The 111365-nt window shown below is 43.4% G+C and carries 137 protein-coding genes and 4 pseudogenes (2 of these 141 running past the window's edge); 27 read left to right on the top strand and 114 right to left on the bottom strand.

Features of this window, described 5'->3' with window-relative positions; all coding sequences use genetic code 11:
• The 27 genes from JQX68_RS07295 to JQX68_RS07165 all read right to left on the bottom strand — a co-directional run.
• A protein-coding gene (locus tag JQX68_RS07295) for a baseplate J/gp47 family protein (protein WP_205440609.1) crosses the window boundary here: on the bottom strand, positions 1 to 365 show its 5' portion. 682 nt of this gene lie to the left of the window's left edge; the window shows 365 of its 1047 coding nt (coding positions 1-365); the start codon lies at positions 363 to 365; the stop codon falls past the left edge of the window.
• A complete protein-coding gene (locus JQX68_RS07290; RefSeq protein ID WP_205440608.1) occupies positions 358 to 783 on the bottom strand; it encodes a DUF2634 domain-containing protein in 426 nt (141 codons plus the stop codon). Before JQX68_RS07290 ends, JQX68_RS07295 begins: the two co-directional genes overlap by 8 nt.
• A gap of 57 nt (positions 784 to 840) precedes the next feature.
• On the bottom strand, positions 841 to 1107 hold the full coding sequence (locus tag JQX68_RS07285; RefSeq protein ID WP_040083365.1) for a DUF2577 family protein: 267 nt from the start codon (positions 1105 to 1107) through the stop codon (positions 841 to 843).
• Positions 1107 to 2084: an XkdQ/YqbQ family protein gene (locus JQX68_RS07280; protein ID WP_040083366.1), complete on the bottom strand. Its 978-nt coding sequence runs from the start codon at positions 2082 to 2084 to the stop codon at positions 1107 to 1109. The genes JQX68_RS07285 and JQX68_RS07280 overlap by 1 nt, the downstream gene beginning before the upstream one ends.
• Before the next feature lie 15 nt (positions 2085 to 2099).
• Positions 2100 to 2759 (bottom strand): LysM peptidoglycan-binding domain-containing protein, encoded by a 660-nt coding sequence (locus tag JQX68_RS07275; protein WP_147771798.1) that lies wholly within the window; start codon positions 2757 to 2759, stop codon positions 2100 to 2102.
• The gene (locus tag JQX68_RS07270; protein ID WP_481748478.1) at positions 2752 to 6543 is read right to left on the bottom strand and encodes a transglycosylase SLT domain-containing protein; all 3792 of its coding nucleotides are present in this window, start codon (positions 6541 to 6543) and stop codon (positions 2752 to 2754) included. Before JQX68_RS07270 ends, JQX68_RS07275 begins: the two co-directional genes overlap by 8 nt.
• Before the next feature lie 1383 nt (positions 6544 to 7926).
• Positions 7927 to 8067 (bottom strand): hypothetical protein, encoded by a 141-nt coding sequence (locus tag JQX68_RS07265; protein WP_003220596.1) that lies wholly within the window; start codon positions 8065 to 8067, stop codon positions 7927 to 7929.
• A gap of 41 nt (positions 8068 to 8108) precedes the next feature.
• Positions 8109 to 8555, bottom strand: coding sequence for a phage tail assembly chaperone (locus JQX68_RS07260; protein WP_147771796.1), 447 nt, complete (start codon positions 8553 to 8555; stop codon positions 8109 to 8111).
• An 88-nt stretch (positions 8556 to 8643) separates the two neighbouring features.
• Positions 8644 to 9087 (bottom strand): phage tail tube protein, encoded by a 444-nt coding sequence (locus JQX68_RS07255; RefSeq protein ID WP_003232677.1) that lies wholly within the window; start codon positions 9085 to 9087, stop codon positions 8644 to 8646.
• Between the two features lies 1 nt (position 9088).
• Complete coding sequence (locus JQX68_RS07250) at positions 9089 to 10489, bottom strand: phage tail sheath family protein (protein WP_172640781.1); 1401 nt, start codon at positions 10487 to 10489, stop codon at positions 9089 to 9091.
• A complete protein-coding gene (locus JQX68_RS07245; protein ID WP_069838930.1) occupies positions 10486 to 10704 on the bottom strand; it encodes a YqzN/YkzM domain-containing protein in 219 nt (72 codons plus the stop codon). Before JQX68_RS07245 ends, JQX68_RS07250 begins: the two co-directional genes overlap by 4 nt.
• Before the next feature lie 3 nt (positions 10705 to 10707).
• Positions 10708 to 11148 carry a phage tail terminator family protein gene (locus tag JQX68_RS07240; protein ID WP_040083370.1) on the bottom strand — a complete coding sequence of 147 codons (441 nt, stop codon included), beginning with the start codon at positions 11146 to 11148 and terminating at the stop codon, positions 10708 to 10710.
• Positions 11149 to 11160: 12 nt separating this feature from the next.
• Positions 11161 to 11646 carry an HK97 gp10 family phage protein gene (locus tag JQX68_RS07235; protein ID WP_205440606.1) on the bottom strand — a complete coding sequence of 162 codons (486 nt, stop codon included), beginning with the start codon at positions 11644 to 11646 and terminating at the stop codon, positions 11161 to 11163.
• Positions 11643 to 11999, bottom strand: a complete 357-nt coding sequence (locus tag JQX68_RS07230; protein WP_040083371.1) for a YqbH/XkdH family protein — start codon at positions 11997 to 11999, stop codon at positions 11643 to 11645. Before JQX68_RS07230 ends, JQX68_RS07235 begins: the two co-directional genes overlap by 4 nt.
• On the bottom strand, positions 11996 to 12379 hold the full coding sequence (gene yqbG / locus JQX68_RS07225) for a protein YqbG (RefSeq protein WP_040083372.1): 384 nt from the start codon (positions 12377 to 12379) through the stop codon (positions 11996 to 11998). Before yqbG ends, JQX68_RS07230 begins: the two co-directional genes overlap by 4 nt.
• A 21-nt stretch (positions 12380 to 12400) precedes the next feature.
• Complete coding sequence (locus tag JQX68_RS07220) at positions 12401 to 13336, bottom strand: phage major capsid protein (protein WP_205440605.1); 936 nt, start codon at positions 13334 to 13336, stop codon at positions 12401 to 12403.
• Positions 13337 to 13361: 25 nt separating this feature from the next.
• Positions 13362 to 14189 (bottom strand): XkdF-like putative serine protease domain-containing protein, encoded by an 828-nt coding sequence (locus JQX68_RS07215; RefSeq protein WP_069838934.1) that lies wholly within the window; start codon positions 14187 to 14189, stop codon positions 13362 to 13364.
• Positions 14190 to 14208: 19 nt separating this feature from the next.
• Positions 14209 to 15696 (bottom strand): phage portal protein, encoded by a 1488-nt coding sequence (locus JQX68_RS07210; protein WP_029317667.1) that lies wholly within the window; start codon positions 15694 to 15696, stop codon positions 14209 to 14211.
• Positions 15697 to 15699: 3 nt separating this feature from the next.
• Positions 15700 to 17001, bottom strand: coding sequence for a PBSX family phage terminase large subunit (locus JQX68_RS07205; protein WP_205440604.1), 1302 nt, complete (start codon positions 16999 to 17001; stop codon positions 15700 to 15702).
• Positions 16998 to 17795, bottom strand: coding sequence for a phage terminase small subunit (gene xtmA, locus JQX68_RS07200; RefSeq protein WP_205440603.1), 798 nt, complete (start codon positions 17793 to 17795; stop codon positions 16998 to 17000). The genes JQX68_RS07205 and xtmA overlap by 4 nt, the downstream gene beginning before the upstream one ends.
• Before the next feature lie 117 nt (positions 17796 to 17912).
• Positions 17913 to 18422 (bottom strand): sigma-70 family RNA polymerase sigma factor, encoded by a 510-nt coding sequence (locus JQX68_RS07195; protein WP_014663641.1) that lies wholly within the window; start codon positions 18420 to 18422, stop codon positions 17913 to 17915.
• A gap of 114 nt (positions 18423 to 18536) precedes the next feature.
• Positions 18537 to 18743 (bottom strand): phage-like element PBSX protein XtrA, encoded by a 207-nt coding sequence (gene xtrA / locus JQX68_RS07190; protein WP_014663640.1) that lies wholly within the window; start codon positions 18741 to 18743, stop codon positions 18537 to 18539.
• The gene (locus JQX68_RS07185) at positions 18740 to 19090 is read right to left on the bottom strand and encodes an XkdD/Y8K6 family phage-associated protein (RefSeq protein WP_069149434.1); all 351 of its coding nucleotides are present in this window, start codon (positions 19088 to 19090) and stop codon (positions 18740 to 18742) included. The genes xtrA and JQX68_RS07185 overlap by 4 nt, the downstream gene beginning before the upstream one ends.
• 84 nt (positions 19091 to 19174) lie before the next feature.
• Positions 19175 to 19342 (bottom strand): hypothetical protein, encoded by a 168-nt coding sequence (locus JQX68_RS07180; protein WP_014663637.1) that lies wholly within the window; start codon positions 19340 to 19342, stop codon positions 19175 to 19177.
• A complete protein-coding gene (locus JQX68_RS07175) occupies positions 19342 to 20142 on the bottom strand; it encodes an ATP-binding protein (RefSeq protein ID WP_080478210.1) in 801 nt (266 codons plus the stop codon). The genes JQX68_RS07180 and JQX68_RS07175 overlap by 1 nt, the downstream gene beginning before the upstream one ends.
• Positions 20042 to 20878: a phage portal protein gene (locus JQX68_RS07170; RefSeq protein ID WP_069149433.1), complete on the bottom strand. Its 837-nt coding sequence runs from the start codon at positions 20876 to 20878 to the stop codon at positions 20042 to 20044. Before JQX68_RS07170 ends, JQX68_RS07175 begins: the two co-directional genes overlap by 101 nt.
• Positions 20865 to 21044, bottom strand: a complete 180-nt coding sequence (locus tag JQX68_RS07165) for a hypothetical protein (protein ID WP_014663634.1) — start codon at positions 21042 to 21044, stop codon at positions 20865 to 20867. Before JQX68_RS07165 ends, JQX68_RS07170 begins: the two co-directional genes overlap by 14 nt.
• A gap of 178 nt (positions 21045 to 21222) precedes the next feature.
• On the opposite strand from JQX68_RS07165, the gene xre reads away from it, so the two are divergent.
• Positions 21223 to 21561, top strand: coding sequence for an HTH-type transcriptional regulator Xre (xre, locus tag JQX68_RS07160; RefSeq protein WP_014663633.1), 339 nt, complete (start codon positions 21223 to 21225; stop codon positions 21559 to 21561).
• A 164-nt stretch (positions 21562 to 21725) separates the two neighbouring features.
• Entirely contained in the window at positions 21726 to 22322 is a 597-nt protein-coding gene (locus JQX68_RS07155; protein WP_041521305.1) for an ImmA/IrrE family metallo-endopeptidase, read from the top strand.
• 43 nt (positions 22323 to 22365) lie between these two features.
• Here JQX68_RS07155 and JQX68_RS07150 read toward each other — a convergent pair whose 3' ends face one another.
• Both JQX68_RS07150 and JQX68_RS07145 read right to left on the bottom strand, forming a co-directional pair.
• Positions 22366 to 23202 (bottom strand): manganese catalase, encoded by an 837-nt coding sequence (locus JQX68_RS07150; RefSeq protein WP_014663631.1) that lies wholly within the window; start codon positions 23200 to 23202, stop codon positions 22366 to 22368.
• 76 nt (positions 23203 to 23278) lie between these two features.
• On the bottom strand, positions 23279 to 23881 hold the full coding sequence (locus JQX68_RS07145; protein ID WP_014663630.1) for a poly-gamma-glutamate hydrolase family protein: 603 nt from the start codon (positions 23879 to 23881) through the stop codon (positions 23279 to 23281).
• A gap of 104 nt (positions 23882 to 23985) precedes the next feature.
• On the opposite strand from JQX68_RS07145, the gene JQX68_RS07140 reads away from it, so the two are divergent.
• The gene (locus JQX68_RS07140) at positions 23986 to 24363 is read left to right on the top strand and encodes a PH domain-containing protein (protein WP_014479546.1); all 378 of its coding nucleotides are present in this window, start codon (positions 23986 to 23988) and stop codon (positions 24361 to 24363) included.
• A 37-nt stretch (positions 24364 to 24400) separates the two neighbouring features.
• Here the strand turns inward: JQX68_RS07140 and JQX68_RS07135 are convergent, their stop codons facing one another.
• On the bottom strand, positions 24401 to 25354 hold the full coding sequence (locus JQX68_RS07135) for an N-acetylmuramoyl-L-alanine amidase (RefSeq protein ID WP_136654631.1): 954 nt from the start codon (positions 25352 to 25354) through the stop codon (positions 24401 to 24403).
• Positions 25355 to 25475: 121 nt separating this feature from the next.
• Here JQX68_RS07135 and JQX68_RS07130 point away from each other — a divergent pair, with 121 nt between their 5' ends.
• The gene (locus JQX68_RS07130) at positions 25476 to 25730 is read left to right on the top strand and encodes a YciI family protein (protein ID WP_136654632.1); all 255 of its coding nucleotides are present in this window, start codon (positions 25476 to 25478) and stop codon (positions 25728 to 25730) included.
• Positions 25731 to 25760: 30 nt separating this feature from the next.
• On the opposite strand, the gene phrA is transcribed toward JQX68_RS07130, so the two are convergent.
• From phrA to yjoB, 3 genes are all read right to left on the bottom strand, one after another.
• Positions 25761 to 25895, bottom strand: a complete 135-nt coding sequence (gene phrA, locus JQX68_RS07125; protein WP_014663627.1) for a phosphatase RapA inhibitor PhrA — start codon at positions 25893 to 25895, stop codon at positions 25761 to 25763.
• Complete coding sequence (rapA, locus tag JQX68_RS07120; protein WP_080478209.1) at positions 25885 to 27021, bottom strand: response regulator aspartate phosphatase RapA; 1137 nt, start codon at positions 27019 to 27021, stop codon at positions 25885 to 25887. Before rapA ends, phrA begins: the two co-directional genes overlap by 11 nt.
• Before the next feature lie 144 nt (positions 27022 to 27165).
• Positions 27166 to 28437 (bottom strand): ATPase YjoB, encoded by a 1272-nt coding sequence (yjoB, locus tag JQX68_RS07115; RefSeq protein WP_147771788.1) that lies wholly within the window; start codon positions 28435 to 28437, stop codon positions 27166 to 27168.
• 148 nt (positions 28438 to 28585) lie between these two features.
• Here yjoB and JQX68_RS07110 point away from each other — a divergent pair, with 148 nt between their 5' ends.
• Together JQX68_RS07110 and JQX68_RS07105 are read left to right on the top strand one after the other, a co-directional pair.
• Entirely contained in the window at positions 28586 to 29050 is a 465-nt protein-coding gene (locus JQX68_RS07110) for a DinB family protein (RefSeq protein ID WP_040083385.1), read from the top strand.
• Between the two features lie 222 nt (positions 29051 to 29272).
• Positions 29273 to 30037 carry a sulfite exporter TauE/SafE family protein gene (locus JQX68_RS07105; RefSeq protein ID WP_014663623.1) on the top strand — a complete coding sequence of 255 codons (765 nt, stop codon included), beginning with the start codon at positions 29273 to 29275 and terminating at the stop codon, positions 30035 to 30037.
• 38 nt (positions 30038 to 30075) lie between these two features.
• Here JQX68_RS07105 and JQX68_RS07100 read toward each other — a convergent pair whose 3' ends face one another.
• From JQX68_RS07100 to JQX68_RS07040, 13 genes are all read right to left on the bottom strand, one after another.
• On the bottom strand, positions 30076 to 31569 hold the full coding sequence (locus JQX68_RS07100; RefSeq protein ID WP_147771787.1) for a UxaA family hydrolase: 1494 nt from the start codon (positions 31567 to 31569) through the stop codon (positions 30076 to 30078).
• A complete protein-coding gene (locus JQX68_RS07095; RefSeq protein ID WP_147771786.1) occupies positions 31566 to 33008 on the bottom strand; it encodes a tagaturonate reductase in 1443 nt (480 codons plus the stop codon). Before JQX68_RS07095 ends, JQX68_RS07100 begins: the two co-directional genes overlap by 4 nt.
• A gap of 77 nt (positions 33009 to 33085) precedes the next feature.
• On the bottom strand, positions 33086 to 34087 hold the full coding sequence (locus JQX68_RS07090) for a LacI family DNA-binding transcriptional regulator (protein ID WP_147771785.1): 1002 nt from the start codon (positions 34085 to 34087) through the stop codon (positions 33086 to 33088).
• A gap of 87 nt (positions 34088 to 34174) precedes the next feature.
• Positions 34175 to 35440, bottom strand: a complete 1266-nt coding sequence (locus tag JQX68_RS07085) for an MFS transporter (protein ID WP_205440602.1) — start codon at positions 35438 to 35440, stop codon at positions 34175 to 34177.
• A gap of 47 nt (positions 35441 to 35487) precedes the next feature.
• The gene (locus JQX68_RS07080; protein ID WP_069149424.1) at positions 35488 to 36324 is read right to left on the bottom strand and encodes an SDR family oxidoreductase; all 837 of its coding nucleotides are present in this window, start codon (positions 36322 to 36324) and stop codon (positions 35488 to 35490) included.
• Positions 36321 to 37400: a mannonate dehydratase gene (gene uxuA, locus JQX68_RS07075; RefSeq protein WP_147771783.1), complete on the bottom strand. Its 1080-nt coding sequence runs from the start codon at positions 37398 to 37400 to the stop codon at positions 36321 to 36323. Before uxuA ends, JQX68_RS07080 begins: the two co-directional genes overlap by 4 nt.
• A gap of 24 nt (positions 37401 to 37424) precedes the next feature.
• Positions 37425 to 38444: a zinc-binding alcohol dehydrogenase family protein gene (locus JQX68_RS07070; protein ID WP_147771782.1), complete on the bottom strand. Its 1020-nt coding sequence runs from the start codon at positions 38442 to 38444 to the stop codon at positions 37425 to 37427.
• 5 nt (positions 38445 to 38449) lie between these two features.
• Positions 38450 to 39463, bottom strand: coding sequence for an ureidoglycolate dehydrogenase (gene allD / locus JQX68_RS07065; RefSeq protein WP_147771781.1), 1014 nt, complete (start codon positions 39461 to 39463; stop codon positions 38450 to 38452).
• 105 nt (positions 39464 to 39568) lie between these two features.
• A complete protein-coding gene (locus tag JQX68_RS07060; protein ID WP_147771780.1) occupies positions 39569 to 40948 on the bottom strand; it encodes an MFS transporter in 1380 nt (459 codons plus the stop codon).
• A gap of 67 nt (positions 40949 to 41015) precedes the next feature.
• A complete protein-coding gene (uxaC, locus tag JQX68_RS07055; RefSeq protein ID WP_147771779.1) occupies positions 41016 to 42437 on the bottom strand; it encodes a glucuronate isomerase in 1422 nt (473 codons plus the stop codon).
• A 197-nt stretch (positions 42438 to 42634) separates the two neighbouring features.
• Complete coding sequence (locus JQX68_RS07050; protein ID WP_014663611.1) at positions 42635 to 43813, bottom strand: NAD(P)/FAD-dependent oxidoreductase; 1179 nt, start codon at positions 43811 to 43813, stop codon at positions 42635 to 42637.
• Between the two features lie 39 nt (positions 43814 to 43852).
• A complete protein-coding gene (locus tag JQX68_RS07045) occupies positions 43853 to 44275 on the bottom strand; it encodes a DUF1641 domain-containing protein (protein WP_014663610.1) in 423 nt (140 codons plus the stop codon).
• Between the two features lie 388 nt (positions 44276 to 44663).
• A complete protein-coding gene (locus JQX68_RS07040; RefSeq protein WP_069149418.1) occupies positions 44664 to 45161 on the bottom strand; it encodes a cupin domain-containing protein in 498 nt (165 codons plus the stop codon).
• Positions 45162 to 45291: 130 nt separating this feature from the next.
• Between JQX68_RS07040 and JQX68_RS07035 the strand changes: the two genes are divergently transcribed.
• The 3 genes from JQX68_RS07035 (at position 45292) to JQX68_RS07025 (ending at position 47891) form a co-directional block, all read left to right on the top strand.
• Entirely contained in the window at positions 45292 to 46266 is a 975-nt protein-coding gene (locus tag JQX68_RS07035) for a DMT family transporter (RefSeq protein WP_147771778.1), read from the top strand.
• Between the two features lie 120 nt (positions 46267 to 46386).
• Complete coding sequence (locus JQX68_RS07030) at positions 46387 to 47139, top strand: ABC transporter ATP-binding protein (RefSeq protein ID WP_147771777.1); 753 nt, start codon at positions 46387 to 46389, stop codon at positions 47137 to 47139.
• Complete coding sequence (locus JQX68_RS07025; RefSeq protein WP_040083398.1) at positions 47139 to 47891, top strand: ABC transporter permease; 753 nt, start codon at positions 47139 to 47141, stop codon at positions 47889 to 47891. Before JQX68_RS07030 ends, JQX68_RS07025 begins: the two co-directional genes overlap by 1 nt.
• A 45-nt stretch (positions 47892 to 47936) precedes the next feature.
• On the opposite strand, the gene JQX68_RS07020 is transcribed toward JQX68_RS07025, so the two are convergent.
• On the bottom strand, positions 47937 to 48749 hold the full coding sequence (locus tag JQX68_RS07020) for a uroporphyrinogen-III synthase (protein ID WP_147771776.1): 813 nt from the start codon (positions 48747 to 48749) through the stop codon (positions 47937 to 47939).
• A 172-nt stretch (positions 48750 to 48921) separates the two neighbouring features.
• On the opposite strand from JQX68_RS07020, the gene JQX68_RS07015 reads away from it, so the two are divergent.
• A complete protein-coding gene (locus JQX68_RS07015; RefSeq protein ID WP_003232781.1) occupies positions 48922 to 49110 on the top strand; it encodes a DUF8096 family protein in 189 nt (62 codons plus the stop codon).
• A gap of 43 nt (positions 49111 to 49153) precedes the next feature.
• On the opposite strand, the gene JQX68_RS07010 is transcribed toward JQX68_RS07015, so the two are convergent.
• Together JQX68_RS07010 and yjiB are read right to left on the bottom strand one after the other, a co-directional pair.
• On the bottom strand, positions 49154 to 50332 hold the full coding sequence (locus tag JQX68_RS07010; protein ID WP_147771775.1) for a glycosyltransferase: 1179 nt from the start codon (positions 50330 to 50332) through the stop codon (positions 49154 to 49156).
• A gap of 22 nt (positions 50333 to 50354) precedes the next feature.
• Positions 50355 to 51545 carry a monooxygenase YjiB gene (gene yjiB, locus JQX68_RS07005; RefSeq protein ID WP_014663603.1) on the bottom strand — a complete coding sequence of 397 codons (1191 nt, stop codon included), beginning with the start codon at positions 51543 to 51545 and terminating at the stop codon, positions 50355 to 50357.
• 390 nt (positions 51546 to 51935) lie between these two features.
• On the opposite strand from yjiB, the gene JQX68_RS07000 reads away from it, so the two are divergent.
• Positions 51936 to 52214 carry a hypothetical protein gene (locus JQX68_RS07000; protein WP_040083402.1) on the top strand — a complete coding sequence of 93 codons (279 nt, stop codon included), beginning with the start codon at positions 51936 to 51938 and terminating at the stop codon, positions 52212 to 52214.
• Between the two features lie 30 nt (positions 52215 to 52244).
• On the opposite strand, the gene JQX68_RS06995 is transcribed toward JQX68_RS07000, so the two are convergent.
• From JQX68_RS06995 to fdhF, 4 genes are all read right to left on the bottom strand, one after another.
• Positions 52245 to 52871 carry an NUDIX hydrolase gene (locus JQX68_RS06995; protein ID WP_205440601.1) on the bottom strand — a complete coding sequence of 209 codons (627 nt, stop codon included), beginning with the start codon at positions 52869 to 52871 and terminating at the stop codon, positions 52245 to 52247.
• 72 nt (positions 52872 to 52943) lie between these two features.
• On the bottom strand, positions 52944 to 53588 hold the full coding sequence (locus tag JQX68_RS06990; protein WP_040083404.1) for a DUF4352 domain-containing protein: 645 nt from the start codon (positions 53586 to 53588) through the stop codon (positions 52944 to 52946).
• Positions 53589 to 53786: 198 nt separating this feature from the next.
• Entirely contained in the window at positions 53787 to 54347 is a 561-nt protein-coding gene (locus JQX68_RS06985) for a helical membrane plugin domain-containing protein (protein ID WP_014663599.1), read from the bottom strand.
• Positions 54340 to 57297, bottom strand: coding sequence for a formate dehydrogenase subunit alpha (gene fdhF / locus JQX68_RS06980; protein ID WP_205440600.1), 2958 nt, complete (start codon positions 57295 to 57297; stop codon positions 54340 to 54342). The genes JQX68_RS06985 and fdhF overlap by 8 nt, the downstream gene beginning before the upstream one ends.
• Positions 57298 to 57442: 145 nt before the next feature.
• Here fdhF and JQX68_RS06975 point away from each other — a divergent pair, with 145 nt between their 5' ends.
• On the top strand, positions 57443 to 58018 hold the full coding sequence (locus JQX68_RS06975) for a YjgB family protein (protein ID WP_134975758.1): 576 nt from the start codon (positions 57443 to 57445) through the stop codon (positions 58016 to 58018).
• Between the two features lie 101 nt (positions 58019 to 58119).
• Entirely contained in the window at positions 58120 to 58518 is a 399-nt protein-coding gene (locus JQX68_RS06970) for a ribosomal maturation YjgA family protein (RefSeq protein ID WP_134975757.1), read from the top strand.
• Between the two features lie 8 nt (positions 58519 to 58526).
• Here JQX68_RS06970 and JQX68_RS06965 read toward each other — a convergent pair whose 3' ends face one another.
• Complete coding sequence (locus JQX68_RS06965; RefSeq protein ID WP_205440599.1) at positions 58527 to 59426, bottom strand: DUF2268 domain-containing putative Zn-dependent protease; 900 nt, start codon at positions 59424 to 59426, stop codon at positions 58527 to 58529.
• Between the two features lie 125 nt (positions 59427 to 59551).
• On the opposite strand from JQX68_RS06965, the gene JQX68_RS06960 reads away from it, so the two are divergent.
• Together JQX68_RS06960 and JQX68_RS06955 are read left to right on the top strand one after the other, a co-directional pair.
• The gene (locus tag JQX68_RS06960; protein ID WP_014476499.1) at positions 59552 to 59719 is read left to right on the top strand and encodes a YjfB family protein; all 168 of its coding nucleotides are present in this window, start codon (positions 59552 to 59554) and stop codon (positions 59717 to 59719) included.
• A gap of 124 nt (positions 59720 to 59843) precedes the next feature.
• Positions 59844 to 60317 (top strand): YjfA family protein, encoded by a 474-nt coding sequence (locus JQX68_RS06955; protein ID WP_042974194.1) that lies wholly within the window; start codon positions 59844 to 59846, stop codon positions 60315 to 60317.
• Positions 60318 to 60352: 35 nt separating this feature from the next.
• Here the strand turns inward: JQX68_RS06955 and pdaC are convergent, their stop codons facing one another.
• Positions 60353 to 61759 carry a peptidoglycan-N-acetylmuramic acid deacetylase PdaC gene (gene pdaC, locus JQX68_RS06950; RefSeq protein ID WP_128422180.1) on the bottom strand — a complete coding sequence of 469 codons (1407 nt, stop codon included), beginning with the start codon at positions 61757 to 61759 and terminating at the stop codon, positions 60353 to 60355.
• 253 nt (positions 61760 to 62012) lie between these two features.
• On the opposite strand from pdaC, the gene cotT reads away from it, so the two are divergent.
• Together cotT and cyoE are read left to right on the top strand one after the other, a co-directional pair.
• Positions 62013 to 62258, top strand: coding sequence for a spore coat protein CotT (cotT, locus tag JQX68_RS06945; protein ID WP_147771770.1), 246 nt, complete (start codon positions 62013 to 62015; stop codon positions 62256 to 62258).
• A gap of 121 nt (positions 62259 to 62379) precedes the next feature.
• Positions 62380 to 63370: pseudogene (gene cyoE, locus JQX68_RS06940) on the top strand (heme o synthase).
• Between the two features lie 18 nt (positions 63371 to 63388).
• Here cyoE and JQX68_RS21705 read toward each other — a convergent pair.
• The gene (locus JQX68_RS21705) at positions 63389 to 63823 is read right to left on the bottom strand and encodes a hypothetical protein (RefSeq protein ID WP_240345562.1); all 435 of its coding nucleotides are present in this window, start codon (positions 63821 to 63823) and stop codon (positions 63389 to 63391) included.
• 268 nt (positions 63824 to 64091) lie between these two features.
• Between JQX68_RS21705 and JQX68_RS06930 the strand changes: the two genes are divergently transcribed.
• Positions 64092 to 64424, top strand: coding sequence for a YjdJ family protein (locus tag JQX68_RS06930; protein ID WP_014663588.1), 333 nt, complete (start codon positions 64092 to 64094; stop codon positions 64422 to 64424).
• Positions 64425 to 64480: 56 nt separating this feature from the next.
• Positions 64481 to 64675 carry a DUF4177 domain-containing protein gene (locus JQX68_RS06925; RefSeq protein ID WP_003232825.1) on the top strand — a complete coding sequence of 65 codons (195 nt, stop codon included), beginning with the start codon at positions 64481 to 64483 and terminating at the stop codon, positions 64673 to 64675.
• Between the two features lie 37 nt (positions 64676 to 64712).
• On the opposite strand, the gene ybaK is transcribed toward JQX68_RS06925, so the two are convergent.
• A complete protein-coding gene (gene ybaK, locus JQX68_RS06920) occupies positions 64713 to 65192 on the bottom strand; it encodes a Cys-tRNA(Pro) deacylase (RefSeq protein WP_014663586.1) in 480 nt (159 codons plus the stop codon).
• Between the two features lie 229 nt (positions 65193 to 65421).
• Here ybaK and JQX68_RS06915 point away from each other — a divergent pair, with 229 nt between their 5' ends.
• Complete coding sequence (locus JQX68_RS06915) at positions 65422 to 65817, top strand: hypothetical protein (protein ID WP_040083415.1); 396 nt, start codon at positions 65422 to 65424, stop codon at positions 65815 to 65817.
• A gap of 209 nt (positions 65818 to 66026) precedes the next feature.
• Complete coding sequence (locus tag JQX68_RS06910) at positions 66027 to 66533, top strand: GNAT family N-acetyltransferase (protein WP_172640804.1); 507 nt, start codon at positions 66027 to 66029, stop codon at positions 66531 to 66533.
• Positions 66534 to 66576: 43 nt separating this feature from the next.
• Here JQX68_RS06910 and JQX68_RS06905 read toward each other — a convergent pair whose 3' ends face one another.
• From JQX68_RS06905 to JQX68_RS06880, 6 genes are all read right to left on the bottom strand, one after another.
• Complete coding sequence (locus JQX68_RS06905; RefSeq protein ID WP_205440646.1) at positions 66577 to 67059, bottom strand: YjdF family protein; 483 nt, start codon at positions 67057 to 67059, stop codon at positions 66577 to 66579.
• A gap of 169 nt (positions 67060 to 67228) precedes the next feature.
• On the bottom strand, positions 67229 to 68176 hold the full coding sequence (gene manA, locus JQX68_RS06900; protein WP_205440597.1) for a mannose-6-phosphate isomerase, class I: 948 nt from the start codon (positions 68174 to 68176) through the stop codon (positions 67229 to 67231).
• Positions 68177 to 68191: 15 nt separating this feature from the next.
• Positions 68192 to 70150, bottom strand: coding sequence for a PTS mannose transporter subunit IIABC (gene manP / locus JQX68_RS06895; RefSeq protein WP_040083419.1), 1959 nt, complete (start codon positions 70148 to 70150; stop codon positions 68192 to 68194).
• 149 nt (positions 70151 to 70299) lie between these two features.
• Positions 70300 to 72246, bottom strand: coding sequence for a mannose transport/utilization transcriptional regulator ManR (gene manR / locus JQX68_RS06890; RefSeq protein ID WP_014663580.1), 1947 nt, complete (start codon positions 72244 to 72246; stop codon positions 70300 to 70302).
• Between the two features lie 295 nt (positions 72247 to 72541).
• A complete protein-coding gene (locus JQX68_RS06885) occupies positions 72542 to 72859 on the bottom strand; it encodes a hypothetical protein (RefSeq protein ID WP_014663579.1) in 318 nt (105 codons plus the stop codon).
• A 133-nt stretch (positions 72860 to 72992) separates the two neighbouring features.
• Positions 72993 to 73310, bottom strand: a complete 318-nt coding sequence (locus JQX68_RS06880) for a putative quinol monooxygenase (protein ID WP_147771767.1) — start codon at positions 73308 to 73310, stop codon at positions 72993 to 72995.
• A 247-nt stretch (positions 73311 to 73557) separates the two neighbouring features.
• Between JQX68_RS06880 and JQX68_RS06875 the strand changes: the two genes are divergently transcribed.
• Together JQX68_RS06875 and JQX68_RS21700 are read left to right on the top strand one after the other, a co-directional pair.
• Positions 73558 to 74655, top strand: coding sequence for a response regulator aspartate phosphatase (locus JQX68_RS06875; RefSeq protein ID WP_240345561.1), 1098 nt, complete (start codon positions 73558 to 73560; stop codon positions 74653 to 74655).
• A gap of 996 nt (positions 74656 to 75651) precedes the next feature.
• Positions 75652 to 75852: a hypothetical protein gene (locus JQX68_RS21700; RefSeq protein WP_014663576.1), complete on the top strand. Its 201-nt coding sequence runs from the start codon at positions 75652 to 75654 to the stop codon at positions 75850 to 75852.
• A 78-nt stretch (positions 75853 to 75930) separates the two neighbouring features.
• Here the strand turns inward: JQX68_RS21700 and JQX68_RS21695 are convergent.
• Positions 75931 to 76269: pseudogene (locus JQX68_RS21695) on the bottom strand (N-acetylmuramoyl-L-alanine amidase); the annotation flags it as partial.
• 155 nt (positions 76270 to 76424) lie between these two features.
• Between JQX68_RS21695 and JQX68_RS06870 the strand changes: the two are divergent.
• From JQX68_RS06870 to JQX68_RS06855, 4 genes and pseudogenes are all read left to right on the top strand, one after another.
• Positions 76425 to 78287: a ribonuclease YeeF family protein gene (locus JQX68_RS06870; RefSeq protein WP_147771766.1), complete on the top strand. Its 1863-nt coding sequence runs from the start codon at positions 76425 to 76427 to the stop codon at positions 78285 to 78287.
• A 16-nt stretch (positions 78288 to 78303) separates the two neighbouring features.
• Entirely contained in the window at positions 78304 to 78594 is a 291-nt protein-coding gene (locus JQX68_RS06865; protein ID WP_014663573.1) for a contact-dependent growth inhibition system immunity protein, read from the top strand.
• A 311-nt stretch (positions 78595 to 78905) separates the two neighbouring features.
• Positions 78906 to 79189 (top strand): annotated as a pseudogene (locus tag JQX68_RS06860) (contact-dependent growth inhibition system immunity protein).
• A 420-nt stretch (positions 79190 to 79609) separates the two neighbouring features.
• Positions 79610 to 79951, top strand: coding sequence for a YolD-like family protein (locus JQX68_RS06855; protein ID WP_205440596.1), 342 nt, complete (start codon positions 79610 to 79612; stop codon positions 79949 to 79951).
• A 237-nt stretch (positions 79952 to 80188) separates the two neighbouring features.
• On the opposite strand, the gene JQX68_RS06850 is transcribed toward JQX68_RS06855, so the two are convergent.
• The 50 genes and pseudogenes from JQX68_RS06850 to JQX68_RS06605 form a co-directional block, all read right to left on the bottom strand.
• Complete coding sequence (locus JQX68_RS06850; protein ID WP_205440595.1) at positions 80189 to 80926, bottom strand: hypothetical protein; 738 nt, start codon at positions 80924 to 80926, stop codon at positions 80189 to 80191.
• Positions 80927 to 81163: 237 nt separating this feature from the next.
• Positions 81164 to 81394, bottom strand: a complete 231-nt coding sequence (locus JQX68_RS06845; RefSeq protein WP_205440594.1) for a helix-turn-helix domain-containing protein — start codon at positions 81392 to 81394, stop codon at positions 81164 to 81166.
• Positions 81372 to 81614 (bottom strand): hypothetical protein, encoded by a 243-nt coding sequence (locus tag JQX68_RS06840; protein ID WP_041517732.1) that lies wholly within the window; start codon positions 81612 to 81614, stop codon positions 81372 to 81374. Before JQX68_RS06840 ends, JQX68_RS06845 begins: the two co-directional genes overlap by 23 nt.
• A 28-nt stretch (positions 81615 to 81642) precedes the next feature.
• Positions 81643 to 81786, bottom strand: a complete 144-nt coding sequence (locus JQX68_RS06835) for a hypothetical protein (RefSeq protein WP_015715414.1) — start codon at positions 81784 to 81786, stop codon at positions 81643 to 81645.
• Between the two features lie 120 nt (positions 81787 to 81906).
• A complete protein-coding gene (locus tag JQX68_RS06830) occupies positions 81907 to 82461 on the bottom strand; it encodes an SMI1/KNR4 family protein (RefSeq protein WP_041351417.1) in 555 nt (184 codons plus the stop codon).
• An 18-nt stretch (positions 82462 to 82479) separates the two neighbouring features.
• The gene (locus JQX68_RS21690; protein WP_240345560.1) at positions 82480 to 83460 is read right to left on the bottom strand and encodes an HNH endonuclease signature motif containing protein; all 981 of its coding nucleotides are present in this window, start codon (positions 83458 to 83460) and stop codon (positions 82480 to 82482) included.
• A gap of 120 nt (positions 83461 to 83580) precedes the next feature.
• Positions 83581 to 84402: a peptidoglycan recognition protein family protein gene (locus JQX68_RS06815; protein WP_205440593.1), complete on the bottom strand. Its 822-nt coding sequence runs from the start codon at positions 84400 to 84402 to the stop codon at positions 83581 to 83583.
• A gap of 45 nt (positions 84403 to 84447) precedes the next feature.
• Entirely contained in the window at positions 84448 to 84870 is a 423-nt protein-coding gene (locus JQX68_RS06810; protein WP_103803604.1) for a phage holin family protein, read from the bottom strand.
• 38 nt (positions 84871 to 84908) lie between these two features.
• Complete coding sequence (locus JQX68_RS06805) at positions 84909 to 85130, bottom strand: hypothetical protein (RefSeq protein WP_205440592.1); 222 nt, start codon at positions 85128 to 85130, stop codon at positions 84909 to 84911.
• A 12-nt stretch (positions 85131 to 85142) separates the two neighbouring features.
• Positions 85143 to 85310: an XkdX family protein gene (locus JQX68_RS06800; RefSeq protein WP_162106028.1), complete on the bottom strand. Its 168-nt coding sequence runs from the start codon at positions 85308 to 85310 to the stop codon at positions 85143 to 85145.
• Between the two features lie 14 nt (positions 85311 to 85324).
• Complete coding sequence (locus tag JQX68_RS21850; protein ID WP_258460251.1) at positions 85325 to 85447, bottom strand: hypothetical protein; 123 nt, start codon at positions 85445 to 85447, stop codon at positions 85325 to 85327.
• A complete protein-coding gene (locus JQX68_RS06795) occupies positions 85437 to 85835 on the bottom strand; it encodes a hypothetical protein (protein WP_205440591.1) in 399 nt (132 codons plus the stop codon). Before JQX68_RS06795 ends, JQX68_RS21850 begins: the two co-directional genes overlap by 11 nt.
• A gap of 12 nt (positions 85836 to 85847) precedes the next feature.
• Complete coding sequence (locus tag JQX68_RS06790; RefSeq protein WP_205440590.1) at positions 85848 to 89237, bottom strand: phage tail spike protein; 3390 nt, start codon at positions 89235 to 89237, stop codon at positions 85848 to 85850.
• A gap of 12 nt (positions 89238 to 89249) precedes the next feature.
• Positions 89250 to 90014, bottom strand: a complete 765-nt coding sequence (locus tag JQX68_RS06785; protein ID WP_205440589.1) for a distal tail protein Dit — start codon at positions 90012 to 90014, stop codon at positions 89250 to 89252.
• Positions 90011 to 94726 carry a hypothetical protein gene (locus JQX68_RS06780; RefSeq protein WP_205440588.1) on the bottom strand — a complete coding sequence of 1572 codons (4716 nt, stop codon included), beginning with the start codon at positions 94724 to 94726 and terminating at the stop codon, positions 90011 to 90013. The genes JQX68_RS06785 and JQX68_RS06780 overlap by 4 nt, the downstream gene beginning before the upstream one ends.
• Positions 94727 to 94730: 4 nt before the next feature.
• On the bottom strand, positions 94731 to 95066 hold the full coding sequence (locus JQX68_RS06775; protein WP_240345559.1) for a hypothetical protein: 336 nt from the start codon (positions 95064 to 95066) through the stop codon (positions 94731 to 94733).
• Between the two features lie 20 nt (positions 95067 to 95086).
• Positions 95087 to 95599 carry a tail assembly chaperone gene (locus tag JQX68_RS06770; protein WP_100276285.1) on the bottom strand — a complete coding sequence of 171 codons (513 nt, stop codon included), beginning with the start codon at positions 95597 to 95599 and terminating at the stop codon, positions 95087 to 95089.
• A 55-nt stretch (positions 95600 to 95654) separates the two neighbouring features.
• Positions 95655 to 95924 (bottom strand): fibronectin type III domain-containing protein, encoded by a 270-nt coding sequence (locus JQX68_RS06765; protein ID WP_481748477.1) that lies wholly within the window; start codon positions 95922 to 95924, stop codon positions 95655 to 95657.
• On the bottom strand, positions 95914 to 96228 hold the full coding sequence (locus JQX68_RS06760; RefSeq protein WP_205440586.1) for a fibronectin type III domain-containing protein: 315 nt from the start codon (positions 96226 to 96228) through the stop codon (positions 95914 to 95916). The genes JQX68_RS06765 and JQX68_RS06760 overlap by 11 nt, the downstream gene beginning before the upstream one ends.
• Complete coding sequence (locus tag JQX68_RS06755) at positions 96170 to 96682, bottom strand: phage major tail protein, TP901-1 family (RefSeq protein ID WP_116362988.1); 513 nt, start codon at positions 96680 to 96682, stop codon at positions 96170 to 96172. The genes JQX68_RS06760 and JQX68_RS06755 overlap by 59 nt, the downstream gene beginning before the upstream one ends.
• A gap of 13 nt (positions 96683 to 96695) precedes the next feature.
• On the bottom strand, positions 96696 to 97094 hold the full coding sequence (locus JQX68_RS06750) for a DUF3168 domain-containing protein (RefSeq protein ID WP_038428481.1): 399 nt from the start codon (positions 97092 to 97094) through the stop codon (positions 96696 to 96698).
• An 18-nt stretch (positions 97095 to 97112) separates the two neighbouring features.
• Positions 97113 to 97529 carry an HK97 gp10 family phage protein gene (locus JQX68_RS06745; RefSeq protein ID WP_033884270.1) on the bottom strand — a complete coding sequence of 139 codons (417 nt, stop codon included), beginning with the start codon at positions 97527 to 97529 and terminating at the stop codon, positions 97113 to 97115.
• Positions 97516 to 97860: a phage head closure protein gene (locus JQX68_RS06740; RefSeq protein WP_041055272.1), complete on the bottom strand. Its 345-nt coding sequence runs from the start codon at positions 97858 to 97860 to the stop codon at positions 97516 to 97518. The genes JQX68_RS06745 and JQX68_RS06740 overlap by 14 nt, the downstream gene beginning before the upstream one ends.
• Positions 97857 to 98156 carry a phage head-tail connector protein gene (locus JQX68_RS06735; protein ID WP_041055275.1) on the bottom strand — a complete coding sequence of 100 codons (300 nt, stop codon included), beginning with the start codon at positions 98154 to 98156 and terminating at the stop codon, positions 97857 to 97859. Before JQX68_RS06735 ends, JQX68_RS06740 begins: the two co-directional genes overlap by 4 nt.
• Before the next feature lie 8 nt (positions 98157 to 98164).
• The gene (locus tag JQX68_RS06730; protein WP_205440585.1) at positions 98165 to 98416 is read right to left on the bottom strand and encodes a hypothetical protein; all 252 of its coding nucleotides are present in this window, start codon (positions 98414 to 98416) and stop codon (positions 98165 to 98167) included.
• A gap of 1 nt (position 98417) precedes the next feature.
• A complete protein-coding gene (locus JQX68_RS06725; protein WP_205440584.1) occupies positions 98418 to 98753 on the bottom strand; it encodes a hypothetical protein in 336 nt (111 codons plus the stop codon).
• Between the two features lie 4 nt (positions 98754 to 98757).
• Positions 98758 to 99675, bottom strand: coding sequence for a phage major capsid protein (locus JQX68_RS06720; RefSeq protein ID WP_205440583.1), 918 nt, complete (start codon positions 99673 to 99675; stop codon positions 98758 to 98760).
• 14 nt (positions 99676 to 99689) lie between these two features.
• A complete protein-coding gene (locus JQX68_RS06715; protein ID WP_131227939.1) occupies positions 99690 to 100271 on the bottom strand; it encodes a DUF4355 domain-containing protein in 582 nt (193 codons plus the stop codon).
• Between the two features lie 96 nt (positions 100272 to 100367).
• Positions 100368 to 100664 carry a hypothetical protein gene (locus JQX68_RS06710; protein WP_205440582.1) on the bottom strand — a complete coding sequence of 99 codons (297 nt, stop codon included), beginning with the start codon at positions 100662 to 100664 and terminating at the stop codon, positions 100368 to 100370.
• A 52-nt stretch (positions 100665 to 100716) separates the two neighbouring features.
• Entirely contained in the window at positions 100717 to 101646 is a 930-nt protein-coding gene (locus tag JQX68_RS06705) for a phage minor head protein (RefSeq protein WP_205440581.1), read from the bottom strand.
• Positions 101633 to 103036: a phage portal protein gene (locus tag JQX68_RS06700; RefSeq protein WP_205440580.1), complete on the bottom strand. Its 1404-nt coding sequence runs from the start codon at positions 103034 to 103036 to the stop codon at positions 101633 to 101635. The genes JQX68_RS06705 and JQX68_RS06700 overlap by 14 nt, the downstream gene beginning before the upstream one ends.
• Positions 103033 to 104307: a PBSX family phage terminase large subunit gene (locus JQX68_RS06695; RefSeq protein WP_063336234.1), complete on the bottom strand. Its 1275-nt coding sequence runs from the start codon at positions 104305 to 104307 to the stop codon at positions 103033 to 103035. Before JQX68_RS06695 ends, JQX68_RS06700 begins: the two co-directional genes overlap by 4 nt.
• Positions 104307 to 105011, bottom strand: coding sequence for a phage terminase small subunit (terS, locus tag JQX68_RS06690; RefSeq protein ID WP_205440579.1), 705 nt, complete (start codon positions 105009 to 105011; stop codon positions 104307 to 104309). The genes JQX68_RS06695 and terS overlap by 1 nt, the downstream gene beginning before the upstream one ends.
• A gap of 166 nt (positions 105012 to 105177) precedes the next feature.
• A complete protein-coding gene (locus JQX68_RS06685; RefSeq protein WP_205440578.1) occupies positions 105178 to 105633 on the bottom strand; it encodes a hypothetical protein in 456 nt (151 codons plus the stop codon).
• A 263-nt stretch (positions 105634 to 105896) separates the two neighbouring features.
• Positions 105897 to 106358 carry a sigma-70 RNA polymerase sigma factor region 4 domain-containing protein gene (locus tag JQX68_RS06680; protein WP_038428466.1) on the bottom strand — a complete coding sequence of 154 codons (462 nt, stop codon included), beginning with the start codon at positions 106356 to 106358 and terminating at the stop codon, positions 105897 to 105899.
• A gap of 36 nt (positions 106359 to 106394) precedes the next feature.
• Positions 106395 to 106564: pseudogene (locus tag JQX68_RS06675) on the bottom strand (hypothetical protein).
• 15 nt (positions 106565 to 106579) lie between these two features.
• Positions 106580 to 106711 (bottom strand): hypothetical protein, encoded by a 132-nt coding sequence (locus JQX68_RS06670; protein WP_069150171.1) that lies wholly within the window; start codon positions 106709 to 106711, stop codon positions 106580 to 106582.
• Positions 106712 to 106846: 135 nt separating this feature from the next.
• Positions 106847 to 107002, bottom strand: a complete 156-nt coding sequence (locus tag JQX68_RS06665) for a hypothetical protein (protein ID WP_205440576.1) — start codon at positions 107000 to 107002, stop codon at positions 106847 to 106849.
• Positions 107003 to 107012: 10 nt separating this feature from the next.
• A complete protein-coding gene (locus JQX68_RS06660; RefSeq protein ID WP_205440575.1) occupies positions 107013 to 107216 on the bottom strand; it encodes a hypothetical protein in 204 nt (67 codons plus the stop codon).
• Positions 107213 to 107389 carry a hypothetical protein gene (locus JQX68_RS06655; protein WP_163226413.1) on the bottom strand — a complete coding sequence of 59 codons (177 nt, stop codon included), beginning with the start codon at positions 107387 to 107389 and terminating at the stop codon, positions 107213 to 107215. Before JQX68_RS06655 ends, JQX68_RS06660 begins: the two co-directional genes overlap by 4 nt.
• 13 nt (positions 107390 to 107402) lie before the next feature.
• Positions 107403 to 107714 carry a hypothetical protein gene (locus JQX68_RS06650; RefSeq protein ID WP_205440574.1) on the bottom strand — a complete coding sequence of 104 codons (312 nt, stop codon included), beginning with the start codon at positions 107712 to 107714 and terminating at the stop codon, positions 107403 to 107405.
• A complete protein-coding gene (locus JQX68_RS06645) occupies positions 107711 to 108124 on the bottom strand; it encodes a YopX family protein (protein ID WP_205440573.1) in 414 nt (137 codons plus the stop codon). Before JQX68_RS06645 ends, JQX68_RS06650 begins: the two co-directional genes overlap by 4 nt.
• Positions 108121 to 108600 (bottom strand): hypothetical protein, encoded by a 480-nt coding sequence (locus tag JQX68_RS06640; protein ID WP_205440572.1) that lies wholly within the window; start codon positions 108598 to 108600, stop codon positions 108121 to 108123. The genes JQX68_RS06645 and JQX68_RS06640 overlap by 4 nt, the downstream gene beginning before the upstream one ends.
• Before the next feature lie 39 nt (positions 108601 to 108639).
• Positions 108640 to 109119, bottom strand: coding sequence for a hypothetical protein (locus tag JQX68_RS06635; protein ID WP_052481586.1), 480 nt, complete (start codon positions 109117 to 109119; stop codon positions 108640 to 108642).
• Positions 109120 to 109319: 200 nt separating this feature from the next.
• The gene (locus JQX68_RS06630) at positions 109320 to 109577 is read right to left on the bottom strand and encodes a hypothetical protein (protein WP_144452738.1); all 258 of its coding nucleotides are present in this window, start codon (positions 109575 to 109577) and stop codon (positions 109320 to 109322) included.
• On the bottom strand, positions 109577 to 109981 hold the full coding sequence (locus JQX68_RS06625; protein ID WP_205440571.1) for a hypothetical protein: 405 nt from the start codon (positions 109979 to 109981) through the stop codon (positions 109577 to 109579). Before JQX68_RS06625 ends, JQX68_RS06630 begins: the two co-directional genes overlap by 1 nt.
• Positions 109978 to 110349 carry a VWA domain-containing protein gene (locus tag JQX68_RS06620; protein ID WP_240345558.1) on the bottom strand — a complete coding sequence of 124 codons (372 nt, stop codon included), beginning with the start codon at positions 110347 to 110349 and terminating at the stop codon, positions 109978 to 109980. The genes JQX68_RS06625 and JQX68_RS06620 overlap by 4 nt, the downstream gene beginning before the upstream one ends.
• 31 nt (positions 110350 to 110380) lie before the next feature.
• Complete coding sequence (locus JQX68_RS06615) at positions 110381 to 110587, bottom strand: XtrA/YqaO family protein (RefSeq protein ID WP_095252452.1); 207 nt, start codon at positions 110585 to 110587, stop codon at positions 110381 to 110383.
• An 81-nt stretch (positions 110588 to 110668) separates the two neighbouring features.
• Positions 110669 to 110836 (bottom strand): hypothetical protein, encoded by a 168-nt coding sequence (locus tag JQX68_RS06610; RefSeq protein WP_205440570.1) that lies wholly within the window; start codon positions 110834 to 110836, stop codon positions 110669 to 110671.
• Between the two features lie 119 nt (positions 110837 to 110955).
• A protein-coding gene (locus JQX68_RS06605) for a DUF1064 domain-containing protein (protein ID WP_205440569.1) crosses the window boundary here: on the bottom strand, positions 110956 to 111365 show its 3' portion. 58 nt of this gene lie beyond the right edge of the window; the window shows 410 of its 468 coding nt (coding positions 59-468); its start codon lies off the right edge, out of view; it ends in the stop codon at positions 110956 to 110958.

Raw genomic sequence — 111365 nt, 5'->3', positions numbered from 1 at the left:
TCACCAGGTGTTTCACAGATGAGCGTCCCGTCTGCCGTATATTGAAAATAAAGATTATCGACGTAAAAGCGGGAGCCGACAGGAATAGTAACTCCAGATGTAAACTCTCCCGCTCTGACCGCTTTTGTCGCGGCTGTCCGTTCAATTCCCGCTTCCGCTGCACGCCTGTCTAAAAATTCGCCTTGCGCGGTATCAGAAAAAACTAGCTCAAGAACAGTATCCAGCCATATATAAGACTTCGCAAGCTCGGCCGCCGCCGGGGCTAACGCATTATAAATGACGCTGCCTTCTCTTGTGTCAATATCTGCAGAAATGCTGTTCAGCATACGCTCCATAATCGCTTCAAAAGTCTGATCTTCAAACATCTTTGCCAATCACCTCCTCAATCTCAAGCGTTCCTTCATCCGTCTCCACCACGAAGGACACATGAAACGCGTCGCCTTGTTTTTCAATCTCAAAATCTGTTACAGCCGATATCCGGTCATCATAAACCAGCGCTTCTTCTATCAATCTCGGAATCTCCATCTTTTTATACGCATCAGTCGTTTCATAATCTGTCAGCACGTCCTGAAGCTCATTTCCGACATTATGGCTGTATACGGAATACGCGTAGCGTTCTGTCTGTAAGGCGATATAGACGAATTGCCTGATCGCTTCAAGACCGGTAATCAGCTCATTCGTAATTCTTCCATTTTCAAAATCTATTTTGTACGTTTGCGAGGTTTCAATGACTTCGCTCTCATCTTCAAAATCCTCAAACTCTACTTCTGGTGTCAGGGCCATGATGCCCACTCCTTTTTACAAGCTAAATAAAAAACCGCTTCGATCGAAGCGGTTTGTCTATACTTTATCTAAAATAAAAAACGATTGACCGCCAGTCAGAGCCGCGGTCATGACGCGATCCCCCGGCTCGAGTGCATCGTCTCCTCCGGATTTCATCCGTTTTGGGATAATGATGGCGTCTTCCGGTATGATCAGTTTGCTGTTTTCTTTTAATTTGATTTCCACAGGAGAAATCGAAACGACCTCAGCCGGGAGCAGTTCCACCGGAGACTCAGCATCAACTGCGCCAACAGCCAACTGTTTTATAGCCTCACTTAATCTCATCAGGATACTCCTTCCGGCATCGTATTCTTTTCGACAACATCGATTGTCATCGTATGTTTCGTTCCTTTAAATTCATGCCGGTCCGTATCTACCCAATAGGTTTTCTTGATGCCGGCCTCCGGAATAGAAATATAGACGGGCAAGCCGCTCTGCACTTCCGGGATGCCCACTGCCTGAATATTTTTCAGTTCTTTTTTCACGCCCTTTTTTTCAGCTAGGCGTACATCTGCCCGCTGCTGAAGCTGTGCCTGGTTGATGTCATCTGTGACCGTTTCTGTATATTGAAGCACACCGTATTTATTTAAGCCTGAACTGTCCTTGGCAGAGGCTTTATATGTTTTATTGTCCTTCTGCCGGCGAAGCACCACCCGAGTAGCAGTGTCGTTTATAGAAGTGCTGTATTGGTAACCCGTAATATTGACACCCGTTTCAAGCACCCATACCTCTGACGGATCTGGCCACGCGCGCAGGCCGAGCTTTCCTTTTTCCGAATACAGCTGGTAATGTCGCCCTGTCTGGCTTTTCGTCTGTTTCAGCGCTTTTAATATGATGTCATACAATGTCGTATCATTTTTAATGACAAGACTTTTGATCGTGTGGCCTGTGTTTGCGATCGAGGCTGTCGGTATCTGAAAATCATTGGCAATCCTTCTGATGATCTGGTCGGCCCGCTGATTGGAAAACACGTACATATCCTGGTTTTTGACCAGGTACTGAAGCATATCATATGCGCTGAAGGCAAGCGTATGCTCGTCCGGGGTTCTTGCAAAAACAATGCCCCGAAAAAGCTCTTTTCCCTTCCATTTAAACAAGACCGTATCTCCTTCTGAGACACTGTAATACGTTTGGTCGCCCTGTTTGGTGACGATGGTCGCTTCAATGGAACGCGGCGCCTGATAACGATGGCCTTCAAGCGATACACTTTCTGCCACCAGTTCAAGCCACTCTGTGTCTTTAATGACGAACAGTTCTATCATCATACATCACCTGTTTCATTGCGGTATCTTTAATTTTTGGCCGGGAAATATCCAGTGGCCCGGCTGCCTGATGTTCCGTTTGCTTCGTTTGATCATTGCTGTTTTATTGGCGTTCCAAATTTTGCGCCATTGCGTGCTGTTCCCGTAAAATCTGCCGGCAATGTCCCACAGCGTGTCTCCCTTTTTCACTGTGTAGGTTTTCGGGGAAGCCTTCGACGGGCGTTTTGCCTTTGTTTTTTTCTTCCGCTTGATTTTTCGGGGGGAAGCGGTTTTGTATTCTTTTAGTACAATATCAAAATCCCTATCCCCTATCTCTTTGTCTCCTTCACTATATTTAAGGCTTTCAATGCTGCATGCCATATTGATTTTAGTTCCCGTAATTAAAAATTGAACAGGCTTTTTAGCCTTCATCCATTTTTCAATTTTCGCAATGGCATTTTCCGGAGACGGGAGATTTTGATATTCAGCTATCGGCGTATACTTTTTTGGAAAAAAAGAAGAAAATGAAATTTCTTTCGCTCCGGGTTCTTCAATAAACGTTAGTTCACCCAGTCCTGTTATCTTTACTGAGTCATTTTGTACACTATTCGCTATATCAATCGATTCAGGAAGAACAGGGAATCGCAGCTTTTCTTTTCCCTGTGATATCCAAAATTCATAGACAGACTTAGTCAAAAGCCACGACCCCCTTTGTTCCAGTGTTAATGTCTTTTTGTAATTCATCAAGTAATGCCTGCTTGATTTTTGCTACCAAGCTATCAGCGTCCTGATCATTATGAAAATGCTGATCGCCGTTAAACTCAATCTTTATTTCTTTCGTTCCGGCTGTTTGTATCGTTTGCCGTGAACCGGATGTAACAGCTGAAACTTGTCCTGAAGAAAGCTCAGACTGCTGGGATTGAGACGGATCTGTCACTTCCATACCAAGAGCCTGTGCCGCTCTCTGAAGAAGGTAGCGACCGCGTATGCCCCGTTCCTCTGGGATGATCCATTCCCGCTTGTTTCCTTCACCGACACGGGCGATTTGTTCTTTTGTAATCAGTCCGCCGTTGGCATAACCGACATAAGGACCTCCATGCTTCATGCTTCTAATACCAGGTACATTGTCAATAGAGCCGTATCTGCTTTTGATGTAGCCGATTGCGGCAGCAGCGTTGTGAATCGGGTTTTTAATGTTACCCATACCCGGTGCTTTGTGGTCATTAAAGGTGCTTGGGATGGTCTGCATCAGCCCTTGTGACGGATGCCCCGCTTTAGCGTTGCTGTCCCATAGGTTGATTGCATTCGGGTTGCCTCCGGATTCATGCTGCGCAATCGTCATGAGTCCCGGCAGCCAGCTTATTGGTGTCTTTGTAGCCATGAGAGCAGCCATAATCCACTGTTTTACGTCCCCGCTCATCGTGCCCATTCCGGAATAGGCAGCCGCCAGTGATCCAGCTTGTTTTTCAGCATATTTCTTTACATCTACTGAGCCAAGGCCTTTGACAACACCAATTGAAGCAAAACGCCCCAAGCTCATCATAACGCGGGAAGGCGAATGGATATCTAGCTCCTCACGGAAAGCCTGCTCCACTCTCTTTGCCATATCCTTTGCAGCTTGTTTCACTTCACTGGATTTAGCATTCATGCCTGTCACAAAGTTTCCGATCAAACCGGAGCCCCAGCTGTTCGATGTGTCTTTTGACCGCAGGAACGGTTTGTCAACATGTGTACTCACATACTGTGCAGTTCCTGTTTGGGTTGAGTTTTGTCCTTGTGTAAAGCCTTTGACCGTTCCTGTGCCCCATGAAGACGATTTGTTCACAGTGGCTTGGTACGGCGTTTTAACTTTTGATTGCAAAAAGCCGTCTGTGCCGGTTGCTGTACCGTTTTGGCCCTTGGCATACCCGCTTACCATTTGTTTACCGTAATTTGGTGAAGCAGAAATCATTTGTGTAAATGGCGTATTGATGTTTTTCTTTTTCCAGTCTTCCATTTTGACAGGTTGGTTGCTTATTCCCTTGTCAAAGCCTTCTGAAAATTGCTGTCCGAGTGTGGATGCTTGGCCTGTAAGATTTGCAGTGTCCATTGCTGGAGAGGCAGATCCTGATAACGGACTGGCAGCTGCTCCTCCTGAAACAGATACCGGACTTCCACCGGAAGACGAAGCGGCGCCCATGTCGTCTACGACTTGCATACCCAGCTTAGACGCCGCTTGTGAAAGAAGCATCTTCCCCCGGCCTCGGTTGTTATCAACTGGGATAACGAATTCCTTGCCGGCTTCACCGATCCACGAGATGGTTGGTTTGGTGATGTAGCCGCCTGTGGCCTTTTTATCCGGATCCTTCCCTTTATTCGGATCTCCGCCGCCGGTTACAAAATTAATCACTTTACTAGCTACGCCGCCAGCTTTATCCCAGATTTGCTTCACCCAGCCGAACGCTTTAGAAAAAGCATCTGAAATGGCTTCTCCAACCTTTGTAAGAGGTTCTTGAATATTCTTTTTAAACCAGCCGCTCAGACCCTTCCAAATGTTCTTGACTGTGTCTATCGCTTTTTTGAAAGCATCAGAAATTCCCTTGCCTACATCTGAGACTGTATTTTTAACCGGGTTCCAAACTGTATCCATGAACCATCCCGATACCGTACTGAAAACACTCTTAATTTTATTCCAAGCACCAGTCATTTTATCCCAGATTGTAGTTGCCGCTCCTATTACAGCAGATTTGACTGGCCCCCACACATTACTCATAAACCATGAAGCAACTGTACTGAACACATTTTTAATTGTCGTCCATGCATTTACGATTTTAGACCATATTGCTGTTGCTACACCTACAACTGCTGATGAAACCGGCGTCCAGACATTGTCCATAAACCATGTTGATACAGTACTGAATATCGTTTGGATCGTAGTCCAAGCATTCACGATGTTGGACCATATGCTTGTTGCTACACCCACAACTGCGGTTGACACTGGCGTCCAGACATTATCCATAAACCATGTTGATACAGTTCCCCAAGTATCCTGAATGGCTGACCAGGCATTTTGCGCACCCTCTGTGATGCTGTTCCATGTATCTTCTAGAGCGCCGGCATCAATTGCCTTACCTAAACTTTCACCGCCGAAAGTGCCGGCAATTCCTCCTACAACTCCGCCAATAGCGGTTCCGACTCCAGGCACAACGCTTCCAATAGCCGCTCCTGCAGCGGCTCCGGCTAAACCTCCGCCGGCTGAACCTACCTTTTCACCGGCATTATCCTTATTGATTCCGGCTAGGTCTGTAAGAGACAATATTTCGCCTAATCCTGGTATTCCTTTTGCGGCTCCTTTTAAGCCCTTCAGTCCGCCCTTCAAACCTTTTGATTCTCCCAATGTTTTCAGAAGGCCTGAAAAACCTTTGCCTGATCCGCCTTTAGCTGCTTTTGCAGATTTAGGCGTACTCACAGGATTTGATTTATTGCCTTTGTTAGATGAACCGTTTCTATTTTTAACTTTTTTGCTTTTGCCTGTACTGATTCCGGCACAGCAGCATCCGCAAGCCCCGCCCCATTTGCCGCCTGACTTCTTCGATTTAGAACCTGACGCTTTTTGGTTCATAGAAGGTTTTTTAGTGCGGTTTGAGTTGCTTGAAGTTGAGTTATTTGTATTGGCTTTTGAGGCTTTTTGTTTGCCTTTGCTTCCGCTGGATTTGCCGCCAAGCAGTCCCCCAAAATCCAGGTTCCCCAGTTTTTCAGCAATGCCTTTTATAATCTTTTCAAAAAACTCTCCCACTTTTTCAATAATTTTATCAGGGCTGAATTTCTCAAACTTCTTTGCGATTTTCGAGACAATATTATCAAAAAACTTTTCTGCTTTATTGGCGATTTTATCCGGATTCAGGAAATTAAACTTTTCTGAGATTTTATCAACAATATTTGTTACAAAGTCTTCCGCTTTATTAATAATGGCGTCTGGACTGAATTTGCTCACGACATCATCCACTTTTTTCATAAAGGAATCTGTAAACTTGTCAAGCTCGTTAAAAATGGTTTCCGGGCTGAATTTACTTACGACATCGTCCACTTTTTTCATAAAGGAATCTGTAAACTTGTCAAGCTCGTTAAAAATGGTTTCCGGGCTGAATTTGCTTACGATATCATCTACTTTTTTCATGAAGGAATCTGTAAATTTGTCCAGCTGCTTAAAAATAGCTTCTGGGCTGAATTTACTTGCGACTTCGTCTACTTTTTTCATAAATGAGCCTGTAAACTTATCCAATTGTTTAAAAATGGCTTCAGGACTGAATTTACTTGCGATTTCATCTACTTTCTTCATAAATGAGCCTGTAAACTTATCCAGCTGTTTTAGAATCGTTTCCGGGCTGAACTTTGTCGCAATCGCATCCACTTTGCCCATAAATGATGTGGTGAACTTATCCAGCTGGGACAGAATTGTCTCCGGACTGAACTTCGTTGCGATTGCATCCACCTTACTCATGAACGATGTTGTGAACTTATCCAGTTGTGCCAAAATTGTCTCCGGACTGAACTTCGTTGCAATCGCATCCACCTTACTCATAAATGATGTGGTGAACTTATCCAGCTGAGCCAGAATCGTTTCCGGGCTGAACTTTGTCGCAATCGCATCCACTTTATTCATAAATGATGTTGTAAACTTATCTAGTTGTGCCAAAATTGTCTCCGGACTGAACTTCGTTGCGATTGCATCCACTTTGCTCATAAATGATGTGGTGAACTTATCCAGCTGAGCCAGAATCGTTTCTGGACTGAACTTTGTCGCAATTGCATCCACCTTGCTCATGAACGATGTTGTGAACTTGTCCAACTGTGCCAGAATTGTTTCTGGACTAAACTTTGTCGCAATTGCATCCACCCTGCTCATAAATGATGTTGTGAACTTGTCAAGCTGTGTCAGAATCGTCTCTGGACTGAATTTTGTTGCGATCGCATCCACTTTACTCATAAATGATGTTGTGAACTTATCCAGCTCTGTTAGGATTGTTTCCGGGCTGAATTTTGTAGCGATTTCATCCACCTTATTCATGAACGATGTTGTAAATTTATCCAGCTCCGTTAAGATTGTTTCCGGGCTGAATTTTGTGGCGATTTCATCCACTTTTTCCATGAATGATGCAGCAAATTTGTCCAGTGCTGTCAAAATCGTTTCCGGATCAAACATGCTTGCAATATCACCGGCATTTCCTCCGGCTGAAGAAGCTGCTTTATCCGGTGAACCTGAGCTTCCCATGCTATCAATTCTTTTCTGCAAGGAATCCAGCTTATCTGACACCTTGTCATTAATAGCCAGCTCCAATTTGTTGTCTTTTCCTGTTAAGGCATCAATACCGGCAGAAATGCGACCGACTGTTTTCATGACGTGATCAATCACGCGTATTGTAACAGAGTAGCCATTTTGAAGTGCATTTTCCATATAACGCTGTATTTTTTGAACAGCCGGCGAAATTTGGTCTTCTGCACTCAGCATTATCGTAAATCCTTTAAATCCCGCAACGAGCTCTCTTAGTCGTTCAAATTTTTCTGTTGCTTGGTCACTGGCGCCAATTTTAATAGATACCGATGCCGGCAATCCTTGCAATTGAGTTTGAACCTTCTGAATGACAATGCTGGCGTTATCCTCAGCTGAAATGGAAATCATTTGGGCGCCAAGCTTTTTCTTTAATGATTTTTGTATGCGGTCAATTGTCCTTAACACAGTTTTGCTTTCTTTTCGTATATCGATAGCTCTATTTCGCTGCGTCATTTTTCTATACTTTTCAAGCGCTCTAAATCCATTTTGTATCTTTCTTAGCTTTTTGCTTACCCGGTCTTTCAAGTCAAATCTTGCTGTCAGCTTTGCCAATTACGATGCCCCTCCTTTCTTTGCTTGTTTTTCAAGAAGATCGAGCTTATATCCAATCAGTCCATACAACAGCGCCTTAAAATTGCGCGGCGCTTCATAAAGCGCTAATAAATCTGATGGAGAATAATGAAGCTCGTGCATCGCATAGTAGAGATACACGGCTTCTTTATGCCCATCCTTGATTAGTTTTTTGCTTCTTCTTCCAGATCCTCTAATTCATCTTCGAATCCATTAATCTCAATCGCTTTGTTTAACCAGTTCGCGTATTCGCCTCCAACTGAGAGGACGCGTTTCGCAACTTCTACCGGGTCAGCCGTTTTGTAAGCTTCTCGAAGATCTTTTGAACGGAAGTCAGGGTAAACGGTTGATTCAACTGCGATTCGGGCATAAAAGCGCTGGCTGTCTAAATCTTTAACACGGCCTCTGCCTTTGATATTTTTATACGTTGTTGTTTCTTTCTCTAATTCATCAATACGCTCCGTTGTGATCGCTTTAAAAATAAATGGCACGATGTTCCCTTTTTTATCAACAAAACGCTTTGAGATCGGCACTTTGATTTCTTCAGCTTCAATTGTTTTTCCCGGCATAAAAAAGGAAAGATCATATACGTTTTCGTTCTTCTCGCTCATGTAAAAAACTCCCTTGTCTTTTGATTGATTTCATCATGAAAAACAGACCTTTCTGAGAAAGGTCTGCGTATGGCTATTTCAGTTTTGATTAAAACGTGTCAGAAAGCTTTTCAGGGACGTCGAAGTCTTCGAAGGTAAATGGAACTTCTTCCTCTAACGCTTCTGAATCGACATCAAGGCTTGCGATTTTGGCTGAGTCAAAGTTGACGTCATACAGCGTAACTCGCTCTGTGCCCCGGCCGGAGGATTGATCATCCAGCACGGCTTGGAGTGTGAAATAAGGGTCGCTGCCTTTTTTGACATAGTCCATCATCAATAGCACGAATTTCGATGTGACTTTGTAGAACGTCGCGGTCCCTGTTCCATTTGCCCCTGTTGTTTTATGGCCTGTCATGCGGCGGCCCATAATGTTGACTTCAGACTTGTTTTTCTCAACGTTTGCTTCAAATGTTTTGATGTGCGCCATTTCCTCACCATCGAGAAATAAGCGGCCTTCTTTTCCTGAGATTGTGTTTTGTGCTTTTAATGCCATATTAGTTTACCTCCACATTAAAGTAGAATTTTTCTGCTGCGTCGACAGGCTGTACAGCCAGGTCAATCAAGAAGCCGTCACGGTCTTCATTCATTGAAATTGTGATATCTTCATCGGAATCAAAGCCAGTGATGCCGCCCGCATCCTGAAGCGTTGTCATGTATTGCGTGATCATCGTTTTCACATACTGCAGTCCGTCTTCAGACGCCGGGATATCGCTCCCGCTGCCTTTTCTTGATTTAATTAAGGCTTTCAGCTCGCGTGTTAAATCATTATTCACAGCATCCAGGACACGAACGATTTTGTTTTTCGCAAATTTCTTGTTTTTCTCAGCTGTGAACGTCACGAGTGAGTTAATATCCTTTTCTACACTGACGGATTTATCGCGGGCGTCGAATGTGAATAAAAATTCGCCTTTGCCCAGACGTTCAACAATCGTGTCGTGGTCAAGGCGGTGTAACACATCAACGGCGCCTTCGTACTCTACAAATGTAAGTGACTGATTAAAGGTTGCTCCTGCACTCGCTCCAGCTACCCAAGCTGTTGCTTTGTCCGGTGTAACTTCCGTGCCATCTTCCAGCAGGACACCTTCTGTTACGTTGATGATGCCTTCGTAGTCACCGGCATAATTGGCTGTGACGCCTTGCACTTTTTGTCCTTGGCCGTCGCGCAGGCGTTTAATGAAAGCAGCAAATGTCGCCTTTAGCTGGTCCCCCTCCGCAACAGGCAGCGCAATCACATCAAAGCTCTCCGTTTCAGCAGCGGCTAAGAAATCTGTATAGTCGGAGTTGACAGGGGCTTTATCCGTACCGCCGGATAAACGAATACCCGCGGATGCTTTCAGCGCTTCAGCTGCAGTGTCCCCTTCTGATCCAGTGAGAGGAATCGTCGAAGAAAGATCGCCTGTTCCAGTAAAAGTGACATAGCCGTTAGCTGTTAATTCTTCAGCCTTTTTGACGGTCTGTTTGTCAACCTCTGATTCGTCCATATATGTTGTCACGTCGAAAGAATCAGCATCCAGCACATTTTGATTGATGCGGATGATAATATCATTACCTTTTGTTCCGCCATATACCGCAGTCGCTTTAACGCCTTCAGCAATATCAGCAGACGCTCGGACGCCTTCGGTTAGACGGTACATCAATACCGTTTTCGCGTTTTTCTTCGCTTCACGCAGCAGCAATAAAGACGGGTCATCAATGCTGAGACCCACTTTTTTGTTTAGGTCTTCAACGCTTGAAATGGAGACGAACGTTTTCGCTTCGCCCCAGCTTGATGCGACCGGAAGTGCGACTGTTCCCCGTTCACTGAGTGATACCCGCTCCTGTGCCGTTGTTTTAAAGTTAAAATAAATGCCTGCACGTTCTTTTTCTTTGCCTGTTGTAAATGTTCCGCCATTCATGATGACATGACCTCCTTGGTTAGAAATGTTTGAATCAATTCATTGGCTTCTGATTTCGTCATACGTGTTTGATCCACGCCAAATAAAGCCCCCTGAAGAATATCCGGCTTAACACCGAACAGTTCCTTCGCGTGCTTAATCAAATCCGCTGTATCAAAAAGAGCTTCCCGGCTCTCCGTATGTACAGCCTTCTTCTGTTGTTTGTTCTTTGCCACCGCTTATTTCACCCCGCTGTTCATGTCGATATCCTGTAAGACAGGCTGTTCTGTTTTGTGATAATAATATCGGCTGCTCCACCTGATCACCATGACCGCCTCGCCCCTGTCTCCTACCCTTGTCTCAATTCGGGTAACGCGAACCATATCCCCCGTCTTCTCGCCGGATTCACTGAGCAGCGGAACCATGTTTCTCGCTTCTCTGATGGCATCCGCGAGCCTGTCCGCTTCATCCAGCGCCTGAACGGAGTCATGATGAAACAGCTTCACATTGAGACTGTAGGTTTTTTTAAATGTGGAGACCGTATCTGTTTCTTCGAAAACAGATGGCGATGGGACGTATAACGACGGCACCTGAAAGTGATCAGGAAGCTCGCGTTCATAAATGGGAACAGACCACTGGCTGTACAAAAATGCCATGATCGATCCTGTTTCACTGTTCATCCTGCTCCTCCTTTACAGCTTCTTCAGCCACTGGCGCAGTTTGCTTTCCAGCGATTTTTCAAACAGCTGTTCATATAAAAGCAGCGCATGATCCCAGTAGCCCGTGCCCGGGATCCATTTTCTCTTGAGCGCCATTCCCGTTGAAGCCGCGGGATCATAAATAAACCGCGAACCTTGAAAACGTCCCGGCACCCATCTCACATCTTGTTTTGACGTCCAATGGCCGTCATTCAGAAATGAGGCGTAATCAAGCTGTGTACCCACCTCAAGCGAAAGACCGCCGCTTTGCGCAATCCAGAGATTGTCCTTTGTGCCTCTTTCGAACGAGCGGAACAGTTTTTCTGTATTAACCGTTTGTGTGCTGATGAGCTCAGATTGGACGATCTCCAGAAAATCTTGCCCGCACTCCTCAAGCCACCGGGTCGCCTGTCGGGAAAAGCCGCCCGAAGCCGCTTCTATTAATGCCGCGTTTAGCTGTTTCAATCCCGCTATTTTCATAGGCTTTCATCCCTGACTGCGATGACTTCCCAATGATGATGTCTAATTCTTTTCGGCAGCTTTAGTATATATTGATGATTCTCCCAAATGATTTTATCGTTTACGCGGATATCCGCTGACAACGGAAAATGGACGAGAAAGCTGTGATATACAGTTTGATCCGGCTCCTCCTGAACCAGCTGCTGCGTTTTTTCGGTAAAATAACAAGGGACATCTTGTTCATCGGGTGTCTCCGGATATGAAGTCACCGGCTGCAGTCTGTCTGCCGGAATCCCAAATCGGCCAGCAGACGGCGCTTGCGCTGCTTCATGATAAATGTCACAGCGATGAATGAGCATCTGCTGATAGCTCATAAAGACCTCACCTTCAGTCTGGAGGATTCAGGGACGTAGCCCGGCGTGATAAACTCTTCGAGCAAATGATATACCTCTGGCCGCTGAATCCCGCCTTCTCCGGAAACCGTGTAGGAATAATCCCCCATTTTCTCAGACTGATAGCTTGATGAGGCAGATTCATCGCTGTTGACAAGCGCAAAATACTGGGCAAGCTTTACTAAAGCCAACTTCACCTTACCGGGCAGCGGATCATACAAGCTATCTTCAAAGCGGTGGCCCGTGATGAGAGCCGCTTCTGCCTCCGCCTCGATGATATCCTGCGCCAGCAGTTCTTCAGGCCTGTTCTTCACCCGATCATAGACCGAATAGGAGGCTACGTCAGTCGGTTCAATGAGCATGAGCTGGCCACCCCGTTTCTATTATTCTTTTACGTTAATTAATTTCGCGCAGGCATCCTCTTCCTCGAACTTGCTGTCGAGCTTGGCTGTTAAGACAATAATGAATTTACGGGAACGGATGTCTTTGTCGACTTCAATTCGGATATTGCGGGAGAAGCCGAGAATGATATTTTTCGGATGTGTGAGAATGATATCAGAAGTGTCATATTGCGCGTCTCCCTCACCGACTGTGTACGGCTGAATATTGGATACCCCTTTGACCGGCACGCCGAATGCTGTTGACAAGCCGCCCTGAACAGCCTGGTCCCCAAGGTTTGTCTGGCGGTCCGCCACGCGGTCCTTCCATTCAACTTCTAAGCCATGTGACGTATAGAATCTGAATTCCTGAGGGATGCGCAAATATTTTGGCGGAACTGCTTTTAAGCCTTTTTTGAATGTCGCTCTGGACAATTCTTCACCGTTCATGTCAACGATATGGGAAACCGCTTGTTTGCGAATGCCGTCCAGCTGCGCCAGATATGGATCAGCTGATGCAGTATCGCCGTTTACAATCAGCTCTTCAATATCAACGGCTGCGCGCTCGGCTAAAATTTGCATGATCGTCTGCTGCAGGCCATCTTTTTCAATATTGTTTTCGAGTGTGTCATACGTAATGTTGATTTCCGCAATGACTTCCTTCGTGTTCAGCTGGACAGTGCTTGTCGTTGGAACTGTCAGCTCGTCGTTTGACAATGCTTTTCCTTCTTGCGCAGCCCGCAGAATACGCTGGCCGAAGCCGATTTTCTCAAATTTTTGCGAGTCGTTTTCCATTTGAATCACACGGGATTCACTAAAGATGGTCGGCGTGTTTTGCACCATGCGGATAAAAGCCGATGCTTGCGCAGGGTTCATAAGCCCGCCGCTTTTTAAAGCAGAAAGCGACATTTCCGCTTTCCGAATGATCTCTTGATTTCTCAATTGATTTCCTCCTCCTTGACTGGCTTTACAGCAGTCCGCTCCAGATTGATTTTTTGACTTGCTCTGTATTGCCGCCCGTATCGTCCGCTGTCTGCTTAGATGCGCCTCGCGCTTTTTCCAACGCCTCGATGCGCTCGATCAGCGGGGCAAGCATGTCTTCAACGAGCTTTTTCAGACGCTCGTCATCACCCGTCTGCTCCGGCTTTTCCTCCGTGTCTGTGTTTTTTTCAATCCGCTCAAGCCGTTTGAGCAGAGGGTAAAGCGCATGCTCGAATGATTCTTTCATGTCTTCTTTTCTCATTTCTTCAGTCTCCTTCCCTGTTTTGTCAGCAAGCATTTGCTTGAATACACTGAGGAATCCCGCTTTTTCAACCGGTTCTTCCTCATACACATCTGCAGTGCCCGCCATGCTGTAGCCGGTGATGATTCCAGCCTTGATCTGTTCCCACACCTCGTCTGACGCTCTTGTCACGAGCACCCATGAGCCCTTTGTAATCCGCTTTGACCCGATCATAAAATCATCGGGCGCCACATAGGACTCGACCACGACGCCGGTTCCGCCCTCAAAGCTGTGATTAATATCAATCTCCCGTGCTTCAGCGAGAAAACCGTGCGCTGCTTTTTCAATTTCCTCGGCGGTCATAAAATCACCGTGGGCATCAGGAACATTAGGCTCATACACGATTCCGTACACGAGCTTTTGTTCATCCTGCTCACTTTTTGTAAACAGCCGAACCTTTTTTTCAAATGACGGAGGCCCGGCTGACTTCGTAAAGAAAAATTCAGTCTGGTTAGCCGCCTTGTCCACATAACTGACAAAGCTGATTTTGGCATTTCTTAATTCGCGCGCCACCTGCTTGATTCACCTCCCTTCAGGACGTTTTGATATCTTCGATGCTTTCTTTCAACTCCTGCATGAGCGCAGTCAGGTTTGTCTTTTCCGCATCCTGTCCTGCAGGCCGTTTATAAATGTCCTCCGGCCACTCCTCCAGTGTTTTGCCAAGCACCCGTCCGGCAAGGTCGCGTAAATCATTCGGCGAGACTGCTCCGGCTGTAATAAAAGGACCGAGCACCTTCGCAATCTCAAGCGGATCACGAAAGTCCGGTCCTTTTAATGTCAGCCTGACGTCATGGATATTCAGCTCCGGCAAAAGCAGCGTATTCAGTTTATTCACGAGCGTTTTTCGCTCCGGCTGAAAGACCTGCTCCTCCGTAATTTTTCTCGCCGTATCCGCTGTCGCCCGGTTGTATTCCTGGGCCTCGCCTGTATACAGCGGCGGGAGGCGGAACGCCGAGCGCAGCTTATTTCTGCTTTTTTCATCGTATTCAAGAAACAAGGCGTCGTTTTGCAGAATTTCGGCCAAGGATTTGATTTCCACGGAAACCGGCGTTATATCCTCGCCTCCGTGGAGATCCTTTTCTTTTGCGATTCCTTCGGCTTCGATCAGGAGAAATTTATGGGCGTTTTCAACGCCTTCAAGATCATTCATGTATTCCTGCAGCTCCCGGTAAGAAGCTTCTGACAGCATCCCGTTTTCCACTGTAATCGCAGCGGGGACGTGGCGCCCCTGCTTAAAATACATAAAATTGAGTTCTTCCGCTTTTCGGGCTCCGTATAAATTAACAATATTGCCGATCCAGCGGGGCACACCGTATACGCCGCTTCCGATTTTGAGGTGAATGGCTTCATTCGCTTGATACTTCTCAGCCAATGTGTTTACATATTCACCAGTGCGCATATCCATTTTTCGCGGATCGCCGTATTCTTTAAAAAATACTTTCTTTCCATTGATCATTTGCACATATTTTCGGAAGCGTTTTTGCCTTTTGATCCTTTTCATTTTCCCGTTTTCTTCATATATAAATGAGACCTCAACAGGCTCACCGGCTCCGCATACACGCATATATTTCACATCTAAATATTCGATGCCGGCCGGTTTTCCCGCCCCGTCGCGAAGCACTTCCATAAAGCCGTTGCCTGTTTTTTCTCTGTCTTCGATGGCATAGCCTAAAATCATTTCAGCTGATTCATCAAAGTGAAGACATTTATAAAAGGCTTCGAGTCTGGCCCAGTCTTTTTCCGCTCTTTTCTTTTTTGCCTGATCGACATCACTTGCGTTGACATCAAATGTGTACTCAACATCGAATCCAAAGCCTGTAATATTCACTCTATACGCATCAATGCATTGCTGAAGAATGGTCGAGTATTCGGCAATGGTTTTGAGCTCGATGATATTGTAGGGCGGAGCGATAATGTCCTCTCCGTACAGCTCAGAAAAGTCATCTTCATAGATTTGCTTTGTCTGAGGAGCAGCGGCATTGGCTTTAAATACCGTTGCTCTGACTGTTTGATTGTGCATGATTTATGACCTCCTCCTTTCTCGGTTCGGCCGGATTCGTTTGTGTGCTGTCTCTTTCATATCAGCAACCTCATAATCATCAAGCGCATACCAAATGGCAGAAAGCGTATGCGGGTCAATCGTGAATTCATCCTCGATCAGAGCTCCGTTTTTATCTTTGGCATACGTAAGTGTCTTGAGCTCATAGATGACATTTTCACAGCGGTCCGAACAGAAGATTTTTTTGAACCGTTTTACCTTTTTGGTATATTGAAGCCTGGAGCCGGGAAATTTTCTGGCTCCAACCATCCGAAAGCCCTGCTGGCGGAAATATTGGATGCTTTTCGGCTCAGCCGAGTCGGCTTTGATCAATTCCTGTGTGTCAATAAACTCACGCAGTTCCTCAGCCGTCCTGTCATCTGTCATTTTATTTTGATAATACTCCCAATAAATGTAGAGGTATTTTTTTTCAGGATCTACAGCAAGCCGGACGACGGCATTATAGGATTCCTCGAATCCAAAATCCATGCCTGTACGAAAGATTGGCTTGCTGATGGCTGCGATAGATTCATTTACTTGATCATGCGGGAGCACCTCGAACTGCGGCAGCACCCTGATCCCGTTGACGCCGAATCGTCCTTTGCGGGCAACCCGGTACAGGTCGGGATCATACTCTTTGAGTCCGTCAAGCTGTTTCACATAGCTTTCCGGGAGAAAAAGATTGTCGTTAGCGGTGGAATGGTGGTAATACGTATCACCCTTCACAATCGTCCGCTTTTCGTAAAGCTCGCTGTCGTCCAGCACAAACCGTTTATTGCGTTCATCTCGAAAAAAATGCCGGTACGTCCAATTGGAGGTGCCGACGGGATTGGTGGTACAGATCATATGAAGCTTCAGCTCAGGATGGCGAAGACGTCCGATTAATTCCTTGAATCCCTCATACTTCACCTCTGAGCACTCTTCAATCCATATTAATGAAATGTTATGAACCGATTTTAATTTTGCCGGATTGTCCATGCCTTTGAACATGATCCGGCTGCCATTGTGAAATCGCAGCTGCAGCGGGGAAGAAAGGGCTGCCACAGCTTTTGTCAGACCGAGCTCTTCAATCACCTCTTGAAACAAGGCGAAGGTCGAATCCCGATGGGTATCGAACACCTCGCGGATGACAAGGGCCGTCCGTTTTTCCTTCAGCAGCTTTAACACGATTTTCAATGCGGTATGATAGCTTTTGGATGAACCGTAGCCGCCTACGAGAAACTGGTACGTCTGCTCCCAATTGAACACGTAATTTTCGAAATGAGGGTTGATTTCTTTTACAATCATGACTTGTCCTCTTTTCGTTTGATCATGATTTCAATCGGCTCTTGACTGTCATCTGTTTTTTCCGCTTTTTGTTTGGCAAGCTTCAATTTCTCATTTTCAATTTTTTGTTTAAATTGATCTGGAAACAAATCAAAATATAAGGATAGCTTCTCAAGCGCCTTCATTTTATCTGCAAGCTTGATGGCAATGCCTTCTTTGCCAAGCTTTGCTTCCGTCACGATGGTGCCGTCAACGAGCCCGGAGTCTTTGACATCGACAAAGCTGATTTCCTTCATAATGGGGTTATCATCTTCATCAAACAGCGGGCCCGATTTCCCGACAGCCTGGACCTCTTTTTTTCCAAAGGTCACATAGTCCGTAATATCCGCAAACGCGATCTTGATATAAACCTGCAGCACATCCATTGCTTCAATAAACATCTCGTTGACCATTTCTTTTTTTATGCGTTTGATTTCAGCAGCGACCTTTTCATTTTTTAAGAGCCGGCTCCCCGTCACATGAGCGCTGTCCGGAGAATAGCCCGCTTTGATTGCTGACTGCGTGGCATTGAAGCTTTTGACGTAATACAGGCAAAACAGCCGCTGGCGTTCATTTAATTCATCGTTGTCTATCCGGCGCTGTGTTTGTTCGTTTTTGGACGCAGAAAACAGGGCCTCTTTCCATTTGTCTTGTTTTTTCCAGACGCCGATTGTTTTCGCGGAAACGCCGATGGTGTCCGCGATCGCCCGATTTGTGATCTTTCCTTGATGTTGTTGATAGATTGCTAATGCTTGTTCGCGCTGTTGTGTTTTCATGCTACGGCATCACCGCCACCTCCAGCATGGTTGTTTATTCATAAAAGCGGCTGATCGTGCCAGCCGCTTATGTGTCATGCTCTATTCACTTATAGGTGGCAAACGTATGACAAGCTTTCATGCAAGTGATCGATTCAATTCTTCCTGCTGTCTTTGCATCTTTCCAATCGCCCGTTTGATCGTCGTTTGCACTGTCGATTTTTTTACGCCGAGAAGGTCAGCGATCCGTTCATAAGAAAAACATTCTACCTTGTGCAGCAAAAACATTTCTTTTTCTCTGTCCGTTAACAGGGCTAATGCTGCTTGAATTCTCTCTCTGTCTTCTTCTGATACCTGTCCGTCCGGCTCAAACATCATAGCGCTGGAAAATGATTCGATGATTCTCGGATCCTTAATCATAAGCCGCTGGTACGCATCACGCCGGTCAATCGCCCGTCTGATGCCGGGCTGTCTTCCTTTTTCAAGCCATTCTGTTACATATTCAAGATCAGTAATTATATTTCTGATAATTTTTTTATCCTTCAGCTCTTCAGCTGAGAGCACGGATTCATCTGCCTCAGCGAGCGGTTTATATTGTGTTCTTGTTTGTTTGAGTGTGCGTTTATATTCAAATAGTAAGTCTTGCATTCTATGATCCTCCTCATTATTGGCAATAAAAAACGGACACCAATCAACGCACAAATGCTGTGCAGTTGATCAGTGTCCGCAGGCTTTCCGTCTTGGACGTATTCTGTTTTCGCTTTAATTTAATTTGTAGCCGATTTCAAATTCCACACGGGCAAGGTCGCCCTTTCTTGTTTCAACGAGCGTTTTTCCATGCTCCGGCGCTTCTGCAATCCATGCTTCTTGCTTGATCCCGTCCACAATAATGACACGGATTTTTCCGTCTTCCAGCTGGCTCTCCAGCGTGATGGAATCAATATGCAGCAGTTTTTTAGGATGAATCATGTTTCTTTTCCTCCCTTTTTCGGTGCAGCGCTTGCTTCGGCTTTTTCTAACAGCTGAATGATGCGCTCCTTTGAATGAACAGAATTCCCCTTCAGAAAATCAAGAGCTGCTTTAGACGCTTCCAGCAATTCAGGCGCAGCGGCCATCAAAGCGGCATTGCTTTTTTGCGAATAAGAGCTAAGGTCAAATACAGCGGCAATCAGCCGGCCGTTTGAATACGGAAATCTTTCTTTTTCTTCTTCACTGTAAGCTGAATAAATATAGATTGGTTTTGTATCCCCGCACGGGACAGCATGCCACGGCGCAGGGCTTTTCTCTGTCTGTTTTGTTTTTTCCAACACTTTCACTTCCCGTCATCCTTATACCATTGTTCAATGTTTTTTTCTGTTCGCTTTGCCCGAAACAGCAAAGCGATCAGGGCAGTCAGCTGTTTAATCACGGACATTCAGCCTCGCTTTTCCCGCTGTCAGCATTTGCTCCAGCTTTTGAATGACAGGCGTTAAATCAGTGCCGGACCTGCAGTTCGGACATGGATGAAAAACGACTCCAATCCCTGTATGCTCCACAATGACTTTCTTTGTCTGACAAAGCTTGCACATTATCTGACGCCCTCCAATCTATGGTTCAGCTCGTAGGCTGCCCCTTTGATAATCACTAAATAGTCACTGCACATTTCGTAGATTCTCGTGCCGAGCGCTTCATCGATCCGTACAAGTGCTTCAATTGTCAGCTCGCTCGAAAGCAAAATCGGTTTATGATTTAAGTAGCGGTAGTTGAGTACCGAATACATTTGCTCTAATTGCCAATCTGTAGCGCGGGGTTTGCCGTTAACCGGTTTAAACAGATCATCTATGAACAGCACATCCGCTTGCTTCATCCGGTTCAGCTTTGCTTCTAATAGGTCAAAGTCATTTTTCAGATCCGTAAAGCCCTCCACAAACGGAAAATAAATGACAGGCACATAGCAAGTTCTCATTAATTCATTGGCAGCGGCGGTCAAAAGGTGCGTTTTCCCTGAACCGGGCTGTCCTAGAAGGGCAATGCTGTTTTTCCGGCAATCCTTGATTTGTCCATAATCCGCCACATACTCTTTAGTACATTCAAACGCGTCTTTTATGGCCTGCGGCTTTCCCTCCGTGCGGAATTCCTTGAAGCCCAGCTGTCTGAAAGCGTGAGTAATCTCACTTGCCCCCAGCAGCCGCTTCACTTTCCGTTCTGCCATGCAACTGCACATCGTCCAGACTTCCAGGCCATTCTGCCTGACGAGATAACCTCCCTGGTCCTTGCAGCGCAGGCAATCATACCGGCCTGCGTCTAATTCGGCCGGTTTGTCCGCCAGTAATGGACGTCTCCCTCTTCTCAGCTCGTTTAAAATCTGTTCGATTGTTCGTTTTGTCATGTTTTTTCATCCTCTCATGCTGAATTGCAACATTCTTTTTGGCTTGCTGCGCGTTAAATCGGTCTTCAATGAATTTCGAGCAGTAGCGAAAGGCCTTGATTGTTTCTGAAGCGGAAGTCCGCCGGTTTTCAAAAGCTTGAAAGCATTCCTCAAGCCATTTGATTGTTTGCGTGACAGGAACGCCGATAGCAACAATGCGGGCGATGGCTTGATAATCTCTTGAGGAAGGATATACGGTGCGTCCTTCTTGAGCCGACCGTAATTCTGTAAACCGCTTCGCAATGTGATCTACTGCCTCATCAGCAGCAGTATATTTGTTTGTTTTATCTTTATCTGTGCGGTCGCTTGTGTCCGGTGTCTGCGGCGAAAATGGCCGTTCTTTTATACTCCGGTGCACCATTTTGTCCGATCTGAAGGTGAATTTTTTGGAATGCTTGACCGAAATCACCAGTCCGTATGGCGCACGGACTGCCTTTATGTACTCATGGGTTTCGAGAAGCTCCAGCCACCTTCTGACGGTTTTTTCACTTACACCGAAGACTGCCGCCATTTCTCTCGCTTTTAATGGCTTATGGCCGAGTACGATGCCCCAGCTTACGCCGTCTTTTTCGATTTCTTTTGTTGTTGAGCTGATAAACCAGAGAAACAGCCATAGTGCCGGTCCAATTTTGTCATAATGTTCTGAATTCAATAGTCCTGAATACATCAGAAAAGGATAGCTTTTATCGTTTTTCATTGTACGCCGCTTCTCCTTTTAACATCATGTATGCTTGAAACTGCTCTTGCGTTTCAAAGTGGAACACCGGAAGGCCGCATGCCGTAAACAAAATGGTGCCGCCGGATTGTCCGAGATGGCGCTGATCTATGGGATTTTCACTAAAAACAATTTGGATTGGATACATGTGATCACTCTCCTGATCTGTTTTCGATACATTTCGTATCAACTGTTACCAAGTATAAACGATACAATCGGTATCATCAAGTTATTTTTGATACTTTTTTTATCATAACTTTATTTTGATACATATTGTATCTATAATCATAAGTAACTTAGGGAGTTTAAAAAAGAGAGGTCATAGTATGATAGGCGGCAGATTGAAAAGTCTCAGAGGGAAAAGGACACAGGAAGAAATCGCATCACACATCGGTGTGTCACGGGCACGATATTCCCACTATGAAAACGGGCGAAGCGAACCTGATTACGACACACTCCAAAAACTGGCTGATTACTTTCAAGTAACGACTGATTACTTATTAACGGGTAAAGACAAAAAATCCGACGACGATATGTTCTCAGATCCGGACCTGCAGCTTGCGTACCGTGATATGCAGGATTTTTCCCCAGAAAGCAAACAGCAGGCCATCGAATTTATCAACTATTTAAAAGAAAAAGAGAAAAACCGCAAGCCGAAAAATTAATAAATCGTTCTCTGTTCTCTAAAACATATTAAAAATAGACCGATATAAAGAAAAAGTGTTTATTTTTTAAAGAAAAGGGAAAGATTTCTACACCACTTTCCAGTCCTATACGGGCTTTTCTTTCTCGCTAAAAACAGAACACACGTTCGAAAGGGAGTATTCAATTGGGCGATTACTTATCACATCTGGAGGAATACGTTAAAAATTTGTACAGCAGACTGGGTATCACATCCCCTCATCACATTGACATGCTGAAAATCGCAAAGGACCTGGATATTTGGGTGCATTTTGAGGATATGGGGAGCATGATGGTGAAATACGACGGCATGTACAGTATCGTATTGAACCAAAAAAAGTCACGGGAAGAGCAATGGGAGGATTTTGGCCATGAGCTGTGCCACGTGCTAAAGCATGCAGGCAATCACTTTCAGATGAACAAGCTCTTCAGAGAACTGCAGGAATTTCAGGCGAATCAATTTATGTACCACTTCTGTGTGCCAACCTTTATGCTGTTGCAGATGGAACTGCCGCAATGGAGAAGCCAGGCACTCGCCACAATTGCGGCGGTATTCCGGGTAACAAAGGAATTTGCTGAAAAAAGGCTTGACATGTTTGAACGGCGTAAAGCAGGTATTCAATTTCAGAAGCGGCTCGCTTATTTATTAGCTCACAAGCGGCCAAATGCGTACGAGGAAAGCGATCAGCAGCACTTGCAAGTCGCAGAGGAAAAAGCGTTCTATCATGTCGGCAAAAACATCTGATCCAAAAGGGCTGGGGACATTTATCCTCAGCCCGGCAGAGATATTAATATTTTGACATCGGTGGAATGGTATTCTGCAGCCACATTGGCGCCGGTTTAAGATGAGGCGCAGATGCGAACGCAATCGGAGCCGGGATATACCTGAATTCACCCCGGCCATCAAAGGCTTCCCCATGTGCCCATCTTCCTTGTGAGCTTTCATCCCCTCTGGAAAAGTTAAACAGATCATAGGAGACTTCCTGCTTTTCGAGCTCACGCGGAAACGTCGTCGGGACGACAATATCCCGTTCTCTTTCCTCCAGCTCTTTAATGGCCGCATACCACATATTTTGATGATAAGTATCCCTTGCAATCAAAAATGACAGCATATCTCTTACCCCTGGATCATCGGTCATGGCATAAAGCCGTGTCACCTGAAGGCGCCCTTGGGATTCCGCATTTAAGTTGGCGCGAAAATCTGCGAGCAAATTTCCGCTTGAAATAATATATTTGGCATTCCATGGATATCCTTCGCTGTCAGCCGCCATCGCGCCTAAACCTGCGACAATCGCATGCTGCGGGTTCATTCCGGACAACACCGCTGCCACAGCAGGATCACTTTTATAAGCATTTTCCTGCACATCAGCCGGTGCATTGTCCAAAAGCCTGGAGATCATCGTCGCAAGCATTTCCACATGCCCGATCTCTTCTGTACCAACATCATAAAGCAAATCTTTATATTTCGCATCTGCACGGCAGTTAAAACCCTGAAACAAATACTGCATCATAACACTGATCTCACCGTATTGGCCGCCCAGCACCTCTTGGAGCTTTTTCGCATAAACCGGATCGGGATGAGCTGGCTTTGCTTGATATTGAAGCTCTTTTATATGATAAAACATGAATCATTCCTCCCTACACTTTCGCACAACCCCAGCGTATGAAGGAATGGGCCGACCGTGCAGGTCCCGTCTGGTTTTATTTATAAAAGCCAAGTTTGACGGCTTCCACATATCGATCAAACAAATCGTTTTGTATGTAGCTTTTATCACGGCACCCAAAATTGCAGAACAGCACGTTTCTTTGTGCAGTGCTCACCTCCAATTGGAGCCCCATTTCTCTTTTCGTCCGATTGACAATATTGTTTGGATGTACACCTGCCAGCCGATCTTTCTCACTAGTGAGTTCGGCGCTGAAACCCGCTTCATTCAGACGCTCACAAATGAGCTTGGCTTTTTTGCGATCCGTCCCGCCAACCAATGTTTTTGGGATGTTTGGATCATAATACCCGTGAAACGCTAATGCGTAATCATGGGCATTCACTTTTTCTAAAGCCAGCGGCTCATCAAAACGAATGCTAGTGAGATGCAAGGAACGATTGTTTCGCTGTTTTACACCTTCAAACAAGTAAATGGAACATCGATCGGAAAATGCCCGCACCAGTTCACTGACACCAGGCTCAATTCTGCCGCCGTGGGGACCGAGGACGATAAGTTCACTTCCGTTTTTTTCCTCATAAATAATCCGGTACTCCGATTCAGAAGCAGAAAGGGCCGCAAAGCTGTCATACCGATCTTTCATTTTGAACGCCCTCCTTTTCCAGTCAGCATCAGTTTACTCTACTCTTCTATGAATGAAAACCTTTTTATAGTATGATTTGATAGAATACGGACAGGAGGTATATGATGGGATTTATTGATGGTTTACTCGGCAATGCGTCAACACTGTCAACGGCTGCTGTGAAAGAAGAGCTTGCTCATATTTTACTTGAGGGTGAGAAGGTTGAAGCCGCGTTTAAGCTGGTTCGCGATTTGATTGTCTTTACTGACAAGCGGCTTATTCTTGTGGATAAGCAGGGAATCACAGGCAAGAAAACGGAGTTTCAATCAATTCCGTACAAAAGCATTTCCAGATTCAGCGTGGAAACTGCTGGCCGCTTTGATCTTGATTCAGAGCTGAAAATTTGGATCTCTGGCGCGGAACTTCCCGCCGTCTCAAAGCAGTTTAAAAAAGATGAAAGCATTTATGATATTCAAAAGGTGCTTGCCGCAGTTTGTATGTAAGATGAGTGACGGAAGCTGTGAAGCTTCCGTCATTTCATTACAGCTTTTCCTCCAGCTTCGCTTTCGTCTTCGGACCGTAAATCCCATCAGCCGTTAAACCGCTGACAGACTGAAAACGTTTGACTGCATTAGCTGTTTTCGGGCCATAGACGCCGTCAACGCCGTGATTTTTCGCTCCTTTATCAGGATAAAAATAAAGGGCGGCTAAAGCGTCCTGCACCTGCTTCACTTTTGTTCCTTTCGTCAGCGGGCTTGTCACTTTCATCACTCCGGATGGGAGCAGATATGAGGATGCGGCATGGCTTTTAGAAGCAGATGCCGTCTGAGGCAGTTTGATCACTTGTCCGACTTTAATGTAATTTGGGTCAGTGATATGATTGATACTTTGCAGCGTTTTTACACTGACTCCGTGGGACGCGGCAATCCCTGACAGTGTATCGCCTTTTTTTACATGATATTCAGACGCCGAAGAAGTGACTGCTGTCTTTTTCGCTGATACGCTCCCGTTTAATTCCTTTTCAATTGCCGCCTTCACTTGATCCCAGCGCCCCTCTGATAAAATGCGGTGCGGGCAGTACTTTCCGTTCCAGTCTTGATGCTTTCTCACCCGATCGATTCCCCAACCGCGCTCCTTCAAAAGCTGTGCGACAAATGAAATCGCTAAGGCTTCAGCTGCCTCATACTTTGGACCTCCCGATTTGCTGTAGCAAATCTCAACGCCAATTGATTTGCGGTTCCCTGGACCGTTTGTGCCGTCCCCTGTGTGCCAGGCGTTTCGGTCAAGCGGCAGACCTTGAATGACCTCTTTATCATCGACCGCAAAGTGAAAGCTTGTCGAGCTTGTGTTCCCGATCATATAGCTGATTTCATTGGCTGCTGACGCATCGTTTGCCGTGTTGTGGATGGTAATGTATTCAGCGGACATTGCATTCGGACACTTCAATGCGTATTTCGCCTCAGAAACCAAATTTTTCTTTACTGGAATGCTCACCTATCATCTCTCCTTTTCTTTTTTCATAAATAGGTGGCATTCGTAGGACGAAAAGCTCATATCATCTATCACTGCTATATGGTTAAATGTGTTAAACTGAATTTCAATGGGAGGGCTGAATATGCATACATACTTAATGCTCACAATGAGGACGGAGAAATTTAATCAGGAGCTTGTGGCTGGGCACTATGAATTTCTGGACCGCTTACAGTCAGAAAAGCGCTTAAAAATGTTTGGGCCATTCAGCGACGCCACAGGCGGAGCGTATGTCATCGAAGCAGATTCGCTGGAAGAGGCAGCGGAAATCGGGCATGCAGATCCGCTGGTGGCAAGCGGATCTTCTGAGCTGACGATAAAAGAATGGAAGCTGAAATAAAAAAGACCCCTAAGGGTCTTTTTTTATGCATCATGTTTGATTGCGTGCCGCAATATGAAATGTTTTCCCCTCTGTGTTTGCTGTGTCATCTGCATGAACCATCACCTGAGTAAAACTGAACCCGACCGCAACGAGCAACAAACCTGACATCCATTTAGATTTCATATAAACAATCTCCTCTCTGGATTTGTTTTTGTGCGTGCACCATTTTCTCATAAAATGAAAGTGCTTTTTCGGGCTGTCCGTTTTCTATATAGAATTGGGCAGCATCATGCGCCAGCTCTTCAATATAAGGATACAGCATATGTTCTTCAAGAAATTGAAAGGTATGTGAGACTGATTCTGTGTCAATGTTTTTTCCGTATAACGCATGTAAAAATTGAAAAAGCTCCACAAATAATTCATCATTGTATTGACGGGCGATTTCCAATCCTTCACGATACTTTTGTTGCGCTTCAGCGTCATTTTTTTGTTTATACAGAACTTGTGTTAAAGAGTAGATAGAATGCGGAAGATTATCGAACTTTTCCGACTTGCAAATAGAAACAGATTTCTCAAAGTATTCGGCTGCCTTTTGCAGTTCACCCATTTTCTCATAGCAGTTTCCGAGATTATATAGGGCGGAACTGATCAGGCGGGGATTGCCTTCTTTCTTTGCAAGATCTAAAGCCAGTTCTAAGTGGGGCAATGCTCTTTCTGGATACTGCATATCATCATAATTACCTGCAATAACGAATTCACATTGGATTCTGCGGACGGTGTACGTTTCATACATTTGGTATGTTTCTAATGCCTGAACGGCGTAGCTCATCGAAACATAGGTTTGTTTTAAATTGTAAAAAATCTCAGCCATTTTAAAAGCAAACTCGGCTTTCTCAATATCATCCGAGACGAGGGCAAGATTCTTTTCTGCCCGTTTATAATACATCATGGCACTGACAAACATCTTCTGCTTAAATTCATACATTCCTCGAAAAAAATTAAAGTAATATTCGAGAAGCCCTGTCAGCTTGTACTGATTCCCTTCGATGTCTTCTAATAATTCTGAAAACTCCAGCTGCGACGTGTCCTCTCCAAAAGGCTTAATGTAATCCAGCATGACACGATGCCTGAACTCCATTAAAGAATAATACAGCAGCAAATCTTGGTCTTCTTCCATATCCTCAATTTCTCTTTCTACTTCGAGCTTGACCCGTTCGGCTTCAGCGACGTGGAACTGCCGGATATGAGTATACCATTCATTAATTTTAAGCCCGACATAAGAGGACGGAATCGTCTGCTTCATCCTCAATTAATCCCCCCTTTTGAATTACCCGAGATATGTCATATTTTATCATATTTACAAGAAAAAGAAGAACGCAAAATAACCGCAATTGTCGAATTTCGGCTAACCGCAACAAAAAAGCGCGGGTTTTTCAGAAACCCGTGCTTTCTTTTAGTGAAAACCGACTTTGTTTCTTTCCATCCAGCTTCCCTGCCGGCTTTTTCTTTGCTCTCCTGTCATGTCTTTCACCATGGTTTCAATATGATGATTCCCTTCTTGGTGCCATTGAAGCGCTGAAGATACATATAATTCTCCCAGCTGCGCAAAGGAAAAGCCTTCTGTAAGCTTTGCGGCGTTTTTTATTTCTTCTTCACTCAAAAAGATGTCAAAGCCTCTCATTTTCATATATTCCAGCCGCAGCTCTTCATCCGGAAGCCCGATTTCATAGGCACGGTCAAACCGTCCTGCACGATTCATCAAACCTGGATCGATCTCTTCGGGATAGTTTGTCGTGCCGATGAGAAATAGCCCCTCTTTTGATGTCGCGCCGTCCAACGTATTGAGAAAAAAGGATCGCACATCTTCCGGCATCGAATCTATATCCTCGATGACGAGAACTGCAGGAGCGAGGCGTCTCGCTGCCTGAAAGACTTCTTCTATTGTCTCGCTCGACGTAAATTCAGTAATTTGCCAATAGGCAACAGGTGCATCGATACTGCCTGCGATCGACTTCACTAATGTCGTCTTTCCGTTTCCAGGAGGTCCATATAACAGAATGCCGCGCTTATAAGGGATGTCATACGTTTGATAAAACGATTTATCACTATGAAAAAACTGATCAATTGATCTGTATATCTCTTTTTTCAATAGCGGATTCATGATTACCTGACTCCGCTGAACCTCTCTGACAATGGCTTCCTGCTCTCTTGAAGTCCCTCCATCTCCATCCGTAAAAACGGTCACTTTCCGCTTGCTTTTTTCCCAGAGACGCGGTCTGACTCCCTCCAGAAATGCACGCATCTTTTCATCGTTAACCGCAAACAGACAATCGAAACTCATGATGCTCCCATCTTGAAAATAAGGAATTCTGGCAAAAGCAACTCCCTTTTCAGGATACGCGTATACGCTGTTTCTTATAGACTTATGGACGGTATAATCCGGTTCTTTTTCATCTTCATCGTAAGCAAAGGTTTTCTTTTCAAGCTTTTCAAATATATATGCCACATGCTCAGGCTCCAATGAACCGCTGCGGACATCTTCTACAAGAAGCTCCCAGTATTCCGTGTTCGGGTCATCACTGGCATAGAGCTCATAGAATACACCGTATTGATCATAAAGCGTTTCTTCAATCCGTGTGATAAGGTAACCGAAAGTGCCGTAGCCCGCTGCAGCTCTTTCATTCTCTTTTTCTTCGTACTGATAAATGAAAGGTATGGTTGTCATGTTTATACTCCATTTCATATTTTGTGAACGTTATATATACGATTGACATAGCATTTTGTTTCATCCCACAGCATATTACTTGTGAATTCGTAACCGTTGATATAGGATTTCATTGCACCATTTATTTTTACATATGGAGGAGATCATAATGAGCCAATCCAATCAAATTGTCAGCCATTTTTTATCCCATCGAAACGTGACGAATGAGCTTGCTGAAAAAATCAGCAAAGACCATTACAGCTACAAACCGGCAGAAACATCAATGTCAGCGGAAGAATTGGTCAAACACATTCTTACGTCGTTCCACTTGTTCGCAAATGTCATTAAAGAAGGCAATGCTTCACCTTTTCAAAACAAGCAGGAAGAAACAGAAACCGATCTCAATGTTCTGGCAAAAACATATACGGACAAAACGGTCGCTATCCTTGAACAGCTGACTGAAGAACAGCTGGACAGAGAAATTGATCTGACATCCGCTTTCGGCAGAAAAGTCACTGGCCGCGCGCTGCTTCAGCTTGCAATGGAACATGAAATTCACCATAAAGGCAACCTGTTCGTTTATGTGCGGGAAATGGGCCACACAGAACTTCCTTTCTATCAGCAGCGCATGTAGCGTACGAAAAAAAGATACCTGTTAAAAGGTATCTTTTTTTGTCCTTCCGCCTCACTTCCCGGTTTCGACCAGACACTCATTATAGGGCAAATGAATAAAGATATGGAGCATACCAAAATTTCAAACAGCTAACGTGCAAAAATTCAAAAAATTTAATTGATTAACATGACCTAATCATATATAATCTGATAAAAATAGTCGGGTTTTCAGGAGGCCTTTATCATGAGTGTAAGCATCATATTGATGGGTTTGTTTGTCGGAGCCTTAGTCGGATTGACGGGTGTGGGCGGAGCCGCCTTATTGACTCCCCTTTTAATTGTGCTTGGAATTAACCCTTCCATCGCGGTCGGTACGGATCTTGTATATAACTCGATCACAAAGCTGTTTGGCGTTGCCTCCCATTGGCGGCAGAAAACGATTAACTTTCAATTGGTAAAATACTTAGCCATCGGCAGTATTCCGAGTGCTTCGCTAGCCATTGGCATCTTGCATTTGTTCCCCGCCTTCCACCAGCATCAGGAAGAAATTATTAAGCACGCTCTAGGATATGTGTTAACGCTTGTTGCCATTTCAATCATCGTTCGTTTGTTTTTGGATAGAAAGCTTCGCCCGAACCGCTGGCAGCTGATGCCGCTTGAAAATAAGAGGGCGCTGACAATTCTTATTGGTGTTGTGTTTGGATTTATTGTTGGATTAACATCAATCGGTTCCGGGTCATTATTTGCAATTGCCATGATCTACTTATTCAACATGAAAGCATCACAGATTGTCGGAACTGATATCGCGCATGCATTTCTTCTTGTTACTGCAGCAGGCATTTTGAACGCAAGCTTCGGAAGCGTGGATTACATGCTGGCAGCTAATCTGCTCATTGGTTCAATTCCCGGCGTGCTGATTGGAAGCCATCTTTCGCCTCGATTCTCCCCGCGTCCACTGCAATTTATTATGGCGTCCATTATTTTAGTCAGCGGTTTAAAATTGATTTAATGAAGAAGGCTATCCGCTTGAAGGATAGCCTTCTATTATTATAGCGTTACACCCGATTTAAAAATGGCGAGCTCTCTGAAATCATTTTTTTCATGGTTCACAAGCTGGCCGCTCGCCACCTCAATCATATAGTGGATAAACTCCCGCAGCACATATTCCTCATGAACATCATCCTCCGCTAAAAGGCCTGCGTTAAAATCAATCCAATGCGGCTTCGCCTCATACAGCTCGGTGTTTGTTGCTACCTTCACGGTCGGGACAAAGGTGCCAAACGGCGTGCCTCTCCCCGTTGTAAAGAGGACAATTTGGCAGCCGGCCGCCGCCAATGCGGAGGAAGCGATTAAATCATTGCCCGGCGCGCTCAAAAGCGTCAGCCCTTTTGTCTTGAGTACTTCCCCGTATTTCAGGACATCCGTGACAGGAGAAATCCCCGCTTTTTGCGTACAGCCCAGCGATTTATCCTCAAGTGTAGAAATGCCGCCCGCTTTGTTGCCCGGTGAAGGATTTTCATACACCGGCTGATCATGTTTGATAAAATATTGTTTAAAGTCGTTGATTAATTGAACTACCTTATGAAACACTTCGTCATTGGCAGCCCGCTGCATCAGGATGGTTTCCGCACCGAACATTTCCGGAACTTCCGTCAGCATCGTGCTCCCTCCCTGTGCAATGAGATAATCTGAAAAACGGCCAAGCAGCGGGTTTGCGGTTATGCCGGAAAAACCATCCGAACCTCCGCACTTCAGTCCGATCTTCAGTTCGGACAGCGGAATGTCTTCTCTCGTATCCCCTTTGGCCGCTTCATGTATTTCCTTTAGGAAAGCAACGCCTGCCTCCATTTCGTCGGTCACCGACTGGGATTCGAGGAATTTCACTCGATTCAGATTTACATCCTGGAGTGCTTCCTTCATTTTTGCCAGTTCATTGTTTTCACACCCTAGCCCTAGCACCAAGACGCCGCCGGCATTTGGATGGCGAATGGCGTTCAGCAGGATTTGCTTCGTATTTTCGTGATCATCGCCAAGCTGCGAGCATCCGTATTGATGTTTCAGCACGAGTACGTTATCAAATGGAGCGATATCTCCCGTTTCTCTGACAAAACGCTGCAGCATTTTTTCTGCAATTCCATTGACGCAGCCGACAGTTGGCACAATCCACAATTCATTGCGTACACCCGCATCACCGTTTTCTCTTCTAAAGCCTTTAAATGTCCGGTTCTCATTAGAATACGGATTTTCATCAAATCTCGGTGTATAGCTGTATGATTGGATATCTGACAGGTTTGTTTTCGTATTATGGACATGAATATGCTCTCCGATCGAAATATCTTGTGATGCATGCCCAATTGGAAACCCGTATTTAATGATGCTGTCGTTTTCTTTAATAGACTGCAATGCAATCTTGTGGCCTCTTTTTATATCATCCTTTACTTCAATCGACACGCCGCCCGTATGCAGCCGCTCTCCCTTTTGGATATCCCGTAAAGCAAGAAGGACATTATCTTGCTTATGAATCTTTATAAACGACTTCAACGTACCTCTCCCCTTTGTATGCTGTATTGTTCAAGAGCCCGCTGCATGCCCAGCTCATGAATATGATTCAAGTAATAAGCGACTCTTTCAGTCAGTTTCGGTATCTCGTTGAGATCTGTTCCCCACAGCCGCTGTTCGCCTAACACTCTTGATGCAATTCGAAGCATGTCTCCATCCTCCTGGCTCCAAACCTCTTTGAAAAATTGAAGAACTGCCGGATCATCCTGCAATGTCTCGTATCCCTGATAAAAATACAGAAGAGCGCTGAAAGAAAACACCAAGCGTTCAGGGAGCTGTCTCTTTTGTTCAGCATATTCCTTAAGAGTCGGCAGGTTTCTTGTTTTGAATTTGGAAACGGAGTTCAATGCAATGCTTTCCAGGTAATGCTTTATATACGGGTTTTTAAAACGGTTCAGCACATCGTCAGCATACTGAGAAAGACCTTCCATTTTTAAAACAGGAAGAATTTCGTCATTGATCAGCTCTCTAATAAACCGCCCCACTTCCGGATGCTCGACAGCATCCCTAACAGTTTTTAAGCCGTACAACAATGCCACTGGCGTCATTGCTGTGTGAGCGCCATTTAAAATTCTTACTTTTTTTGTCCGATACGGGGTGAGGTCGCTGACGATTTTTGTATTGAGCCCTGCAGCCACAAAGGGAATTTCTTTTCCAATCCAATCCGGCCCCTCGATAACCCATAAATAATACTGCTCTCCCACAACTATCAGTTCATCTTGATAGCCCAGTTCTGCCGTGATCTCATCAATGCTGTCGACCGGAAAACCCGGGACAATCCGGTCTACTAAACTATTACAAAATGTATTGGCCTCATGAATCCACTGTGTAAATCCTTCCTCCAGCTTCCACAGATGTGCATAATGAAGAACCGTTTCCTTCAGCTTTTCGCCGTTCTTCTCGATCAGCTCACATGGGATTAGGACACACCCTTTTGTCTGATCTCCTTTAAAAGCCTGATAGCGGAAGTAGAGAAATGCAGTTAATTTCCCAGGGAATGTTTTTGGCGGCCTATCCTCTAAACGATCTTTTTCATCACATACGATCCCGGCCTCCGTCGTGTTGGAGATGATAAACCGCAGCTCTTCGCTTGATGCCAATTCTTTGTATGCCTCATAATCAGAAAACAGGTCAATTCCCCGGCTGATTGAGTTGATAATCATATGCTCGTTTACCGCTTCTCCGTCTTTCATTCCTTGTAAAAAGAGCGTATATAGCCCATCTTGCTGATTTAATCGTTTGATTTTTTCTGAGCCTCTTGGCTGGACAACTGCCACGCTCCCATTAAAATCAGTGTTTTGATTCAATTGATCAATCTGCCAATCGACAAATCCCCGAAGAAAGTTTCCTTCTCCGAATTGGAGAATTTTTTCTGGATACTGAGTATAGTGATCGTACACATGTTTATTCAGCTTCTGCATCCTTATTGCCTCCCTCTCCTTTTATGCACACGTTAACATTTTTCTGTGTAAAGAATGCCCGCTAAAAAATCGGGGCATCACGTTGTCAATCGTCTGACTGAATCACGCACGATGAATTCTGTGTTTTCCAAGATTTTCTCCGCTTTTGTTTCCGGCTCGCTGATCAGCGACAATAGTTTTTGCGCGCCGAGCACGCTGATTTTCTCCACTGGGCGCTTTACTGTTGAAAGCCTTGGCGTGATGTATTGTGAAAACCCAATATCATCAAACCCGATCACCGAAATATCATCAGGGACGCGCAGGCCCTTTGCGAATATCGCATTCATCGCTCCGATTGCCATGTCATCATTCGAACAAAAGACAGCGGTTGGAGGATTCGGCAGCGCCAGCAGCCGCTCCATCGCTTGAAAGCCGCTTTCCATATCGTAATGTCCTTTGACACTGTATTCATGCTTGATTGGAATATGATGTTGAATCAGTGCGGATAAGTAGCCTTCCTTTCGCTGCTGGGAGGATTTAAAGCCTTCCATCCCCTCGATGATGGCGATGTTTTGATGTCCGTTCTTAATAAAGTATTCTACAGCTTCCTGGGAGCCCTCCTTATCATTGGATAAAATATTCGTGATGGTGCGGTCATCAATATCACGATTTAGCACGACAAGCGGAATGTTTTTTTCTCGTATATGGTAAATGAAAGAATTATCAATATCACTTTGGCTCATTAAAATGATGCCGTCATACCTCATCGATGTAACGGAGTCATAGTTTTTTAGATCATCAATGCCGCGCACATAGAGATTGTAATCCTCACTTATGGCTTGATTGACGCCTTTGATTGTGTCTGCAAAGAAGCTGTGTGAGGTTCCGTTTGTGATGCTTGTAAAGAAAAGCCCGATCGTATGTGACTTTTGCATCGCCAGGCTTTTCGCATTTACATTTGGTGTATAGTTGAGCTTCTCTGCGAGCTCTACTATTTTTTTCTTCGTATGCTCTTTGATGTAAGGGCTATTGTTGAGTGCTCTGGAAACGGTTGTGTGGGATACGTTTGCAAGTTTTGCGATATCTTTTATGGTTACCATCTAATTCCCTTCCTTATCATACCGGCTGCGATTAATTACTGTATATTGTATCATCAAACATACCTCCTCTCCCACTATATTTCCAGATTAATAAGACACCGGATTCTCAGCTTCTGTTCCTGTTGGTTTGCCGATGATCGGACGGACAAAACGAATTACAGCAAGTGACGCGAAGACAGCTAACCCTCCGGCAAGCAAAAACGCTCCAGAAAACGTGCCCGTTTGGTCAACAATAAAACCTGTTAAAGCCGGGCCGATAATTCCTGCCGTGTTGGCGAGGAAATGCATGAAGCCGCCAACAGAACCGACATTGTTTTGATCAACCACATCTTGAATCACAGCCCAATAGATAGCACCTGTTAAATATAGAAAAAATACTGACAAAGCGACCAGTGTGACAGCGCCCGCAGTCGTTCCCACCAGCCCGGCAAAACCAATTAGGACAGCTGATGAAAACAAACACGTGACAAGCACAACCTTGCGTGAGAACAGCACGCCTTTTCGAGACGTTTTTTTGTACACATAGTCAGAAACAAATCCTCCTGCAGCAAGCCCGATAAAGCCTAAAACCCACGGTATGACCGTGATAACACTCATCGATTCAACACTTAAGCCCCGCTCTTCGACAAGATAGCTCGGAAACCACGTCAAAAAGAAGAAGAGGATGTAGTTGTAAGCGAAAAAAGCGAACGCCGTGAACAGGACCGTTTTTTTCAGGTAAAAGGTGAGCGGCATTTTTTCTCCAGGAGACGTTTCTGCTTTGATTGCCTGTGCTTCCTTCACCCTCTCTGACGGCTTTTCTTTGACAAACTTGAACCAGAGCACTGCCCATATCAAACCAATGATCATAATGAGAACGAAGGATAGCTTCCAGCTGAACGCCACTGCAATCATGCCGACAATCGGACCGGAAATGGCTCCTCCGAGCGGGGTGCCGCTGTTGGTTACACCGATAACGGACGCCCGCTGGGTCGGCGGGAACCAGTTATTCACCATCTTGTTGATGGTCGCAGACAGCGGGCCTTCTCCCATTCCAAAAAGGATACGGATAATCAGCAGGCTGACAAAACCAAAAGCGAGGGCGACTGCTCCGCTAAACAGCGACCAAACGACCATCGCGACAAATAGGGTCAGTTTTGCCCCGTAGCGGTCGGATGCCACGCCCCCAAGAAAGTTAAAAATGGCATAACCAACCGAAAAACTGCTGAAAATCAAGCCCATTTGCGTGGCTGACAATGTGAGATCATCCTGAATAAAAGGAGCTGCAATGGAAAGCGCTGAGCGATCCAGGTAATTAATCACCCCTGCCAGGAACAAAAAAAGGATAATGGGAAGCTTATCTTTTGAAAACATCTCAACCTCACCCCTATGTTGGTTCAGTTTCTGTTGCGCCGCTTTCGTTACACACCTGAATAAGCCATAAATCCTCCATCGACAGGAACGGTGATTCCGGTGACAAAACCCGAATAGGATTCATCCGCCAGCCAAAGAAACGTGCCAATCAAATCCTCCGGTTTTCCGAAGCGCTTCATCGGTGTTCCCGCGATAATTTTGTGAGATCGGCTGGTGAACGTTCCGTCTTGGTTAATCAGCAGATCATGATTTTGTTTTGTCAGAAAAAAGCCTGGGGCAATCGCATTGACCCGCAGCCCGGTTTCGGCAAAATGAACGGCCATCCACATCGTAAAGTTATTGATAGACGCCTTGGCAGCACTGTATGCCGGAACCTTCGTCATAGGTGAATAAGCACTCATGGAAGAAAGATTGATAATCGCCGGTGAATCCGCCTTCAGCAGCTCTTTTCCAAACACTTGCGAGGCCAGAAACGCACCGGTGAAGTTAGTGGAGAAAACAGTTGAAAAGCCTCCCTCATCCATATCAAAAAAGGATTGGCCTTCTCCCGCTTCTTCATATGTCTCCACATCGGTTATCGCGTCAGGATGATTGCCGCCAGCCCCGTTAATTAACAGATCAACAGCGCCGAATCGGCCGAGGATGTCTTTCTTTGCCCGCTCCAGTGACTCCCTGTCCAGCACATCCGCTGCAACAGCGCACGCTGTGCCGCCCGCCGCCGTTATCTCCTTTACGACCGCCTGGCCTTTTTCAGCCGTCCGATTCAATATCGCCACCCTCATGCCATGACGGGCTAGCTCCCTGGCCATCGCAGAGCAAAGCACACCGCTGCCGCCAGTGATGACAACTGTTTTACCAGCAAGGTTCTCATGCAGCGGGATCATATGTCCACCTCTTTTTTCACCATTGCTTCATAGGCGTCCCACAGTCCGTTCAAATACATGATGCCAAGGGCACGATCGTATAAGCCATATCCCGGGCGGCATTGCTCACCCCAAAGATGGCGCCCATGATCCGGTCTGACATATCCTTCGTAATCCTGCTTATGCAGTTGTTCCATCACACCTTGAATGTTGATCGAACCATCCTTTGTTACATGCGATGTTTCAATAAAATCGCCATTCTCATAAATTTTCACATTGCGAATATGTGAAAATGGAGCGATGCCGGCATACGTTTTAGCGATCTCCACCATGTCGTTAGCGGGATTGGCTCCCATTGAACCTGTACATAGGGTGATGCAATTAGACGGTGAATCTGATATCGCCCGCAGTTTCTTATAGCTTGCCTCCCCCGTGATAATGCGCGGCAGTCCAAAAATCGGCCATGGCGGGTCATCCGGATGAATGGCCATTTGAACACCGTGACTTTCTGCAACAGGAAGAATTTCCTGCAAAAAGAATGATAAATTGTCCCATAGCTGTTCTTCATCGATCGTTCTGTAGGCCGAAAAAAGCTCTTGGATCCGAGCCAATTTTTCGGGCTCCCACCCCGGCAGTGTCATGTCAGATGCTTGCTCCACCGTCCGAATCAGCTCTTGGGGCTCAAGGCTTTCCACCTTGGCCTTTTCAAAAAACAGAGCGGTTGATCCATCTTCCAGCGGCCGGAACATGTCCGTGCGTGTCCAATCAAAAACCGGCATAAAATTGTAGCAGATCACTTTCACGCCAAATCCGGCAAGGTTGCGGATCGTTTGTTTGTAGTTTTCAATATATCGGCCGCGTTCTTCGTTCCCGAGTTTAATCGCTTCGTGAACATTCACGCTTTCTACAACTTCAGCATGAAAACCATAGGATTGAATATATTCGGTCTCGGCTCTGATTTCTTCTTTTTCCCACACGTCGCCGACAGGCTTTTGATGAAGAGCCCAAACGATGCCTTTGACACCGGGAATTTGCTTCACGTGTTCAAGTGTGACTGTATCGTTGCCTCGGCCATACCATCGAAATGTCATATTCATGCTTTCACCTCCGGATTCAGTCGATTAATCAAACGCGATGACGGCTTTCCGTACCTGATCTGGATGCTCCTTAATAAACTGAAATGCGTGATGGACATCATCCACTGAAAATGTATGGGTCACAAGCCCGTTATGCGCTAACCGGCCTTTATTCAAAAGCTCTACCACCTTGGGAAACTGATTGGTCTGCAATCTCGACCCGGTTATTGTGACTTCTTTTTTTGTAATCGGCAGCTGAGAAATCTGTGCCGCTCTTTCATCAAATCCAAGTACAACCACACGTCCCGCAGGTGAAACGGCCTCAACGGAAAACGCAAAAGTCTCCGGCAGGCAAACAGCATCAATGACCACATTTGCTCCCTCATGCCCAGTCCATTCACGGACCCGCTCGGCAACATGTTCTGCTTGGACATTTACAACAGCATCGGCGCCGTTTTCTTTTGCAAACGCCAGCCGCTCGTTGTTCAAGTCAGTTATCATGACAGCAGCACCCGCCAGCTTTGCCATTTTTAACACACAGATCCCAATAGGCCCCGCTCCTTGGATCAGAACGGTATCACCTTTTTCCACCTGGCCTCTCCACACTGCCTGGGCCCCTATCGTATAAGGCTCGGCCATGACCGCTTCCTCCCAAGGCAAGTCCTTTGAAACCGCGTAAAGCTGCCTTTCCGGAAGCACAATATATTCCCGCATGCCCCCGTCTTCATGTACGCCAAACACAGAGAGCTTGGCACAAACATTCGGCCGCCCTTTGCGGCAGGCATAGCAAGTTCCGCAATAAGAAATCGGCTCAATTACCACATGGTCACCGGCTTTTAGGCTCTGTACATTCGCCCCAACTGCCTCCACTTGTCCCGTTACCTCGTGTCCGATGACTCTCGGGAGGGTAGCGAGCGGATTCGTCCCATGATAAATATGCATGTCTGATCCGCAAATCCCGACTCGCTTGACTTTCACGAGCACTTCATCATCCATAGAAAGAACCGGCTTCTTTATCTCCTCTGTCACCAGATCATACGGTTTTCGTACTTGAACCGCTTTCATTTTTCTCACCTGCTTTTTAAGAATTCATACACACTCCGAGCAATTGATATTCCGTGTTCCTTATTTCTTTCTTCATGCAGCTGCTCGATCTCACCAGGCACAAACACTCTCTCGACTCCAGCAGCTGGAGGAGACTGCTGCAGTTCATGAAGCATGGCATCCATCTGCTCTAAAAACGTATCCCGGTCGGTAAAAAAGGAGGGATTGATCGCGCAAACGTAATGCCCCAGCTTTCTTTTTTGATCAAGGCCGCTGTACATTTTCGCAATATGAGGGCCAAAAGCCGCGCCAGCAAGCAATCCGGAAAACACATCCACCACAATCGATAGTCCATAGCCTTTCGGGCCTCCGAATGTTGAAAGTGAAACAACCTTGTCAGGATCCGTTACTGCTTCTCCGTTTTCATCGACTCCCCATCCTTCAGGAATTTCCTTGTCCTCTTCACGGGCCTGCAGAATCTTCCCGAAAGCCACTTTGGACGTCGCCATATCGAGGATAAGCGGTTTTTTATGCTTAGCCGGAACACCGTAAGCAATCGGATTTGTCCCTAAAAAAGGAGCCCTTCCTCCAAACGGGACAACGATACTGTCCGTATGCGTCATTGCCAATCCGATCAGTTTTTCGTCAGCCGCTTTTTGCACAAAATAGCTTAGCGCCCCGCAATGGCTGCTGTTGACGGCTGTGACCATGCCGACACCATTTTTCTTGGCCATGACAATTGCATGGTCCATTGCCATATCACAAATCACATGGCCGAATCCGTCATCACCATCCAGCACTCCGGTCACAGGCCCCGTTTCTTTAAAAACAGGCTGTGCCTCAGGGTTGATCCCTCCCGCTAAAAGCCTGTTCACATAGTGTTCTGTGCGCAGCACGCCATGCGAATGTACATTGCGCAAATCAGCGTGCACGAGGACATCTACTACTTTTTCAGCATCTCGTTCATTCAAACCGGCACCGGCAAGCTTTTTCCGAACGAGTCCCTTTGCTTCTTCAGCTGCAATTGTTATCGTTTTCAATTAAGTGCCTCCTTCCTTTTCAGTGCTTCCGGGCACCCATTAGTGAAAACCCCTACAAACACATTTTATTTACGGATTATTTCAAATATTCTTTATATTACATCGTCAGCTCTTTTGATGAAGATCCTGAACAATCTGAGCATGCTGCTGGTCTGTGAGTTTATAAAGAAAACCAATAATCATCATCGCCAATGCCAAAGCAATGGCCGGATACAGAAGCAAAAGCGCTTTGATGCCGATCAGTGCCTGTGCTGTCTGAACTGCATTCGGCACGTAGCCGATTATCCCCAAACCGATCCCCGAAAGAAACCCAGACAAAGACTGAGCTAGCTTTCTGGAAAAATTGAAAAGTGAATATGTCGTTGCTTCTTTCCGTTCACCGGATTTCCATTCGCCATAGTCGATAATATCGGAGACAAGAGCCCACGTGATGCCGTTTGGGATACTGATTCCGATAAAGGCGATACTGGCAAGAATGGTAAACACATAAACGTTAGATGGAAGCATAAAGTTGACCAGGTCCGCGGCCACACTGATGGCAAATCCAATCATTGCCGTTCGTTTCTTTCCAAACATCTTGACGAGCTTTGGAAGGAATACGACGCCCAAAAAGGAAGAACCAATAATGATGAAGTTCATATAAGCCATTAATTCAACCTTGCCCAAGTTATATTGTGCGAAATAGACGAGCATGGCGGATTTGATGTTGTATGCGGAGATTGAAAAAATCGTCATTAGGACAAGGGTTAACAGCGGTTTATTTGTAATAAATGTTTTGACGACAGATGAGAATGTTAATTTTTCTTTAGGAGCTTCCGATATGACAACGCGCTCTTTGCAATTGCGGTAGCAAATATAAAACCAAAGCACACCGAGTAACGCGAACAAGCCCATGACCACGGGGTAGCCGACCTTCGGATTATCAAATTTGACGAGAAGCGGCATTACGGCCACACTTGTGATAAACAAGGCGCCAAGTGATCCGATTTGGCGGAACGTCGAAATGGAGGTTCGGTCCTCAGAATTTTGAGTCATTGCTGCTCCTAATGAGCCGTAGGGAATATTCACAAACGAATAGCCGATGCCCCAAATCATATAGGATGCATAGGCATAAATCAGTTTTCCGGTCGTTGATACATTTGGAGACAGAAAAATAAGAACAGTAAGCACCGCGAGCACGATGCTGCCGATTAATAAATAAGGCCTGAATTTCCCCCGTTTGCCGATGTTTTTGCGATAATCGATTGATGAGCCGACAATTGGATCTGTTATCGCCGCAAACAGCTTGCTGACTAAAAAAATGCCGCCGGCCATCGCAGCCGGAATTCCCGCTACATCAGTGAAATACTTCAATAAATAAATCTGGCCGAGATCAAACATAAAACCGTTGCCAAAATCACCAAAACCATAGGAGATTTTTTCCTTCAACGAAAGCCTTTTTTCCGTTTCGACGGACACAACATTATTTGCCAGTTCAGTTCGCATGTTCCACCTCTGTGTCTTAAGAATTTTCGGGCAGTGGTCCGCTCAGCGATGCTGAGCGGACACTTTGTTACACGTTTGCTTTTTCTTCTTGAAATTGAAAGTAGTGTTTCGCATTGTCATAGCAAATTCCCTGAACGATGTTTCCCAGAAGCTCCATATCGCGCGGCACTTCGCCGTTTTCCACCCATTCCCCAATCAAATTGCAGACGATTCGCCTGAAATATTCGTGGCGCGTATACGAAAGAAAGCTTCTGGAATCGGTAAGCATGCCGATAAAACGGCTGAAAAGACCAACGTTTGATAACGCTTTCATTTGGTCCAGCATCCCGTCTTTAGTATCGTTAAACCACCAGGCTGTGCCGAATTGTATTTTTCCCGGGGTTATACCGTCCTGAAAACTGTTGATCATGCTGGCAATGACATAGTTATCATTGGGATTCAGTGAATATAAAATCGTTTTCGGCAGCTGGTTCTTCATCTCAACTGAGTTCAGCAGCTTGTATAAAGGCTTCGCAATTTCTTCATCGTTCATAGAATCATAGCCTGTATCAGGACCGAGCCTTTTCATCATTTTTGTATTCGTGTTTCTTAAAGCGTTGATATGAAACTGCATCGCCCAATCGAGCTCCGCATACAACCCGCAAAGAAACTGAAGCGTATATGTCTTAAATTTCTTCTCATCTTCATAAGAAACCTCTGTTCCTTGTAATCTGTCAGCAAAAATCCGTCCAGCTTCTTCTTTTGTCGTTTCGGCAAATACCATTGAATCTATCGCGTGATCAGACACTCTGCCGCCAGCTGAATGGAAGAATCGCACTCGTTTTTCCAACGCTTTTAAAAACTCATCATAGGTTGTAATGGATATGGCGGCGGCATCTTCAAGTGACTGCACCCAATCCGGAAAGCCTTCACGATTGATCTCAAGTCCTTTATCCGGCCGAAATCCAGGCAGCACGCTGACAGGAAAATCTTTGTCTTCTCTTAATAATAGATGGTATTCAAGAGAATCGACAGGGTCATCCGTTGTGCACACAACCTTTACATTTGATTTCATGATTAAATCCCTTGCACCGAAGCCTTCCCCTTGGAGCAGCTCATTTGTCCGTTTCCATATAGCCGGCCCGGAGTTCTCGTTTAAAATCTCATAAATGCCAAAAAAACGCTGCAATTCTAAGTGGGTCCAGTTATAGAGCGGATTTCCGATCGCCATCGGCACGGTTTTCGCCCAAGCCATAAATTTCTCCTCATCTGGCGCATCTCCGGTGATGTATGTCTCCTCAATTCCATTGGCTCTCATGATGCGCCATTTATAATGGTCACCATACAGCCAGGCTTCCGTGATGTTTTGAAATGTTTTATTTTCATAGATTTCTTTCGGGCTTAAGTGGCAGTGGTAATCAATAATCGGCATGTCTTTCGCATACTTGTGATAGAGGCTGACAGCGGTTTCATTTTTCAATAAAAAGTTTTCGCCCATGAAGGGTTCCATGTCCTCACCGTCTTTCATTCTATTTCAAAATGTTAACGTTAACATTTTGATTTGTTTTTATTTTACCTTTATATTCCTCTGGGATCAATCTCTTTTTTGAAAATGAAATGTTAACGCTGTCATAAACATAAAAAAAGACATTGCCAGAAAGCACTCGGAAAGGAATGCTTTTGGCAATGCCAGATTCATTAAAAGGATTAGTAAGCCAGGCTGAAAAGTCCTTTAATATGTGTCAAATATCGTACATTACTTGCTTCTTTCATCAAGGAAGCAGGAAGACCTTTAAGCGGTGTAGAATTAGCACCAATAATGGCAACCGCGTCTTTGCGTCCAAGGCTTGCAAGTGTACCAGAGTTAACTGGCTTGAATGTTTCAAGTGTTTTGCCTTCTAGGTAAGCGAATAGGTTGTAACCGATCAGCTCACCCATTTGCCATGCGATTTGTGCAGTTGGCGGGTATGGACGGCCGTCTGGTCCGAAGTAAACGGCGCTGTCTCCAGCAACGAATACATCTTCATGAGATGTAGATTGCAGGAAGTCGTTTACAGTCGCGCGTCCGCGGTTCACTTCTAGGCCTGATTCACCGACTAATGGGTTACCTTGTACGCCGCCAGTCCAAACAAATGTGTTGGCAACAACTTTAGATCCGTCTTTCAGATCAATTACGTTTCCTTCTACATTTGTAACAGGGAGACCTGTTAAGAACTCAACGCCGCGTTTTTCAAGGCTTGCAGTTGCACGCTCGATAAGATCATCCGGAAGAACAGGAAGGATCTTAGGACCAGCTTCAACAAGTTTTAATTTGATTTCTTTGTGGTCTACGCCGTATTTTTTCGCAAGGTTAGGCATGATGTCAGCAAGCTCACCAACAAGCTCAACACCTGTTAAGCCGCCTCCGCCGATAAGGATTGTTGCGTCTGCTTCGTTTTTCGTTTTAGAGTACTCGCGCACACGATCTTCAACATGCTGGAAGACTTTGTTCGCATCAGCAGCAGATTTCAACACCATGCTGTTTTCTTCAAGACCTGGGATGCCGAAATAAGCCGTTACAGAACCAAGACCTACAACAAGCGCATCGTAAGATAATGTAGAACCGTCACCAAGCGCAACTTCTTTTTTATCAACAGAGAAAGAGTTTACTTCCGCGATTTTAAGATCAATGTCTTTGCCTTTGAAAAGTTTTTCTAATGGCATAGCAACCGCTTTTTCAGACACGTTGCCTGCAGCAAGACGGTGTAATTCCGTAATGATTTGGTGAGTTGGGTATTTGTTTACCACTGTCACGCGTGCTTGTTCTTTTGTGTAATGTTTGCGAACTGTTAGAGCAGAAAGAACTCCGCCATAACCAGCGCCTAGAATGACAATATGTTTTGACATCGTATATCCTCCGTCCTTTATATCAATTTGAATCTGAGATTATTTTTGGTTTTCGCGTTCGTTCATGACTTCAAGGTAGCTGTTAGCAAAACGGAACAGCTTTTGAGCTTGAGGATCTTTCAGCATACGCAGCAGGCCGAAAAGACCAATTGTTTCGTTGCTTGCTTCCGCGCGGTCTTTTGCTTCGATCGCAGTCGCAGCTACTTCTTTCGCTGTTTCTTTTACAGGCTCAAGAATTTCAGTGATCGCACCGACTGTGTCGTTTTTTAACACTTCGTCAGTCGCTACAGACTGAGCGAAATCATAAGACTTCGTTAAAATATTGACTAACTCAGTCAGCTTCGGAAGCTGGTCAACTAAAACAGTCAATGATTCTTGAACTTCTGGCTTTAATAGCTGATCAATAAGATCTTGCTGGCTTTGGCTGACAGACGCATTTGTTTGATCGATTGTTTCTGGCATATCCAATTCTCCTTTACTATAAGCAGTTTGCTGATTTGTTTGGAAAGGGTAGTGCCTCTCCCTGTCTCACGCTTTTAAGGCATAAGAATAAGGATTGTGAATTCGTGCACAATCATTTACAAAAATAAATGTTTACTACCCAGTTTTTCATCTTGCCATATTCAGTATTATTTTTATCAAAAAATAAACAATTGAATAAGTCAAAATCCTTTACTCTCTCTGAAAATAGCAAACACAAAAAACTCCAATTCGATTACCTTCTATATGATAACACTTTTTGAACAAAATTTGAACGTGAATTGCTTCGATTATGAAATTAATTTATATGGAGCCCATGTCATAACGTTTCTGTGACACTAGTTATTGACAATGCAGCAATTTCTCCCCTTCACTTTACCCATATTTCCAATAAAGGCTCTCTTTTTCCTGTGATCGGATCATTCGCCGGCAACGCCGCCTTCTTTATCTGTTTGACCGCTTCCTCCCGCTCATCAGGCTTTCCCGTCTTCATATCATACTGAATGCCTCCGGGATAGGCGCCAAGGACAGTAAAATCGGGACTTGAGCTTAGCTTTTTATGACCGACTCCGGCTGGAATCACGACTGCATCGCCTGTTTTGAAAGGGATGACAGCTCCTTTTTCTCCCCCGAACTGAATGACAGCCTCTCCCCTAACCGCAATCAGGACTTCATGCGTATTGCTGTGATAATGATGGTATGGAAAAACACTTCCTAACCAGCTGTTTGACCAGCCATGCCGGGTGACGATCCGCTCTGCCTGACTGGTATTCTTAATCGCGTTTTGATATACCACGAGCGGATACTCAGGGTGATTCGGAATCCTGCCGTCATCCGGAAAACAATATGTCTGTGTCTTTGCTTCCATCAATTTCACCTCCCTTTTTTATCTTCCACACATAGCGGTTCGCAAAACATGATGTTTTTCTCACGATTCCATTGATCTGCATGATACCAAATAGTATAGTATAAAAAATAATGCCAGAATGAGGGATACCATGAAAGCTATTGTTATCGGAATTTTAGCTTCACTCTTTTTCGCCGTTACCTTTATATTAAACAGAGCGATGGAGTTATCTGGAGGCAGCTGGCTCTGGAGCTCTTCGCTGCGCTTTATTTTTATGGTGCCGTTTTTATGTGTGATTGTCATCATGAGAGGGACATTCACGCCTCTCGTACAAGAGATGCGGAAAAAGCCGTTCTTTTGGCTCAAATGGAGCTTTGTCGGCTTCGTGCTTTTTTACGCGCCGATCACATTTGCGGCTGCATACGGTCCTGGATGGCTTATAGCCGGCACCTGGCAAATTACAATTGTAGCCGGTGTGCTCTTGTCTCCTTTGTTTTATGTCAAACAAGATATGCCGGGCGGTCCGCAGCTCGTTCGGCAAAAGATTCCTCTGGTTTCACTTGGCACTTCCGTGATCATCCTGATTGGGGCGGCTCTGATTCAGCTTCAGCATGCGGAATCGCTTTCAGGAAAGATGCTGCTTTTCAGTGTGCTGCCGGTTGTCATTGCGGCTTTTGCCTATCCGTTAGGAAACAGGAGAATGCTCGAGGAATACGGTGGCCGGCTTGATACATTTCAGCGCGTGCTTGGAATGACATTGGCAAGCCTTCCGTTCTGGCTTCTATTAGCAGCTTACGGTTGGTGGTCAGACGGCCTGCCGCCAGCGGGGCAAACCGTTCAATCCTTTATCGTTGCCGTCAGCTCAGGCATCATTGCGACTGTTTTATTTTTCTGGGCCACTGATATGGTAAGAGACAATCCGCAAAAACTCGCAGCCGTTGAAGCCACTCAATCCGGTGAAGTAATTTTCGCGCTGCTTGGTGAAATTGTTCTTCTGTCAGGCGTTTTCCCATCTCTATTATCATTTGCCGGTTTGTTCATTATTATAGCGGGGATGGTGTTACATACCTTCGCTTCACAGCCGAGAAAACCGAAAAAGAAAGCACAGTCAAACCTGACCGCGTAGCATTTGCAGGAGAATGGGTGAAAACCTGTTCTCCTTTATCTTTGCTACCAAAAGGCATCTGTTTCACGGTATAGTTAAATATAATATCTGCCTATTTATTATTGAAAGGTGATTATTGGAATGGAAGCAAATAATCAAACACAAAACATACCAGCGATCTCCTTCAGATCAGTCAGAAAAAGCTATAAACAAGATGGACAAACCTATGATGTACTGCGGGATGTCACCGGAGACATTCAACAGGGTGCAATCGTAGCCGTTTTAGGCCCTTCCGGCTCAGGCAAAAGCACCCTCCTTTCCTTGTGTAATTTAATGAGAACGCCTGACAGCGGCGAAGTCAATATATATGGAAAGGAAATCAGAGAATGGAATGTCAATGAGCTGAGACGAACGGCTGCCCTCGCGTTTCAATCGGCCCCCGTGCTCGACGGGACAGTGCGTGACAATCTAAGTCTGGTCCAAAGGCTGCATCAATCCCAGCTGTACCCTCCAGAAAAGCTGGCTTCTCTTGCAGGGCTTTCGCCAGAGCTGTTAGACAGAAGCGCCAGAGACTTATCGGGCGGACAGCGGCAAAGGCTGTCACTGGCAAGAACGATTTCAAATCCTTCCTCTATTTTATTGCTGGACGAAATCACGTCGGCCTTGGACCCGGTTTCTGCTCTTGAGATTGAAGAACTGATCAAACGTCAGCATCGAGAGAAAAAATGGACAGTCATGTGGGTCACTCATAATATGGAGCAGGCAAAACGAGTAGCCGATACCATTTGGTTTATGGCGGATGGCCGGCTGCTTGAAATCGCTGAAACCGAAACATTTTTCTCCGCTCCGCAGCATGAAGCAGCCAAAGAGTTTTTGAAGGGAGGCACTCGGTAATGGATTACCTCTCTCTCTCTTTAACGATGATCTTTGTTTTGATCGCCTTGTTTTTATCAAAATCCTTTAAAGCCGGCGTAGAAAAAGACATGATCATTGCCACCATCCGGGCCGCGGTGCAGCTGCTTATCATCGGCTATGTTTTGTCTCTGATTTTTCGCGGAGACCACCCTGTTTTTATCCTGCTGATGGTGCTGTTAATGCTCGCGGTGGCGGCACAAAATGTCATCAAACGAAAGAAAAATACAATCGGTTCGTTCTGGAGGGTGTTTGCTGCATTAGCGATTGTAGAAATTGTGACGCAGGGAATTCTGCTGTCTCTTCATATCATTCCGCTTACAGCACGATATGTCATTCCGATCAGCGGGATGGTCATCGGAAACTCGATGGTGCTTTCGAGTTTGTTTTTAAATCGGCTCAGCTCAGAAGTTGGCGTTCGCAAAGAAGAAATTCAATTAATATTGTCGCTTGGCGGCACACCGAAGCAATCCATACAGCGCATTCTTACTTCAGCAATGAAAATGAGTATGATCCCGACGCTGGAAAGCCAGAAAACACTGGGACTTGTCCAGCTTCCGGGCATGATGACAGGCCAGATTCTAGCCGGAGCGGACCCGATTCAGGCAGTGCGCTTTCAGCTCTTAATCGTGTTTACAACAATGGCCTCAGCCGCGCTGACTTGCGTAATCTTAAGCGTGCTGACATACCCGTCATTATTCACCGTTCATCAGCAGCTAAAGGAGAATGAATAACAGACAAAAGCCGCTTTTCCCTTGGAAAGCGGCTTTTTGTACTTGTTATTCCTTTTCTTCATAATATTTGGCCAGCTCAATAATCATCGCGCCCATCCGCTCAATCTCTGGCGCAAGCAGTCTCGTGATGCCTTCTTCCCGCAGCGCCTCAGCAGTCACTTTTCCAACAGCAGCTGCGATGGTGCGCTCTTCGAATACTGTCTTCACTTCATTGATATAGCCTCGCTCCCTGGCAAAATCAAACAGGGAACGAACCTGAATGGCCGTTGTAAAACAAACAGCGTCGATATCATTATTCATCAGCTCCCCGCATAACCGCTCCACCGTTTCCTCCTCCGGCGGAATGTGCTGATAAGGAAGAATCGGCAGGACAGACGCGCCCTTTTCTTTAAGAAATGCGATAAGGGCCGGCGCATTTTCTCCATGAAGCTGCACCATGACTTTTTTCCCTGAAAAGTCGTGAGGCTCCAAGGAACGGATTAAGCCTCTTGTTGTCCCATCTGCATCTGAAGCTTCCGGTGTGATCCCAAGCTTTTTCAGCGCAGACAGGGTTTTGTATCCCCGGCATGCCGCTTTTGCCTGGCGAATCGCCTGCAGAAACTCGTCTTTCAGACCGATTTTCTCTGCCATATCGATCAGAGTTTCCGTGCCGATGCCTGTCGTGAAAATGACCCAGTCAGCTTTTTCCTCGACAAACGTTCGCAAGTCCGGTTCCACCTGCTTCTCTGCTAAGTAAACCGTGCCTTGGAGAGGCCTGATGACAGGTGTTCCGCCCTGTTTTTCAATGATTGTACTGATTTCTTCCGTTTTTCGGGAGCCCCCGATTGCCACGCGCTTTCCATGTAACCCTTTTCCCATACCCGATTCCTCTCCTCTTTGTATAGGCTTTTTATGTATACAAGCTTAATAAAGCTATTTTGGCGCAAACCAAAGGAGAAATCAAGATAAACCCAAACCTCCAAAATCCATTTGAATACAACTGGAGCTTGCTGTAAGATAAACAACAGACACGTTTTGACGGAGGATTAACATGGAAACAAAAAAAGAAGAATATGAAACAAAAGGCTACGATACATCGATCGTTTACGAGTTCAATGAATATCCGGATGCCCGCAGCGGGCGCTGTGACAATTGTGATTACACATTGTTCAAAAGCTCTGTAAAAGGCGGAAAATTCCTTAGAGAATGCCGGAGATGCGGGATGAAAAAAAACATTTAAACAAAAAACCGAAATCGGATTGATGATTTCGGTTTTTTGTCGTTTACTGCGGAACAGCGGATTTTTTCATAAATGCTTCAATCTCAGCTGCCGCACGCTCCGCTCCGCCAGCTTCTTTGACATCCTTTTGCATATTCTTAACGCGGCTGAGCAGCTCTTGATCACCGGATACTGCCTGAACCGCTTCCTTCAGGCTGGAAACCGTCACTTCCTCTTTCGGCAAATAAACGCCGAGGCCTAAATCATCGACACGCTTAGCGGTGAGCTCCTGCTCATACATTTGCGGAATGACGACAAGCGGTACACCGGCATTCATCGCTTCCATCGTACTGTTCATCCCGCCATGGGAGATGAACAAATCAGCTTTCTCTAACACCTCAAGCTGGGGCACGCTTTGGCGAATGGTAAAGTGAGCAGGGATATCATCCAAGCTTTCTGGATCAATTGATTTTCCGACCGACATGACCACCTGCCATGAAGAATTCCGAAATGCCTCAATGCACATCTTGTAAAATTCCGGCCAGGCGTTAAACGCCGTTCCCAATGAAATCAGCATAAGCGGTTGATCGCCCTTTTTCATTTCCAAGCTTTCCTGTTCCGTCCGTTTTCCAAGGGATGGGCCGACAAAACAGAAACGGTCATCGAACGTCTCATGCTGTATTTGAAAAGATTTCGGCATAAAGACAATATTCAAGGCCTCCGGCACAGCTAATTGTTCAAAAGAAACAGCCGGCAACTGCTCTTTTTCCAAGTAAGCTTTGAATTCAGCCTCTGCTTCTTTTATTTTTTTCAGCATGTCTTCATTTCCTAACTGAAAGGATTCATTTTGGGCATATGACGAACAAAGCTTAATGACCGGAACATTAAACTTGTCAGCAATCAATTTTCCAGCCAGCGCGACAAAATCATAGATAATCAGATCAGGCTGATCATCCTTATATAACGCTTCAAGCTGCGGCAGAATGCTGAGTGATTCTTTCAAAAGACTGAGAGGCGCATCATTCTTTTCCATCATCTCCCTGATTTGCTTAGGATCAATATTCAAGGATGTATGATAGATCAATGCTTCTCCACCCGCTTCCTGAACAGCGGGCGCAAACTCCTCAGTCGTCGCGTACGTGACACGATGCCCTTTCTCACAAAGCTTCTCTACTAAAGCAAGCGTAGGGTTGACATGACCGTACGCCGGGATATTAATCATCGAGATATGGTACTTTTTCATGAATCTCCAGTCTCCTTATCTATTACATTTTCACACGGAAGCTCTTTAATCCGTATATCACGCTGTTTTCAATCGGAGTGATACTGAGGCACTCCATATGAGGAAAAGCAGAAATCAAAGACGTTAACGCGATATTTGCTTCAAGACGGGCAAGCGGCGCACCAAGACAAAAATGGATGCCGTGTCCAAACGCGATATGCGGATTGGGATGGCGGCGGATATCAAACATGTGCGGTCTGTCAAACTTTGCTTCATCACGATTTGCCGATGCCACAAACGCCAAAACCATATCACCTTCTTTCATCAGGTGCCCCCCGATCTCCGTATCCCGCTTGGCAATGCGTCTCAAAACCGGGGCGGGCGCTCTGAAACGTAAGGCTTCCTCAACTGCCTGAGACATCAATTCAGGATGGCTGCGCAGTTCCTCGTACACACCTGGCGTTTCTAATATGCTGTACATCGCATTTGAAATCAGGTTTGTTGTGGTTTCATTTCCGGCCACAAGCAGCAGCGTGCAAAACGGAATCAGCTCTTCACCGGAAAGCTTCTCGCCTGTTTCCTCCGCTTCCACTAAAATAGAAATAATATCCTGTGCCGGTTTGTTTCGCTTTTCTTCTATGATGCCGGCAAAAAACGCGGCCAGTTCTTTCTCACATTTATCTCGTTCTTCCAAATAGGCTTTTTCCGCTTCTTCACTTTTATCCTTTGGTGTGCTGACCAGAAGATCAGACCATGCTTTAAACTGATCCATATGCTCTGAAGGCACTCCCAGCAGCTCAGATATCACAATAACCGGAAGCGGGTATGAAAAATCGTGAACAAGGTCAAACTCACTACGCCCCTGAAAACTTTGAATCAGTTCATCTGTGATTTCCTGAATTCTCGGTTCCCATTGCTTCATCACGCGCGGGGTGAAGGCTTTATTCACGACTGAACGGATTTTTGTATGCCTCGGCGGGTCCATGTTAATGATGGAATTTCCAATAGAGCTTGTCTGCTGCGGCATGTAACTGGAAAACAGCTCTTTATCCCCAATAACTTTTTTGACATCATCATAAAGAAAAACGCTCCACACTTGGTTTTCTTCATCAAAGGAAACAGGCGCATCTTTTCTCATCGATTCGTACCATGGGAACGGATGATAAGCATCCTGTTTGTTTTTCCCATTGAGCAGCGCTCGCTGCAAGGCTTGCCGGCGGTTTAACACATTCATGTATAGTCACTCCCCTTGAAAGAATTTAGCAATTGATGTGCCACTTCACCTCCCGTTTTCGTAAAGAGAGGGACTACCACATATAATCAAATTAATAACAGCAGGCAGGCGATCACGATGTTCGATGCAGGCATCATATATTCCCCCTCGAATTTCGTTCATCTTACCATAATCTTTCAATTTTTTTCTATTCTGCGCTGCTGTTTTGGCTCACAACGTGACCTTAGGCATAAGCACGCACATCCAATATGCATTCAATTGCACCGCTCCGCTCAAAAAACATCTCTGTTTTCAACCAAATGCACTAACTCCCAAAAATGACTTTCCCATTATGTAAAATAAACTGGTTCTATGATTAAATAGAAGGTAAAAGGTGAAGGAGAGAACAACATGGCAGCACAGACTGATTACAAAAAACTAGTTGTCGGCATCCTACTTTCACTGGCATTCGCACTGTTTGTGTTCTCTTTTTCTGAGAGACATGAAAAACCGCTTGTTGAGGGGAAAAAGCAGGAAAACTGGCATGCTGTCGTCGACAAAGCCTCTGTCAAAATTTATGGCAGCCGACTAGTTGAGGAAAACAAATTAAAGCAAAAACTCGGCCATAAAGAAGCCGATTCTATTTTGACCCTTCTGAAACTCGCCAACGAAAAACACATTACATTATAAAAAAGAAAGAGCCCGGAGGCTCTTTCTTTTTTAGTCGAATATCGTTTTCTTGTCCGGATGGCGCAAAAAGTCAAACAGCATGCCGAGCTGTGAAGGTGTGTTTCGTTTTGGAGAAAGCGGCGGGAGTCTGTCTTCCGAAAAAAAAGCGGCATGATTCGTTTCAATCCCTGTTTCCCCCTGCCCGCCCGTTATGCTGCATGCGATGAAGATTTTATAATAGTGATAAGGCTGAGGGGGATGGGAGTGCTTATGGCTGTCTAGCACGGCAAGCAATCGAGACGGTTCCGTATCATACCCCGACTCTTCTTTGATTTCCTTGACCACGTTTTCAGCTGGCGATAAACCAATCTCGCAAAATCCACCCGGGAGCGACCACAGCTCATCATGCTTCTCCCGAACAAGCAAAATCTGATTCTCTCTGAATACAGCGCCGCGAACATCCGCTTTCGGCGTCGGATAGCCGCTCTCTCTATTCCATAAATCAGTGATAACTTCCATGTCCGTCTGTGAGTAATCCGCCATCATTTCCGCGCTGAGCTTCATTAGCTCTTCGTACCTCTCCCTGTCGTACACATCCTTGGAAAAAGCAAGCCCCGCCTGTGCGATCGCCCGAATCCGCTGTGCCCGTTCCAGCCATTTGGTTTGCACTTTTATCACTCTCCCCTTCACATTATTTGTCACTATAAAAAAGCACGCTTCTTCCCTGATGAAAACGTGCTTTTTTTTAATCTATTTTTCTAATTTTATCAAATAATCTTTATTGTATTTTGCGCTTTCTTCAATTCTATCACTTCTAGTATCTGTTAAAAAAGGGTTGTACACTAATGTGTAATTTTTCTGTTCTCCTTTGGGTATTACATAACTAACTACTCCTGTCACCTTTTTTCCTGACGCCAGATTCCCCCCCAAAAACATTTTTCCTTTATCCTCCAATGAAATGACTGAGCGAACTGATTTATTCTTCTTGTCTTTCAGATCTAATCCTAATCGGCTGTATTCCATTGAACCTTTTCCAACGTATTCTAGGGTCACTTCTATAATTAACCGCTCTTCATTACCTTTTAGTGTTTTTATTTTATCAGATTCTTTTCCACCCAAATCTCCATATTGGCCATTCTGTTCACGATCCACTTTATTCACCGTGAAATTAATATCATTTACTTTAATTGTTTCTCCTATTTTATGTATTTGATCATCTTTTTTGATCTTCGGCTCACCGCCTTTTTTCAATTCCTTATCAAGTTCCTTTTCAAGCTCTTCTTGCGATTTTTTCTCTTTCGGTTTTTCCTTCTCTGATGCATCGCTCGATTGGCTGCACGCGGAAAGTGAAAACCCAATCACCAGTACAAATAATAGTAATAAGACTTTTTTCATGATTGTTCCCCCATCTAAAGTAATCGATTTCCATTATAATCATATATCTCCTTTTCCTAACAGGTAAGAAAGTAACAATTATTCCTATCTCATTCATCACAATCTTACTTCTTCCTAGTTTTTGAATATTTTTTACTAGTCCATTAGACCTTTTCATCAAAAAAACCCGAGCTGGCTGAAGCCGGCTCGGGCGGGAGGTCAATCTCGCTTATTCATTCCTCTTTTCTCTCGTGGTTCCTGATGATGTTTTTGATGCTCGGGGGGCTGCGTCGTGCGTTCCATCTCCTTTGTATCTTGTCCCATTCCTTTTAAAAAGGAAAAGAGCAGTGTAATTGATTTGTTGATTTCCGGGTCTTTAAGCGAGCGGATAATATCAAAATATCCTGTCTTTTCTTCGCTGTTTTTCTGTTCTACAGCGCTTGCCACACCCGCATTCACTTTTAAAATGAGAGGCTCCAGCTGTTTCACGTCCAGCATGCCGAGCGTCCCAAACAGAAGCAATAGATTTTTCAGCGTGTTGGCAGTTTCCTCTGTATCTGCTTTTTTCACCAGGATATCAAGAACTTTATCCCCTTGGCCAAAAAGGCCGCGGAGCAACGGCAGGACACCGCGCTCGTTCATATGGCCCAGCATATGCAATGTTTCGAGAATCGCTTCTTTGTGATCGACTAAGGCATCTTCAATTTCCCGCAAATCACGCTTTCGCTGATCCTCTTCGGTTACCTCGATTTTCTGAATTCGTTTAATCGCTTTAGCCATTATGGCCAATCCCCCTTTTCACTGCGTCGCCAGGGAAAATATAATCCTTCCGCGCCCATTTCTTTTGAACCTGCACACCGATTTGCGGCTGCGGATTGCCGTTGCGGTGATTGATCTTAGGCAGCGGGTTGATTCCATCGCGCTTCAAAATTTCCATCTTGGCTGAGGTTTCTTTGTAAGCTGGCGTATCGGTATCCTTATCGGCATGGCTGCCTGTTAACAGGTTGATCGCCGCTTCCCCTGAATCGTTCATTGGCAGATACACTTCCTTCCCTTTGACACGATCAGTCATCACACACTTCACTTTAACATTGCCAAAAGGCGATGTGAGTCTGACGAGGGTTCCGTCCTGAATCCCTCGTTCTGCCGCAAGCTCAGGAGAAATTTCTAAGAACACTTCCGGTGTTTTCTCCGAAATCCCTTTCGATTTGTAGGTGAGGTTCCCTTCGTGGAAATGCTCTAAGAGCCGTCCATTGTTGACGTGAATGTCATATTCCTCACCAAACTCCTCAGGCTCTGTCCACTGAACGGGGTAAAGAATGGCTTTTCCATCCGGGAAAGGGAAGCGATCCGTAAAGAGTAAAGGCGAATCCTTTCCATCAGCGCTTACAGGCCATTGCAGGGAATTGTAGCCTTCAAGGCGTTCATAGGTGACACCGGCATAAATTGGCGACAGCTTGGCTGCTTCCTCCATAATGTCTGCAGGGTGCTCATAGTGCCAGCCGGCGCCAAGCTTATTGGCTACCTCCATAATAATCTGCCAGTCAGGCTTTGATTCGCCCAGCGGTTCAAACACCTGATACAGCCGCTGAATCCGGCGTTCTGTGTTTGTAAAGGTTCCTTCCTTTTCAAGGCTCGGGCTCGCAGGAAGAATCACATCAGCAAACTCGGCTGTACGTGAAAGGAAAATGTCCTGCACCACAAAGAAATCAAGCTTTTCATATGCGGCGTGCACATGATTGATATTAGAATCCACCAGACCCATTTCTTCACCTTTTACATACATCGCTTTCAGCTGGCCGGAATGGATTTTTTCGATCATTTCGTGGTTAGTCATACCCAGCTCCTTCGGCAGCGGCACACCCCACACCCGTTCGTATTTTTGGCGGACTTGTTCGTCCGTCACCTTTTCATAGCCCGGCAAGCTGTCAGGCATGCTTCCGAAATCGCTTGCTCCCTGCACATTGTTATGGCCGCGCAGTGGGTAAGAACCTGCTCCCGGTTTTCCGTAGTTTCCTGTCACAAGCAGCAGATTAGAGATCGCCGTGCTCGTGTCGCTTCCTCCAATATGCTGTGTCACGCCCATCGCCCACAATGCGCACACACTGTCAGCTTGCCCAATCATCTCGGCCATCTGGATAAGGGTCTCTTGATTGATCCCGGTTTTCTCCTCGGCATATTCAAGTGTGTACGGCGCCAGGCTTTTTACATATTCATCCCGTCCGTTCACTCTTTCCTGCAAAAAGCGCTCATCAGCTTTGCCGTTTTCAATTAAATATTTGGCGATCGCATTCAGCCAGACGATATCCGATCCGGCACGCGGCTGAACAAATAAATCGGAGCGCTCTGCCATTTCGTGTTTTCTGATATCCGCGACGATCACTTTCTGCCCTCTCAGCTTATGGGCCCGTTTAATGCGAGTGGACAAGACTGGATGCGACTCAGACGTGTTCGAACCAATAATCAAAACAAGGTCGGCTTGTGCGATATCTGTTATTGAGCCTGAATCACCACCATAGCCGACTGTCCGAAACAGGCCGGCAGTCGCAGGAGATTGGCAATAGCGCGAGCAGTTGTCCACATTGTTTGTGCCAATGACTCCTCTGGCCAGCTTTTGCATGAGATAGGATTCCTCGTTCGTACATTTAGACGATGTAATAAAAGCAAGTGAATCCGGTCCAAACGCTTCTTTCAATTCCGTGAACTTGCTGGCGATCAGCGATAACGCCTCCTCCCACTCTGCTTCACGAAAATGCTCGCCTTCTCGGATCAGCGGCTTTGTCAGGCGTTCTTCACTGTTGACGAAATCCCAGCCGAACTTTCCTTTCACACAAGTAGAAATGCCGTTGGCCGGCGCTTCCTCTTGGGGCTCGACTTTCAGAATGTCTCTGCCCTTTGTCCAGACATCAAAGCTGCAGCCGACGCCGCAATAGGTGCAGACTGTTTTCGTTTTTTTGATTCGTTCATCACGCATAGCGGATTCCATATCAGAAATAGCGAGAATTGAACCGTAGCCTGTCTCTACGCCTTTCGTGATCTCGATCATCGGACGCAGCGATTCGTTATTGATGCCTGTTAAATATCCGGCTTCCCCTTCCATTCCTTTTTCCATCATCGCGTTGCACGGACAGACCGTTGAACAATGGCCGCATGACACACATGACGACTCATTGATCGGCACGTCGTTATCCCAAATGACGCGCGGGCGTTTCCGCTCCCAATCAATGGTCAGCGTTTCAGTGACCTGAACGTCCTGGCACGCTTCAACACAGCGTCCGCACAAAATACATTGATCTGGATCATACCGATAAAACGGATGGGATTCATCCTTATGGTATGGCTTGTGATCAAACGGAATGCTTTGGTGATTGATTTTCATTTCCTTCACCGTATTATGTATTTCGCATCCCCCATTGTTGTAATCGCAAACTGTGCAATAAAGCTCATGATTATATAAAATCTTGTCCATGCCGATCACCTGCGCTTTTTTTACGTCAGGTGAGAGCGTATCAATGACATCCCCATCCTTTAATTCAGCGGAGCACGACCTCTTCAGCTCACCATTGATGCTGACGATGCACGTATCACATGTTTCAATCGGCCCTAAGCTTGGATGATAGCAAACTTGCGGCACTTCAATCGAGCTGTTATTCAAAAGCTGCAGAACCGTCTGTTCCTCGGACGCTTCCATTTCAACGCCGTTTATTGTGATTTTTTTCTTGCCAGCCATCTCCATTCCCCTTTCTTGCTTTATATACCGAATTACCTATTTCAGTTCCCTTACAACAACTCAATAAAACATACAAAGCGCACTCACATGTTTTGTTGCAAAAACACGGGGAAACGGAATGGTAGATGAATAAGGAGGGATTAACATGAAAAAGACAATGTCTGCTATAACCGCGGCAGCAGCAGTAACAAGCTGTTTTACCGGCTTTGGGGCTGCGTCCTTTTCAGCACCGGCAAAGGCCGCAGCTCAAACAAATACACTCTCTGAAAATACAAACCAATCAGCCGCTGAGCTTGTCAAAAACCTTTACAACACCGCCTACAAAGGAGAAATGCCTCAGCAGGCGCAAGGCCTTACCATTAACAAAAGCACAAAAGGCGATGTCCATGCTGCGTTTGGGGAACCGGAAAGACCAGTCGGGGGAGACAATCGATTTGATTTATATCACTGGAATATGGGGCAGCCGGGCTACGGATTTTCCTATCATAAAGACATGACTATTTCAGAAATCCGCTATTTTGGAACCGGTGTGGAACGGCATCTGAATTTAGGCGGTGTTACGCCGGAAGTGCTGCAGAAGCAAATAGGCCCAGCGAATCGAGTGTTGACCGTCCCGTTTACCGATGAAATCGACTATGTATATGACACAGGCCGCTATGAACTTCATTTTGTAATAGGCACGGATCAGACAGCCGACCATGTAAACTTAAAAGCAAAATAAACACCCTACGCGGCTAATTCAGCCGCTTTTTTAGTGGACAAATAAAAGATATATTTCTTACAATACAGGGAGATGAAGCAGAGACGGGGTATCAATTCGCAATGAAGCGAAATCGATGGATATATGCAGCTTTCACCATACTGATCATGGGGCTCGGGCTTGGATCCAGAGCATTCGCCAGTGCTCTTCCTGATTCCCTCAATACTTATCTGGGAGACTCGCTGTGGGCCGCCATGATCTTTACGGGATGCGGTTTTCTATTTCGGAAGCTGAAGACAATGAAAACGGGCATTATCAGTCTTTCTTTCTGTTTTGCCATTGAATTCAGCCAGCTCTATCATGCCGAATGGATCGACCAGATTAGGGATACTTCTCTTGGCGGGCTTGTACTGGGGTACGGTTTTTTATGGAGCGATATCGAAGCATATACAATTGGAATTGCAGCCTGTGCCGCCATAGAACTGCTCGTTTTGGGAATCAAAAAGCGCCGCTGTATGTGACGCTTTTTTCATGTAGAAAACAGCCCGCATTGAGAAAGAATGGTCTTCGCATCCAAACGTGTGGCCTCGCTTATCGTGATATGATGTTGATTCATAAATGACTGAACGGCATGATATCCAACCGCATAACCTGCAAAAGCCGATAAACCTGCAGGCTTAAAACCTTGGTCTTTAGCAATTGGATCACCAAACATATAACGGCTGACTTCCGAAAAGCCTTTCATATCCAGCACCTCATTGATCACATCAATGGAATACTGCAAATCCTCATGATCAAAACGAGTTACCCAAGGCCCCAATCGTTCTGTGCCAAATAGCTCACGGGCGAATGATTCAGCCAATCCTTCAATCACAAGATAATCCCCGACACTTATAGAGCCATGATCAAAATCAGTATACGAAAACCGCACATTATGATGAAACTCATGAGCAATAATGGAAGGAATCCTTGGCAGGTTATAACTGTTCGGATGAATCCATACATGAATAAAGCCCGGTATCCCACCAAACCCGCAGTAGCCTTTTTGCAGCTGAAGCTTATTTGGATCGGCGATATAAAGGCCGAATTTGATCTCCTCTGCATTCACCCGCAACTGTTCACGCTCAGCAAAAAGGATGCATTGTCGAAGTGCAGATTCCGCTGTCTCTAAAGCATGTGATTCCTTCAGTATTCGCAATGCTTTCTGCCCGATTTCAACATCACGGACATCCAAATAGCCAAGCATTTTCGCAGCCATCATCACATCATAGCCGTTTGGCTCCTTCGCTTTCAGCGGAACATGGATGGCGGTCCACATCTTTTCAAACGGCCTCATCATCGTATACCGAAATTCATCCTTTCTTTTTTGTTCTTCCATTAAAAACAGCTTTTCGTATTGCTCAAAGGTCTTTTCCATGACAAGATTCATCCTGATCCCTCCTTGTCAAAAACATACGGTATCCCGCAGCGTAAGAGTCAACAGGAGAAATTAAGCCATTTTTCACTGTAAAATCATACAAACCCGCCGATAGGTAAGGCATAGGAGGTGGAACCATGGATATTCCTGCTTTATCGGTTGCGATGCATCAAGCATCCCTTGCCCAGAATGTAAATATCGCTTTAACGAAAAAAATGCTGGACACCGCCCAGCAAAATGCTGATCAAACCTTAAAGATGATTCAGCACCCGACTCTCGGACAAACCATTGATGTAAAAGCATAACCTCACACCAGAGGCGGCCAAGAACTCCATCCTCCCGGCCGCCTCTATTGTTCACAAAAAAGCATGCATGTTTTGATTGTTCCTCCATATGATTTATTGTTTGCCATATTAAGGAGGTCATAAATTGAAAAGACTGTTTATGAAGGCTTCATTGGTGTTATTCGCAGTAGTATTTGTTTTTGCCGTCAAAGGTGCACCCGCAAAGGCGGAAACCCATGCCTACGATGGTAAAAGCCCTTATTACAATGATTGTGCGTCCAGCGGCTCTACAAAAAAATCCTCAAACTTAGTGAATGCCAGCAATCAAGTCATTGGAGTAGTCGAGCTTAAATTCAGCAGTACATGTAAAACGGCTTGGGCAAAAATCACGATGAATAATACATTGACGTCAGGCTTTGAAGCAAATGCGGAGATTACCCGGAACACGGACGGAAAAAGATATAACTGTGATTCTGCAGGCGGCAACGGAAAAGCGGTCGCCGGCCAAAAATCTTGTTATACACCGATGGTATATGATTTAGATCCAAGGACTTCTTACGCTTTCGGCAAGTATTCAGGGCCGAACTTGAATGTTTGGGCCACCACAGGCTCTTATTAAATAGAAAAAAGGCTGTCCATACGGGCAGCCTTTTCCTACTGATTTGCTTCTCTTTGTTTTTTAACCTCTTCAAGCTGAGAAACTGTCACCAATTGATAACCTTGATCGGTGAGCTTTTTCATAATTTCATCGGCCGCATCAGCAGAGGTGCGGTAAATATCGTGAATCAAGATGGTTCTTCCATCTCCCGCCTGGCTCATGACACGGTCAACGATTGTTTTTTTGTTACGGTCTTTCCAATCTTCCGGGTCAACGTCCCATAATGCGACATCCATTTTCATTTGACTCCGCAGCTCATCATTAATGCCGCCGTATGGGGGTCTTACAAGCGTCGGGCGGTACCCGCTTATTTTTTCAATGATGTCTTGCGTGTCATTGATCTGCTTTAGCGCTTCTTTCACTGGAAGCCTTGTGAGAAGCGGGTGGCTCCACGAATGGTTCCCCACCTCATTTCCTTCTTTCAGCATTCTGATTAGCGTTTCCGGATAATATTGAACCCTGCTCCCCAAAACAAAAAACGTGGCATGCCCCTTATATTTCTTCAAGGAATCCAGAATCTGATTTGTTGTCGCAGGATTCGGCCCGTCATCGAAAGTAAGTGCAATGACTTTTTGATGTGGATCAACCGTTTCCTCTTTGGGTAAAGAAATCACTTCATGCTTCGGCTTTTGTTCTTTGATTTTATTTTTATTTTTTGCTTTATCAATATATTGTTCTTTCAGTATGTCTTTCAAAAGACTTTTCTTAATGGCAATTGATTGCTCTCCAAGATAGCCTGCTGCAACCTGATATGTATCAAAGTAAAGTTCGATATAATCTTCCTTGATGGCAAACCGGCTGAAGTTATCTTTTTTCGGAGCCGTCCCTTCCTTTAACAGCGCATCATCCGCTGCAATGTCCTTATTCTTTTTCAGCTCGTGATAAGCGATTAACGAAAGCTTGTGTAAGTAGTCAGCGTCCTCTTTGAAAATATCATCAATGGAAAGAAACGCTTGTTTACTAAAATCATAGTTAAACGTTTTTTTCACGGTTTGACCGTGTGCGCCCCCGATATACTTATATTCATTAAATACAATCGCCACTGTCTGTTTGGCATAATGGACAATTTTATAATCAACATTTAATTCGTTGCGCTTAGTCGTATGCTCTTGGTCAACGTTTTTTGTTTCCTTTTGAAATTGGCGAACCTCTTTTTCTGCGAATCTTTTTAATACCGAATCCATTTTTTTATTTTTGAAAACGGGATAGTTTACCGCGTAATTAAACGTTTTCCCGTCATTGACTAGCGTTGCGATCTCAACATTCCCATACTGAGAATCAGTTCTTACTTTATTCATGACCGTTTCTTTTTTCAACGAATGATTATGGAAAAAGCCGATAAGGCCCACCACAATTACAACTGCTATTAATACATGAAACCATTTGATTCTTTTTACTAACAACAAAAACTCCTTCTTTCGTAGCCATTTCGATTTATTCTTCATCAGTTAGAACTGTATCTATTTAGAAACACTATTGTAATATTTAAGTAACATTTATTTCACATTTGTAATACTATGAGATTTAGAAGTTCATGTCAATCCTTTTTAAGGAATTTCATCATAAAATAAACCGGGTTTCATGAATGTACATACACCCAACTTAAGCATCAAGAATATGGTAAAAGGAATAAAAAAAGCTAGGGAGGTTTTCCTCTTGGATTATCCTTTGAATGAACAGATATTTGAACAAATGACACCTTATGATGAAAGACAGCCTTATTATTATCCGCGTCCGAGACCGCCATTTTATCCGCCTTATTATTATCCAAGACCGTATTATCCGTTCTACCCGTTTTATCCGCGTCCGCCTTACTATTACCCGCGCCCGCGGCCTTACTACCCTTGGTACGGTTACGGCGGGGGTTATGGCGGAGGATTCGGCGGCGGTTACGGATATTAAGCGTCGCTTGCTAAAATGGGGGCAGTCCAGCTCCCCATTTTTTTTATTAAAAATGACAATATCATGACAAATATAGGAAACAATTGTGATTCCATAGCCCTCTTGTTACGATAACTAAAGCATGCAGTTTTGGGGGAGGCGTCTATTTTTTGGGGAATACAAGAGATTCGGCAGCCATATCTGAAACGAAATACATAAAAGCTTCGAACCGGGTAACCATTTACGATTTTATCAAACTTGCAAAACCCGGCATTATCATATCAAACTCGATAGCAGCCTTTGGCGGATTTTGGATCGCGTTTGCAAGCGCAGAAAAACAATTAACCGGAATGGCTTTTTTGATGACAATGGTGACAGCAATGTTGGGAACCGCGTTTGTGATGGCTTCCGGCACTGTCTATAACAACTATTTTGATCGGCATATGGATGCAAAAATGGCACGCACTCGCAGCAGGGCCTCGGTCACAGGGAAAATGCCGCCAGCCTTGATCCTAACATATGGCACTGTGTTAGGAATCGCAGGTCTAGCCATGCTTTATTCCCTTAATCCATTAACGGCCCTTCTCGGACTGGCCGCCTTTATTTTTTATGCGATCATCTATACAGTATGGGTGAAACGAACGTCTGTGTGGAGCACATTTGTCGGGAGCTTTCCTGGAGCTGCCCCGCCATTGATGGGGTATTGTGCCGTAACCGGAGATTTCAGTATGGCAGCAATGCTGTTGTACACGATTATGTTTTTGTGGCAGCCCCCGCATTTCTGGGCAATTGGGATAAGACGCAAAGAGGAATATCGTGCGGCTGGCGTTCCGCTTTTGCCAGTAGTCAAAGGCAATCATGTAACAAAAATAAAAATGATGCAATATATTGCCGTCCTGATGCCGATCACGCTATTATTTCCTTTTTCTCTCGGCACTGGCCATATGAGCCCATTTTATTTCTTAGCCGCCTTGGTTCTTGGGGGCATATGGATCAAAAAAAGCATCAAGGGATTCAAAATAGACGATGACGTGAAGTGGGCGAAAGATATGTTTGTCTACTCGCTCATTTATTTTTGTTTGCTGTTCTTAATAATGATGATCGATTCATTTGTGATGTTTCTGATCAGATGATGCAAAAAGAGCCACACATTAATGTGACTCTTTTTTGTTTGGAAAGACAGCCTCTAATAGAAATGTCACAGCAAAAAACACTGCCATGCAAATCAAAAACCGTACGATTTCACTCAAAATCCAGCTATCAGCAATGCGCATGCCATCGGTTTCTCGGAGGGTTGCGCATATTGAAAAAATCATGAGTATGTTTTTTAGAGTTTCTTTGTTCATGAAATACCATCGCTTTCTTGAATAGGATGACTTAAAAGCAAAATAAATGATCAGGTCAGTCAGCCAAATATGAAACATGTCGCCATCGTTGCATGTTGATGTTTTTTTGCAGCCCATTGCAAAGTTCAGCAAAACAGATGAAAACCGTTCAGTGATTAAACAGATCTTTTGCGATAGACGAAGCGGAGAAAAGGACGAACCGTCTGCTTCTGTACTTTCTCCTACTATCAATACGAACATTTAAAAATTCAGTAACAATTAGCAAAAAGACTGCCGTCCCCCAGCCTACTTTCGGGTGTTACTAAAGTACATAAGTAAAATCGCTAATATATGATTCTCCAATCCATAAACCCGAACGCTTTTTCCATCATCAGGTATTATAATCCAAACACAAATAAAAAAATAGACTTACGTTCGAGTTGCGTGAAAGAGAAATTGCAAGAATAACCCAGAGGGTGGTAATATATTGTTTGATTTTCCCATATTTAGATTTGGAGGTCACACAAAAGTGAAGGGAATATTTTTAGTTGTTCAGCTTGGATTTTCTATTATGGTATTTCTGTTTTTAGCCGCTGTTAATTGGTATCAAGGAAGCGAGCTTGTTTCAGATCGATTTGATTGGAACTATACTGCTAAAATCTCAAAACTGCTTAATGGAATGGATACCGTCAGCAGCCACAAACAAATTTCACAGCTTGATTTTTTCATCTACTCCGCTAAACACTACCCTGTAATGAGTACGTTAATGATCATCTCTTTCTTATATGTTCTGGCCGCTCTTTTTTTACTTATATACTCAGTCAAATGCAATAAGCAAGAGATTCATGTTAATAATCCCTGAGGTTTTCGGAACTTCTTGCTCAATCTTCCGTATATCCTAATAGGAGGGATCAAATGATGAAAGAATATGAATTCGTAAGAGTTGAGCTGAGTACGATGAGAAGAAGGCCTAAAGAAGACTACCAGCAAATCATCCATGATTATGCGAAAAGAGGCTGGAGATTCGTTCAGATTTTCGCGCCCAGTATAGATGGGTATGGGGCAGCTGCTTATTTTGAAATCATATTTGAAAGGGATGCGGAAAAAGCTTAATCGATACGACTAAGCTTTTTCGTTTACCCTATATCTGCTATACAATTTCTGCAAATTCGGCATCACATGATTTGGCTAAATCTTGCGGCGCCAACTTTATCTGCATACCGATTTTCCCTGCACTGACAATGATAAAATCAAGCGTTTCTGCAGATGCGTCAATATAGGTCGGGAACAATTTTTTCATGCCAATGGGTGAACAGCCGCCGCGAAGATAGCCAGTTACCCCTAATAGCTCCTTCATTGCAATCATCTCTATTTTCTTTTCCCCTGTCACCTTTGCTGCCTTTTTTACATCTAACTCTTCTGCTACAGGTACAACAAAGACATAATATTGATTAGTTCCTGCTGCTGCCACCAATGTTTTATATACATACTCCAAAGGATAACCGATTTTCTCCGAAACAGAGATGCCATCTACAGGCTGGCCGTCTGTTTTATACCCTAATAACTCATAAGAAATGTTCTGCTGTTCAATTAGACGAACCGCATTTGTTTTTGCCATTTTTTTCGCCATCGTTTTCACCCGCTATCAAAATAAATGTAATCTTCTTTTTTGCAGTTAATATGTAAATTCTATCATCCTAACCTGCATTTTCAAGGTTACTAGCATTGAATCAACGAAAGGACAAATTGATTAACCTGGATTCCTATAGCTCATTATTAATCAACATGAAACAAAACAGGAATGAACGAATGACAACCACATACAATTTGTATGAATGTAAAAATAAGGAGTGGTTGCTTTGTATCATTACTTGTATGGTCCTGCGTTAATTCCTTACTTTTCACATACTCATACACCTCAAAGAAATCCAGACTTTTCAGAAAGACAGCGAAGAAGAGAAATCACATTGACTGTAGACGGCATTATCCCCCCATCTTCCTCCGAGGATCTCGGCGACGGCTTTTATTCTTATGCATGGACGAACCAGCAGGTCATCAATCCAGGCGAATACCTAGTTTGTCATCTTGAAGGAAGGGATATCAATGTGGTAAATGGCGGGTTCACTCCGCGGGATACTGCTCCATTGTATGCGGTAGCAAGCTTTCCAAGACGAAGAAACCAATGGGTCATTATCATTCATAATCCTGTTCAAACCCAAAGAGCCCTATCGCTTTATTTGATTGCGAAAAGGTAGCACAACATGTTATCAGAAACCCTGCATTCAGCACAGAAAAACGGGTAGGAACACTTTGACATCAGCATTTTCCTACCCATTTTGGTACTGGGCTAGCTCTCACCTATCAATCCCCCTCAAGTTCCTCATCTTTTTCTACTGCCAAGGTACCAGAGAAAATTATTATATGTTATCATGATTTCCAGTAAAAAGAAAAGAGGATTAGATATATGGTTCTCCTTGAAACGAATCGATTACGATTACAAACAATTGATATTCCCCTTCTCGACGCCGCGTCTAAACAAGATCATCAAGCGATCAAAGACTTAGGATATGAAACAAATGGTGAATGGCCAAATTATGATTTTTTTGAAGCGATACCTTATTTCCGTGAAATTTTAGTGAAAAACAATGGAACAAACGGATTTGATTCATGGATTATTGTAAAGAAGGACAGTCATGAAATTGTTGGAGGAACTGGATTTTTAGGTGACCCAGACGAGAATGGCGTAATTGAAATCGGTTTTGCGACAAATAAAAGTCATCGCCGCAAAGGTTATTGTGTGGAAGCCTGCCAAGAACTAATAAACTGGGCATTAAGCCAAGAAGCAGTGAACCGGATTACCGCAAGATGTGAACATGATAATCTAGGATCACAAAAAACTTTGGAAAAGCTAGGGTTCACATTGAATCATAAATCAGAGGATTATATGCATTGGATATATGTTACAAAGTAGAGGCGTAATTACAAAAGCAGGCTCAGTGCCTGCTTTTGCTGGATTATTTACCTCTGTGCTTCTTTTTCGCTTTTTGCTTTTTGAGCATATACCTCTGCTCTTTTACATGTTCTCGTTGTTCTTTCGTTATTTGTTTTTTCTTTTGCTTTCTTGCATCAAGCTCTAGTTTTATTGCCTCTTGAGCTTTTGAAGTTACTCCGGCATTTTTCATTTCTTTTGATACCTGACGCTGCAATCTTTTTGGATTGATCTTTTTCTGACGTCTTTCTTGTAAACGAACTCCTTCCTGCTCTGTTTGGGCCATCATATTCAAGAGTTGGTTATGAACAAACGCCAGCACTTCAGAATCCTTCGGCTCTTTGCCAAAAAGATGACGAAAGGCTCTTAGCTTTCCATTGTTCACAGTTTCAACAACGCCTACCCAAAACTGACCATCATAGTAAACCGTTAATTTCATAACGATTCCCTCCTCATAAAAGATACAAAAGAATGATGGACATCCCGAGGAGGGGAAGGTTACTGACATGATCAATCATGCATCCGGACTACCAACCGAATCGTGTTTTTTCATTCTTTACCATATACAGAAAATAGTGTAGCATTTCTTCTGCGACTATTAAACTCTTATTTGATTTAGTTCATCGCTGGAGAATAGGCGTCTTCACTCTTAATTGTATTTCTCAAGCCCTGCCATGTTACAGATGGGAGACGATACATTCGGCATACCCCTCAAGTTTAAATTCTCCAAAACCATGAGGCAGCAACATATGATCTCCTTTTATGAAGGGATAGACATACTCACCAGAGTTCATATGGCCCTCCCCTTCAATCACACTGATAAGAAGGAATGGTTTTTGCTGCATTAAGCTTGCTGATCCTGATAAGTTCCATTTCCCCACCGAAAAGTAAGCGCATTCAACGAATGTCGTTGTAAGCAAGTCCTCAATTTGTTCATGATGAACCGTTTGCCGCTCTGGAATAGACGGGATCTCTATCACTTCGATGCTCTTTTCCAGGTGAAGCTCGCGCAGCTTGCCTTCTTCATCTTTTCGGTCATAATCATATAATCTGTAGGTTGTGTCTGAATTCTGCTGCGTCTCTAAAGCCAGAATCCCTTTTCCAATCGCATGAACAGTGCCGCTTGGCACATAGAAAAAGTCCCCCGGCTTTACCCTTACTCGGCGCAAGAGCTCATCCCATTCTCCACGCTCTATCATGGCAATTAGTTCTTCCTTTGTTTTTGCATTGTGGCCGTAAATAATCTCTGCATCTTTTTCGCAATCAATAATGTACCAGCATTCAGTTTTTCCAAGCTCACCGTTTTCATGTATTTTGGCAAATTCATCATTGGGATGCACCTGAACAGATAAGTCTTGGTCAGCATCTAATATTTTTGTAAGCAGAGGAAAACGGTCCCCTTCAAGCTGTCCAAATAAATGTCTGTGATGTTCCCATAATTCGCTGAGCGTGAGCCCCTTATACATTCCGTTTTGAACAACGCTTTGACCGTTTTGATGCGCGGCAAAAGCCCAGCACTCCCCTGTTCGTTGTGACGGAATGGTATAGCCAAAATCAGCTAAAGCGGTTCCGCCCCAAATTCTTTCTTTGAAAACAGGCTTGAAAAATAACGGTTCAATCGTCATGAAAATCCCCCCGCTTTATTCGATTTCTTCCAGCAGTTTGTATGCCTCTTCTGTTGTTTGCACAGAGAGCAGTCGCTTCCTATAATTGTCATCCATTAGCTTTCGAGATAGCATCTGCAATATTTTCAGATGCTGGTTCCCTCCGCTTTCTTTTGGTACAGCAATCATAAAGATTAATTTAGCTTCTGATCCATCCAGGCTGTTCCAGTCAACGCCTGATCGTTTGATTCCAAAGGCAACACTTGGCTCCCTGACCGCCTCAGACTTTCCGTGCGGAATAGCAATATTCATGCCAATCGCCGTTGTTCCCTGTTGTTCACGATTCAAAATGGATTGTTTAAACCCGCTCTCTGAAAGCAGCGCACCTCTGCGGGACAATTTTTGAATCATTTCCTCAATGATGTCATCCCTGGTTTCACCCGATAAATTTGGTTCAATTAATTCCGGGCTGATAATGTCTGTCAATTTTTTTATCTCCGCCATCTCAGCTTTTGGGCTTTCGACTTGAATTGGCTGCTTTATTTCGTTTGCTGCCGCAGCTTCACTTGGCGCAGAGGACGGTACAGTTTCACTGAGCACAGGAGATGCCGTAATATCTTTTTTTAGGACATTGACGAACAGAGCGGTGACAAGGGAACCTGCAATCACAGCAATAAAAAACATCAAGACATGATCAACTGCGCCAAGCACTGCAACAATAGGTCCGCCGTGTGCCACTCTGTCTCCCACATTGCCAATCATGGCTATCACAGAACCTGTCATTGAGCCTGCCATAATACTTGGAATGACGCGCAGAGGGTCCTGCGCCGCAAATGGAATCGCTCCTTCAGTAATACCGAAGAGCCCCATCGTAAATGCCGCTTTCCCCATTTCTCTTTGGGATGTCTCGAATTTTCTTTTTCCTAAAAACGTCGCAATGCCAAGGCCAATCGGCGGGATACAAATGGCGACAGCAATTGGTCCCATAATTTCATAATTTCCTTCTCCAATCATTGCCGATCCAAACAAAAATGCGACCTTATTTACGGGACCGCCCATATCAAATGAGATCATCGCACCTAAAATCAATGCCAGAAGGATCGAGCTCGAGCCTTTCATTCCCGCCAGCCAAACCGTTAATGAGGCGAAAATTTGAGCTACAGGCGCACCGATCAAAAATACAAACGCTAAACCTACAATCAGAGATGCAAATACCGGAATAATAATAATCGGCATAATCGGCTGGATGGCTTTTGGCACCTTTACTTTTTTTATCCATAGTGCAGCATATCCCGCCAAAAATCCGGCAATGATTCCCCCAAGGAATCCGGCGCCGCTTGCGCTGTCATAAAAACTGCCAGTCGCCGCAATATATCCGCCGATCATCCCTGGCACAAGACCCGGTTTATCAGCGATGCTATAGGCGATATAGCCGGCTAAAATCGGAATCATAAATGAAAATGAAGCACTGCCGATCTGTTCAATCGTTTTCCAGAAGGAGTCATCCGGAATAACTAAGCCTTTAGGTGTTTTCTCCCCTCCAAGCGTTAATGCAACCGCTATCAATAATCCGCCGACGACAATGAAAGGAACCATAAATGAAACGCCGTTCATTAAATGACGGTAAATAGGATTTTGCTTCTTCTCCTGGTGATTGCCAGATTCCGATTTTGCAGCGGAACGATAGACCGGTATATCCCCGTTAAGAGCGGTTTGAATCAATTCTTCCGGTTTGCGGATGCCGTCCTGTACCCCGACAGACAGCAGTTTTTTGCCTATAAACCGGTCTTTGTTTACCGAGCGGTCTGCAGCAATAATGATTGCGTCCGCTTCGCGAATTTCCTCTTCGGTTAGCTTATTTTCGACACCAATTCCCCCCTGGGTCTCAACTTTGATGCTGACGCCCATTCTGTCAGCAGCTTTTTGCAGATTTTCCGCTGCCATATACGTATGGGCGATTCCGTTCGGACAAGAAGTAATCGCTAACAGTTTCATAGGAAACCTCCTTTAAAGTGTGAATAATAAGATCTTGTCTCAACTGTATACCGAAATCAGCACTTAAAAATCGCTTTTTTTACCATAGGTTCCGGAAATAAAGGCATTTTTCCCTATAACAAAAAAAAGCAAGGAATAATCCCTGCTTTTTAATAATCCAAATGAGATAAAAATGACATGACATTGGTTTCTTTCGTCAGCTTTTGGACAAAGGCCGGCTGCTCGCTAAGATATGAAAGCTCGCTAAACAGCTGCTTTGTCATGGTTTGATCCTCGTGTTTGACAGCCAGCATAAAGACAAGCGAAACTTTTTCATTTCCCCATTCAAGCGGCTCCTTTAATGTGGCAATCGCGATTGCTGATTGTTTAATAAATTTAGCGTTCGCATGAGGAATGGCAATGCCTGACCCAATGTTTGTCGCCGACATTTTTTCCCTCATCACCGCATGAACCGCATAGTCCTTTTCAACATAGCCTTTCTCAAACAAAGCTGTCGCCAGCTGTTCAATTAACTTGTAGCGATGCTCCGCCTCCTGCTGCAAAAAAACCAAAAAAGGAGTCGTATTGTTCAGCATCTGAAACGTTTTTTGTTTTTGGCGGTGTGGTTCGCCCAGCTGACGTATAAATGCACTTAATTTCTTCTCTTCGCCAGGCTCTAACAGCGGAGACACAACAATATGGGGGACCGTTATATTCTCCAGCGCAATGGTGGATATGACAAGATCGATATCCTCATGCTTTTTGATATAATCCTTTAAATCGGCCTTTGCAATACATGCCATTACAGCGATTTGGTGATATTTCCGTTCAATTTTCGTCCGCAGCAATTGTGACATCCCGATTCCCATGTGGCAGACGACGATCGCCTTTTTATGTGCCTCGCTGCTGCACTGCATCCGTTCGATGGCTGCTTGAAAATGCAGTGTCAAATATGCTGCCTCTTCCTCAGGAATATGAAGATCAAAAGTTTGATTGATATCTTCCAAAACGTCAATGATAAGATGAAACAAATAAGGATACATCTTTTTAATATCATTCAGCATAGGATTTGATACTGAAAGATCGTAGCTCAGCCGCTGTAACACTGTATTGACATGAATGTTCAAACCATTGATCAAATCCAGGTCTTTATGAAAATCCATCATTTTCAGCTCTGAAACACGATTGATTAAATGCTCTACAACCTTAGGAAGCACAGCATTTTCAAAGTTTTCTTCTTTCTGTAATGGATAACGAACTTTACCGCCCAATATATGTAATGTTAAATACACGGCTTCTTCTTCTGGAAAACGGATTGCAAAAACCGGTTCAAGCCGTTGTAAACAAGCAAATGTCCATTGATATTCTTTCTTCTTTTTTACTGCCGCCATTTCTTTCGGGGACAAAGAGATCGGCTGCTTCATTTTGATGCGGCGGACCATTAATAATGTATGCAGCAGCAAACTCTCAAACGTTTCATCTGTGAAATAGAGAGAATGCTTTTTTTGCAATGATTTGATTTCTCTCGTCACAAAATCTACTTCATAATGTAAAAACTTACTTTTAATAAATTGGCTCGTAAACTCTGTATTGTGAATCAAATCAGATATTCTTGCCAATGCCTTTCTTTTATTTCTTTCGTTCCCTTCAACCTTTAATCCAAGCCTCTGCCTAGAAACGAGCGTGAGATCAAAACGCTTCAGCCACTCTTCTACTGCGTATAAATCCTTTTTAATGGCAGATCGATTGACAAAATGCCGAGCGGCAATTTCTTTTGCGGAAACAGGCTTCGGATTCATTAATAAGTCATAAGCAATTTGCAGCATTCTTTCTTCATCGGTCCGCTGCCTAGAAGAAAAATGTTCAGTATGTAATTGTTGGCTTAGCCAGGTCCTTTCCTGTTCTTCTATATGTAAATAAACGCCCAACCCTGGTTTTCGAATAAGCTGTGCATGAGAATGCTCATTGAGATAATCCTCGATCACTTTCAAATCATTCCGGATTGTTTTTTCAGAACACTGTACCCTATCTGCGAAATCTTGCACAACTAAATAGTCATCAGGTTCAGATAACAACAGATACAAAATCTCTTTTTGTCTTGTATTTATGTATTCCATCTGTTTTTCTATCCTTCCTGTCAGTATCCACTTGAGCAAATTCATAGTATAAGTATACTATATAAGAAACCGTTTACATTATAAAATAAAATCATAGAGACAAAAGTTTTGTTTTTTACCGAAGCTTCCGGAAAAAAGCGATTTTATGATTTTGAGTTAACTGCTAGAATCGACCTGATTCTGTGATGTGATAGTGTCAGCTTAGTATACGAAATAAAAAACGGACACCAACCAAAGCACAGCGTTCTCTGTCCAGTGATCAGTATCCGCAGACCTTTCATCCCGGGCATTTTTTTTACGGCCCGGTTCCACAGTCTACTTTGTATTTACCGTTTGATGCTTTTTTTGAATAGCATAAGTGAGGCGTTTGTCCCGTTTCACCTTTCCAATCTAGCCAATTCACGTAATAAAGACTCCCAGATTCATTGTCAGCTTCTTTTTGGAGAACTGCAAAGTAGCTCTGATAGGGATATCCTCTTTTATAAATTTCGTGTCTGATTGCTCCTTTTTCAGAAGCAGCTGTAAAAACAACAGGAGATAGAACTGGTAGTGCTATCAATATAACTATAAGTGCTGCTACAAGAGAAAGGATAATTTGGGTTTTCTTTTTCATTTTTTTCTCCAAGCTTTTATTATGAATAATATGTATTTAATTCTCCGCATGATATTGTTGGCGGAGTTGTACAACAATCCGCCAACAACTTTCCGATTCTTAGTTTTTGAGTGTCTCTTTTGAAGACGCCTTTTTAATCATTCACATTGCTTTTCATTAACCATTCTACTTCCGTTAATTCTTGTTTTTGAACGGCTATTGTGTGTTTTTTCGTGAAATGGGTTTTCACAGCTTCTTCGTTTTCCCAAATCTCCCAAAGCATTATTTTACGTTCTGATGGCTCAAGCGGATAAGCATGGAATGTAATACAACCCTCTTCTTTGTTCGTTTCTTCCTCAAGTTTTTTGAATTCCTTCATTATCTCATTAAGGTCTTTATCACTGATGATTTTTAAACATGCCGTTATGTAATGCATCGAAAATCCCCCTCCTATCATTTTATGGCTTTTCATTATAACATTTTCTTGAAAAATGCAGATGCCATTTATAAATCATTAAACGACTTCAAGTGCCTTTTAGATCAGCCTCCCTAAATTCTAAAGCAAGCTAAAGAGTTCGTATCAGACAATACGGTCCTTATTTATGTTTATTCTGACTTTTTTTAGTCTAAATAGATGGACTTTTCAAAAAAATAATTCTATTAGAGGGTGTCCTTAGTGATATAATATTAAATATATGTAAAAAAAAGGAGGTATTTGATTGTCTGTTTCGGATTTAATCCCATATCATTATGTAACTACAGACATTAATCATTGGTATGTTGTCATAAAACAGGGTCGAGTTGAGAAAGCAAAAGAAATGAAACAAAAAGTTGAAAAAGCATTCGATATGATGGAGAAAAATGAAAAAGTAGCAGTCTATCTCCAGCTATTAAAGCTGCGGCACGAAATAATGCTGTCGTATCTCGAACCTGACTCTGTTGAAAATATAGATGGTGTATATGCTGACCTCAAAAAGACAAGGGAAAATATGGCCCCTGAATCCTTCACGAATACAATAGAGTTCTATTATCATTTTTTTACCGGCATGTACCATTTTAGAACGAGAGATTTAGTTATTGCTTTAACATATTATCGCGAAGCCGAAAAATATCTTGATTTATTAGATGAAAACGCAAATACAGATAAGGCAGAGTTCTATTTTAAAGTGTCAGAAGTCTATTACTATATGAAAGAGACTCATTTCTCAATGAATTATGCTCAGCGAGCATACTCTATATTTAAAGAGCAAAAAGATGCTCAGGGGAACCTTACATATGGCAAAGAAATGGTCCAATGTCAGTTTGTTATCTTTGGGAACTGGCTAGATAAAATGTGTTATGAGGATGCTTTAGAAACAGCTGAAAAAGCCTTAAATGATGCTATAAAAATAGGGGAGCAACATTTAATTGGTTCAGCTCATTTTAACGTGGGATTATGCTATAATAACCTTGAAGAACTTGACAATGCTGAGAAACATTTTCAAATCGCCTATGAAATTCATAAGGATCGAAAACACATTTATGAGTCCAAAGCGATTTTTAATCTGGCATATGTCAAAGCAAAGAAAAATGATTTAAAGGCTGCATTAGAATTATACCAGGAAGGTCAGGAGGTTGCTGCCCGACACAACAACCAGGAAGTAACCGAGAAATTAAAACTGGTTAAAGGCCTTTATTTATCATTCGACTTACAAACACTTAGAGAAGTGTTCAAGTTCTTCGAAGAGAAAAACCTTTACGGTGATATGGAAGAATACGCTGTTGCTGTTGCTGATTTTTTGACCAACAAAGAAGAAAAGGGGGAAACATTTAAATGAAAAAATGTAAAATTGCAATTTGTTTAGCGCTCTTGCTTGGCATTGTTGGAGTATCCAGCGCTTCATACGCTCTTTCTGAGCAGTCCACTTATAAGGTCGCAGATAGAGCAGCAACTTAATATGATATTAAAAAATAACCCCATTTTGGACTTTAAAAATGGGTTTTTTATTTTATCTTCTCAACTCAATATTATTCCTGGTTTTTCATTTAAATTCTATACTGCATTAATAAACCGACAGCCCCTACCCTTTATGTAACATTCTAACATTCCCAAAAATATGTATGTCTGAAAAAAACCGCAAACTTTTTCATGACTCCTTCTATCAGACTCTTTGCAACAACTCCACAATCATATGTAGCTTCTGAAAATAACATGAATAATGACACTTGAAATCTACATCCGCTTATAGATTACACTAAGACTAAAGCCTATAAAAGAAAGGTTGATGGGTTTGAACTTATATTTAGTAACAGCCCTTGTCATATCAGTATTATTAAACGTAATTTTATGTATTCAGCTAGGAAAATTCAGAACAAGTCGATTTTCCAAGTGGAAAGAAAGCACAGGAATTAACACTCCATTTGCTGCGTTAGTCTGGGCTTTCCTTGCTATAACAATTGTTTTGAGTCTTATAGGTTTACTGGCTGGTGTAAGTGATTTATAAATATTGTGATCATTGTAAAAAAAGCATAACAACATTTTTTTCTTTTGTTATAAAGCCCGCCTTTTATGAGACGGGCTCTTTTTGCATGGTAATTTGCTTTTATCGCAGTAGACCCCACAAATGACTCAACGAGGGCTGAATTTAAAACAATACCAGCCATTAAAACCTACAAAACCTACAATGGATTCAACTTATAACGTGTTCTTCTTTGTTAAAATAATAACTGGATAAGGTTCTTATACCATTAGACATATTACGGATTGCTTAATTTTTATATAACTGTTGGAAACGGGTTTTCAGCCTGCGATAATTAAATAAGAGGTGAAATCAATGAATGGTATAGAATTTTTAGAGTCCGTGTCGCAACTGGGACAAATAATTTTATTGTTCTCCGGCTACGCCCTTTACTGGAAATTAGGTAAAATAAAAAAAGAACGGAAACTTACAAAATATGAAACTTTTCTTAGATTCTTTGTAACGTTCGGCATATTTGCATGGGCACTTTCGTTTCTTGCTTTGCATTTGTGGTAACAATCTTCTGTCGATACTTCATTAATTATATCGAATTTTTTTAATCATTAATTAAACTCCCTTTTTATTAAAAAACGGAAGAGTATCACTTTTTTTGACTGTGTAAATGCCCCCAGAAGCTTTAGACGCAGATGATAACAGTTTAGATTTTGTCTCTCCTCCCAGCACCTTCAATTCTGACTCAATGGCTGACTTAACTTGGTTTCATCTGCCCTCAGCTAAAATGCGGTGCAGGCAATACTTTCCGCTCCAGTTCTGATGTGTACGGACACGATCAAGTTTTTCCCCAGCCGCACTCTTTAAGCAGCTACGCTACAAACTTGATAGCTAGCTTTTCAGCAGTGTAGTATTCAGCGCATCCTGACTTGCTATAACAATACCAACACCAATCAAATTACGGTTCCCGGGACCATTCGAGCTTGGCCTATCACCAATTGCTTAACAACACAATAAATAAGAACAAAGACCTAGACCGAATTAATCATTTTCCACTTTCGAAATACGTATATGTCTTTTTCTTCTTTCTTCCATGGTAATATCTTGGTTAGGAATTCCGATGAAAGGATATGAACATGAAAGTATTTGAAGCTAAAACGTTGCTTTCCGAAGCAGATAAACGCGCAAAGGAATACAAAGAATTAAGAAGTCAGATGGTCAATCTCAAGAAGGCCTTTAAAGCCGTAGCTGATTTAGATGACAGTGAGTTTTCCGGCAAAGGCGCCGACAACATTAAAGCATTTTATCAAGACCACGCAGGTGTAGCTGACAATTGGATTGACTTACTTGATATGAAAATTGCTTTCTTGACAAGCATTTCAGGCACTCTAGAGGACGCCAGCTTATCTGATGCATATATAGAAGAATCCTTCTTAGAACACGAACTGGCCAACGCCTACACAAAATCAAAATCCATAATGTCTGAACAAAAGAAAGCGATGAAAGATATCTTACATGATATCGATGACATCCTCCCACTTGATTTGTTCTCGACAGAAAACTTCAAAGACGAACTCGCCAATGCGGAGGCCAAGCGCAAAAAAACAGTCGACAAACTAGGTAGCGTGGACGAAGCACTTGTTACTGAATATGCCCAGTCAGAGCCAAACGAGCAATTCATCAGGAAGGACTTCCAAAAGCTTGAGGAATCCACAGGCAAAGGGAAGAACGCCACACCCATTCACTACAACGCCAAGGCGTACCGTGAAAGTGACATACATAAGAAAAAAGGCGATATTGAGAAACAGACTGAAGCTTATTTGAAGATCAAGAAAGATGAAGCGAAAGAACGAGAAATCAAAGATTTAAAGAAGAAGCTAGCTGACGGAGTGACGGATCCGGATGAATACTTAGAAATTGCCAAGAAGGTCGGCTATGAGAATCTTACCCCTGAACAGCTTGAATTTGTTTCATTTCTTGAACAGCGTAAAGCTTTCATGGATAACGGAAAAGAAGTGTTGCAAATCATAGGTGATGGCGCCAAGGGTGCGATTGTTGGTATATACGATCTTGCCAAGGATACCGGTGAAGGAGCCATTCAATTTGGATGGAATATCGGTTGGACGATTGATAACTTAAACAAGGATCCTCAAAAAGTGCTGGATACCGTTTTGGAATACGACTATCAAGCTGCCTTTCAAAGTATGGTTGACACATTGAAGGATAATTGGGATACAAAAATGATTCACGGGGATGCATACACACGGCTGCACTATGTTACTTATTTGGGCGGAAGTCTTCTGTTATTGAAAGGTGGAAAGTCCTCTGTCTCAACAGGCTCGAAGGATCTTGCTAAAGTTGGGAAAACAGCTAGTGATACAATTAAGAAAGGTGGAAAGTCTGTAAAACAGTTTGTCAAATCTCCTGTTAACCGGTATACTCCTGCATTAGAAGGAATCCTTCAAGATGCTGAGAATACCATTAATGTGAAAAATACTCCGCTGCTAAAAAGTATTGCGGAAGATAAAAAAGAGAGTGTTCTCAGAAGATCTGAAAGTTCTAACAACATGGGTACAGGTAATGTCAAACAAGGTGATAGTACCCCTCTCGCACCTGGCGGTGGATTAGCTGCTCATGAAGCAAAAGGCGGGCATCTTATTGAAAGACACGTTGGGAAGACCGACGAAGAATTAATAGAAAGACTGAGAACTGATCCTAACCCACATATTACAGCTTCATCTACTTTTAAAGATAGGGCTACCGCTGAGAGAATTGCTAATTCAGTCTTAAACGATCCAAAAAATATAAAGAAAATCGAAAATTGGATTGATGATCCTAAAAAGCCTAAATTAATGTTAAAATACAAGGGCGATGGAGAAATAATCGGCAGAAGTGTAACAAGAAATTCAGAACTAGTAGAAAACGTTACAAACGCAAAAATTATACTCAAAAAAGATAACAACGGTAACTTTATTCTTACAGGATATCCAACCAAATAGAAAGAGAGGAAGTATCATGGATGAAAGTTATGATTTCTTAGACGAATTAGAAAATTTTTTAGGTGCAACATTTCATCAAGATATCAGATCCCCTGAACACGCATTAGACGAATTTATTGAGGAAATTAGTAAAGAAGGTTTGCTATTTACAGTTAAGTTTTGCGAAGAGTTTCTAAATAGCGATCTAACTAAAGAAAAAAAGGAAGACATTATAAAGTGTAATGCAGAAATATATTTTCCGACAATTGGATTACCACCTATAGAATGGTTGAAAAGTGTAATAGAAAAACTAAAAAAAGCTATTTAAAAGAAACACTGAAAGGCCCCCATTTTAAGAGGGCCTTTTTATATTACTTCAATTTCGCTTTTGTAGCTGGTTCATAATAGCCATCGATACCTGAGGAAAATACAATTAGCTATCTAGAAAATCAGTGAAGTATTTGAAAATTTAGCTGAAAGTTTACAAAGTAAAGAACTTATTAATTGTTTAAGAAAATTAGATGAAAAATACCCTGACTTAGAAATGACAAATGATATTGATATAGCAGAAAGTTATATAGAATAAGATACGCACCATTTCTCAGATTTGAAATTAACATTTCTTGGTGGTGATAAGTAATGATTGAAATCGAAATATCTGAACCTGTATTTCAATTTCTAGGAGGTATATTTCATCAAGATATAGAAGCTCCAGAGTCAGCACTGGACGAATACTTAGAAGAAATTCCAAAAGAAGAGCAAGAAACTGATATAGCTGCATTGAAAGATTTTCGGATGAAGAAAAGAATGATTTTATCGATGAAGCTGCTGACGGAGTGGACATTCTTAGTTACGGCGTATCTCCAATCATATGGCTCGAACAAGTTATTCAAAAAATCGAAAAGAATATTGAAACTTTATAATCCATTATAGAAACAGAGCTGATTTTGAATTCACTTCAAAATCAGCTTAAAAAACTTCCGCCCCCAATTCGATGAATGATGACAAAATTAATAAATAAGCAAAATAAAAACCCTTGCGCAGCAAGGGTTTAAGCTATGATTCCGACTGGGCTCGAACCAGCGACCTCTACCCTGTCAAGGTAGTGATTACCTTCTGAGCTGTTATTTTTATTCCTAACAAATACTTATCCATCAAGGGATTTCAAAATAGATGTCTGATCCATTCTGAATAAAAATATTAATTGTTGGCAGGTTTGGACAACAACTCGCCAACAATTCCCCATTTAAAACCAATGAGTAGAATTCACAGGCTTACCATTATTTTCTCCGTTGATAAAAGAACATTTGTTTGCATATAATTTATTCAAGGAGATGATCGGAATGAGTCAAGGAATTTACGACAAGAGATGGGAACAAAAATTCATATTGCCTGAGCAAAGAGCTGCCCTTTTAAACAGAAAGAGAGAAGTTCAGAAAATCGAAAAACCCATTCTCGATGAATACCAGCTAGAGGAAATGGCACGCACTATTTGCGAAGCGATGGAATTCAACTCAGTTCTGGTCATCAGTGTATACAGAGACGGATTTATTGAAGAAATAACAGGGCATGTGCATTACATAGATGAAGTAAAACAGAAGCTGCATGTGAAGGATTTAAAAAGAGATACATGGTTTATTGCATTTGATGCTCTTTTAGCCATTAGAAGAATATCTAATGACTGATAAGTATAGAATCCAACTATGAATGATTTTTAAAAAGAAAAATAGGAAAGAGCGAAGAGGATATTCGTGCAGCAGTGAAAGCTTTTTGATGAAAGGTGAATTGAAGTTTAAAAAAAGAGGAAAAATGAATCTTATTCAAGCTAGAAAAAAAGAAGCCCTATATAAGCTTCTTTTTTTATGAAATCTTCAGTGTATCTATGTCATGTGCGTCTCTTTCAATTGGATTACACAATATTTTTAACAAGTTTCTCGTATTAGTTTTTCATATTTGTCTAGTTTTTCCGCAAGAATGGAATATTGTCCTAATGCTAATATAAATAACTCTTCGTTTTCTTCAATGTTATCAGTACCTTTTTGACTCAAAAGTTCCAGTTCAAATCCATTTTGTTCACGTATAACATTAAATAATTCAACTAGATATTCATCAATAGTTCTAAGCATCAGTAAAAAAGAATAAAGTGTGAATGTTTCGTCATAGTTTCCTCCTATTACAAGATCTTCTTCTAATATGTGAGAAATGGATTCTGTTTTAGGATGTGCCCCACTACTTAAATATGAATATAGTACCTTCATCTTTTCATCTTCATCAATTGCTTTTCGAACTTCACGTGGTGCAATATAATTTTTTTTAGATGAAAGCCAATCTTCTTGTTTTTCAGGATATTTTATAAAATATTGAGCCAACCATTTAACTTCGCAACTTTGACGGAATAAAATAAAAAATTCATCTACCATAGAATTTAAAAGTGCATCATAAGCTGTTGCAGTATGATTAATAAACTTTGTAGATAAAATTAATAAAGACATCCCTGGTTTTTTATCCACATATATTTGATCAGCACTTAGATGTACTAAGCTTAAGTAATCCCAAAAAAGATCGTCATTTTTTTTTAAAAGATTTACGGCATTTTCTTTTCTAGTTTTTGAACTAAATGCCTTTTTTAAATCACTTACAACTTCGTAATAATTTCTCATTTTCACGTATCTCCTCATCAAATATACACAATTGAATTATAATCTAAAAAAATAAAAGACCACCTATAGAATAGTAGTGAACTCGCAATCTTTAATTAAATAGGAAATTCCGGTTCATCTTTTTTGCAAACGGTTAAACTTTTTTCAAAACGGTGCGACTTTATTTAAAAGCCACAGAGAACCTTTATTATATTAGGTGGCAAACTTACGAAAGCTCCTCTCAAAGTAAGAGGAGCTTTATTCATCATACGGCCGGTATTTCTTCCGGCCGGCTTCTAATTCTCTTTTAAGGGCTTGTACATGTCCAAGCAAAAACAATGCGACTGTCCCAACCTTTTTAACCGGCTTGAGCTTTCCGGAATTGACAAGGGTGCTTAAACGCTGCCGAGTGATTCCCAGCAGCTCCCCCGCTTCCGCTGCCGTCAAAACTTCATCCTGGATAAACTTAATTTTTTCGCTTTCTTTCATGTCGGCTTTCTCTCCACATCATAATGAATCCTTTTAACAAGGTAATAACAACGGCTATCATCAATACAGTATGCGCAATCTTTCCAGACATACCCTCATCGGTTAGATCAATTGCGACGATCCCAGCAACCAAAATGAGCAAAACGGCAAAATCTGCTGTGCTGTACTGCTTAAAATATTTTTTCATATTATCGTGGACGTGATATAATGGTATAAGCAAGGGGATTTCTCCCCTTGTCTCACTAGTATCAGCGCTTCTTGCTTGTCCGGCGGGAGCGCTTTTTCTTTTTCTTGCTATGCTTTTCGCTTTCCTTCTGCCATATGTCGTAGATGTGTTTTATAATGGTCACGATACCAGCGATAGCAAGAATCCAGTTTCTCACCTCGTCCACTTCAGCACCTCCTTTCTATACTTTAATTATACAATATCTATTTACAATCGTCAATAGATTTAACAAAAAAAGAGCAGGTATTACACCTGCTCTCTATCTTAATAAACTGCTATTAAGGGTTTAGTCCTCAGTACGGTGAGTTCTGTAATAATTCTCAGCGGTATAGATTCCCCAATCCCAAAAATTCGATCCCTGAGATAAAATATACCGATCTAAAAATATCTCAAAATTAAGTTGCAGTGGTTCATAATCTACAAACCTGAGGAACCATAAATAGTTTGGATCTGTGGAAATTCTGGTTTTGTCAATTAACAAATAACATCCGTCTAACAGATGTGCGACGGGAATAAACTGAGGCTTTAAAAAACCATTTTGCATATACTTTTCAATCTCTTCTAAATTAAGAATATGCAATCCCCCACCTACATTCTCGCCGTAAATCAACAAATCAAATATTCTGGCCCCGTTATGCAGTTTTAAAAAGGTTTTATAATCTTCAGGAAGTGACACTTTTATTTTCTTCTCAAAACTCTCAATCTCTAGATCTGTTGCACCTTTAGAGAAACTACATTCTGTTTCTAAAATAGCTCCTTCATCCCCTAAAATTTTCAAACGTCCTTTTTCATCAATTAATTCTTTTAGACCTTGGATCGTTTTTTCAACAAAAACTGTCATTGAGCCACCTCTTACTTACTAATATTTATCCCACCAACGATTTAATACGTTTTGGTGTATATCACGAGGAAGAGGAAACAAATTATCAAAGTTATTCTTTCCCCCATACTTTAATGGAAGTACATGGTGAACATCTAATGCTGACCAATTCCATTTTGGATTACCGTATTTGTCGATGTACTTCTTTATATAGTTACCTCGATCCGTTGAAGTCCATTCTTCTCTTTTATCTGCAGGTACAACTGGGAAATTCGCTTTAGCTGGTACTGGCATTGTCTTTTTGCTGTGGTTATTTTTTATTTCTGGATACAGCCATCCTATTTTATTAGCAAGAGCAGGAGCCAACGTTCCAGTGGAAGTATCAGGTACTGATCCTTTCCAACCAGCTACCGTAGTATGTTGGGACATATAAAACTTTGTCTTTTTAGGATAATAGGACTTTGAATAAGATTTACCTACTTTAATATCCTTCCCTAAGAATTCTCTGCTATGGACAAAAACCCTTCCGTATTTTCCGCTATAAGTGTTGCTATCGTATAAATCATTTCTAGCTTCAATAACTATCGGCTTTTCGCCAACTATGCTTGCTATTTTAATTGTTGTTGTGATGGATTGTTTGTTGGGGTCATATATCGTTGTGTAGGACATCGAAACTAAGCTAGCTGCTTTGGGTTGTGCTTTCTCATCTTTTTTCTCAGCGACTGGCACATTAACAATATTTTTTTCTTCTTTAGCTGCAGGATTTTTATAAGTTATTTCATTGTGAACACTCTGGTTAGCAAGTTGTCGTGCGTTCTTAATGACAGAAGCTTGGTCATCATTTGTGCTCTTAGCCACACCATTCTTATCTACTGTTAAAGTTTCTTTTTCCTCAATGGTTACTGGTTTTGCCAATCCAAATGAGTTCTCTTCTGCTGCTTTCGTTTGTGGTGAAAATCCAATAGTAGCAATCAATAGAGTTAAGACGAGCAAACAAATTGAATTCTTTAACAATTTCATACAAATCCTCCTTAATTTGTTTTCTGGTCTAATATACTATATTTTTACTTTTATTTCAACAATATGTAAATTATTTGACTACTAATATTAGGTCTTCTCAAAAGAGAAGACCTAATAGACCTATTTTAATAGAGATTCAAGCTTCGCCTTCGTTTTCGGTCCATAAATGCCGTCAGCCTTTAATCCATTCATCAGCTGGAACCGTCTGACGGCATCAGCTGTTTTCGGTCCGTAATAGCTATCGATACCGAAGTTTTTGGCTTTCTTATTCGGATAGAAATGCAATGCCGCCAGCGCTGTTTGGATCTGCTTGACGGCATCGCTGTGCATCAATGGGCTCTTCACTTTGAAAATGCCGGAAGGTAGATTAAAGGATGATTTCTTTTTGCTTGAGCTTGATTTTTCAACTGTCTTAGATGAAGTTGTTTTCTTGCTTGATGTTTTGCCGCCAAGTGCTTTTAATTCAGCATCAATTGCAGCTTTGACTTCATCCCAGCGTCCTTCTGACAAAATACGATGCGGGCAATACTTTCCGCTCCAGTCTTGATGCTTCCGCACACGATCAATACCCCAACCGCGTTCTTTAAGTAGCTGTGCCACAAACTTGATAGCCAACTTTTCAGCAGCGTAGTATTTAGCGCCTCCTGACTTGCTGTAGCAGATTTCAACGCCAATAGACTTACGGTTCCCGGATCCATTTGTGCCGTCGCCTGTGTGCCATGCATTGCGATTTAACGGCAGTCCTTGAATAACCTCTTTGTCATCAACAGCGAAGTGAAAACTCGTTGAACTGGTGTTTCCAGTCATGTAACTGACCTCGTTAGCAGCTGACGCATCATTCGCTGTATTGTGAATGGTAATATATTCAGCGTCCAAGTAATTCGGGCATTTTAAAGCGTATTTTGCTTCTGATACAAGGTTCTTTTTCACTGCAATTGTCATGAAAATCTCTCCTATTCTGTTTTTGAAATAAAAAGAGCCGCTGGATTACCCAGCAGCTTGTTCATCTTTTTTTGTTGTTTGTTCGTTTTCTTCTTCAATTACATGAAGTCGGTCCGTAATCGCAGCCGGAATCTTAACGCCGATTTGTGCCAGGTTCTCCGTAATGGAAAGCCCCTCATTGGCGATATAAAAAAGAACGGTTCCAAATGTCAGGACGCCGTTCAGATTGAGAATTGTATCTATGATATTTGCCACAATAACCACCAAAAAGCTGAGCATTTTCCGGACGTAACCGAACCAAGCGCTCCGGCTCCGCAGCTTCTTAAATTTCCATGCCTTGATTACGCCTGTTATAACGTCAATAATGCTGAGGACCAGTAATAAATCGAGATATTTCACACCTCCGAACAGATAAATCCTCGCTAAATCCAATGTTTCAAAATTAATAAACACAGTCGTTTCCTCCATTTCTTGTTATCACCTCCTTAGAGGCAAAATAAAAACACCTATTCTTTTACAGGTGTGCTTTCTGGTTCTGACTGATTTTCAGTTTGTGCTGCCGCTGCTTCTCCTTCTAACTTTTCCAGTTTGTTTACTGCGACCGTATACAAGGCTTTATATTCAGCCAGTTTTTCGTTCTTCTCATTTAATTCAGCCAGCAGGGATGCCGCTTTGTATGTTGCAATTTCAAATTGTTCCTGTAATTGTTCTTTTGTCATTTCTTGCATTCAAAACACTCCTTATTCTTGGTCAGGATATGCGTCTCCGCGAGTCAGAGCAGTTATATCATCATATTCACTTTGTGATATCCAGCCTTTTTGAACCGCATTCCTCATTTCCTTCGTTAATACAGTCCCATTAATCCAGCAGTCTTCGAAAAAGCCATAAAGAACACTGCGGTTTTCCATGCTTCATCCCCCAGTTAACTTTGATTCATCAGCATATTGCACACACGTTGAAGGTCAAGAACCTGCTCTTTTAGTTTTTCCACTTCCGTTTTCTCTTCCTCGCCTTTATTCCCCAATTCAATAGGTTCAAGTTTCATTTTCCGCCTCCTGTTCTTTGGTGAAACTATAAATTGCGCCATTTATTTCTCCTGTAGGATCAACAACTACATCAATAATTTTATAAAGGAGACGATACTTTTCGCTTTCTTCATAGCTTGGATAATAACCATCCTGATCAACAGTTGATTTGTACAACAAATAATCAACCTTATCATTCTCTGTGTCATAAACCAGATGCAAAATATATGCTACTTTTCTCGTCTCTTCAGCATTAATAGTAAATTCCGCTGGGTCTATAACATATGGTTTCCCTAAGCTTCCGTCATGATAGGTGCCACTCGTTATAGAAAAGCCAGAGTCTGTTTTTGTAACTGCCAAATTTTCTGTATATCTATAGTCATTTGTCAAATTTATTTGCTCAAGCAATGTTATCACCTTCTATTGAGCTTCATATAAAACTAACATTCGCACTGTAATTTTGCGCCCTGCAACACCAGTCGATGTCCCAGTTCCTCTCACATGGACTTCAAATCCTCCAGAGCTTTGATGTTCTATGCCAACAGTAACTGCATTAGAATAAGCACCGTAAGGAGTAGCCATAACTGCAAATATGTTCTCAGGTGTATCATAATAAGCATCAACCCAAGGGTTAAGTGTTACTTTCGCATAGGCTGTTGAACTTCCATTATCGGGCATAGAAACATCCACACTTGTAACACACATACTTAAATTATATTGCAAGCCACCGTGAATATCTGAGATGTAAGTTGTAACATTCCCGGAAGCCAGAGGCTGTTTATTTTTAGTTACGTTCCCTGGATAAATATTTGATCCAGCCGGCAAAGTCACAGGTCCACCTTCAATAAGTGTTCCATTTTTTGATTTAAGGCGTATTCCACCTGTTACGTCAGCTTCGAAATTTGCTGTTTTAAAAGTCGCTAATGTTGAAGAACCGCTGAATTTCGCTGTATTGTACGCATAGCTAAAAACGCTTGAGTTTTCTGAGTTAGCTGGCGTATTTGAGGCAGTTATGCTCAGCACATCACCTGGAACGCTTGCAGCTTTATCAATAGACATGTCTATCACGGATTGATAAGAACCGTTTGATCTGATGCCATATAAGTCTATCTTCGGGATATCCTCCAGAACATAATCATATCCTGATCCGTATATACTCACTTTCCCATCGCCAATTTTGACTGATCTATACACAGTTCTTTTACCGCCAGAGTCTTGACCACCGCTTTCTTGTGAAATGGAACTAGAAGTGATTTTCAACTCTGTATAATCCCCGTAGGTACCGGAAGCAGTGCTCCTGTTAAACTGATAAAATTCCTTACCATCAAAGTACGATTTATAGTTATCAGTGGTATTCAAAGCTTCAAATTTACCACCTTTGATTAAAGAGCCCTCAATCGTGATCCCTTTTATAGTACCGGCATTGATTTTATCGGCAGACAAATCTTTTATTTTTGCGTTAGTGATTGCACCGTCAATGATTTGAGCAGTATCAATAATAGCTGTGCCAAGATGAGCTTTTTTTATTGCCGCGTTCTGGATGGCAGCTGTACCAATAGCCGCTTCAGCAATTTGTGCGCTCGTTATGGCTGCTTTTTGTATGTGTGTTGTGCCAATAGCTGCCGATTGAATATATTCTCCATAGATAGCGCCATCAGTAAGCATGACGTCATAAGGGCTGTATCCGTATTCCTTGATCTCCTCGCCCTTTCTGACTTGAATCTTGCGAAAAACAAAACTGCATGGTTCTGTATTTCCGTTTGTATTTCGGCCGCCGATTCCAATAGTATAATCAGATCCAGTTGCTGGCGCTGTGAATTTGATATTGACCCTCACGAATTGATCGGACGGAAAACTGGATATGTCGTTCAGGTCTGCTCCGCTTATCAAGGTGAATTCTTTGTCCTTTTTCAAATGAATGAAGTTTAAGTTAGTCGTGTTGTTTCGCTTTACCTCAAATGATAGAGTGTATACTTGCCCCTCAACTAAAGACATCCGCTGTATGTTATTCGGTGAACCTCTGTAGCCAGCTACTCCGAATACAGTAGTATCGCCATTGATCACTTGTGAAACAGTCATTTCATTGAAAGTCTTTTGTTCAACACTGAGAGTAGAATCGCTGTAGGTGTAGAATTGATTTGCTTTCAGCAAAGACCCTGGGAATATATTACCTTCATCAAAATCTCTGGCTATCTTATCAGCTGTAACTGCCAAGTTAGCCAGCTTTTCGGCTGTAACTGCACCGAAAACAATATCATTGGTCAGTATTCGCTTAGTAGTGGCCGAGAATTCGGCTGTAAAATCACTTGCTGTACCCCTTGTATTGATTGCTCGAATACGGTAATACCAAAGTTCATTGACGCCTGTAAAATGCTCGTAGCCTCCTGTTTTCCCTCTGAAAATTAGATTCTCTTTTAAGGGTGTGAAGCCCTTAATCTGAGAAGCATATACCTCATAGGCAGCGATGTAACTGGATGGGATATAGTCCCAAGTAAGAGCAATATTTTGAAATAGCGCTTTTACTTGAACGTTTGTCGGGACCGGTGGTTTTGTATCCGGGAAACTGCCATCAGTGACTTCACCAACGTCTGGCTTCCTCTCCCAAGTACCTCGGTTCTTGTCGAGTATATTCTCTATCTGATCAATCCGATCATCACCTTGGAGCACTGATAAAAACTGCCCTATTTCCACAACGCAGGTATTGTCTGGATCTGTTATGTCATATTCCATAGAAATAATGCGCTGTGATGTTTCTATTGGAATAGCAAAGTTTCGGTCTATGGCAATTGTCGTATCGCCCAGTTCTACGTGCTCGTGCTCATAACCTGGTACATTCTGAAGCAACTGAACTGAAAGCTCATAATTCACCTCAGTTTTTGATGCTGTCGTAATGAGATGATTGTATGTGGCTTTTAAAAGCTCTGCTGGATCAGTGATGTCTTCGTTGTTGTATTGCCCTTCTCTGTGGATTAATTCACCGTTTTTAAGGCGTCCCAGCCTTTTTAATAGATCCGGATCGCCAACCCATTCCTGACCCAGTGGTTTATCAACAGGATCACCTTTTGATTTCTTCCACTCTACTTCCGAGAAGTCAATAAACCTCGAATAACCGCCCGTCTCTTCTCCGTCTTCGTCTGTTGAGGCAATAGAGGCTCCATATCCCCAAAGAGCTGTCAATGGGTAGCTGATGACCGTTCTTTTAATATTCTCTGTATCTTTATCTATCTCAAAGCGTTTCCCGCTGTCTTTTCCTCGTCGTGGCAATATCTTGATAATTCTCTTAGTGATCTTGTTTCCATCAAATTCGATAGAATCTTGAAGTTCGCCGCCCCATAGGTTTATCACTTCAGCAATACATTCCAAAGCTGTTTTCTTATAAAACGTGGTGGAGTTTGTACCGAGTTCAGCACTTACCTCCGCAACCCACCGAGAACGGGCAAGCACGTTGTCCAGAACATATTGTGCTGTTTTGTCAGTTGGCCGGAAGTCTTTCACGAAGGTTTCTGCTAGCTCCATCATGGCAGCTTCACATGTAACCAGTGTATCAACCTCTGAGTTTTCATCTGTATCATCGAGCTCTTTGATTACAAACAATCGGAGAATGCCGTCTTTATCTCTAAAAATGACTTGATTCTCCTCAAACAAATAGCGCGCATCAGGATGAGAAGCATCTGCTACAAAAGAAAAAGAAGAGCCTTTATTCAGCTCTTCTTTGTATTTTGCATCCCAAAATCTGCACGCTTCTTGTCCGTCGCTGGACAGCACTGTCAGCACTTGATCATCTGGTGAAAGAATATACATGTCAGCCATTAACGGACCCCCTTACAAATAAGCCTCATCAAATTTGATGCTGCTTGCGTGGCTTAACTTCAATTTTGTTGGTACTTTTGGTGGCAGCGTGAACCACTCGGATTGTATTTGCAGAGCAGTCATGATTAATTTGCCGCTGCATGTCACTTTTCTCTTTGAAGAATCAATAATGAGAGTGTCGCCGGCGATGAAGTTGTACACGACTTTTATTGTCTTAGAGACAGATCCATCACCATTTAAAAGAGCCACCTCATATGAAGTGGCCGCTTCTTTAAAAACACATTTGATTTTCGGTTCAATCTCCGCATACCCCGGGTTTGTGAAAACCTGCACCCCAGCATTTAGTTCAGATTCCGCAGCCGCTCCATACTTTTTAGGATCAGGACAGATAAAGGTCAATGTAGCCTGTTGGAAGCCGTCCTGTTCTTCGCCTTCAGATACACTCTCAAAAATTGCATAATAAGTTCTGTCGGGTTCATCATGGAAAATGAGTGGCTTCGGCTCCTCCGCATGCAGAATATAAGTCAGTTCCTCTTGCTTCTTCTTCAATTCCTCTTCACTGCTGAAAGCAAAAAGGACATCTATTGTTATCGTTCTAATCGGTATTCTAGTACCACGATAGAAACCGCCTGGACGGTTCCCGATCGTGGCTGTATTTACCTCTCGGCTCATTACTCCCCGCCCAGTGGTTGATTTCACATAAAAGAAGGGTGAAATATCGATCCCATTGAATGTGATTTTCCACTGATTGGGTAAAATCTCCTGATATTTGATCAATTAAATCTCACCCTCCTTGCATTTGATCTTCTTTGTGCGTCTGTTACAGGCTTTTCTACGCCCTGTCCGACTTTCTTACTGTCCATTTCGACAATGATAGTTCTTTCAGGTAACTCAAGGTTTTTGACATCTGCACTTAGTTCTTTTCTGACAGTGCCGAGATCGCTTCTAGATATGGATGTATCGTAAGCAAGATTCATATCTTTCTGCTCGATATACATGGCATCGCTGACAGCAGTCATCGCCCGCTGAACCGTTCCAATACCGTTCTGAATACCAACAGCGATTCCCGCTGGCACCATCACGCCAACTTGATCCCTCATTAATCGGGAAGGCGAATGGATCTTCAGCTTTTTCTTTATTGTCTTTTCAATTGTGGAGGCAATAGTGTTGGCTTCCTTCGCAAGCTCGCCTTTCATATTTCTCATTCCAGAAATAATGCCGGCCATCGTGTTATAGCCGATTGCTCTCCCGCTGTTCTTAAGGGAGCCCAACTGCTTCACATTGACAGTAAGCTCGCCAATTTTTCTCATGTAGTCGCTCTTCAGGAGACTCAATTCTTTATTGGCAGCTGATCGAAGCTCATTAATTTTCTTGGCAGTCTCATTCTTCAGGCCAGTTAATTCCTGAGCCGCCTGTGTGCTTGCGAGTTTATGCTTCTCTGTCCAAAGTCTGACGTACTCATCCAATTCAGACGAAGTCATACGAGCAATTGCATTGATCTGATCTGCTGAACCGACTCCCATTTCTTTCAGTTCATCAGCGAATGCTTTCGGCGCCCTGCCTGCGATGCTCGCAATGTCGCTGTCAAATTGCTTTAATTTTGCCAGCTGATTTTTAAGGTTTGATGTCAGTTTTGAGCCATTAACCTTCTCGCTTGAAACATCGTCAAATAGACCGATTGCGTTATAAATCGCATTTGTTCGGTCTTGGAGCTCCTTCTTATAGGCATCGTTTGCCGCTTTTATGTCTGAGGTTAGTTTGTCATTGATGCTTTTGAATTTGGACAGATATGTGTTATTGGCTGAGAGAATACCTTTGTTGATTTTATCTGCCGCTTTTCTTTCATTCTCTTTTTGCTTCCTGACCTTATCAGCCATTGCTTTTTGAGTTTGATAAATTTCACGCTGTACCTTGATTTGCTGATCAGAAGTCAGTTTGTTCTTCTTACTGATCTTCTGGAGAGTCTTGACATATGTGTTACCACTGATTTTCCCTGTATCGTACTTGGCCTCAGCTCGTTTAATCTGATCAGACACCTTTTTGGTGTACGCAAGCTTTGCTTTCGCTTCCTTACGTTGCTGCTCTTTCAAAAGCTTTTTCTGTTTGTCAGAGGCGTTTTTAGCAGCTTGATAGATTTCACGCTGGATTTTCCGGCTTTGTTCGCTTGTCAGCTTGTTTTGCTTCTGGATTTTCTGCAACGTCTTGATATAAGTGTCAGCGCCCATTTTCTTGGTGTCATATTTTACTTCAGCGTTTTTAATTTTGTTGGTCACTTTCACTTCAGCAGCTTTTTGAGCCGCTTTAGCCGCTCTCGCCGCAGCAGCTTTTACTTTGGCCTGTGACTTATCAATACCCGCTGCCATACCGGTGCCGACGTGATAACCAACCTGATCGCGCATAACCCTCGATGGAGAATGAATTCCAAGAAGTTTTTTCATGCCGTTAGGGATTGCATTTGCCATCGATTTAATTTTGCTGGCTAAAGCCCCCGCCATGCCGCTGATACCATTTATTAAGCCTTGGATAATGTTACGGCCAATGGTTTTCAGGTTGATGCCTTTGAAAAACTTCATCACGCTATTCCAGATACTCACTATCTTTTCCCGGGTGGCAATTATGCGATTTGCGATCTGATTTTTCATGTAGAGGAATGCATTTGACGCCGCAGATTTTATCCCGTTATAAATTGAAATGACCTTATTTTTTGCTGAATTCCACAAATTTACAAGTTTTTCTCTCGTAGCCAGGATATGTCCAGTCACCTTATTTTTCATATAAAGAAACGCCGTTGATGCTGCATTTTTCAAGGAATTCCAGATTGAAGTCGCCTTACTCTTGGCAGAATTCCATAAATTAACGAGTTTTTCACGCGTTGCTAATATGTGCCCAGCTATTTTATTTTTCATAAATAAGAATGCAGTAGACGCTGCAGACTTCAAAGAATTCCAAACTTTTACAACAGCACCTTTTATGGAATTCCATATTTTAGAAGAAAAACTTTTTATTGCATTGTATACTGTCAGGACGACATTTTTCTGCAACTCAAAATTTTTCTTAAGTAACGTGAGAAATAACTGCCAGATTTTCGATGCTGCGTTTTTTATACTTGTCCAAGTTGAAGAAAGCCATTTCGACAAAATTCCCCAAATTTTTACTGTATAAGCCTTGATCTTATCCCAGTTCGCAATGATGAGGACAACCAGACCCACTACAGCCGCTGTGATCCATGCAATAGGACCCATAGCAATGACCCAAGATGCCGCCATTCTCGCCGCGTTTGCAGCCGCCAGAGCCGCTAAAACAACCAAACGCGCTCCGAAAGCAATCATCTGTTTGATTCCAGCTGCCAACATAGATGCAAATGAGCTTATTTGAGCCGCTGTCCACGCTGCTGCCATTCTTGCTGCCTGCGCAACAGATTGAGCCGCCATGACAACCATCTGTTTGATCCAAAGGCCCATCTGCACTATCCCAGCTTTAAGGGAAGTGACAAAAGAGCTTATTTTCATAATTGTCCATGCTGTTGCCGTTCGTGTTGCTTGCGCAATTGACTGTGCCGCCATAACAGTCATATTCTTGATCCACAAACCCATTTGAACTATGCCGCTCTTTAGGGAAGATACAAGAGCAGATATTTTCATCACTGTCCATGACGCTGCTATTTTTACTGCGTTAGCAGTAGATTGTGCTGCCATAACAGTGTATTTTGCAATGAATTGACCTACAGCTACAGTTGCCCCTTTTAATTGGGATATCAGTCCGGCCAACTTAATTCCGGCAGCTGTATCTTTGAACCCACGCAAGTATTGAGCAGCATCTTTAAAATCTTTAAATCCATTTGTTACTGCACTGACAGCAGCCATCGCAGGAACCATCGCTCTTAATGCACCTAATAATGAAATGCCAACCGCAATGAATTGTCCAATAGCAGGATTAGCTTGCATCGCAGCATTAGTGAATTTTAAAAACCCGTTTACCGTTTGTAAGATGGATTGCCCTAACGGAGCCATGCCAACAAGCAAATTGATGATTGTTTTGGCGATTTCACCAATCGTACTCCAAACAGTCGGACCGTTCGTTTTGATGTAGTCAATAAACGACTGGAATTCTTTTGTTTTCGTGACGCTGCCGGCCCATTCATTAAACCTTTGAGTCATGTTGACAAGGGATGTCATCATGTCCTGAGACATCGGGGCAAAACCGGTAAACAACTTGGTCAGGCCGCCTGATAAGTTCCCGATGATCTGTAGCAGTTTAGGACCGTTCGTTTTGACATATTCTATAAACGTTTGGAACTTCTTCGAAGAACCTAAATTGGCTGACCACTTCACCCATGAAGCTGTGGCCTTTTCAAGACTGGCCGACATGTCATTTCCAAGAGGTCCAAAAGCAACAATCAGATTCATAACTGTTCTGAGGACGTTGCCGGCTATTTTTCCAAACGTTACGAAAGCCTGGCCAGCATTTTTGTTCATGTAATCTATAAAGCGCCGCATGTCGGTGTCTTTAAAAGCCGCATTCATGCTTTTAGCTAATGTAACGCCGCCATTTGCCACGCTTTTGAACATAGGTCTTAAACTATTCAGAACGCCCTTAAACGTCGTCAGCGAGCTCGTGAACGTTTTTAAAATTGGTTTCTGCACAGATTGAGCAATGCTCTGCCAATTCGCTTTAAAATCTTCTAAAGTATCAAGTGCCTTCTTCTCTTCTTTTCCGAGAGATTGCTGGATGACCTTGATCTTCTCCATGATTTTCGCGCGTTCCTTGGCGTCAGTGGTTTCATCGAGCTTTTCTTGAAGCTTTTTCAAGTCCTCAGAAGCTTTAAATACACCGCTTAATGAAGAAACCGCCAGCGCCCCGAATGAAGCCGCCCCTGTTCCTGCTACTGCAAAAGCACTCCCGAGCCCCATAACTCCACCAGCTGCCACACCAAGCATCGGGCCCAGTGAGCCTATAGCGCCAGTAATGCTGGCAAGAACCGGAGAAATCGCAGGCAACGCAGATGTGAAAGCCCCTGCAAGTGAATGGCCTATTACAGTAGAAACGGAGTTAGTGATTTTCGCCAGACGATTCATAGAGTTTTCAAATCGATCAGTTCGGGCCTCAATAAAGATCCATACTCTGTTAGGTAAGGATCTCGTCTCAGTTTGTGCAGTAGCGACTGCGCGAGTTAAATCTGATGAATCGCCGTTGATATTGGTCGTAACCCGGTTGGGCAGCGAGGCAATCTCAGCCCTTGCTGCTGAAACCGCCCTTTGTACGGGGTCAGCATCTGCGTCTAAATCGACTCGGGTTCTTTCGTGTCGATGAATAAAGTTGTCGATCTGCTGCTCTGCTTGTCTGACTCGCGCTTGGAAGCTTGCAATTTCTGCTTCCACTTCAACAGTATGGGTATCAGCCATACGCCGCATCATGTCATTGACTCGATCCATACTTCTGTTGAACCTCTGCGTCTGAGCTTCTATAACAGCAGTAAGCCTCTCGATCATGCCCTCACCCCTTTTCTTTGGATTGTTTTCCGAAATAAGACCGTACAGCGTCGTTTAACATCTGCACGCCTTTAGCTCTCGGACCGAGCTTGTTTACGTCTGTATCACGCCATTTGTTTTCCTCGCTTGTCAGAGAACGCTCAAGCTCTCTGCGCGCTTTTCCGGCGTCAAACATCTTTGACTCTTTTGGTCTCTTTTCGTTTAGTGCATAGCGATGAAACATAGCATTTCTCGCCAACTTTTCCATCTCGTCAATTTCACGGAGTTTGGCTGCTTTTAGCTTTCGTTTATACTCGTTTGGAGTCCATGACATAATGACATCGTTGTCATAGACACCCATCCAACGAGCTGCATTTTCAATTACTTGGAGATAGTCGATCCCGTCTTCTCTTTGTACGCTTCTTCCATCGTCTCCAGCATGTCCTTGTTCATTTCGTCTTCCTCCAGACGCTTCGCTTCCATTTCCGGAGTCTCGTTCGGGCTGACCTTCTTCGGTTTCGCCAGCTTGTTCATCATCTTCCATTGCTGACGGATCTTTCCTTTGAAAAAACCCGCTGAATCCAGTGTGTTAAAAGCTTCTTTCACCATTTCATCAACGGCGTTGCCAGTTTCATCTTCTTCAATGATCTTGGCGATCGCATCCTCAATCTGCTCGACAGACGGCTTGCCTTTTTTCAAGTGAGCAAGTGCGCAATCCCAAAATGCAGAAAGGTAAACCGCATCATCATTCAGTAAGCTGTTGTAAATCGTTAATGTGCCGCCTGATTTATCACCGTTTTTATCTTCTTTCGCATATTTCTCATTCGCTGTTCTGTCGAATGCAAAATCACAGCGTGCAGCATAATCTTTTCCGTCAATTGTTAAGTGAGCCATATATAAAACCTCCAAATATTTTGTATTAAAAAGAGCCCAGGCAACAGCAGGGCTCCTATGCTTCTTCTTTATTTGTGCGAATCGTGAATTTCTCTGACCAAGCCGATTCCCCGGCGTCATTTACCGCGGAAACATTGAAAATGTATGAACTATCGGGTTTAAGAGTCGGATTGGAGAGATATGAGTTTATCGTGACAGTTGCTATCTTTGCATAATATCTGTAAATGTTGTACGAGGTCGCCCCTTTCACCGCGTCCCATTTAAATCCCACTTGATTTGAAGTGACGCTTGTCATGGTTATGTTACGGGGTGTATCAGGGCGCAGTCGCTTGAGTTCTCGTAATAATCTCGGTCATCGGTGATTCCCCTGCATCGTTAACCGCAGAGACATTGACCGTCAGCTGGGTATCTGCCGCAATGCCTGTCAGTGTGTGGGATGTGCCTGTGACAGTAGTATCAAGTTGCTTGTTGGCTCCTCTGTACACTTTGTATGACGTTGCCCCATCTACCGCATCCCATTTCACGGTCACGCTGTCAGTAGTAGCCGTGAACGATAGATTTTGGGGCGCCTTAGGGTGTAGTCGTACTGCCGAAGTCCTCAAATTTAGTCGCGCCGGCGGATGATTCAATTGCTGCTAACACGTCGTCCGGCAGAGGAGGCAACTCGCCTTTGAATGTTTTTCCGAGTACAGGAAGAGTTATCGAAACTTCAACAAACCCATCTTGCGGCTGACTGAATTCCAAACTTTCAATAATTGCATGACCATAGACAGCGTTGTGCTTATCATTTTTATTTTTGTTTTTATTGACCTTCCAGACCTTAATTGCTTTTTCGTTATCATAAGCGTTTTCAATCGCTTCCTGCCCCGGGTCTGAAACAGCAGCATAATAAGTCAGCTCAAAAGATTCGTTTTTTGTTCCGTAGCCGACAATGCGACCTGATTTAGTGGATTCATCCAGCGTGTCCTGTTCTTTGGTATGTGAACCTTCTGTTTGGAAGGCAATGAACAGCCCTTCTGTTCCTTGGGCATCCATCGGCTGAACGAAATAAATCTCATCTTTACCATTCAATAATTCTGGCATTTCTTTCATCCTCTCAATTGTTTATTGTGTATCGCATCCTGAGAATGCCGTGTCTGGTGTATCCGTCGATGTCGGTGATCACCTGCATGCCGCGCATCTCAGAACGGCATAAAGAAAAGCCCTCTATTTCTAGGGGCTCTCTGGTTATTGCTTGCAGCATCAAATCAAGGATCTGCATCGCTTCTTTTTTGCCGTTATAGTCGCTCCAGCAATGGAGAACAACATTGATGATTTCGCCTTTAGACGTTTTTGTTTCAAATGGCGAAACGTCATCATCGCCTGTTGTCACATATGGCTTTTTCTGATCTTTCGAGACTGCATCAAGCACACCAGTGACGCGTGCATTCAGCTCTTTATCAGTTGATAGCCTTTGAAATATAGCCATTTGCAACGGCCACATGGCTGACCGCATAATGACAGCCCCTTTCTATCACATTTGACTGGCGAAATACCTCATACCTTCCTCAATAGACGGATTCCAGAACGGCTGGGCCCGCATGCCTCGTGTCATAACCCATTGGTTAAGCTTGGTGTCATAATAGACCCAAGGAGTTTGCCGGCCGCCTCCGTCCTCCGCATAGATTCCGGTTCCGTATTCGACATAAATTGCATAATCGGCACCAACAGAAATAATGGCCGTTAAGCCGCCGTCACGATAGTCGACTTCTATTGAGTTTTTTAAGTTCCCGCCGTCTATCATGGCAGTTGGAGCATTTAAAACGGCGTTGCTATAAATCAGCTCGGCCGTGTCAGTTACAATTCGTTTTGCTTCTTCAATTACATTGTTCCTGAATTCTTCAGTAGCCCTGCGCATTTGCCTGACCCATCTGCCGCTAACTCTTGCCATCAGACTCCAGCACCCCCGATACCTGGCATTTCAGATTCAAGACTTCATGCATGCCGCCTTGATCAATTGGCTCTGATTTGAGGATGAGAATTTTGTTTTCGTAAATGATCCTCATTGTCTTCTCGATATCAGTCCGATAAGGGAAATACACGTTGCATTCAACCGGGTTTTGCAGCTGCTGAGCCTGATAATATTCCCGGGAACTGACGCCACTGACTAAAGCTTCTGTTGTGATGTAGTCAACGTAACCTTCTTCATAACCACCGCCGCCGTCCGGCACCTTACCCATCCGCTGAAACGTGATTTCGTGGGGGAATTCTTCATAGATCATTTAACTCTCAGCCTTCGATATGGCGTAAGGTGTTTTGTAATGTGCCGAGGAAATTCAGTATTGTACGAATACGACACATCACCCATGCTTCTTCCCGAGAGTCCAGAAGGAGTCATATTATATTCTGCAGCCTTCGCAACAAAAAGCTTCACGCCAGCTGGTAAAGCCTCCGGATCGAAAGTGTTGCTACAAAAATCACTGGCAGACTCAATCAAAATAGGGACTATTTCAGACAAATATTCGTCATGCCGATCTGTCTTAATCCCTGTCATTCGCTTTACTTGTCCGATGTCCACTGGATCACCTACTCTTCACCTAAGATAATCTTTATCAGTTCGTCTTTAGGCGCTTTAGGGTCAAAATCATATTCATTCTCTTTCAAGAAAGCAATAATCTCATCTTTGTTTACTTTCTGCAGTTGAGCCTCAGTCATATCAAAAAGATCGGCAGCTGGCTTATTGATTTCATCCACTCTCTTAAAGCCAATATGTGAGTAAACCACCTTAAAAGCCTTTTCAGTGCATTCAATTGTTTTGGAACCGTTAGATGCTTTCATATCACGCGCTTCCTCCTTCCAGTGCTTTCAGGCGGTTTTCAATATCAGTGAGTTTGGCAGTTACATCATCACCAAGCTTAGCTAACGTAACAGCCTTTGCAGCGATATTTGCGTTTTGTACACTGCCAGTTCCGATATTTCGACTTTGAACAGAGCCATCACCAATATTGATGTTTTTCACTTCTCCGTCGCCAATCATTTGAGAAGTGATGCTTTTAGCAGCAGGCATTGAACCGGGCAAGCCGGTCACTTTTGCGCCTGATTTGATCTCTAATTCGCCGCCGATCACCAATTTATCGCCGTTATTTGTCTTATAGTTTTTAGATGTGTATCCCATACGCTTACGCCCCCGTTGCTGGAGTAATAGCTGCAAACGCATCATCAGTCAATGTCATGAAACCGACTTGCTGAGTGACACGAAGAGCAACCATGTCACGCTCATACAAGTTGATAGGTTCGCCATTTTCGTCGACAATAGTAGTTAACGTTGCATCCTCAGAGATTTTATACTCCATTCCTTGTGGGATACCGTACCGAGTATAATTCCAGTCAGCCGCCAGTAATGCCGCTTTTTCGTAATCCCATGACTTAGAATCCACATAGCCGATCGGAAGACCAAGAGCCTGTTGAGGTGCGCCGCCAGTTGCATCGTTGAAGATCGGAAGCCCGTTACCGTCCTTAGTGCCGCGAAGTTTTTGACGGAATCGGCGTGTTGTTGTAAAGCCGTTTACATCCTTATCCGCATCCTCAACTAACGCCATTACTCCATTAAGCTCGTCATATAGGTTGCCAAGTGAGTTTAAAGCAACAGTGTTCCCAGATTCCTTGATTTTTTCAAATACAGAAACACCTTGACCAAATGGTGAATCGACACCGAATAACGCAGCCTGATCGAATTTAATCGCAAAGGCTTCAGCGATAGACGAACGCATTTGTGTAAAGAAATCTGTTACAGAGTAACGCAAGAATTCTTTAGAAACAGGGATGATGACACCCAATTTCTTTGAAATCATTTTTGCTGTTAACCATTGGGCCTTAGACGTTTGAATTCTATCGCCCTCTCCAACCCAGTATGCTCCTGGCCCAGAAGCCAAGTATGTGAATTCTTTCTCCGGCTTGGTCATTTCTTCATATTTTGCGAGTTTCGTGACAGCAGATTGAGTCATAAACTCTTTTAAAACTAGAGTTCCTTGTTCGGACGGGACCTTCCCGTTTACTGCGTCTTGCATCAATGCATTGTTTGGATTAAATGTTGGCATAAAGATAGCCCTCCTTATTTTCTAATACTTGCTTCAGCTGCAAGCGAGCTAATATCTAAACTTTGATTTGTCGGTTCATTGCTGCCGGACTGAACATCACGGCCATTCTCTTGGAACTTGGATTCAATCGCCTTTTGAAGCGCAGCATTGTATTTCTCTTCGAATGCTCCAAGGTTCTTCATCGTTGATTCTTCATCCTCACCGATAAAGAACTCCACTACATCTGCCGGCAGTTGCTTTTCAGAAGCATAAGAGACAGCTTTGTTTAAAAGCTTTTCACGTTGTGCTGCTGTCTTCTGATCTTCCAGCTCTTTTTCTAGCTTCCTGATGCGCTTTTGTTCCTCTGTTTCTTCCGGATAAAGCTCTTTTACCTTTGCATCAACCAGAGCATCGAGGTTGTTCGCCTTCCATGTCTCAAGACCTTTCGTAAAATGGGAATCCAACCGAGGCTGAATGAGGCGTTTCCCTTCGTCTGTTTCGAGGAACCCTTCCACCTTATCTGCTGATACGGCCGAAAGTTCTCCTACAAATGCTTTTACTTCTTCGTTCTCTTTATTTTCTTCGAGAAATTTTTTCACTTCTTCTAATGTTGGCATTACAGTTCTTCCTCCTTCGCCCTCTACAGTGCGCGCCTGTTATGAGTGCATGAAAAATAAGCCTTTTAACGTCATGCTCAGGACGGGGATAATTTATTACACGTAGTTTTCTATATAATTTTCTAAGTACGCTTTGACTTTTTTATAATCTGGAAAGTACTCTGTATCAAAAATGGCATAGACAGCTCCATGCGTATTAAAATAAACAGCATAGCTATCTAATGTGCCTTCATAGCCCATTTTTTTAAAGGCTTCTATTAAATCAATACTTGCTTTGTTAAAATAAATGCTTCCTAAATACGTGCTTTCATCCAGAATAATCCCTTTTTTCTTCAGTAAATCCAATGCATGTTTAAATGCCTTTTCAGGAATACAGCTGATATCATACTCCATGTCCACACTCTCCAATTAAAATGAATTTAATAAGAGAATAACATAGTATCCTTCAACTGTTATTTGTTTCCTTGGAAATCTTTTTATACCACTCTTCATAGGTTTGGTACGGGATAGTCTCGCCGGTCCCATTCCCTCGCTTACGGGCCCTTCTTGTATCCGGCAGCACGCCGTTTACTTTGAAAGCAATTGTGCAACGGCAGTTAATATCATCCTTGGCATTATTCATGTGCCCCGGAGCCGGTCCGACGCCGCCATATATTGATTTGAATAGGCCGTTTCGTCCAACAGTCTTGCCATCAAGCTTCCTGTGACCGGAACGAGTCTTTAGATCAAGAGTCGCATTCCACATCTTTTCGAGTTTGCTCTTTTTAGAAGCCTGCTCAGCGCTTTTCATCCTCGCCGAGACTTGTACCCTATGAGTCTCTGTTCTCGCCGCGTCACGAGCCTTTCTGCGGGCAAATTCGGTCGTTTGCTCAATACGCCGGGCAATCTTGGAGTAATCTTCACCAGCTTGAATGCCTTGAGCAATTGAAATCTGTATTTGCCGGACGTAGTCATCTCTGTGGCGCTTATATAAGGCTGAGAGAGTCAATTCAGCTATCGGGTTTAATATGGCCTGCTGGATTACTTCGACTGTAGGGATGCTGAAGCCTAAATCAACCGCAGCTTCCATCTCGTACAAATAGGCAGAGCGCATGTAATTCTCAAGGAATTGTTTAGCAGCCAAAGCCTCAACGATTGTGAGGATAGTTTTGAATGCCTTGCTGGATTCCTCAGTCATGCGCTCCATTTCTTTTTTAAACCTGTTGTATTTATTCATATCAGCCATGGAGAGCTGACCATCTCTGCTGTATTTCGCATAAAGGGCCGCGATTTGTTGATTGATCTCTTTCAGCCGTTGAGCAAAAACGACATCAATCTTTTTCGCATCCTCTGTGATCATGTCATCCAGGTACTTATCAATATCATTCTGGTTCATCTTCATCACCGCCCGTATCTGTTTCGATATCAGTCAACGGTGGCATGCTGTTCCTGTACTCCTCTTCCTCCTCTTTCATCTTATGAAGCTCATACTGAACATCATCGACAAAGGACAAGAGAGAAAGGCGTGTTTCTTCGCTGATTAATCCTTTAAGCTGCGATGTTGTCTGTGCCTCTTCAAGAACGTTGGCTGGTAAGTTGCGTTTGAATCCGAACCATACTTTCAAATAATCTTCTGCTTTGGCTTGATTTTTCGTTGCCCAAGCCGAAAAGATCAACTTGTATTGATAACGGAGGGCAGCAGTCATTTTCCGTTCCATCGTGATGCATTTATTCTCAAGCGCCATCAATTTAAATTTCATTGCAACGCCAGTGACATTCCCGCCAAATGATTCATCAGAGAAATTGACCGACTTTGCAAAACGGAGAATGTTTTCTTCCAGACGGTTTAAGTGATTTTCAATGATCGCGTCGTTTATATCCTTTGTCAGATAACTGACATCGTCTTTTTCATCGTAGAGTTCAAGAATCCCAGTCTTTTTAAGCTGTTGGAGTGTGTCCTCATCGGCTCCCAGTCCCTTTAGGATCAAGTACGCCAGTCTGTACTGCTCAATTTCATTAGAGGCGTCTGACAGTGTCCGGTCATAGGCATCAATAAGAGACAATACCTTCTCGGCATCGCCTTTGAGCTCTTTATTGTTTGCCAACCCAAATAAAGGGCAGCCATCGAACATATGAGGCTGCTTGCGGTCCAGGGTAAAAGCTGAACTATCTTTTGTACTAAAATAATAAATCGTTTTGCTATCGTAAAATTCCGCTTTTTGCTGCCCGTTATATGTCTCGTAATAACGCAAAGCATATTCTGGTTCATGAATATTCCCATCACTGAGGAAAACCGCTTCCCATGGTTCAATGTTTTTGACTCTTTCATTACCGTTCCGGTCTATATATGCAAGCCGCGCTCCGTAACCGCAAATGGTAGCCATCTTCCCCCATTCGCTATCTTCGTCAGCAATATTATTCAGAGTGTTGAAATCATCAATCATTTGCTTTCTGGTTGAAGTAGTGCCAGTCTCTCGCTTATCGTCAAACTCATAAGTAATCGGATGCCCGAAGAGATAGCCCACTTTTGTATCAACTATGTCTGAATCAAACGAGTTATTGAGTTTGTTATTGACCTTATGATCTATCCGCTTAACATGGCCGGTCTCGAAATCCTCGTATTCAATGGCTTCTCTGGTTAAGATCGGCACGCCCTGAACTTCAGCCTGGTAACGATCATATAGTTTTTTCATTCTGTCATGATCGTTCTTATGTGCTTCGATGATTTCTGCAATCAATTCAGGTGTAATGCCTGAAGCTCTGATCTGATCTAAGAACTTTATCAACCTCTAAACCTCCTTGTTACCCCATGCCCTTTAAGGCTAGATACCTCATAATCATCTAAGCCGTACCAAATGGCCGAGAATGTATGCGGATCAATGTTGAATTCGTCTTCGATGATGTTTCCGTCTTTGTCCACTTTGAACGTGAGGTCCTTCAGTTCCCTAACGACATCGGGACATTGATCGGAACAGATAATTTTTTTGAATCGTTTTACTTTCTTGGTGTATTGCAGGCGCGAACCTTGAAACTTCTTTGCAGGTTTCATGAGGAAGCCCTGCTGCCTAAAGAACCGAATTGTTTTAGGCTCTGCACTGTCGGCCTTGATCAAAACACGTTTAAGTTCTTTTAAATCCTCAGCTGTTTTGTCATCGGTCGTATCGTTTTTGTAGTACTGCCAGTAGATGTACAGGATCTTTTCCTTATGGTCGATAGCCATACGAACCAGCGCGTTATATGAATCAACAAAACCGAAGTCCATACCATTCTTCAGAACCGGCCTGTCAATTGCTCTTATCGCATTCATAACTTCTTCATGTGGCCGCTCTTCAAACTGCGGCAAAACAAGTTTTCCGTTAACGCCAAAACGACCTTTCCGGGCAATGCGGTAAAGGTCTGGGTCATGTGTTTTTAAGTCTTCTAGCTGCTCGATATAGCTTTCAGGCAAAAATAAATTATCATCAGCAGTCGAGTGATGATAATAGGTTTTGTTTCTTATGATCGTTTTCTCTTTGTAAAGTTCTTCGTCATCCAATACAAAAAACTGATTCGTATCATCTTTAAAAAAGTGTTTATACGACCAATTCCCTTTGCTGACGGGGTTTGTAGATAGAATCATATGGAGTTGCAAAGTCGGGTGCCGCAAACGCCCTAACAGCTCTTTAAAGCCGTCGTATTTTACTTCTGAACACTCTTCAATCCATACAATTGATATGTTGTTGATCGATTTCAGCTTCGCCGGCTTATCCATCCCTTTAAAGATGATCTTGCTGCCGTTTGGAAAGCGTATCTGCATCGGTGAGGTAATGCATCGGATTTTATGATCCAACCCTATGTCGGTAATGATCTCTTCGAGTAGGGAAAAAGTCGAATCTCTATGGGTGTCGTAAACCTCCCGAACCACCAAGGCTGTTCGTTTTTCTTTGAGCAATTTCAGAACAATCTTCAAAGCAACATGATAGCTTTTGGATGATCCATAACCACCAACAAGGAAATAAAACTTTTGTGACCAATCAAAAAGAAAGTTTCTAAAACGGGGATTCACCTCTTTTTCCATCAGCGTCCCCCCTTATCCTTGATGATAATTTCAAATGACGAATCATCGTCTTTATTTGTCAGGCGTTCTACTTCTGCCTTTGTCTTGTCGATATTCAAGCGCATCTGCTCCAATTTAAGGCGCCGCTCATCTTGCTCATGTGCCAGCTGGTCAAACTGCTTGATCAAGCTCCTGAGTTCCCCCATTGCCCGAGATTGGGCGTTTAGGAAGGTTGCATGACGATCCCATGCGAATTGGAACTCCCATTCTTTCTCATCACCAAACATACCTGGCTTCTCTTTTTTCAAAACCTTAGTCATATCGTCTTGATCCTGCACGTGCATAATGCGCTGCGCCCGGATAATAGCTGCATACTGAATCTGTATTTGATCCCATATCATATCAGCAGGCGAACGCTCCTGAATCTCTTCCATGATTTCAAGCGTCTCTTCTGGCAGGAATTTAGAGAAAAAGCCGTGAGTCACAGCGTTTTGATTCTTCTGTGGTGCTCCGCCATTGTTCCCTAATGCATTTTTATTGCCAGGTTGCCCGCCTTTTTTTGGGTGCACACTTTTTTCAATGGGTGCACCCTTTTTTCTTTCCCAACCATGCCGCTGCTTCCAAGATTTAATGGTGTTCACTGACACCCCGTATTTTTCGGCAAGGTCCTTGTATTTCATGCCTTTGACGTAATCCTTATACGCCTGAATGTACTTTTCGGCCATCTACATTCACCGCCGCCCCCTTCTGATTCGTGTTGTTTTGGAAAAGATATTCCCTCTAAACCACCACCGTGCTCAAGCCGTTAACCGCCAATTGTCTATCCTGAGACTTACCGGAAGCAGTTTACAGAGAATATAAAAAAGCACCCCGAAGGATGCTATAGTTCACTTAAGAAATTAGACTTATTAACAATTCTTGAAAGTTGTCCTTTTCTAGAACTGTCTCTTTACTATCATTTTTTGATCTATTATCAACAAGAAACCATGTCCCCTGTCGAATTTCTAAATAGAGATCACTTACAGGTACAGTCGTTCCTCCTAATACAAAGTGGACTTTAATTTCATCTTTTCTTTCAAAGTCTTTTCTAGGCGAAACTACCAGTATCATTTTTTCCTCAAAACGAAGGACAAGACCGATTACATCATCAAACAATCCATATTGATGGTTTGATTCATCGAATGTGACAAAACCATTATTTTTTGACTCTTCAAGCCAGAGTTTCATGGAATTTATAACACTTCGAAATTTTTCTATGTTGTTATCCCATGCCAGCTGGGTAATATTTTGCGCATTTTCTTTTTCTCTTTTTTTATCTGCTAAAAAATCAGTTAACTTATCACTCATCTTTTCACCTCCCCATTCTATTATCGGATAAGGAGTGTGACAAAGAAATATTTTGCAAAATTTGTCGAACGAAACTGTTGAATAAAACCATAATTTGTCGGGGATATTAACATGTACGCAATACTGCTGCTGTTTTATCACCGATTCACTATGTAAGACCTCCCAGTTGAGTTGATCCTCGCTTACCGCTGGGAGGTTTTACTCATTGTATGAAATTGGTGGTGACGCAGGAATAATCCGCCGCGCCGATCCTGCCTCCCATTTTACACCGCCGATTTAAACGAGTTCAAATATTGCAGAAAGTTGGCTTCTTTGACTTTATTGACGATGTTGCCGATTATGGCTGTTTTGATCTTTCTGATGGTATCCCGGGAGCAATCAAGGTGGTTTGCAATAGCAGTGTAGCTCATGCCTTCCATCATGCAATCATAAACGATACGGTGCTTTTCTTCTTCGATGTGTTCCATAGCGTTGTCCAGGTAATGCACAATAGATTCATATTTGTGGAGCCGTCTCTCCCTTCGGTCCATCTGTCGCAATTCTGCCTGACTGACGCCTGCTGATCCCCTTGGCATGCCCGCTTCATCCCCGTATGTTGCAGTGAGCTTTCCGCCAATAAAATCTACTTTGTTTAAAACACGGTTGAGCCTTTTGATCTCCCGCAGCATGAATTTATAATCACGAATCCATTCCTCAATCTCCCATGCAATCATTTGATCTGTCATTGCGCTTTCCCTCCTGATAGTTAAATAGAGTAAGTGTCATTCCAGTTGTTTGCTTTTTGTTCTGCGATATATTGAGGCCTCGATACCTCTTTCACGCTGATACTGAAGGTTTTGACCATGAAGGCTTTCAGCTCGTTATAGAGCTCTTCTTTGCCGCAAAAGATATTTACAAGCTTTCCGTTTTTATAAGCGAATCCGTATTTCATCCTGAAACTCCCCTTTTACTTTCTGCGTTTATAAGCGCCGCCTTTGCCGCGTCTGAGTGTTTGCATGTGTGTGTTCATCATTGATTGCCAGAAACGATCTGAGCGCTCCTGTTGTTTCTGTGATGGTTTCTTTTTGGACTGTTTCATGTATCATCACTCCTTTCACCGTTAGTAATCGCGATAGACATCCAGATAGTTGCGAAATAAAAAACGGACACCAAACAAACAGCGCTTATGCTGTAAGTTCAGTGTCCGCAGGCTTTCCGTCTTGGACTTATTCAGTTAAAGCAGCACGTATGTAACGATATTGCCGATGATTGCTGCGATACATATTGCAGTTAAGTGGCTTCTCAGCTGTAAATCTTTTTCCTCTCCTACAACACCCATAAGAGAGATTATCAGAACCAGCAAGAGAGCAATTTTAAAGGCTATTAACATCATTCTCCTCCTAATTAAGACCCATTTGGTTCATTCCGGATTTAACAGCTAGAGACACCACGTCCGCCGGCTCCACATATGGATTCTTCTTGTATTCCTTATAGTAAGCCACAATCAGCTTTGACGTATGGCTAACAAGCTGCAATTGCAGAGGCATACCCTTTTTTAATTCATCAACAATCATTTGCAGTTCAATCTCAGAAAATCCGTTCATTTGTCTTCCCTCTTCTCTATATACTTATCAATATCTTTAAAGTAAGCCGCAGCCGTGAATGAAATGATTGCTCCTATCAAAGCAAGGTTCGCTTTCATGTCCGGCCTATAATCGTGTTGGAAATATATCCAGAATCCGCATCCCATCAGCAGAAACAGTATCCTGAGAATCATAGGTTACTCTCCATTACTCCGCGCCCTTCCACTTAAATAATTCTTTCAACTCGTCCACTGACGACTCGCCTTCAAACCAATCGCCATTTTTCAAAGTTAGCCGCACCACCCCAGAAGGCTGTTCCTCGATAGATTCTATGTCGACTTTATCAAAAGCAAATACGACGCTATCCCTTAACCAGATTTTAAACTCTTTATCTGTGCCGTTCAGGTGATCAAGAAGTATCTGCTCGGCTTCTTTTTTCATTTCATCAAAGTTGTACAATGATTCTTTCGGCAAAGGTTTGAACATTAAGGAATTGCCTTTGTGCTCTATTTTCATCACTCCGCGCCCTCCAATAACTCAGGATTTTGATAAATGTCACCGATTATTTTTAATGGAACAGTTTTTCTTATTGAGTGTCCCGTCCATCCTCCATTACCTGCATTTTCAAGGTAGAACAGAACCGGAACGATTTTAAACGTAGCTTGATGCGTGTCGTAACAGATGACCCCATTTTGATAATTAAAAGTCCCATATTTGACTATATCTCCGTCATAAAGACTTTTATCCTTCAACCCTGTTCCCCACATGAGAACGGATTTTTCATCCTGACTGGATGTGACTATATCAGGACATAAACCTGCGGAATCTTTATACAGCGTCCATTCCTTGCCTTTTATGAACAGGTTCAGATTTACGTCATCCCAATAATGCATCTGCTCGCCGTCCCAAACTCTGTATGCTGTGTTCATAGAAGCGAACCGTCCATGATAAGGACTTCAATTTCAGGGTTGTTGAAATCCTCTGAAATACGAGTGTAAGAAACAAGCTTCCCATCTTCATCCTTTGTTTGCGAAAACATAATGAGTGCATAGTCGCGTTCTACTTCTCGGATTTCATCGTCTTGAAAATTTTCGTAATCGTCCGTGTCAGCAATTTGCTCGTTGTAAATCCTTTCAGCATCCGCCTCGTCTTTCGCTTTGAGTAGCGCGTAATATGGTTCATTGATTTCATAGAATTTCATTGTTCTTCCCCCTTCAATTGTTTGGATAGCCGCTTCCAGATAGACTGCATGATCAAGAGTTTCTTCAAGTGCATGCTGCAACCAGCCGCGCAGGTCATAGGCACTAACTTGGACGGGCTGGCCGTACTTGGCAAGCCCCTTTTCCTGTTGTGCGTTTAGTTTGCTTGTAACTGCTGAAATGATCGGGTTGTCAGCGTGGTTCATCAATACCCCTCCTGCTGCCGCTGATGATTGCGGCATTTTTTAATGAAAATTAACTGCTCCGTTTTCTGATGCCATTTCGAAAGCTTTTTTCCAATCACCATACAAGTAGAGCCACACTTCCCCTGCATCGCCTAATGTTCTGGCGTATTCGCGAGCCGCATCGGCGTGTTCGTTGAAGTCTTTTGCCAACTTTTTAGAGACAACCGGGCCTATCGTACCCTCGTTATCTGCGAAATTGATCAGCTCCTGAAATGCGGTGTTTCCCTTGAATTCTTCTAATTTGCGACGCCACCAGCCATACCCGCTGTAACTCCCTGCGCGGAAGCTGAAACTCTCTTCCCATGTATAAAATTTGTCAGGATCAACACCTTCGCCACGTCCGGGAAAGTGCTCTTCCGACCATTTCATACTCTCACCCGGTGTCCATTCCGTTTTCCAATTTTTAATGTCGCCGTATTCATCCAATTGAGGATTTTCAACAACCTTCAAATTTTTATACGCAGTAATATCTAATCCCATTTATATCTCTCCCTTTTCCGTCCACTGACGGTTTTTTTAGAAATTCACGAGCATGACACATCAGCAGATTGCCGCTGTTTCACGCTATTTCCTCCTCAACGCCCATGCTGCAGCCGCATTTCGGGCAGCGTGCATCTGGGCGGATTTTTATATCTAATTCGTTGTGACCACATTCAGGGCAGCTGTATTCGATCATGCTGTCATCCCCCTATCCCCGGAAAAATTGCAATTCCAAAGAATAAAACCACCGCAATCCCACCGAGAAGCCAACCATTTGTCTTGTCTCTTTTTGCAATAATTGCTTCATTGCCTATCATTTTCAGATCATCAGCCTGAGCAACGATCATAGGCACTTCCTCGACATTAACCTCTAAGTGTTCGGCCGCCTCGTAAATGGTCATCGCTTCGTCTTTCGTGGCTTTGACTGCCCGCTGAAGTTCAACTTGTAAAGGAATCATTATGCATCCTCCCCCATGTCATAAACCTCAACCGGTGGCATTTCGCCAAGCCTGCTGAACGTGTGCTTTCTTTGCTCCATGAGACATTTATCAAAAACAGCCGTACTGTGCTTATTGATGATTTTGATTAAATCCTTACCAACGCTCTCGAAAAATTTCAACGTGTCTTCTTTGTTGAGTGTCATCTGATAGATTTTAGAGGTCATCGGAATTTTAAGAACTTGTAGTCCGGTTGTTACCTCTGATACGTTAATATGATCAAACGATGGAATAGCACAGAAACGATATTTTCCAACTTGAATTTCATGACCAACCGCCGGCTTCCATTTGCCAGCCTCTGGCTTACGTGTATTACTAAGGGCTAGATAGAACTTCTTCACTTTTTTGTCTACTGTAATTTTCATTCTGCATCACCCTCCATTCCTCTGCCTTCAAGAAGCTCTTGCGCATATCGGGAATACCTTTGAATTACTAACTCAGGCGCAGTTCTAACTGTTTTCATATTCGTGAATTGATGCAAGGCTTTTCTAAACCTGTCGTTCTCTTTATTAAGCCGCTGAAGCTCTTCCTGAGCCTGCCGGAATTGATGAACTGTTACATCCTGTTGACGCTTGTTTTCCTCAATGATTTCCTGACGCTTTTCAGCCAGTTCAGCTTGTTCAATCAGAAAGTGCCAAGCTTTTTCTAAACCTTCCCCGCATTCGGCGTATTTCTTTAACCAACTCGTGAAGATGGTAATATCAAATTTTTTAACTTCCTGTAACTTATCCATGCCGTTCCTCCCCCGCAGGGGAAAGCCCCTGCTATTTGATTTTGAAACCTATTTCGTGATCGACTCGAGCAAAGCTGCCCTTTGCCGTTTGAATGATTGTTTTGCCATGTTCCGGGGCTTCCAAGACATGTGCGGTGCCCTGGCTCCCGTCTAAAACGATGATCTGTATTTTGCCCGGCTCAATTGCCTGTTCGATTGTTGTATCTTTGTTTAAATTAATTTCTCTTGGGTTGTACATTCTTAGCGCCCCCTGTGCTATGATAGAAGTACCAGTTCATATCAGAGCATCGGAGCCCCGCGCTTCGGTGCTTTTTTGTGTTTAATAGTGATCCGGTTTCCATCGGGCCATTGTGAATGTTGGAGATGGTTTCAATTCCTCCCGGTAAACGATCGGATGTTTTTTCAAGTATTCAGCCAGCTGTTCCGGCGTCATCTTCCATTCTTCAACCGGTCCTGGCAGGTAAGGATTGGTGCTTTGCTGTTCCATAGTATCTACCTCCTGAATTGATTTTGGGAATTTCCGTGCCGCCGAGCTTCTTGCAATCAGAACCCATTCGGCTGGCGCATGCCTTAAACTGAGAGCAACGTGTCATACAGGCCATGAGCTTATCTTCTTCCTGCACCCACAACGGCCGATCGTCTGCGATTACCACGTTTAGCAGTGGACTTTCCCGCCTTTCTTTTGAGTTTTTTCAGCTTTTTAAGCTCGTCCAGCTCGATGAAGCCGAGTGACTTATCCAGAGCCAGCACCTTGAGTGGCGTATCATAAAGCCGCTCATACAGCTTGCGTTTGATGGCAAATTCCTTTGTTTCCACGCCCTTGATGTCAATGATCTCGATGCTGCCGTCCAAATTATGAACCTCGAAGTCTGCAATATATTCAATCTTCCGAAAAGTTTTGCCGTTCTTTTTGAATGCTTCTTGCAGCAGGAACCGTGGCTGCAGCTTAAAATCTTTGATCTGCTTGCTCATCTTGAGCCATTTCAGCTGTTCATAGTATTTGGCTTCGGCGATGC

This window comes from Bacillus sp. LJBS06 (assembly GCF_016924995.1).
GTDB classification, from domain to species: Bacteria; Bacillota; Bacilli; order Bacillales; family Bacillaceae; genus Bacillus; species Bacillus stercoris.
The sequence above is the reverse complement of the archived record's forward strand: the minus strand, read 5'-3'. Positions and strand labels throughout refer to the sequence as shown.

Bases quoted from the DNA above. Each gene is read 5' to 3' on its own strand.
- JQX68_RS07290 (WP_205440608.1), bottom strand. From the start codon at position 783: ATGGCCCTGACACCAGAAGTAGAGTTTGAGGATTTTGAAGATGAGAGC.
- JQX68_RS07285 (WP_040083365.1), bottom strand. From the start codon at position 1,107: ATGAGATTAAGTGAGGCTATAAAACAGTTGGCTGTTGGCGCAGTTGAT.
- JQX68_RS07280 (WP_040083366.1), bottom strand. From the start codon at position 2,084: ATGATAGAACTGTTCGTCATTAAAGACACAGAGTGGCTTGAACTGGTG.
- JQX68_RS07270 (WP_481748478.1), bottom strand. From the start codon at position 6,543: ATGAGTAAGGTGGATGCAATCGCAACGAAGTTCAGTCCGGAGACAATT.
- JQX68_RS07265 (WP_003220596.1), bottom strand. From the start codon at position 8,067: ATGCACGAGCTTCATTATTCTCCATCAGATTTATTAGCGCTTTATGAA.
- JQX68_RS07260 (WP_147771796.1), bottom strand. From the start codon at position 8,555: ATGAGCGAGAAGAACGAAAACGTATATGATCTTTCCTTTTTTATGCCG.
- JQX68_RS07255 (WP_003232677.1), bottom strand. From the start codon at position 9,087: ATGGCATTAAAAGCACAAAACACAATCTCAGGAAAAGAAGGCCGCTTA.
- JQX68_RS07250 (WP_172640781.1), bottom strand. From the start codon at position 10,489: ATGAATGGCGGAACATTTACAACAGGCAAAGAAAAAGAACGTGCAGGC.
- JQX68_RS07240 (WP_040083370.1), bottom strand. From the start codon at position 11,148: ATGAACAGTGAAACAGGATCGATCATGGCATTTTTGTACAGCCAGTGG.
- JQX68_RS07235 (WP_205440606.1), bottom strand. From the start codon at position 11,646: ATGAAAATAGCGGGATTGAAACAGCTAAACGCGGCATTAATAGAAGCG.
- JQX68_RS07230 (WP_040083371.1), bottom strand. From the start codon at position 11,999: ATGAGCTATCAGCAGATGCTCATTCATCGCTGTGACATTTATCATGAA.
- yqbG (WP_040083372.1), bottom strand. From the start codon at position 12,379: ATGCTCATTGAACCGACTGACGTAGCCTCCTATTCGGTCTATGATCGG.
- JQX68_RS07210 (WP_029317667.1), bottom strand. From the start codon at position 15,696: ATGCACAATCAAACAGTCAGAGCAACGGTATTTAAAGCCAATGCCGCT.
- JQX68_RS07205 (WP_205440604.1), bottom strand. From the start codon at position 17,001: ATGATTGTAAAAGAAATCAACCCTCATTTCGAAAATTACGTGTTCAAT.
- xtmA (WP_205440603.1), bottom strand. From the start codon at position 17,795: ATGAAAACACAACAGCGCGAACAAGCATTAGCAATCTATCAACAACAT.
- JQX68_RS07195 (WP_014663641.1), bottom strand. From the start codon at position 18,422: ATGCAAGACTTACTATTTGAATATAAACGCACACTCAAACAAACAAGA.
- xtrA (WP_014663640.1), bottom strand. From the start codon at position 18,743: ATGATTCATCCTAAAAAACTGCTGCATATTGATTCCATCACGCTGGAG.
- JQX68_RS07180 (WP_014663637.1), bottom strand. From the start codon at position 19,342: ATGTGCAAGCTTTGTCAGACAAAGAAAGTCATTGTGGAGCATACAGGG.
- JQX68_RS07175 (WP_080478210.1), bottom strand. From the start codon at position 20,142: ATGACAAAACGAACAATCGAACAGATTTTAAACGAGCTGAGAAGAGGG.
- JQX68_RS07170 (WP_069149433.1), bottom strand. From the start codon at position 20,878: ATGAAAAACGATAAAAGCTATCCTTTTCTGATGTATTCAGGACTATTG.
- JQX68_RS07165 (WP_014663634.1), bottom strand. From the start codon at position 21,044: ATGTATCCAATCCAAATTGTTTTTAGTGAAAATCCCATAGATCAGCGC.
- xre (WP_014663633.1), top strand. From the start codon at position 21,223: ATGATAGGCGGCAGATTGAAAAGTCTCAGAGGGAAAAGGACACAGGAA.
- JQX68_RS07150 (WP_014663631.1), bottom strand. From the start codon at position 23,202: ATGTTTTATCATATAAAAGAGCTTCAATATCAAGCAAAGCCAGCTCAT.
- JQX68_RS07145 (WP_014663630.1), bottom strand. From the start codon at position 23,881: ATGAAAGATCGGTATGACAGCTTTGCGGCCCTTTCTGCTTCTGAATCG.
- JQX68_RS07140 (WP_014479546.1), top strand. From the start codon at position 23,986: ATGGGATTTATTGATGGTTTACTCGGCAATGCGTCAACACTGTCAACG.
- JQX68_RS07130 (WP_136654632.1), top strand. From the start codon at position 25,476: ATGCATACATACTTAATGCTCACAATGAGGACGGAGAAATTTAATCAG.
- phrA (WP_014663627.1), bottom strand. From the start codon at position 25,895: ATGAAATCTAAATGGATGTCAGGTTTGTTGCTCGTTGCGGTCGGGTTC.
- yjoB (WP_147771788.1), bottom strand. From the start codon at position 28,437: ATGACAACCATACCTTTCATTTATCAGTACGAAGAAAAAGAGAATGAA.
- JQX68_RS07110 (WP_040083385.1), top strand. From the start codon at position 28,586: ATGAGCCAATCCAATCAAATTGTCAGCCATTTTTTATCCCATCGAAAC.
- JQX68_RS07105 (WP_014663623.1), top strand. From the start codon at position 29,273: ATGAGTGTAAGCATCATATTGATGGGTTTGTTTGTCGGAGCCTTAGTC.
- JQX68_RS07095 (WP_147771786.1), bottom strand. From the start codon at position 33,008: ATGCAGAAGCTGAATAAACATGTGTACGATCACTATACTCAGTATCCA.
- JQX68_RS07090 (WP_147771785.1), bottom strand. From the start codon at position 34,087: ATGGTAACCATAAAAGATATCGCAAAACTTGCAAACGTATCCCACACA.
- JQX68_RS07085 (WP_205440602.1), bottom strand. From the start codon at position 35,440: ATGTTTTCAAAAGATAAGCTTCCCATTATCCTTTTTTTGTTCCTGGCA.
- JQX68_RS07080 (WP_069149424.1), bottom strand. From the start codon at position 36,324: ATGATCCCGCTGCATGAGAACCTTGCTGGTAAAACAGTTGTCATCACT.
- uxuA (WP_147771783.1), bottom strand. From the start codon at position 37,400: ATGAATATGACATTTCGATGGTATGGCCGAGGCAACGATACAGTCACA.
- JQX68_RS07070 (WP_147771782.1), bottom strand. From the start codon at position 38,444: ATGAAAGCGGTTCAAGTACGAAAACCGTATGATCTGGTGACAGAGGAG.
- JQX68_RS07060 (WP_147771780.1), bottom strand. From the start codon at position 40,948: ATGCGAACTGAACTGGCAAATAATGTTGTGTCCGTCGAAACGGAAAAA.
- uxaC (WP_147771779.1), bottom strand. From the start codon at position 42,437: ATGGAACCCTTCATGGGCGAAAACTTTTTATTGAAAAATGAAACCGCT.
- JQX68_RS07050 (WP_014663611.1), bottom strand. From the start codon at position 43,813: ATGTCAAAACATATTGTCATTCTAGGCGCTGGTTATGGCGGAGTTCTT.
- JQX68_RS07045 (WP_014663610.1), bottom strand. From the start codon at position 44,275: ATGCCAGAAACAATCGATCAAACAAATGCGTCTGTCAGCCAAAGCCAG.
- JQX68_RS07040 (WP_069149418.1), bottom strand. From the start codon at position 45,161: ATGGAAGCAAAGACACAGACATATTGTTTTCCGGATGACGGCAGGATT.
- JQX68_RS07035 (WP_147771778.1), top strand. From the start codon at position 45,292: ATGAAAGCTATTGTTATCGGAATTTTAGCTTCACTCTTTTTCGCCGTT.
- JQX68_RS07030 (WP_147771777.1), top strand. From the start codon at position 46,387: ATGGAAGCAAATAATCAAACACAAAACATACCAGCGATCTCCTTCAGA.
- JQX68_RS07025 (WP_040083398.1), top strand. From the start codon at position 47,139: ATGGATTACCTCTCTCTCTCTTTAACGATGATCTTTGTTTTGATCGCC.
- JQX68_RS07020 (WP_147771776.1), bottom strand. From the start codon at position 48,749: ATGGGAAAAGGGTTACATGGAAAGCGCGTGGCAATCGGGGGCTCCCGA.
- JQX68_RS07015 (WP_003232781.1), top strand. From the start codon at position 48,922: ATGGAAACAAAAAAAGAAGAATATGAAACAAAAGGCTACGATACATCG.
- JQX68_RS07010 (WP_147771775.1), bottom strand. From the start codon at position 50,332: ATGAAAAAGTACCATATCTCGATGATTAATATCCCGGCGTACGGTCAT.
- yjiB (WP_014663603.1), bottom strand. From the start codon at position 51,545: ATGAATGTGTTAAACCGCCGGCAAGCCTTGCAGCGAGCGCTGCTCAAT.
- JQX68_RS07000 (WP_040083402.1), top strand. From the start codon at position 51,936: ATGGCAGCACAGACTGATTACAAAAAACTAGTTGTCGGCATCCTACTT.
- JQX68_RS06990 (WP_040083404.1), bottom strand. From the start codon at position 53,588: ATGAAAAAAGTCTTATTACTATTATTTGTACTGGTGATTGGGTTTTCA.
- JQX68_RS06985 (WP_014663599.1), bottom strand. From the start codon at position 54,347: ATGGCTAAAGCGATTAAACGAATTCAGAAAATCGAGGTAACCGAAGAG.
- fdhF (WP_205440600.1), bottom strand. From the start codon at position 57,297: ATGGCTGGCAAGAAAAAAATCACAATAAACGGCGTTGAAATGGAAGCG.
- JQX68_RS06975 (WP_134975758.1), top strand. From the start codon at position 57,443: ATGAAAAAGACAATGTCTGCTATAACCGCGGCAGCAGCAGTAACAAGC.
- JQX68_RS06970 (WP_134975757.1), top strand. From the start codon at position 58,120: ATGAAGCGAAATCGATGGATATATGCAGCTTTCACCATACTGATCATG.
- JQX68_RS06965 (WP_205440599.1), bottom strand. From the start codon at position 59,426: ATGAATCTTGTCATGGAAAAGACCTTTGAGCAATACGAAAAGCTGTTT.
- JQX68_RS06960 (WP_014476499.1), top strand. From the start codon at position 59,552: ATGGATATTCCTGCTTTATCGGTTGCGATGCATCAAGCATCCCTTGCC.
- JQX68_RS21705 (WP_240345562.1), bottom strand. From the start codon at position 63,823: ATGTTCGTATTGATAGTAGGAGAAAGTACAGAAGCAGACGGTTCGTCC.
- JQX68_RS06925 (WP_003232825.1), top strand. From the start codon at position 64,481: ATGAAAGAATATGAATTCGTAAGAGTTGAGCTGAGTACGATGAGAAGA.
- ybaK (WP_014663586.1), bottom strand. From the start codon at position 65,192: ATGGCGAAAAAAATGGCAAAAACAAATGCGGTTCGTCTAATTGAACAG.
- JQX68_RS06910 (WP_172640804.1), top strand. From the start codon at position 66,027: ATGGTTCTCCTTGAAACGAATCGATTACGATTACAAACAATTGATATT.
- JQX68_RS06905 (WP_205440646.1), bottom strand. From the start codon at position 67,059: ATGTCAGTAACCTTCCCCTCCTCGGGATGTCCATCATTCTTTTGTATC.
- manA (WP_205440597.1), bottom strand. From the start codon at position 68,176: ATGACGATTGAACCGTTATTTTTCAAGCCTGTTTTCAAAGAAAGAATT.
- manP (WP_040083419.1), bottom strand. From the start codon at position 70,150: ATGAAACTGTTAGCGATTACTTCTTGTCCGAACGGAATCGCCCATACG.
- manR (WP_014663580.1), bottom strand. From the start codon at position 72,246: ATGGAATACATAAATACAAGACAAAAAGAGATTTTGTATCTGTTGTTA.
- JQX68_RS06885 (WP_014663579.1), bottom strand. From the start codon at position 72,859: ATGAAAAAGAAAACCCAAATTATCCTTTCTCTTGTAGCAGCACTTATA.
- JQX68_RS06880 (WP_147771767.1), bottom strand. From the start codon at position 73,310: ATGAAAAGCCATAAAATGATAGGAGGGGGATTTTCGATGCATTACATA.
- JQX68_RS21700 (WP_014663576.1), top strand. From the start codon at position 75,652: ATGAATGGTATAGAATTTTTAGAGTCCGTGTCGCAACTGGGACAAATA.
- JQX68_RS06870 (WP_147771766.1), top strand. From the start codon at position 76,425: ATGAAAGTATTTGAAGCTAAAACGTTGCTTTCCGAAGCAGATAAACGC.
- JQX68_RS06865 (WP_014663573.1), top strand. From the start codon at position 78,304: ATGGATGAAAGTTATGATTTCTTAGACGAATTAGAAAATTTTTTAGGT.
- JQX68_RS06855 (WP_205440596.1), top strand. From the start codon at position 79,610: ATGAGTCAAGGAATTTACGACAAGAGATGGGAACAAAAATTCATATTG.
- JQX68_RS06850 (WP_205440595.1), bottom strand. From the start codon at position 80,926: ATGAGAAATTATTACGAAGTTGTAAGTGATTTAAAAAAGGCATTTAGT.
- JQX68_RS06845 (WP_205440594.1), bottom strand. From the start codon at position 81,394: ATGAAAGAAAGCGAAAAAATTAAGTTTATCCAGGATGAAGTTTTGACG.
- JQX68_RS06830 (WP_041351417.1), bottom strand. From the start codon at position 82,461: ATGACAGTTTTTGTTGAAAAAACGATCCAAGGTCTAAAAGAATTAATT.
- JQX68_RS21690 (WP_240345560.1), bottom strand. From the start codon at position 83,460: ATGAAATTGTTAAAGAATTCAATTTGTTTGCTCGTCTTAACTCTATTG.
- JQX68_RS06815 (WP_205440593.1), bottom strand. From the start codon at position 84,402: ATGACAATTGCAGTGAAAAAGAACCTTGTATCAGAAGCAAAATACGCT.
- JQX68_RS06810 (WP_103803604.1), bottom strand. From the start codon at position 84,870: ATGGAGGAAACGACTGTGTTTATTAATTTTGAAACATTGGATTTAGCG.
- JQX68_RS06805 (WP_205440592.1), bottom strand. From the start codon at position 85,130: ATGCAAGAAATGACAAAAGAACAATTACAGGAACAATTTGAAATTGCA.
- JQX68_RS06800 (WP_162106028.1), bottom strand. From the start codon at position 85,310: ATGGAAAACCGCAGTGTTCTTTATGGCTTTTTCGAAGACTGCTGGATT.
- JQX68_RS21850 (WP_258460251.1), bottom strand. From the start codon at position 85,447: ATGAAACTTGAACCTATTGAATTGGGGAATAAAGGCGAGGAAGAGAAA.
- JQX68_RS06790 (WP_205440590.1), bottom strand. From the start codon at position 89,237: ATGGCTGACATGTATATTCTTTCACCAGATGATCAAGTGCTGACAGTG.
- JQX68_RS06780 (WP_205440588.1), bottom strand. From the start codon at position 94,726: ATGATCGAGAGGCTTACTGCTGTTATAGAAGCTCAGACGCAGAGGTTC.
- JQX68_RS06775 (WP_240345559.1), bottom strand. From the start codon at position 95,066: ATGGGTGTCTATGACAACGATGTCATTATGTCATGGACTCCAAACGAG.
- JQX68_RS06770 (WP_100276285.1), bottom strand. From the start codon at position 95,599: ATGGCTCACTTAACAATTGACGGAAAAGATTATGCTGCACGCTGTGAT.
- JQX68_RS06755 (WP_116362988.1), bottom strand. From the start codon at position 96,682: ATGCCAGAATTATTGAATGGTAAAGATGAGATTTATTTCGTTCAGCCG.
- JQX68_RS06750 (WP_038428481.1), bottom strand. From the start codon at position 97,094: ATGCGGTCAGCCATGTGGCCGTTGCAAATGGCTATATTTCAAAGGCTA.
- JQX68_RS06745 (WP_033884270.1), bottom strand. From the start codon at position 97,529: ATGGCAAGAGTTAGCGGCAGATGGGTCAGGCAAATGCGCAGGGCTACT.
- JQX68_RS06740 (WP_041055272.1), bottom strand. From the start codon at position 97,860: ATGATCTATGAAGAATTCCCCCACGAAATCACGTTTCAGCGGATGGGT.
- JQX68_RS06730 (WP_205440585.1), bottom strand. From the start codon at position 98,416: ATGAAAGCATCTAACGGTTCCAAAACAATTGAATGCACTGAAAAGGCT.
- JQX68_RS06725 (WP_205440584.1), bottom strand. From the start codon at position 98,753: ATGGGATACACATCTAAAAACTATAAGACAAATAACGGCGATAAATTG.
- JQX68_RS06720 (WP_205440583.1), bottom strand. From the start codon at position 99,675: ATGCCAACATTTAATCCAAACAATGCATTGATGCAAGACGCAGTAAAC.
- JQX68_RS06715 (WP_131227939.1), bottom strand. From the start codon at position 100,271: ATGCCAACATTAGAAGAAGTGAAAAAATTTCTCGAAGAAAATAAAGAG.
- JQX68_RS06710 (WP_205440582.1), bottom strand. From the start codon at position 100,664: ATGGAGTATGATATCAGCTGTATTCCTGAAAAGGCATTTAAACATGCA.
- JQX68_RS06705 (WP_205440581.1), bottom strand. From the start codon at position 101,646: ATGAACCAGAATGATATTGATAAGTACCTGGATGACATGATCACAGAG.
- JQX68_RS06695 (WP_063336234.1), bottom strand. From the start codon at position 104,307: ATGGAAAAAGAGGTGAATCCCCGTTTTAGAAACTTTCTTTTTGATTGG.
- terS (WP_205440579.1), bottom strand. From the start codon at position 105,011: ATGGCCGAAAAGTACATTCAGGCGTATAAGGATTACGTCAAAGGCATG.
- JQX68_RS06685 (WP_205440578.1), bottom strand. From the start codon at position 105,633: ATGAGTGATAAGTTAACTGATTTTTTAGCAGATAAAAAAAGAGAAAAA.
- JQX68_RS06680 (WP_038428466.1), bottom strand. From the start codon at position 106,358: ATGACAGATCAAATGATTGCATGGGAGATTGAGGAATGGATTCGTGAT.
- JQX68_RS06670 (WP_069150171.1), bottom strand. From the start codon at position 106,711: ATGAAACAGTCCAAAAAGAAACCATCACAGAAACAACAGGAGCGCTCA.
- JQX68_RS06665 (WP_205440576.1), bottom strand. From the start codon at position 107,002: ATGTTAATAGCCTTTAAAATTGCTCTCTTGCTGGTTCTGATAATCTCT.
- JQX68_RS06660 (WP_205440575.1), bottom strand. From the start codon at position 107,216: ATGAACGGATTTTCTGAGATTGAACTGCAAATGATTGTTGATGAATTA.
- JQX68_RS06655 (WP_163226413.1), bottom strand. From the start codon at position 107,389: ATGATTCTCAGGATACTGTTTCTGCTGATGGGATGCGGATTCTGGATA.
- JQX68_RS06645 (WP_205440573.1), bottom strand. From the start codon at position 108,124: ATGAACACAGCATACAGAGTTTGGGACGGCGAGCAGATGCATTATTGG.
- JQX68_RS06640 (WP_205440572.1), bottom strand. From the start codon at position 108,600: ATGAACCACGCTGACAACCCGATCATTTCAGCAGTTACAAGCAAACTA.
- JQX68_RS06635 (WP_052481586.1), bottom strand. From the start codon at position 109,119: ATGGGATTAGATATTACTGCGTATAAAAATTTGAAGGTTGTTGAAAAT.
- JQX68_RS06630 (WP_144452738.1), bottom strand. From the start codon at position 109,577: ATGATTCCTTTACAAGTTGAACTTCAGCGGGCAGTCAAAGCCACGAAA.
- JQX68_RS06625 (WP_205440571.1), bottom strand. From the start codon at position 109,981: ATGAAAATTACAGTAGACAAAAAAGTGAAGAAGTTCTATCTAGCCCTT.
- JQX68_RS06620 (WP_240345558.1), bottom strand. From the start codon at position 110,349: ATGGATAAGTTACAGGAAGTTAAAAAATTTGATATTACCATCTTCACG.
- JQX68_RS06615 (WP_095252452.1), bottom strand. From the start codon at position 110,587: ATGTACAACCCAAGAGAAATTAATTTAAACAAAGATACAACAATCGAA.
- JQX68_RS06610 (WP_205440570.1), bottom strand. From the start codon at position 110,836: ATGGAACAGCAAAGCACCAATCCTTACCTGCCAGGACCGGTTGAAGAA.